Source organism: Streptosporangium sp. 'caverna', from assembly GCF_003203775.1.
Lineage (GTDB): Bacteria > Actinomycetota > Actinomycetes > Streptosporangiales > Streptosporangiaceae > Streptosporangium > Streptosporangium subroseum.
On the sequence record NZ_CP029711.1, the window covers coordinates 5538503 to 5652065 of the forward strand.

110 protein-coding genes and 1 pseudogene (2 of these 111 cut by a window edge) are annotated in these 113563 nt (G+C 68.6%); 55 read left to right on the forward strand and 56 right to left on the reverse strand.

Annotated features, from left to right (window positions below; genetic code table 11):
• A protein-coding gene (locus tag DKM19_RS24515; protein ID WP_110698727.1) for a BTAD domain-containing putative transcriptional regulator crosses the window boundary here: on the forward strand, positions 1-1960 show its 3' portion. It extends 17 nt beyond the left edge of the window; the window shows 1960 of its 1977 coding nt (coding positions 18-1977); the start codon falls outside the window, past its left edge; its stop codon occupies positions 1958-1960.
• A 133-nt stretch (positions 1961-2093) separates the two neighbouring features.
• Here the strand turns inward: DKM19_RS24515 and DKM19_RS24520 are convergent, their stop codons facing one another.
• Positions 2094-2783 carry an alpha/beta hydrolase gene (locus DKM19_RS24520; RefSeq protein ID WP_204358991.1) on the reverse strand — a complete coding sequence of 230 codons (690 nt, stop codon included), beginning with the start codon at positions 2781-2783 and terminating at the stop codon, positions 2094-2096.
• A gap of 594 nt (positions 2784-3377) precedes the next feature.
• Positions 3378-4124 carry a DUF6461 domain-containing protein gene (locus DKM19_RS24525; protein WP_162641712.1) on the reverse strand — a complete coding sequence of 249 codons (747 nt, stop codon included), beginning with the start codon at positions 4122-4124 and terminating at the stop codon, positions 3378-3380.
• Between the two features lie 390 nt (positions 4125-4514).
• Between DKM19_RS24525 and DKM19_RS24530 the strand changes: the two genes are divergently transcribed.
• The gene (locus DKM19_RS24530; RefSeq protein WP_110698731.1) at positions 4515-4961 is read left to right on the forward strand and encodes a hypothetical protein; all 447 of its coding nucleotides are present in this window, start codon (positions 4515-4517) and stop codon (positions 4959-4961) included.
• A 214-nt stretch (positions 4962-5175) separates the two neighbouring features.
• Here the strand turns inward: DKM19_RS24530 and DKM19_RS51935 are convergent, their stop codons facing one another.
• The 3 genes from DKM19_RS51935 to DKM19_RS24540 all read right to left on the reverse strand — a co-directional run bounded on the left by DKM19_RS51935 (position 5176) and on the right by DKM19_RS24540 (position 6177).
• A complete protein-coding gene (locus tag DKM19_RS51935) occupies positions 5176-5382 on the reverse strand; it encodes a hypothetical protein (RefSeq protein WP_239514408.1) in 207 nt (68 codons plus the stop codon).
• Positions 5383-5513: 131 nt separating this feature from the next.
• On the reverse strand, positions 5514-5729 hold the full coding sequence (locus DKM19_RS53055; RefSeq protein WP_369990617.1) for a replication initiator: 216 nt from the start codon (positions 5727-5729) through the stop codon (positions 5514-5516).
• Complete coding sequence (locus tag DKM19_RS24540) at positions 5662-6177, reverse strand: type II toxin-antitoxin system VapC family toxin (RefSeq protein WP_239514409.1); 516 nt, start codon at positions 6175-6177, stop codon at positions 5662-5664. The genes DKM19_RS53055 and DKM19_RS24540 overlap by 68 nt, the downstream gene beginning before the upstream one ends.
• On the opposite strand from DKM19_RS24540, the gene DKM19_RS24545 reads away from it, so the two are divergent.
• A complete protein-coding gene (locus DKM19_RS24545) occupies positions 6176-6625 on the forward strand; it encodes a VOC family protein (protein WP_110698733.1) in 450 nt (149 codons plus the stop codon). The two genes, DKM19_RS24540 and DKM19_RS24545, sit on opposite strands and share 2 nt — an antisense overlap.
• A 165-nt stretch (positions 6626-6790) precedes the next feature.
• Complete coding sequence (locus DKM19_RS24550; RefSeq protein ID WP_239514474.1) at positions 6791-7621, forward strand: IS701 family transposase; 831 nt, start codon at positions 6791-6793, stop codon at positions 7619-7621.
• A gap of 61 nt (positions 7622-7682) precedes the next feature.
• Here DKM19_RS24550 and DKM19_RS24555 read toward each other — a convergent pair whose 3' ends face one another.
• Both DKM19_RS24555 and DKM19_RS24560 read right to left on the reverse strand, forming a co-directional pair.
• Complete coding sequence (locus DKM19_RS24555) at positions 7683-8333, reverse strand: maleylpyruvate isomerase family mycothiol-dependent enzyme (protein WP_110698737.1); 651 nt, start codon at positions 8331-8333, stop codon at positions 7683-7685.
• A 44-nt stretch (positions 8334-8377) separates the two neighbouring features.
• Positions 8378-8737, reverse strand: a complete 360-nt coding sequence (locus DKM19_RS24560; RefSeq protein ID WP_110698739.1) for a VOC family protein — start codon at positions 8735-8737, stop codon at positions 8378-8380.
• 84 nt (positions 8738-8821) lie between these two features.
• On the opposite strand from DKM19_RS24560, the gene DKM19_RS24565 reads away from it, so the two are divergent.
• Positions 8822-9889 carry a sigma-70 family RNA polymerase sigma factor gene (locus tag DKM19_RS24565; protein ID WP_110698741.1) on the forward strand — a complete coding sequence of 356 codons (1068 nt, stop codon included), beginning with the start codon at positions 8822-8824 and terminating at the stop codon, positions 9887-9889.
• Between the two features lie 505 nt (positions 9890-10394).
• Here DKM19_RS24565 and DKM19_RS24570 read toward each other — a convergent pair.
• From DKM19_RS24570 to DKM19_RS53060, 3 genes and pseudogenes are all read right to left on the reverse strand, one after another.
• On the reverse strand, positions 10395-11600 hold the full coding sequence (locus DKM19_RS24570; RefSeq protein WP_204358993.1) for a vanadium-dependent haloperoxidase: 1206 nt from the start codon (positions 11598-11600) through the stop codon (positions 10395-10397).
• 79 nt (positions 11601-11679) lie between these two features.
• The gene (locus tag DKM19_RS49710; protein ID WP_162641713.1) at positions 11680-11955 is read right to left on the reverse strand and encodes a hypothetical protein; all 276 of its coding nucleotides are present in this window, start codon (positions 11953-11955) and stop codon (positions 11680-11682) included.
• A 119-nt stretch (positions 11956-12074) separates the two neighbouring features.
• Positions 12075-12233: pseudogene (locus DKM19_RS53060) on the reverse strand (IS3 family transposase); the annotation flags it as partial.
• A gap of 680 nt (positions 12234-12913) precedes the next feature.
• Between DKM19_RS53060 and DKM19_RS24590 the strand changes: the two are divergent.
• Positions 12914-13312 carry a VOC family protein gene (locus DKM19_RS24590; RefSeq protein WP_110698744.1) on the forward strand — a complete coding sequence of 133 codons (399 nt, stop codon included), beginning with the start codon at positions 12914-12916 and terminating at the stop codon, positions 13310-13312.
• A 71-nt stretch (positions 13313-13383) separates the two neighbouring features.
• Here the strand turns inward: DKM19_RS24590 and DKM19_RS24595 are convergent, their stop codons facing one another.
• Both DKM19_RS24595 and DKM19_RS24600 read right to left on the reverse strand, forming a co-directional pair.
• Positions 13384-14136 carry an SDR family oxidoreductase gene (locus tag DKM19_RS24595; protein ID WP_110698746.1) on the reverse strand — a complete coding sequence of 251 codons (753 nt, stop codon included), beginning with the start codon at positions 14134-14136 and terminating at the stop codon, positions 13384-13386.
• A gap of 203 nt (positions 14137-14339) precedes the next feature.
• Entirely contained in the window at positions 14340-15095 is a 756-nt protein-coding gene (locus DKM19_RS24600) for a trans-aconitate 2-methyltransferase (RefSeq protein ID WP_110698748.1), read from the reverse strand.
• Positions 15096-15167: 72 nt separating this feature from the next.
• On the opposite strand from DKM19_RS24600, the gene DKM19_RS24605 reads away from it, so the two are divergent.
• Entirely contained in the window at positions 15168-15737 is a 570-nt protein-coding gene (locus tag DKM19_RS24605) for a CGNR zinc finger domain-containing protein (protein ID WP_110698750.1), read from the forward strand.
• Positions 15738-16028: 291 nt separating this feature from the next.
• Here DKM19_RS24605 and DKM19_RS24610 read toward each other — a convergent pair whose 3' ends face one another.
• The 3 genes from DKM19_RS24610 to DKM19_RS24620 all read right to left on the reverse strand — a co-directional run bounded on the left by DKM19_RS24610 (position 16029) and on the right by DKM19_RS24620 (position 21583).
• Positions 16029-19952: a CARDB domain-containing protein gene (locus DKM19_RS24610; RefSeq protein WP_110698752.1), complete on the reverse strand. Its 3924-nt coding sequence runs from the start codon at positions 19950-19952 to the stop codon at positions 16029-16031.
• Positions 19953-20588: 636 nt separating this feature from the next.
• On the reverse strand, positions 20589-20828 hold the full coding sequence (locus DKM19_RS24615; RefSeq protein ID WP_110698754.1) for a 4-oxalocrotonate tautomerase family protein: 240 nt from the start codon (positions 20826-20828) through the stop codon (positions 20589-20591).
• Positions 20829-20866: 38 nt separating this feature from the next.
• A complete protein-coding gene (locus tag DKM19_RS24620; protein ID WP_110698756.1) occupies positions 20867-21583 on the reverse strand; it encodes an SDR family NAD(P)-dependent oxidoreductase in 717 nt (238 codons plus the stop codon).
• A 107-nt stretch (positions 21584-21690) separates the two neighbouring features.
• Here DKM19_RS24620 and DKM19_RS24625 point away from each other — a divergent pair, with 107 nt between their 5' ends.
• Positions 21691-22311 carry a TetR/AcrR family transcriptional regulator gene (locus DKM19_RS24625; protein WP_110698758.1) on the forward strand — a complete coding sequence of 207 codons (621 nt, stop codon included), beginning with the start codon at positions 21691-21693 and terminating at the stop codon, positions 22309-22311.
• Between the two features lie 86 nt (positions 22312-22397).
• On the opposite strand, the gene DKM19_RS24630 is transcribed toward DKM19_RS24625, so the two are convergent.
• Positions 22398-23537, reverse strand: coding sequence for an alkene reductase (locus tag DKM19_RS24630; RefSeq protein ID WP_110698760.1), 1140 nt, complete (start codon positions 23535-23537; stop codon positions 22398-22400).
• A gap of 65 nt (positions 23538-23602) precedes the next feature.
• On the opposite strand from DKM19_RS24630, the gene DKM19_RS24635 reads away from it, so the two are divergent.
• From DKM19_RS24635 to DKM19_RS24665, 7 genes are all read left to right on the forward strand, one after another.
• The gene (locus DKM19_RS24635; protein ID WP_110698762.1) at positions 23603-24055 is read left to right on the forward strand and encodes a MerR family transcriptional regulator; all 453 of its coding nucleotides are present in this window, start codon (positions 23603-23605) and stop codon (positions 24053-24055) included.
• A 482-nt stretch (positions 24056-24537) separates the two neighbouring features.
• On the forward strand, positions 24538-25284 hold the full coding sequence (locus DKM19_RS24640) for a PIG-L deacetylase family protein (protein WP_110698764.1): 747 nt from the start codon (positions 24538-24540) through the stop codon (positions 25282-25284).
• Positions 25281-25985, forward strand: a complete 705-nt coding sequence (locus DKM19_RS24645) for a 4-carboxy-4-hydroxy-2-oxoadipate aldolase/oxaloacetate decarboxylase (RefSeq protein ID WP_110698766.1) — start codon at positions 25281-25283, stop codon at positions 25983-25985. The genes DKM19_RS24640 and DKM19_RS24645 overlap by 4 nt, the downstream gene beginning before the upstream one ends.
• A complete protein-coding gene (locus DKM19_RS24650; protein WP_239514410.1) occupies positions 25975-27144 on the forward strand; it encodes a 4-oxalomesaconate tautomerase in 1170 nt (389 codons plus the stop codon). The genes DKM19_RS24645 and DKM19_RS24650 overlap by 11 nt, the downstream gene beginning before the upstream one ends.
• A gap of 3 nt (positions 27145-27147) precedes the next feature.
• Complete coding sequence (locus DKM19_RS24655; protein ID WP_110698770.1) at positions 27148-28098, forward strand: VOC family protein; 951 nt, start codon at positions 27148-27150, stop codon at positions 28096-28098.
• A gap of 165 nt (positions 28099-28263) precedes the next feature.
• On the forward strand, positions 28264-28917 hold the full coding sequence (locus DKM19_RS24660) for a GntR family transcriptional regulator (protein ID WP_110698772.1): 654 nt from the start codon (positions 28264-28266) through the stop codon (positions 28915-28917).
• The gene (locus tag DKM19_RS24665) at positions 28914-29711 is read left to right on the forward strand and encodes an NAD(P)-dependent oxidoreductase (protein WP_110698774.1); all 798 of its coding nucleotides are present in this window, start codon (positions 28914-28916) and stop codon (positions 29709-29711) included. Before DKM19_RS24660 ends, DKM19_RS24665 begins: the two co-directional genes overlap by 4 nt.
• 127 nt (positions 29712-29838) lie before the next feature.
• Here DKM19_RS24665 and DKM19_RS24670 read toward each other — a convergent pair whose 3' ends face one another.
• The 4 genes from DKM19_RS24670 to DKM19_RS24685 all read right to left on the reverse strand — a co-directional run bounded on the left by DKM19_RS24670 (position 29839) and on the right by DKM19_RS24685 (position 33418).
• Entirely contained in the window at positions 29839-30732 is an 894-nt protein-coding gene (locus tag DKM19_RS24670) for a TIGR03619 family F420-dependent LLM class oxidoreductase (RefSeq protein WP_110698776.1), read from the reverse strand.
• Between the two features lie 170 nt (positions 30733-30902).
• A complete protein-coding gene (locus DKM19_RS24675) occupies positions 30903-31769 on the reverse strand; it encodes an NAD-dependent epimerase/dehydratase family protein (RefSeq protein ID WP_110698778.1) in 867 nt (288 codons plus the stop codon).
• A 140-nt stretch (positions 31770-31909) separates the two neighbouring features.
• On the reverse strand, positions 31910-32770 hold the full coding sequence (locus DKM19_RS24680; protein ID WP_110698780.1) for a LysR family transcriptional regulator: 861 nt from the start codon (positions 32768-32770) through the stop codon (positions 31910-31912).
• 72 nt (positions 32771-32842) lie between these two features.
• The gene (locus tag DKM19_RS24685; protein ID WP_110705951.1) at positions 32843-33418 is read right to left on the reverse strand and encodes a TetR/AcrR family transcriptional regulator; all 576 of its coding nucleotides are present in this window, start codon (positions 33416-33418) and stop codon (positions 32843-32845) included.
• 80 nt (positions 33419-33498) lie between these two features.
• On the opposite strand from DKM19_RS24685, the gene DKM19_RS24690 reads away from it, so the two are divergent.
• Positions 33499-33963, forward strand: a complete 465-nt coding sequence (locus tag DKM19_RS24690; RefSeq protein WP_110698782.1) for a hypothetical protein — start codon at positions 33499-33501, stop codon at positions 33961-33963.
• 31 nt (positions 33964-33994) lie between these two features.
• Here DKM19_RS24690 and DKM19_RS24695 read toward each other — a convergent pair whose 3' ends face one another.
• The 5 genes from DKM19_RS24695 to thrS form a co-directional block, all read right to left on the reverse strand.
• On the reverse strand, positions 33995-34603 hold the full coding sequence (locus tag DKM19_RS24695) for a flavin reductase family protein (protein WP_110698784.1): 609 nt from the start codon (positions 34601-34603) through the stop codon (positions 33995-33997).
• Positions 34604-34770: 167 nt separating this feature from the next.
• Positions 34771-36006 carry an RNA polymerase sigma factor gene (locus tag DKM19_RS24700; RefSeq protein WP_110698786.1) on the reverse strand — a complete coding sequence of 412 codons (1236 nt, stop codon included), beginning with the start codon at positions 36004-36006 and terminating at the stop codon, positions 34771-34773.
• Positions 36003-36368: a YciI family protein gene (locus DKM19_RS24705; RefSeq protein WP_204358994.1), complete on the reverse strand. Its 366-nt coding sequence runs from the start codon at positions 36366-36368 to the stop codon at positions 36003-36005. Before DKM19_RS24705 ends, DKM19_RS24700 begins: the two co-directional genes overlap by 4 nt.
• Positions 36365-36991, reverse strand: coding sequence for a dihydrofolate reductase family protein (locus DKM19_RS24710; protein ID WP_110698788.1), 627 nt, complete (start codon positions 36989-36991; stop codon positions 36365-36367). The genes DKM19_RS24705 and DKM19_RS24710 overlap by 4 nt, the downstream gene beginning before the upstream one ends.
• A gap of 202 nt (positions 36992-37193) precedes the next feature.
• Positions 37194-38441 carry a threonine--tRNA ligase gene (gene thrS, locus DKM19_RS24715; RefSeq protein ID WP_369990620.1) on the reverse strand — a complete coding sequence of 416 codons (1248 nt, stop codon included), beginning with the start codon at positions 38439-38441 and terminating at the stop codon, positions 37194-37196.
• 357 nt (positions 38442-38798) lie between these two features.
• On the opposite strand from thrS, the gene DKM19_RS24720 reads away from it, so the two are divergent.
• Positions 38799-39953: a methyltransferase gene (locus tag DKM19_RS24720; protein WP_110698791.1), complete on the forward strand. Its 1155-nt coding sequence runs from the start codon at positions 38799-38801 to the stop codon at positions 39951-39953.
• 153 nt (positions 39954-40106) lie between these two features.
• On the opposite strand, the gene DKM19_RS24725 is transcribed toward DKM19_RS24720, so the two are convergent.
• From DKM19_RS24725 to DKM19_RS24760, 8 genes are all read right to left on the reverse strand, one after another.
• A complete protein-coding gene (locus tag DKM19_RS24725; RefSeq protein WP_110698793.1) occupies positions 40107-41930 on the reverse strand; it encodes a hypothetical protein in 1824 nt (607 codons plus the stop codon).
• The gene (locus tag DKM19_RS24730; protein ID WP_110698795.1) at positions 41927-43918 is read right to left on the reverse strand and encodes a hypothetical protein; all 1992 of its coding nucleotides are present in this window, start codon (positions 43916-43918) and stop codon (positions 41927-41929) included. Before DKM19_RS24730 ends, DKM19_RS24725 begins: the two co-directional genes overlap by 4 nt.
• Positions 43915-45405, reverse strand: a complete 1491-nt coding sequence (locus DKM19_RS24735; protein WP_110698797.1) for a bifunctional cytidylyltransferase/SDR family oxidoreductase — start codon at positions 45403-45405, stop codon at positions 43915-43917. The genes DKM19_RS24730 and DKM19_RS24735 overlap by 4 nt, the downstream gene beginning before the upstream one ends.
• A gap of 386 nt (positions 45406-45791) precedes the next feature.
• Positions 45792-46736, reverse strand: a complete 945-nt coding sequence (locus DKM19_RS24740; protein WP_110698799.1) for a M56 family metallopeptidase — start codon at positions 46734-46736, stop codon at positions 45792-45794.
• A gap of 4 nt (positions 46737-46740) precedes the next feature.
• The gene (locus DKM19_RS24745) at positions 46741-47112 is read right to left on the reverse strand and encodes a BlaI/MecI/CopY family transcriptional regulator (protein ID WP_110698801.1); all 372 of its coding nucleotides are present in this window, start codon (positions 47110-47112) and stop codon (positions 46741-46743) included.
• Positions 47113-47324: 212 nt separating this feature from the next.
• Entirely contained in the window at positions 47325-47942 is a 618-nt protein-coding gene (locus DKM19_RS24750) for a hypothetical protein (protein WP_110698803.1), read from the reverse strand.
• Positions 47943-48057: 115 nt separating this feature from the next.
• Positions 48058-49974 (reverse strand): transketolase, encoded by a 1917-nt coding sequence (locus DKM19_RS24755; protein WP_110698804.1) that lies wholly within the window; start codon positions 49972-49974, stop codon positions 48058-48060.
• Positions 49975-50502: 528 nt separating this feature from the next.
• Positions 50503-51555: an alpha/beta fold hydrolase gene (locus DKM19_RS24760; RefSeq protein ID WP_204358995.1), complete on the reverse strand. Its 1053-nt coding sequence runs from the start codon at positions 51553-51555 to the stop codon at positions 50503-50505.
• Between the two features lie 89 nt (positions 51556-51644).
• Between DKM19_RS24760 and DKM19_RS24765 the strand changes: the two genes are divergently transcribed.
• From DKM19_RS24765 to DKM19_RS24780, 4 genes are all read left to right on the forward strand, one after another.
• Entirely contained in the window at positions 51645-52193 is a 549-nt protein-coding gene (locus DKM19_RS24765; protein WP_110698805.1) for a TetR/AcrR family transcriptional regulator C-terminal domain-containing protein, read from the forward strand.
• 307 nt (positions 52194-52500) lie between these two features.
• Positions 52501-53484, forward strand: coding sequence for a phosphotriesterase (locus DKM19_RS24770; protein ID WP_110698806.1), 984 nt, complete (start codon positions 52501-52503; stop codon positions 53482-53484).
• Positions 53485-53531: 47 nt separating this feature from the next.
• On the forward strand, positions 53532-55223 hold the full coding sequence (locus tag DKM19_RS24775) for an MFS transporter (protein WP_110698807.1): 1692 nt from the start codon (positions 53532-53534) through the stop codon (positions 55221-55223).
• A 362-nt stretch (positions 55224-55585) separates the two neighbouring features.
• Positions 55586-56563, forward strand: a complete 978-nt coding sequence (locus DKM19_RS24780; protein ID WP_110698808.1) for a zinc-binding alcohol dehydrogenase family protein — start codon at positions 55586-55588, stop codon at positions 56561-56563.
• A 105-nt stretch (positions 56564-56668) separates the two neighbouring features.
• On the opposite strand, the gene DKM19_RS24785 is transcribed toward DKM19_RS24780, so the two are convergent.
• The gene (locus DKM19_RS24785; RefSeq protein ID WP_204358996.1) at positions 56669-56785 is read right to left on the reverse strand and encodes a BBE domain-containing protein; all 117 of its coding nucleotides are present in this window, start codon (positions 56783-56785) and stop codon (positions 56669-56671) included.
• A 99-nt stretch (positions 56786-56884) separates the two neighbouring features.
• Here DKM19_RS24785 and DKM19_RS24790 point away from each other — a divergent pair, with 99 nt between their 5' ends.
• The 5 genes from DKM19_RS24790 to DKM19_RS24805 all read left to right on the forward strand — a co-directional run bounded on the left by DKM19_RS24790 (position 56885) and on the right by DKM19_RS24805 (position 61920).
• On the forward strand, positions 56885-57100 hold the full coding sequence (locus tag DKM19_RS24790) for a hypothetical protein (protein ID WP_110698810.1): 216 nt from the start codon (positions 56885-56887) through the stop codon (positions 57098-57100).
• A 97-nt stretch (positions 57101-57197) separates the two neighbouring features.
• Positions 57198-57371, forward strand: coding sequence for a hypothetical protein (locus DKM19_RS49715; RefSeq protein WP_162641716.1), 174 nt, complete (start codon positions 57198-57200; stop codon positions 57369-57371).
• A gap of 682 nt (positions 57372-58053) precedes the next feature.
• On the forward strand, positions 58054-59415 hold the full coding sequence (locus DKM19_RS24795) for a dsDNA nuclease domain-containing protein (RefSeq protein WP_162641717.1): 1362 nt from the start codon (positions 58054-58056) through the stop codon (positions 59413-59415).
• Between the two features lie 262 nt (positions 59416-59677).
• On the forward strand, positions 59678-59971 hold the full coding sequence (locus DKM19_RS50840; protein WP_204358997.1) for a hypothetical protein: 294 nt from the start codon (positions 59678-59680) through the stop codon (positions 59969-59971).
• A gap of 2 nt (positions 59972-59973) precedes the next feature.
• Entirely contained in the window at positions 59974-61920 is a 1947-nt protein-coding gene (locus DKM19_RS24805; protein ID WP_110705954.1) for an AAA family ATPase, read from the forward strand.
• A 221-nt stretch (positions 61921-62141) separates the two neighbouring features.
• On the opposite strand, the gene DKM19_RS24810 is transcribed toward DKM19_RS24805, so the two are convergent.
• Positions 62142-62675: an SMI1/KNR4 family protein gene (locus DKM19_RS24810; protein WP_162641718.1), complete on the reverse strand. Its 534-nt coding sequence runs from the start codon at positions 62673-62675 to the stop codon at positions 62142-62144.
• Between the two features lie 479 nt (positions 62676-63154).
• Between DKM19_RS24810 and DKM19_RS24815 the strand changes: the two genes are divergently transcribed.
• From DKM19_RS24815 to DKM19_RS24825, 3 genes are all read left to right on the forward strand, one after another.
• Positions 63155-63682, forward strand: a complete 528-nt coding sequence (locus DKM19_RS24815) for a GNAT family N-acetyltransferase (protein WP_110705955.1) — start codon at positions 63155-63157, stop codon at positions 63680-63682.
• Between the two features lie 599 nt (positions 63683-64281).
• Positions 64282-64809 carry a hypothetical protein gene (locus DKM19_RS24820; RefSeq protein WP_110698814.1) on the forward strand — a complete coding sequence of 176 codons (528 nt, stop codon included), beginning with the start codon at positions 64282-64284 and terminating at the stop codon, positions 64807-64809.
• A gap of 326 nt (positions 64810-65135) precedes the next feature.
• On the forward strand, positions 65136-65390 hold the full coding sequence (locus DKM19_RS24825) for a hypothetical protein (RefSeq protein ID WP_204358998.1): 255 nt from the start codon (positions 65136-65138) through the stop codon (positions 65388-65390).
• Positions 65391-65578: 188 nt separating this feature from the next.
• Here the strand turns inward: DKM19_RS24825 and DKM19_RS24830 are convergent, their stop codons facing one another.
• Positions 65579-66034: a hypothetical protein gene (locus tag DKM19_RS24830; RefSeq protein ID WP_162641720.1), complete on the reverse strand. Its 456-nt coding sequence runs from the start codon at positions 66032-66034 to the stop codon at positions 65579-65581.
• Positions 66035-66528: 494 nt separating this feature from the next.
• Here DKM19_RS24830 and DKM19_RS24835 point away from each other — a divergent pair, with 494 nt between their 5' ends.
• From DKM19_RS24835 to DKM19_RS24850, 3 genes are all read left to right on the forward strand, one after another.
• A complete protein-coding gene (locus DKM19_RS24835) occupies positions 66529-66933 on the forward strand; it encodes a hypothetical protein (protein ID WP_110698817.1) in 405 nt (134 codons plus the stop codon).
• A 448-nt stretch (positions 66934-67381) separates the two neighbouring features.
• Entirely contained in the window at positions 67382-67921 is a 540-nt protein-coding gene (locus DKM19_RS24840) for a DUF6461 domain-containing protein (RefSeq protein WP_162641721.1), read from the forward strand.
• 762 nt (positions 67922-68683) lie between these two features.
• Positions 68684-68944, forward strand: coding sequence for a winged helix-turn-helix domain-containing protein (locus tag DKM19_RS24850; RefSeq protein WP_110698820.1), 261 nt, complete (start codon positions 68684-68686; stop codon positions 68942-68944).
• Between the two features lie 176 nt (positions 68945-69120).
• Here DKM19_RS24850 and DKM19_RS24855 read toward each other — a convergent pair whose 3' ends face one another.
• The 8 genes from DKM19_RS24855 to DKM19_RS24890 all read right to left on the reverse strand — a co-directional run bounded on the left by DKM19_RS24855 (position 69121) and on the right by DKM19_RS24890 (position 76089).
• The gene (locus DKM19_RS24855; protein WP_110698821.1) at positions 69121-70533 is read right to left on the reverse strand and encodes a replication initiator; all 1413 of its coding nucleotides are present in this window, start codon (positions 70531-70533) and stop codon (positions 69121-69123) included.
• A complete protein-coding gene (locus tag DKM19_RS24860; protein WP_162641722.1) occupies positions 70530-70727 on the reverse strand; it encodes a hypothetical protein in 198 nt (65 codons plus the stop codon). The genes DKM19_RS24855 and DKM19_RS24860 overlap by 4 nt, the downstream gene beginning before the upstream one ends.
• Positions 70728-71248: 521 nt before the next feature.
• Positions 71249-72748, reverse strand: a complete 1500-nt coding sequence (locus tag DKM19_RS24865) for a recombinase family protein (RefSeq protein ID WP_110698823.1) — start codon at positions 72746-72748, stop codon at positions 71249-71251.
• Between the two features lie 206 nt (positions 72749-72954).
• Positions 72955-73194 carry a hypothetical protein gene (locus tag DKM19_RS24870; RefSeq protein WP_110698824.1) on the reverse strand — a complete coding sequence of 80 codons (240 nt, stop codon included), beginning with the start codon at positions 73192-73194 and terminating at the stop codon, positions 72955-72957.
• A 407-nt stretch (positions 73195-73601) separates the two neighbouring features.
• Positions 73602-74039 (reverse strand): hypothetical protein, encoded by a 438-nt coding sequence (locus tag DKM19_RS24875; RefSeq protein ID WP_110698825.1) that lies wholly within the window; start codon positions 74037-74039, stop codon positions 73602-73604.
• Positions 74040-74234: 195 nt separating this feature from the next.
• Positions 74235-74978: a hypothetical protein gene (locus DKM19_RS24880; protein ID WP_110698826.1), complete on the reverse strand. Its 744-nt coding sequence runs from the start codon at positions 74976-74978 to the stop codon at positions 74235-74237.
• Entirely contained in the window at positions 74975-75352 is a 378-nt protein-coding gene (locus DKM19_RS24885; RefSeq protein WP_110698827.1) for a PadR family transcriptional regulator, read from the reverse strand. The genes DKM19_RS24880 and DKM19_RS24885 overlap by 4 nt, the downstream gene beginning before the upstream one ends.
• 14 nt (positions 75353-75366) lie before the next feature.
• Positions 75367-76089, reverse strand: coding sequence for a CPBP family intramembrane glutamic endopeptidase (locus DKM19_RS24890; RefSeq protein ID WP_110698828.1), 723 nt, complete (start codon positions 76087-76089; stop codon positions 75367-75369).
• A 199-nt stretch (positions 76090-76288) separates the two neighbouring features.
• Here DKM19_RS24890 and DKM19_RS24895 point away from each other — a divergent pair, with 199 nt between their 5' ends.
• Entirely contained in the window at positions 76289-76813 is a 525-nt protein-coding gene (locus DKM19_RS24895; protein ID WP_110698829.1) for a hypothetical protein, read from the forward strand.
• Here the strand turns inward: DKM19_RS24895 and DKM19_RS24900 are convergent.
• Positions 76768-78120, reverse strand: coding sequence for a HAMP domain-containing sensor histidine kinase (locus tag DKM19_RS24900; RefSeq protein WP_110698830.1), 1353 nt, complete (start codon positions 78118-78120; stop codon positions 76768-76770). The genes DKM19_RS24895 and DKM19_RS24900 overlap by 46 nt on opposite strands.
• Entirely contained in the window at positions 78117-78770 is a 654-nt protein-coding gene (locus DKM19_RS24905) for a response regulator transcription factor (protein ID WP_110698831.1), read from the reverse strand. The genes DKM19_RS24900 and DKM19_RS24905 overlap by 4 nt, the downstream gene beginning before the upstream one ends.
• Positions 78771-78950: 180 nt before the next feature.
• Here DKM19_RS24905 and DKM19_RS24910 point away from each other — a divergent pair, with 180 nt between their 5' ends.
• From DKM19_RS24910 to DKM19_RS24920, 3 genes are read left to right on the forward strand one after another with little or no spacing between them, the layout of a single operon-like run.
• Complete coding sequence (locus tag DKM19_RS24910) at positions 78951-80036, forward strand: efflux RND transporter periplasmic adaptor subunit (protein WP_110698832.1); 1086 nt, start codon at positions 78951-78953, stop codon at positions 80034-80036.
• Positions 80033-80794 carry an ABC transporter ATP-binding protein gene (locus tag DKM19_RS24915; protein ID WP_110698833.1) on the forward strand — a complete coding sequence of 254 codons (762 nt, stop codon included), beginning with the start codon at positions 80033-80035 and terminating at the stop codon, positions 80792-80794. The genes DKM19_RS24910 and DKM19_RS24915 overlap by 4 nt, the downstream gene beginning before the upstream one ends.
• Positions 80791-81993 (forward strand): ABC transporter permease, encoded by a 1203-nt coding sequence (locus DKM19_RS24920; RefSeq protein ID WP_110698834.1) that lies wholly within the window; start codon positions 80791-80793, stop codon positions 81991-81993. Before DKM19_RS24915 ends, DKM19_RS24920 begins: the two co-directional genes overlap by 4 nt.
• A gap of 169 nt (positions 81994-82162) precedes the next feature.
• On the opposite strand, the gene DKM19_RS24925 is transcribed toward DKM19_RS24920, so the two are convergent.
• Complete coding sequence (locus DKM19_RS24925; RefSeq protein WP_110698835.1) at positions 82163-83245, reverse strand: TetR/AcrR family transcriptional regulator; 1083 nt, start codon at positions 83243-83245, stop codon at positions 82163-82165.
• Between the two features lie 103 nt (positions 83246-83348).
• Between DKM19_RS24925 and DKM19_RS24930 the strand changes: the two genes are divergently transcribed.
• Positions 83349-84551, forward strand: coding sequence for a cytochrome P450 (locus tag DKM19_RS24930; RefSeq protein ID WP_110698836.1), 1203 nt, complete (start codon positions 83349-83351; stop codon positions 84549-84551).
• Between the two features lie 65 nt (positions 84552-84616).
• A complete protein-coding gene (clpX, locus tag DKM19_RS24935; protein WP_110698837.1) occupies positions 84617-85912 on the forward strand; it encodes an ATP-dependent Clp protease ATP-binding subunit ClpX in 1296 nt (431 codons plus the stop codon).
• A 128-nt stretch (positions 85913-86040) separates the two neighbouring features.
• On the opposite strand, the gene DKM19_RS24940 is transcribed toward clpX, so the two are convergent.
• Genes DKM19_RS24940 through DKM19_RS24955 form a run of 4 tightly spaced genes read right to left on the reverse strand, consistent with a single transcriptional unit; the run spans position 86041 to position 91750 of the window.
• Positions 86041-88647: an alpha-L-rhamnosidase gene (locus tag DKM19_RS24940; protein ID WP_110698838.1), complete on the reverse strand. Its 2607-nt coding sequence runs from the start codon at positions 88645-88647 to the stop codon at positions 86041-86043.
• Positions 88648-88668: 21 nt separating this feature from the next.
• The gene (locus DKM19_RS24945) at positions 88669-89496 is read right to left on the reverse strand and encodes a carbohydrate ABC transporter permease (RefSeq protein WP_110698839.1); all 828 of its coding nucleotides are present in this window, start codon (positions 89494-89496) and stop codon (positions 88669-88671) included.
• Positions 89493-90452 (reverse strand): carbohydrate ABC transporter permease, encoded by a 960-nt coding sequence (locus tag DKM19_RS24950; RefSeq protein ID WP_110698840.1) that lies wholly within the window; start codon positions 90450-90452, stop codon positions 89493-89495. The genes DKM19_RS24945 and DKM19_RS24950 overlap by 4 nt, the downstream gene beginning before the upstream one ends.
• Positions 90446-91750 (reverse strand): ABC transporter substrate-binding protein, encoded by a 1305-nt coding sequence (locus tag DKM19_RS24955; protein WP_110698841.1) that lies wholly within the window; start codon positions 91748-91750, stop codon positions 90446-90448. Before DKM19_RS24955 ends, DKM19_RS24950 begins: the two co-directional genes overlap by 7 nt.
• Positions 91751-92003: 253 nt before the next feature.
• Between DKM19_RS24955 and DKM19_RS24960 the strand changes: the two genes are divergently transcribed.
• Positions 92004-93047: a LacI family DNA-binding transcriptional regulator gene (locus tag DKM19_RS24960; RefSeq protein ID WP_110698842.1), complete on the forward strand. Its 1044-nt coding sequence runs from the start codon at positions 92004-92006 to the stop codon at positions 93045-93047.
• Between the two features lie 9 nt (positions 93048-93056).
• On the opposite strand, the gene DKM19_RS24965 is transcribed toward DKM19_RS24960, so the two are convergent.
• Both DKM19_RS24965 and DKM19_RS24970 read right to left on the reverse strand, forming a co-directional pair.
• On the reverse strand, positions 93057-93725 hold the full coding sequence (locus DKM19_RS24965; protein WP_204358999.1) for a response regulator transcription factor: 669 nt from the start codon (positions 93723-93725) through the stop codon (positions 93057-93059).
• Positions 93722-94924 (reverse strand): HAMP domain-containing sensor histidine kinase, encoded by a 1203-nt coding sequence (locus DKM19_RS24970; protein WP_110698843.1) that lies wholly within the window; start codon positions 94922-94924, stop codon positions 93722-93724. Before DKM19_RS24970 ends, DKM19_RS24965 begins: the two co-directional genes overlap by 4 nt.
• A 110-nt stretch (positions 94925-95034) precedes the next feature.
• On the opposite strand from DKM19_RS24970, the gene DKM19_RS24975 reads away from it, so the two are divergent.
• The 13 genes from DKM19_RS24975 to DKM19_RS25035 all read left to right on the forward strand — a co-directional run bounded on the left by DKM19_RS24975 (position 95035) and on the right by DKM19_RS25035 (position 108032).
• Positions 95035-95976, forward strand: coding sequence for an ATP-binding cassette domain-containing protein (locus tag DKM19_RS24975; RefSeq protein WP_110698844.1), 942 nt, complete (start codon positions 95035-95037; stop codon positions 95974-95976).
• Positions 95973-97535 (forward strand): ABC transporter permease subunit, encoded by a 1563-nt coding sequence (locus DKM19_RS24980; RefSeq protein WP_110698845.1) that lies wholly within the window; start codon positions 95973-95975, stop codon positions 97533-97535. Before DKM19_RS24975 ends, DKM19_RS24980 begins: the two co-directional genes overlap by 4 nt.
• A complete protein-coding gene (locus tag DKM19_RS24985; protein ID WP_110698846.1) occupies positions 97532-98308 on the forward strand; it encodes an ABC transporter permease subunit in 777 nt (258 codons plus the stop codon). The genes DKM19_RS24980 and DKM19_RS24985 overlap by 4 nt, the downstream gene beginning before the upstream one ends.
• 144 nt (positions 98309-98452) lie before the next feature.
• Positions 98453-100105 carry a malonate decarboxylase subunit alpha gene (mdcA, locus tag DKM19_RS24990; protein WP_110698847.1) on the forward strand — a complete coding sequence of 551 codons (1653 nt, stop codon included), beginning with the start codon at positions 98453-98455 and terminating at the stop codon, positions 100103-100105.
• A 7-nt stretch (positions 100106-100112) separates the two neighbouring features.
• Positions 100113-101126 carry a triphosphoribosyl-dephospho-CoA synthase gene (locus tag DKM19_RS24995; protein ID WP_110698848.1) on the forward strand — a complete coding sequence of 338 codons (1014 nt, stop codon included), beginning with the start codon at positions 100113-100115 and terminating at the stop codon, positions 101124-101126.
• The gene (locus DKM19_RS25000) at positions 101114-101407 is read left to right on the forward strand and encodes a malonate decarboxylase subunit delta (protein ID WP_110698849.1); all 294 of its coding nucleotides are present in this window, start codon (positions 101114-101116) and stop codon (positions 101405-101407) included. The genes DKM19_RS24995 and DKM19_RS25000 overlap by 13 nt, the downstream gene beginning before the upstream one ends.
• Complete coding sequence (locus tag DKM19_RS25005; RefSeq protein ID WP_110698850.1) at positions 101404-102297, forward strand: biotin-independent malonate decarboxylase subunit beta; 894 nt, start codon at positions 101404-101406, stop codon at positions 102295-102297. The genes DKM19_RS25000 and DKM19_RS25005 overlap by 4 nt, the downstream gene beginning before the upstream one ends.
• Positions 102294-103100 (forward strand): biotin-independent malonate decarboxylase subunit gamma, encoded by an 807-nt coding sequence (gene mdcE, locus DKM19_RS25010; protein WP_110698851.1) that lies wholly within the window; start codon positions 102294-102296, stop codon positions 103098-103100. The genes DKM19_RS25005 and mdcE overlap by 4 nt, the downstream gene beginning before the upstream one ends.
• 8 nt (positions 103101-103108) lie before the next feature.
• Positions 103109-103732 carry a malonate decarboxylase holo-ACP synthase gene (locus tag DKM19_RS25015; RefSeq protein WP_162641723.1) on the forward strand — a complete coding sequence of 208 codons (624 nt, stop codon included), beginning with the start codon at positions 103109-103111 and terminating at the stop codon, positions 103730-103732.
• Positions 103729-104685 (forward strand): ACP S-malonyltransferase, encoded by a 957-nt coding sequence (locus DKM19_RS25020; protein WP_162641725.1) that lies wholly within the window; start codon positions 103729-103731, stop codon positions 104683-104685. Before DKM19_RS25015 ends, DKM19_RS25020 begins: the two co-directional genes overlap by 4 nt.
• 7 nt (positions 104686-104692) lie before the next feature.
• Positions 104693-105607, forward strand: a complete 915-nt coding sequence (locus tag DKM19_RS25025) for an alpha/beta hydrolase (protein WP_204359001.1) — start codon at positions 104693-104695, stop codon at positions 105605-105607.
• Between the two features lie 309 nt (positions 105608-105916).
• Positions 105917-107449 (forward strand): HAMP domain-containing sensor histidine kinase, encoded by a 1533-nt coding sequence (locus tag DKM19_RS25030; RefSeq protein WP_162641727.1) that lies wholly within the window; start codon positions 105917-105919, stop codon positions 107447-107449.
• Between the two features lie 244 nt (positions 107450-107693).
• Positions 107694-108032 carry a hypothetical protein gene (locus DKM19_RS25035; protein ID WP_110698855.1) on the forward strand — a complete coding sequence of 113 codons (339 nt, stop codon included), beginning with the start codon at positions 107694-107696 and terminating at the stop codon, positions 108030-108032.
• A gap of 108 nt (positions 108033-108140) precedes the next feature.
• On the opposite strand, the gene DKM19_RS25040 is transcribed toward DKM19_RS25035, so the two are convergent.
• The 3 genes from DKM19_RS25040 to DKM19_RS25050 form a co-directional block, all read right to left on the reverse strand.
• Positions 108141-108791, reverse strand: a complete 651-nt coding sequence (locus DKM19_RS25040) for a pyridoxamine 5'-phosphate oxidase family protein (protein ID WP_110698856.1) — start codon at positions 108789-108791, stop codon at positions 108141-108143.
• A gap of 435 nt (positions 108792-109226) precedes the next feature.
• Complete coding sequence (locus DKM19_RS25045; RefSeq protein ID WP_110705958.1) at positions 109227-109697, reverse strand: DUF1992 domain-containing protein; 471 nt, start codon at positions 109695-109697, stop codon at positions 109227-109229.
• 102 nt (positions 109698-109799) lie between these two features.
• Positions 109800-110687 (reverse strand): SDR family NAD(P)-dependent oxidoreductase, encoded by an 888-nt coding sequence (locus DKM19_RS25050; RefSeq protein ID WP_110698857.1) that lies wholly within the window; start codon positions 110685-110687, stop codon positions 109800-109802.
• A gap of 71 nt (positions 110688-110758) precedes the next feature.
• Here DKM19_RS25050 and DKM19_RS25055 point away from each other — a divergent pair, with 71 nt between their 5' ends.
• The 3 genes from DKM19_RS25055 to DKM19_RS25065 form a co-directional block, all read left to right on the forward strand.
• On the forward strand, positions 110759-111682 hold the full coding sequence (locus DKM19_RS25055; RefSeq protein WP_110698858.1) for a LysR family transcriptional regulator: 924 nt from the start codon (positions 110759-110761) through the stop codon (positions 111680-111682).
• Positions 111683-111920: 238 nt separating this feature from the next.
• Positions 111921-112916: an aldo/keto reductase gene (locus DKM19_RS25060; RefSeq protein ID WP_369990393.1), complete on the forward strand. Its 996-nt coding sequence runs from the start codon at positions 111921-111923 to the stop codon at positions 112914-112916.
• A 7-nt stretch (positions 112917-112923) separates the two neighbouring features.
• On the forward strand, positions 112924-113563 hold the 5' portion of the coding sequence (locus tag DKM19_RS25065) for a helix-turn-helix domain-containing protein (RefSeq protein WP_110698859.1). 200 nt of this gene lie beyond the right edge of the window; only the first 640 of its 840 coding nucleotides appear in the window; its start codon is at positions 112924-112926; its stop codon lies off the right edge, out of view.

Below are 113563 nucleotides of genomic sequence, written 5' to 3' on the forward strand. Positions count from 1 at the left end.
AGTGCTGGGGCCGGTGACGGCCTGGGACGGCGCCGGGGGTGCGATCGCGCTGAAGGGACCGCGGCACCGCGCGGTGCTGGCCCGCCTGATCGTCGCCCGCCGCCGCGTCGTCCCGGTCACCCGCCTGGTCGAGGACCTGTGGGCGGATCCGCCGCCGGACGCGGTGGGCGCGGTGCGCACCTTCGTGTCCGCGCTGCGCCGTGCGCTGGAGCCCGAGCGCCCGCCCCGAACCACGGCCCGGCTGCTGGTCACCGAGGGGCCGGGATACGCGCTGCGCGCGGAGCCGGACACGGTCGACGCCTGGCGCTTCGAACGGGCGGTGACCGCCGCCGCGACGCTGCCCCCCGAGGAAGTGCTCGCACGACTGGAGGAGGCGCTGGGGTGGTGGCGCGGGCCCGCCTACGCCGAGTTCGCCGACGAGGCCTGGGCCCGTACGGAACGATCCCGTCTGGCGGAGCTGCGGCTGCGGGCGGTCGAGCTCCGGGCCGAGGCCCGGCTGGCCCTGGGCCTCGCGGCCGAGGCGGTGCCGGATCTGGACGCGCACGTGGCCGAATACCCCTGGCGGGAGGACGCCTGGCATCTGCTGGCCCTCGCGCTGTACCGCACCGGCCGCCAGGGCGACGCGCTGGCGGTGCTGCGCCGGGCCCGAACGCTCCTGGTCGAGCAGCTGGGAGTGGATCCGGGCCCGGGACTGCGCCGCCTGGAGGCCGACATCCTCGACCACGCCCCCCACCTCGACCCCGCCGCCGCCCCGGCCGGAGCGGCGGGACGGGTGTGGGCGCAGGCGGCCGCCGCCTATGACAGCGCTGTGCCATCCGGTGCCCGGGCCCGGCTGGAGTCGACGGTGAGTCTGCTGCGCAACCTCGCGGTGACCGGGGGCGGCGGCCTGGAGGCGGCCCGCCGGCACCGGGTGGCGGCCATCACGGCGGCCCAGGAGATGGGCGACGCGCAACTGACCGCCCGCGTGATCGGGGCGTACGACGTCCCGGCGATCTGGACCCGCTCGGACGACCCGGAGCAGGCGGCACAGATCGTGGCGGCGGCCGAACGCACCCTGAGCGTTCTCCCGCCCGGTGCGCACGAGGCGGCGCGGGCCCGCCTGCTGGCCACGATCGCCCTGGAGTCGCGCGGCACCCGCTCGGAGCGCGGACCCCAGGCCGCCCGGCAGGCCGAGGAGATAGCCCGGCGCCTGGACGATCCCGCGCTGCTGGTGTTCGCCCTCAACGGCGTGTTCATGCAGACCTTCCACCGGGCGGGGCTGGCGCCGCGCCGGGACGAGATCGGCGCCGAGCTGGTCGCCCTGTCCGCCCGGCACGGCCTGGTCACCTTCGAGGTGCTCGGGCACCTCATCCGTCTCCAGGCCCGCAGCGCGCTCGCGGACTTCCCCGCGGCCGACGGGCACGCGGCCGCCGCGGACCTCCTGTCGGAGCGCCACGAGCTGCCGCTGGTGGGCGTGTTCGCCCAGTGGTACCGGGCGCTGCGGCTCGCCGCGGCGGGGCGGGCACCGGTGGCCGAGGTGGAGGCGGCCTACCGGGACGCCGCCGCGCGACTGGACGGCGCCGGCATGCCCGGGCTGCGGTGCGGCGCGCTGCCGCTCGCGCTGCTCTGCCTGCGCCTGCGCCGCGCGCTGCCCGCCCCGGCCGACGAGCACATCGACTGGGGGCCCTACGAGCCGTGGGCCCGTCCCCTGGTGCTGCTGGCCCAAGATCGCCGCGACGAGGCCGCGGCGGTGCTCCGCCAGGTCCCGGATCCACCCCGTGACCTGCTGTTCGAGGCCCTTTGGTGCCTCGCCGCGCGGGCGGCCGTCGCCGTCGGCGACCGGGAGACGATGAAGCGCGCCCACACCGAGCTCCTCCCCGCGGCGGCGGAGCTGGCGGGGGCGGGCAGCGGCCTGCTCACCCTGGGCCCCGTCTCCGAGCACCTCGACGACCTCGCCGCCGCCCTCCGGCTTCCCCGGTGAGCTCACACCGGTCGTCCGTGGCTCTCATCACCGCGCCTCCCGCTGACCACCGCCCTCGGTGAGCTCACACCGGTCGTCCGTGGCTCTCATGTCCACCTTCCGCTGACCGCCGTTCGGCGGTGGGCGCGGGTCTTCAGCGTTGGGTGAGTTCGTCCCTGATGACCTGGGCCAGCGTGGAGGGTTGGGAAAGGAAGGGTGAGTGGGAGGCGTTCAGCCGCAGGGTCTTCCCGGCGCGCTGGGCGAAGAGCTCTTGGGCGAAGGGCGGGAGGGCGTTGTCCGCTTCGCAGATGATGTAGGTGCTGGGAATGGTCTGCCAGGCGACTGCTGTCAATTCCTGGGTAATGGCGGTATAGGACTGGTAGCCCAGTTCCGCAGCTGCCTTCTCAGCGATGGCCGGGTCCACATCTCCATAGAAGACGTCAACCGGGCCTGCCACGGTCATGTGGCCGCCGGCGCCCTCCGTCCGGTGGAACTGCCACCACGGCGCAGGGTTGCCGCCCACGCTCGACAGCAGGGAGTCTCCGGCGTCGAGCTGGAACGCGGCGAGGTAGACGATGCTCTCGACGTTGGCCGTCCCGGCGAGTGCCTGGGTGACGGGAACACCGCCGTAGGAGTGCGCGAGGACGACCACGGGTCCATCGATCGCTTCGACTGCGGCCTTGATGGCGGCTGCGTCGGAGTACATATCGCCCAGGCTCTTGGGATCGTCGCCGCACGAGGTGAGAGCGACGGCGTGGACATCGATGTCCGGCATCTCATCGATGAGGAGTTGCAGATGTTCCGGCTTGTGCCAGGCACCGGGCACCAGCAGCAGCGACGGCATGGTCATACGTGCCCAACGCATAGAGAAGAAGGAGTATGCCGCAGCCACTTCACCGTCTTCTACTACGGCGCCAACATCTATTCGGAGAACATCGGTTCAGGCAACCATTCTTTCAAGACCGGAAACCAGCGCGAGGATCGCCAGGGCCACACGACAGGAGCCAGTCTCCAGTCTCGACCTGGGAAAACAGCGATCTGCAAACGAGGGAAATCCCGCGACGAGCAGATGGCCCACGATTTCAGATCTTGAACCGCGACAACTGTCTCTACAGGGTCAAGGCCGGCCCGCCTGCGGCGTGCCGGCGCGTTGGGCGGTCGCGGGCCGCGCTGCGGCTCTTCGATCCGCCGCATGATCATCATGCGTAGGAAGCGGCGATGTCGAATCAATGACGATGGTGCGTCGAGTGACGCATACACGCCCCGGGCATCAAACAAGGCCGGCAGAACCAAGGCCCTGCAACGATCCAGACCACGACCCGCTCCCGGCGGTCCCGACGGTCGCGCCCCACTTCGGGAGGACCTCCGCGACCATGCGCACGGTACGCTCACACAGCTCGGCAGGATAGAGCGACAGACGTGCCATGACTCGATCCTCTCAGGGGATCAAGCCTCCATCAGACCCGGACCGCTTCACGGTGCCCCACCTGAAGGTGAGGCTTTTCAGGAGTTCCTCGGTCGGCCTGATTCCGGTCAGGTATTCGATGAGGAGGAATGCCGGCCCTCTGTAGAGACGGGGAATCGACGGATAGAGCTTGTTGATCTCCTCCATGGCGTCGGCGAGTTCATCTGGGGGATCCATGACGAAGGCGTCGTCGCCTCCGTAGAGGTATTTGATCTCGCCGTCTTCGCACCAGTAGAAGTCGTCGGTGTCCTCGACGCCGAGGGCGGTGTGGAAGACGAGGCGGGTGCCTTCGGAGAGCCGAGTGATCAGTTCTTCCTCGATGCTGATCCAGTCGGGGTAGAAGATGATGCTCCAGTCACCTACGGAGGCGACTCCGAGGGGTTCCCCCGGGTCTGGCCAGTCGTCGGGTTCGTCGGGCAGGCGGGCGGGTTCGAAGTCTGCGTAGTGGCCGCCGAGGCGGGCGATGGCCTGTTCGGGTGTGGTGCGGAGGTAGATGAAGCCGTAGCACTCCTCGCCGTATTCGCCGCAGAGCCAGGAGACATCGATGGGCTGCATGATCATGTCGTCATGGTGGCAGACGCCGCCGACAGAAACGTGCCACTCCGGGAGCGCGATCAACTTATCCATAGCGACCTGTGCTGAACACGCTCGCATCTCCGCCCCCGTGACCTGCTCATCGAGGCACCGACAGTAGGAGCGCACGGGGCCGACTGCAGCCATCAGAAGGTGCCCGTAACCATCACAGCCGACAGGTCAAAGGCTTGCCACCTTGGAGGAAGATCTCGCCCCAAGTGTGTCTCTGCCCAATACTTGCCCAACCGACAGCCCAAGGTCGATTACGAATGACGTATCCGCTGGTCAGAGACTTGTCTCCGGACGTGTGAGGATGCGCTTCCTCAACCCGGTGTCTTTGCGCGCGCATCGATGTGGGAAGGCGCGGCAGTCGAGGGGCCATGCGCGGGTTGCGCGACATCTACGCGATGATCTCCGCTTCGAGGCTGATCGCAGGGCAATAAGTCCAGGTCATGGGCTGCTGTTCTGATAGCTCCTGGCGGTCTTGAAAACCGCTAGGCCGGATCCTGGCGATCAGCTCCTCAGTACCCTCGACAGGTGATCGATCACGGCATCGAGTTTCCTCAGTACCGCCTGCATGTCGTCCCCGCGGTCCTCGCACTTGCGAGCTCGTCCTGGCAACGTGAGGTGTGGCTGAACCCCGATGAGTTCGAGAATCTCGACTACGTGGCGCACGTCCTCTTCGATGACTTCTGCGATGCACGCGCCCCACGGTCCTGGCTGGGAAAGAGCCTGCGCACAGACGAGGAGGTCTCGTTGATGGCAGACCTCGGCGCCGCCTATTCCCAGGTGCAGGAGTTAGTGGGTGCCACCGCCGGAGACCATGCGTACGTGGAATCGCCCGGCTGGCCGGCGGTGCTGGCTGTAGCGGCGCGACTGGCTCAAGTACTGGTGACGAACGACCTCACCGCTTTGAGCAAGCTGCATGACGCCGGACATCATTGGCCACCATCAACCGAGTCGGCGATGTCCGAGTCATCGTGACCGCATTCCGTGTCATGGGAGCAGCCAGGTGAACAGCGCCGCTGCGATACTACTGAAGACGCAGCCGACGGCTGACCGTGGGGATTTCGAAAACCGGTCTCTCAGCCTGCAGCAGGCAAGAAAACGGATACAAGGTCGGCGTCATTTGGCAGGTCTCAGTACATGAAGAGGCGTGGCGGCACCGTCCCTCCAGATCCCACGCCGCCACGCCCGTCTACCGGACACCTCCAGACAGCAGGGCTGTCCAGACCGTCCGAGCTTCGTTGACCGACCAGCGCGGGAACTCGTGCACCATGACGCTGCCGTCGAGTTGAAGGGTCAGGCGGATCGACGCCGGCGGGTACGACGCCGAGACCCTGCTCTCCGAAGTCGCCATGGAAGAGGAGTTCCAGGTCTCCAGACCGACCGTCCGCAAGACCATGAAGGTGCTGCGCGACGAGGGTGGGTCGTGACCTCGCAAGGCATCGGTTCGTTCCCGACCACCGTCGAGGAACGGGCAGCCAACCCGAGCGCTTCACAGTAAGCCAGGCGAGGCCAGATCAGCCGGAACAGTCACCCAGTCCCGCACCTTCCCGCCACCGCCATTCGACCTGCCTCCAGGCTGGCGATGTCCCAGACGTTGCGGATCGGACGATCGACCGTCCCCGCGGACTCGGCTCCCTTGGTGGCGTACTTGGCGACATACGAGGCGACCCGCTGATCACTCATCCCATCCAGGTCGGTCGAGACGTAGACCGGCCGGACGTCGAGTTGAGCACCCCACCGCAGAACAGTTGACCACGGACACGCCCGTCCCCTCGAAGTCCTTGACGTTTCTGCTGACCAGGGTCCACCCGTTCACCCTGGCCGTCGCGGCGATCAAACCATCTGCCGTGGGCAGCGGGCGGACGGCGTTCAGACGCCCCCATTCCTCCGCGACCTCGGAGGTGACGGGAACGATGCGGTCGCTGAACTGCCGGTGAAGCCCGTGGAGCCAGCGTTCCAGAATCGTCGCCTGTGCGGGGTCGCTGTGTCGGCGGCGCTCGACCCCGCAGCGGATCTCACCGACCGTCAGACTGCTGAGGTAGAGCGTGGGCCCATGAGCCCCGCCTACCCAGTCCTTGACGTGTGAGCTCCCATTTCGCTTGCGTACTTCGGAGACCACGTTCGTGTCGAGCAGGTAGCCGATGCCCATCACAGGCACCGCGTAGGGCGAACGCGGCAGGATGGCTGCCATGGTTTCTTATCAGCTGGTCATTGACTGTGCGGCACCTGAGCGGATGGCCCGGTTCTGGGCGGGCGCGCTGCGGTACACGGTAGAGCCGCCGCCGGGTGGATTCGACACGTGGCGGGATTACTGGCGCAGTCTCGGAGTGCCGGAGGACGAGTTGGGTGAGGGGGACGGCAGCGACAGCATCGTCGATCCCGAGGGGTACGGGCCGAGGATCTGGTTTCAGCAGGTGCCTGAGGGCAAGGTGGTCAAGAACCGGTTCCACCTGGATGTGAAGGTGGGCGGCAAGCGGGAGGACATACCGCTGGAGACCCGGAAAGCGCGGGTGGATGCCGAGGTGGAGCGGCTTGTCCAGGCGGGGGCGTCCGTTGTGCGGGTGCTGTCGCAGCCCGGGGTTGATCACTATGCGGTGGCGATGGTGGATCCCGAGGGGAACGAGTTCGACGTGGTCTAGTACGGCAGTCGTAGATTGTGATCATGGCGGTTGGTGACCGTTCGTAGCGCGAGGCAACCGCCCCGATGATCTTGATGTGTGACGATCAAAGAACTCGGAGCGGCTGCGGCCGCCATCGTAGAGGCCGAGGCGGCCAGGCGATGTCTGGATGAGCTGATGGGTTCGATGGCCGGATGTTTTCGCAGATGGGACCTCCGGGCGACAGCGAAGAAATACGTGCTGGCGTTGATGAGCGATTTGCCGCGCAAGAACTGCTGGACGATCGCTGAGCATGCGGGTGACGCGACACCGGGCAAGATGCAGCACCTGCTGGAACGCGCGAAGTGGGACACCATGGCCGCGATGGCCGCCGTCCGCGGCTTCGTGTGCGAGCGGCTCGACGACGGGGACGCGGTCGCGATTTTGGACGAGTCCGGGCAGTGCAAGAAGGGCACCGCCACGATCGGGGTCAAGCGCCAGTACGTGGGCTGCGCGGGCCGGGTGGAGAATGCGATCAACGTTGTGTACTGCAGCTTCGCCACCGTGGCCGGGCACGCCTTGGTCGGTGCCCGCCCCTACCTGCCTGCCGAATGGGCCCGGGACGCTGAGCGCCGACAGGCTGCCGGAGTGCCCGATGAGCTGGAGTTTTCGACCAAGCCTGAATTGGGCCGGCAGATCCTGGCCGACCTGCACGCCGAAGGCCGGCTACCCGGCTGGGTGACCGGCGACGAGGTGTATGGACGCGACCCGCGCCTGCGCGCGTGGCTGGAGAGCCCTGAGGTCAGCACTGCCTACGTGCTGGGCATCTCCACCTCGACCCGGATCGCCCTCACGCCCGGCAAGCCCACCGACCCCGGGCTGATCCACCTCACCGTCACCGAGGTGAAACGCCTGGTCAACCTGGCCACCCGCGCCTGGCACAGTCTCGAACACCACCTGCACTGGCACACCTGGCGACGCCGCCACCAAGCCCGCGCCCGCTGGTTCCACCAACGAACCCGCCTCACCAGACGATGACAAGATCACGACCTACGACTGCCGTACTAGCTAGCCGAGGCGAGCTTGTTCACGGTCGCGCCTATTCTTGGCGCTCGCGCAGGATGGCGACTCCGTCTCCGTCGAGTTCATCGTAGTAGGGCGCGCGGCCGGTCATGGCCATGATCAGTGCCAGGGTGGTGCCGGACACCCGTGGCCCGACACCGGCGGTGAAGGGGCCGTCGGTGGCCGTCAGTCGCAGGCCACGGACGCGCCTTTTGGTGAGGACGGGCAGATCAGAGCCCTGGTAGTAGTCGGCCACTGCGGTCAAGGTGGTGACGGGGTAGTCGCGCTCGATGCCGAGCGGCCGACGGATGTCCTCTCCATGCACGATGGTTTCACCGAGCATCGCCACGATCGGAACGGGCGGCTTGGTCGTGCTGGTGATCACCCGACGGAATCGTGCGAGCGTCTCGGCCGGGGTGGCGCCCATCTGCTCGGCCAGCCGCAGAGCGACCTGCCGGTCGAAGTCGAAACGGCAGCGGATCACGCCCGCCATCCACCGCACCGGGTTGAGGCTGGCCCCCGCGGTCATGTGCGCGAGCACCTCGCGGACGGTTAACCGGTCGCACAGCGACTGGGTAGCCCACCGCTGGTCGGTCAGCTCCGCGAGTTCGGCGGCCAAGGCGGCCCGCTCGGCATGGATCAGCGACCAGGTGCCGGTCGCGGGTCGACGGTCGATAGTCGGTGTCATACGGGTGATGCTCCTGTGCGGTAGTCGGGCGGGTGGGCGTCCGGTCAGCGGCTGACCAGGCCGACGTGGTTGCCGTCGGGATCGGTGAACACGGCGATGCGGCTGACGGGCGTGTCGGTCGGGGAAAGGACGCAGGTGGCTCCGAGCTGCTCGGCGCGGGTGAGCGCGGTATCGACGTCATCGACCGGGAAGTAGGCGACGAGTCCGGTATACGGACTGTCCGGGCTGGCCTGGCCGATCCCGCCCGACGGCTGGCCGTCGTCGTCGCCGACGAGCGCATAGTTCGCGTCGAGGACGTTGACCGGCCATCCGAATAGATCCTGGTAGAAGCGTCGTGCGCGCGGGGCGTCGGGGGTGGAGATGTCGAACCAGGCGGGCCGGTGCGGGTGGTCGGTCGAGCTCATGAGCAGCCTCCTTGGCGCGGTGAAGTGCGGTCGTTCGTACGTGTTCATGGGTGAGACTGCTGTCGTGGGGCAGAATCGTCGCTTATGGGCGAGATTTCTTCCGGACTGTTCGCAGGCGGCACCGTCGAGGTGAGTGGACAGGGCGCTCAGGACGCTGTCCTGGCCCGCGCCCGGGACGGCGACGATGCCGCGTTCACGAGCCTGGTGACGCCGTTGCGCCGGGAGCTGCACGCCCACTGCTACCGGATGCTCGGTTCGGTTCACGATGCCGACGACGCGGTGCAGGAGGCGCTGGTGCGCGCCTGGCGGGGGCTGGCCAGGTTCGAGGGCCGCAGCCCCCTGCGCACATGGCTGTACACCGTGGCCACCCGTGCCTGCCTGGACGTAGTCGACGCCCGCAGTAAGCGGGCTCTGCCGGTGGACCTGGGTCCGTCCAGCGAGCACGCTGTGCTCGACCAACTTCCGCGCACCGACATTGCCTGGCTAGGTCCCTACCCCGACGCCGGTCTCTCGCACGACCCAGCGGGACCGGAGGCCCGCTATGAGCAGCGCGAGGCGGTTGAGCTGGCGTTCGTTGCCGCATGCCAGCATCTGCCGGGCAACCAGCGGGCGGCGCTGCTGCTGTTCGACGTCCTAGGGTTCGCGGCGGCCGAGATCGCCGCCATGATGGATACCTCCACCACCTCGGTGAACTCCGCGCTCGCCCGCGCCCGCCGCGTCCTCGCGAAGAAGCTTCCCGACCGCACCCAGCAACAGACGCTGCGCTCCATCGGCGACTCGGGAGCGCGGACGCTGGCGACCGGATTCGCCAGCGCGTTGGAGCGCGGCGACGCCGAGGCCCTGATCGCGCTACTCACCGAGGACGTCACCTGGTCGATGCCGCCCCTGCCACACTGGTACCACGGCATCGATGCCGTCTCCGATTTCGCCATGCAGGTGCCCATGACCCGTTGCCCAAGCTGGCGACACCAGTTGATCAGCGCGAACGGCCAAGCGGCCATCGCGTTCTACCTCGGCACCGACCCCGCACATCCGCATGACGCGTGGGCGATCGCGGTGCTGGACCTGCGCGATGACCGGATCGCCGAGATCACCTCATTCCTCGACCCCGACCTTTTCAGACTGTTCGGTCTGCCCACCACGCTTACCTGACCCGGCGGAGCACCCCTCTAACCTCACGATCAAGTGGCCGACCATAAAGCCCTTGCAGCGCGGAGCAGGTGACTCCGCGTCAGGTCACGATCTACGACTGCCGTACTAGCGCCGTTTTCCGCACGTCATCACGGCTATCCCGCGTCTCCGCATCCCCCGCCGCACTTCGACTTAGGTCCTTCTGGAAAAGGGGAAGCTTGGGTCCTTTTGAAAAGGAAGCTCGGGACGAAGCGGCACGTGCGGAAAACGGGGCTAACTGCTGACGTCGCGCCAATCGTGGCTCTGACACTAAGTCCGTGAGACATCTCAGTCGGCGAGCAGGGTGCGTTTGCGGAGGAGGTCGGGGTTGGCTCGGCCGTACATCTGCCTCTTGATCATTTTAATGCGGTCGACGTGCCCTTCGACCGGGCCGGAGTTGTAGACCGCAGCACCCGAAAGGCCTCCCGCAGCGCCAACTGCCGCAGGTTTCACGGCGCCCTCACCCGGTTTCATCGCAGCCGAAAATTCAGGTCCTGGGCTTGAAGTAGTGCGCCCCCATGTACGCGCTCACCTGCTTGCCGATCTCCGCCCCCTGCACATCAGCCGAGCGGGTGTGAATGCCACCCCACACCCGGGCCTCGATGACCTCGGCGAGCGCCTGCGAGAAGCTGTGGTAGTACCTGGTGGCGCCCGCGTCGGGGCTGAACGCGCTGAAGGACAGGTCGTCCCGGCCGAAGAAGTGCGTCAGTGACGACATGCTCGCCCCGGTGGAACAGGTGTGCCCGGAGGTGAAGTCGGGATGCGGCGGCGTGTCGAGCAGGGGCTCCCAGCCGAAATCGGGCGTCGTGTCCGGATTGCCGTCGGTGCCAGCCTCCCGGATCGCGGTGATCGGCCGCCAGAAGTGCCAGGCCGCCTTCTCGCTGTTGCAGGCGATCGTGGCATCGGCCTTGGACAGATTCACCATCGCGTACATCCGCGCCGCCTGGAGTGTGCTGAGCCGCTGCGTCGTCGCGAGCTGGCGCTTGATCTCCCAGTCGCCCCCATTCCGGTCCTGCCACCAGATCGCGGCCTGCGTCTGGTCTTCGGTCCTGACCGTGTTGGTCTTCGAGCCGATCTCCTTGACCTCGTTGATGTCCTTGGCATAGCGCTTGCTGGTGAGCGCCGGCGGGCCGGAGGTGCGGAACATGGACCCGCTGGGGATGAGGAACGGCTTGAGGTGAGCGATCCAGGCGCTGCTCGATGCGAAGGCGGGAGGCGTCGGCCGCCATTGACCGGGCTCCGTGCCCACGGCCCAGGTCTGGTCGCCGTAGGCCCCGTCGTTCTTCCGCGCCGCGATCATCGCCGAGGCGGCCTGATCGCCGACCACGATGCCACGCTGCTTGGGACCGCCGGCCGGAATCCCGGCCAGTGCCTCGTCGTACTGCGTCGTCAGCCTCTCCCGCTGATCGGGGAACAGCGCGCGCAACACCCGGTAGGCGGCGCTCGCCACGGCCGCGTCCATTGACGTGGCCCCCTTGACGCGAGGCGCGGTCAGATACGGCTGGTACGGAGTGCCCGCGATCGCGTTCACCGCGTCGTAAATGGCCCCGTGCACCATGGCAGCGCTACGGGACTGCTCCGGCGGCTGCTGCCGGGCGACGTCCCACATGGCGGTCTGGGCGTTCCTGTCCCAGACAACGACCGCGTTGGCCCGCGACGCCCCGTCCGACGCGTACGCAACCGACGAACTCAAGCAAATCGGCGACCCGGCAACGATCCCCGTGACGGCCACCCTGACGGCTTTCCGGCGTAAGCCGGCGGTCAACCTTGCATCACTTAAGTAAGACATGCGAGCAAAGTACTACGCCGGTTTCACCCGTCACAGCAGCCCAACGACCGAATAACGGATAAGGAACAGGTCCAAAGCGATCTTCCACTTTGCCCCCGGTGACACCGACCCGAGCACCGGACCCGAAGGGTGCTGGTGCCGGATCCATATCAATCGCCTTGTCGATGAGCGGGGTCTTGTAGTTGTCACTGAGCGCCCAGCCCACCACGGATTTCGTATAGCAGTCGATGACGGTCGCCAAATAAATCCAGTCCTCCATGTCGGAATGTAGGTAACGTCGCCGACCATCTTCTGACCGGGTGCCTCGGCGGTGAAATCCCGCCGCACCAGATCGGGGATATCGTGCGGCCAGCCGTCGTTCTCGGTGAGGCTGAACCGCTACGGCCTGGGCTGGCAGGGCTCCAAGCCCAGCTCGCGCATGAGGGAGCGCACCAGCTCGGGCCCGCAGCGCACGCCCCAGGCGGCCAGGTCGGCATGGACCCGCCGATACCCGTAGGTGCCGTCAGAGTCGTCGAAGGGTCTGGCGATGAGGACTTTGAGGTCCTCGCGGCGCGTACAACACGACCGGGATCATGAGCCCTCCTGTGGTGAATCACAGCCTTAACTCATGTTGTATCCGGAGAACATCGCCATCGGTCTGTGCTGGTTCGCCAAGTACCAGCCCTTCACGCCGATCATCGAGACGCTCGGAACCTGCTGATGGGCACCGAGGTCGGCAACAGCGCGGTCATCGCCCTCGCCTGGTGGGTCGGCCTCAGCCCGGTCGGGTACCTGATGGCGCGGTCGGCTTCAATCGCGACGCCGGACGCTGGACCGTACGACCGTCTCGATCCGGGCCGACGCACGAACTCGCCGTGCGGATCGGAAGCCGGGGCGGGCCGACAAGGCCTACCACTCCCGCGCCAGCCGCGCTTACCTGCGCAGCCGCGGCATCCTCGCGACGATCCCCGAACCCTCCAGCCAGATCCGCCACCGCGAGAACCGGGGCTCGGCCGGCGGACGTCCACCCCCGCTTCAACCCCGAGGACTACCGAGCCCGTCATGCCATCGAATGCGGCATCAACCGGCTCAAACGCCACCGCGGCGCCACCACCAGGTACGACAGACTCGCCGTCCGCTATGAGGTCAGCCTCCACATCGCCATCATCAACGACTGGCCACTGACCTCACTTTGGGGCAGCCCCTAGGCTTCCTTGATCTTGTGGAAAGATCGCGGGATGCTGCAATTCACCGATTTCATCATCGACTGCCCGGACACGATGAAGCTGGCGGCCTTCTACTCCGAGGTGACGGGGCGCCCGATCAAGGAAGGCAGCCACGAGGACTGGGCCGGCATCAAGTTCGGCGAGGTCGAGCTGGCCTTCATCCGGGTGGACGACTACCGCGCTCCGCAGTGGCCCGACGGCGAGCACCCCAAGCAGTTCCACCTCGACTTCGAAGTGGACGAGATCGAGTCCGAGCAGCGCCGCATCCTCGACCTCGGCGCGACGCTGCAGCAGGACTCCATCGGCCCCGAGGGCTACGGCTGGCGGGTCTACACCGACCCGATCGGCCACCCCTTCTGCCTGTGCCGCAACAAGGGCGTCGTCTGGACCGACCAGGGCCTGATGGCCTGATCTGACTCAAGCGCGACCAGGGCCCGCCTCAAAGCCATCTGCCCTGCTGCGCGACGACTTTGAGACGTGCCCTAGCCGCGGCCGACGAACGGCATCGCCGTCGCCATGACCGTCATGGACAGGACGTTGGCGTCGAGCGGCAGGCCCGCCATATAGAGGACGGCGCGCGCCACATGGTCGGCGTCCACGGTCGGCTCGACCGCGATCGAACCGTCGGCCTGTCGCACGCCCGCGCTCATCGCCGCGGTCATCTCGGTGGCGGCGTTGCCGATGTCGATCTGGCCGCACGCGATGCCGTATCGGCGGCCGTCCAGGGACAGCGACTTCGTCAGCCCGGTGATCGCGTGTTTCGTCGCCGTGTAGGCGATGCTGTTCGGCCGCGGGGTGTGCGCCGAGAGCGACCCGTTGTTGATGATCCGCCCGCCCTGGGGCCGCTGATCGCGCATCATCCGGAACGCCGCCTGGGCGCAGAGGAACGACCCCGTGAGATTGACGTCCACGGTGGACCGCCATTCCTCGTAGGAGACGTCCTCCGGCGACGCGGACGGGCCGAAGGTGCCCGCGTTGTTCACCAGCAGGTCCAGGCGTTCGAACCGCCGGCCGACTTCTGAGAACAACGCCTGGACGGACTCCGGCCTGCCGACGTCGGTGGGCACGACCACCGACGTGGCGCCGCCCGTCAGGGAGTCGGCCGTCCGGCGGAGCGGCTCCTCCCGGCGCCCGGCCAGCACGACCGACCAACCTTCTCCGCCCAGTGCCTGGGAGATCGCCCTCCCCAGCCCCGACCCGGCTCCGGTCACCACCGCTACCCTGTCCGCACTCATCAGCCGTCTCTCCGTCCGCCGCTGCCGAGCCACCACAACACATCATGCTCGGCGTTGATCGCGACGGTGACCGTGACCCCGTGGCGAACGGTGAGTTTCCCGGTTCGGCCGCCGGCGGTCGAACGTTCTCGGCTGCCGGTCGACGCTGCCGGTTCCGCCCGCGGGGGCTGCTCGCGCTCAGCGCGACGCGGGAAAGCCCGAGGTCAGCCGCGGACGGCGCAGAGGAGGCGGTTGTTGCCGCGCTGCCAGAGGGTGCCGATCTCGGTGAAGCCGGCGTCGCGGAGAGCGTCGACATGCGCGGAGAGCAGGGGGGACTCCGAGCCGTGATGGTCGGCGCCCGCGGTGGTGCGCGCGGCGTGGAGCTCGGCGAAGGCGGGATCGGCGGCGACCGCGTCCCACCACTGGCGCCAGTCCTCGGGGCGGTCGCCGGCGAACCTGCGCTCGGTCTCCCGGCTGTGCACGGCGCGTTCGAGGTGGGCGACGGCCGGAGTGACGTCGTCGGTCTCCATGTGGTCGCCGTTGAGCAGGAGTCCGCCCGGACGCAGCGTGGCCGCCAGCTCGGCGTACATCTTCTGGAGGTCCGGTCCGGAGATCCAGTGCAGCGCGGTGGTGCTCACCGCGACGTCGGCCGGCCGCTCCAGGCCCAGGGACTCGGTCCACCCGGGTGTGCGCAGGTCGAGGGAGACGAACCTGACATGAGGGTAGGCGGCCTGGCCGAGGCCGAGCAGCAGCGGGTCGGCGTCGACCGAGATCACTGTCGCCTTGGGCAGCCGCTCCAGGAGACGGGCGGACAGTGAGCCCGGTCCGCAGCCGAGGTCGATGACCAGCGGATCGGGACGGCCCATCGCTTCGACGGCGTCGATCAGCGCGGTGAAGCGCTCCTCGCGGTCGGGCAGGTAACCCTCCTGCTGGCGGTCCCAGCGCGTGATCCACTCAAGTGCGGCATCGTGAGTGAGCACAACCATCTCCTTGTGACTGTCGTTTAAGCTTGTGACAGTCACAAACTAGGACCTAAGGATGTAACTGGTCAAGTGGATTTCAACAGTCACGCCGATGCGGTCGTCCGAGTGGCGACGGGTCTGGTCAACGAGCTGACCCCCGGGGAGAGACGAGGCCGCTCCTTCCCGCCGCCGCGCGATCTCGCCGCCGCCGCCACCGAGGGCCTGCGGACCGGCTACCCGAGCCACCGGGAGGTCACCGAGGTGGAGGCCGGTGAGCTCGCCGGGATCGCGGCACGGCTGCGCGTGGTCTTCGACGCCATCACCACGGGAGACATCGACGCCGCCGCGTCGCAGGTCAACGACCTCCTTGAGGAGACCCGCGCCCGGCCGATGCTCGAACGGCACGACGGAGAGCCGTGGCACCTGCACTTCCACGGCCCCGGCGGCACCGTGGCCGGCGACTGGGCGGCGAGTTGCGCCACCGGGCTCGCGATCGTGCTGGGGAGCGAGTACCACGACCGTCTCGGCGTGTGTACGGCGCCGCACTGCGACCGGGTCTACGTGGACGCCTCCCGCAACGGCACCCGGAGGTTCTGCGGCACCGCCTGCCAGAACCGCGTCAAGACCGCGGCCTTCCGCTCCAGGGGCAAGGTCCCGTGAGTGCCGGGGCCACCGAAGCCTGGTGACGATGTGATCTACGTCTGGCCCGCTGGCAACGACCCCTGTACCGGAAGACGGCGGGTGCGGGGCTGCTACTGATTCCCTCGGTTTCACCGGGGGCGGGTGACGATGCGATCTCCCGGCCCGACCCGGTCGCGACGCCGGGCGAACCAGGCCGGATCAAAAAGACCAGCCATGGATGCGCTCCCGGTGGAAGAACCACCGGGAGCGCATCACATGGCTGGTCGTCTTCGAGCGCCGAACCTCAGGTGAGCGTTCGTGCCGGAAGGGCTAACTGGCCGTGATCACGAAACCCGATCCCGGCTGGGTCACGATGTTGCCGGTGGCCGAGTTGGTTATGGTCACGTTTGTCAGCGTCGCGTTGCCGCGAGCGCCGCTCATGGCCAGGATGCCGGCCCCGTTGTTGGACTTGTCGATCTTCACATTTCTGATCACGACGTTCGGCATGTTGCCGCCGCCGTTCTTGAACTGGATGCCGTCGTAGGTCGAGTCGGAGATGTCGGTGTCGCGGATGGTGACACCGGTGATGTCACTGCTCGACGGGAACAACGTGATCGCGCCGAACTCCTGATCCTCGTTCCAGAAGACACCGCCACCACGGTAGATCCCGTTGTTGGCGATCAACGTGCTCCCCGAGAAGGGCAGGGGGCTGTGGTCGGTCGCCAGCATGATGGCCGGGTAGTTCATGGTGTCGTAGATCAGGTTGTTCTCGATCGAGTTGTCGTAACCGCCGTAGATGGCGATGCCGTTCGCCCGCCAGGGCAGCTGGATGGTGTTGTTGACGAAGTGGTTGTCGTGCGTGTTGTCGACGACCCGGTCCTTCACGGCCTGGTTGGCCCAGACCGCCAGGGCGTCGTCGCCGGTGGTGCGGAAGGAGGAGTTGAACACCCTCGAGTTGCGCGTGCCGTTGGTGAAGTTGATGCCGTCGGCGTAGGTGTTGCGGATGCGCATGCCGCTGAACTCGAGCCCGTCGCCGGGACCCCACAGGGCCGGGATGTTGTCGTAGTCACGGCCGACCCAGACACCCACGTTGGCGTGCTCGATCCACACGTTGCTGATCTTGGTGTTCGGGCCGAACCGGCCGTTCAGGCCCACTCCGCCCTCGTCATTGCCGTCGCCGCCGCGGATACGTCCCGAGCCGAAGATGGCGATGTCGGAGATCTGGGTGTTGCTGTCGATGTCGAAGCCGAAGTTGCCCTCGTGCGGGTGGTTGATGCCGCCCACCACGTCCTGCGGCTCGGTCAGGGTGTACAGCTGGGAGTGCCACATGCCCGCGCCGCGGATCGTGACGTTGCTGATGCCCACCTGGTTGAACTGACCCCGGTTCAGCGGGTCGTCGGTGAGGATCTTCTGCTCCTGGCGCCACTGCCCCGCCGGGATCCACACGCAGCTGATGACGCCGTTCTGGTCGTCGGTGACCGCCCGCTGGATCGCGGCCGTGTCGTCGAGCCCGTCATTCGGCACCGCGCCGTACGTCGTGATCGAGGTGCAACCGGCCGGCTGGCTCGCCGGGGCTGCCACCTGCTCGAGGTCGATCGTGTCGATGATGTAGAACGAGGCCGTGTCGGTGGCGTCGCGCTGCAGCTTGAACTTCGTGCCTGCCGGATAGGTCTGCGAGAGCAGCGCGTTCGACTCGTCGAACAGCCGCCGGGCGTCGGCCTGGGGGGTGTTGGTCAGTGCTTCCGGGCCGTCGGTGTTCCCGTAGAGCCAGCTGTGGCGCGACGAGAGGGTCAGCTTCCGGGAGAAGGTGCCGTTGATGTACAGGCTGACGGTGGCCTCGATGCCGCCGCCGCCCGGGGCGTCGGGGATGGAGTTGCGCACCACAATCGAGTTGGAGGGGCTGGTCGAGGTGAACTCGACGAACTGCCCCGTGCTGTTCAGCCGCACCGACTGCCGGCCGGAGGACTCGGTGGCGAAGTTGGTATGCCCGAAGGTGCGCAGCGGGTCGGCCGTGAGCAGGGTGCCCTGGTAGGTGGCGGCTTCGGCCTCGTAGGAGATCCACGGAACCGCTGCCCCGCGCCCGACCACGATCGCCTGCGAGAACGTGTTGTTGGTCTCGTTGGTCTCGGCGAGGACGTTGGTCGCATCGGCGGTGGCCGTGATGGTGGCCCCGCCGCTGGTCGCGGTCCAGCTGCCGCTGATGACCACGTTGACCGTCGCGCCCGCGGCGATCGACGGGGTGTTGGTGTTGAGCGTGGTGCCGCCCACCGTCACACGGGTGACCGAGGTCGCGCCCGTCGCGGTGATGCCGCGGTTGTTCACCGCCACGGTGAACGTGACCGCCGCTCCGACCGCCGGGTTCGGCGGGTTGGAGGCGACGCTGAGGACCTGCAGGTCAGGGCCGGGGGCCTGCGCGACCACCAGCGACGACGGCGCGGTGAAGGTGTTGTTGGCCTCGTTCTGCTCGAAGACCGTGTTGTCCACGTCTACCCTGGCGCTGACCTCGTAGGTACCCATGCCTCGGGTGCCGATGTTCTGGGTCACCGTGGCGGTGCCGTTGACGGCCAGACCGGGGATCGCGACGGTGCCGGCCAGCGTGCCGCCGATGTAGAAGTTGACGCTGTCCGCGGCGGAGGCCGCCGTCCCGAGGTTCCTGACCGTGGCCGACAGCGTGATCGCGTTGGTCTCGATCGGCGAGGCCGGGGTCCAGGTCAGAGCCGAGACCGTGAGGTCGGGGTTCGGGGCGGGGACGCCGATGACCTGGAACTCCGCGACCTGACCACCGGGTGCGCCGGTGTTCGTGGTGAACCTGAGCTGGACGTCGGCGACCGTGGCGCTGACCGGGATGGTCACGGTGTTGCCGGAGGCGGGGTTGAAGACATAGGGCGTCGCCGACACCAGGTTGGTGTAGCCGGTGGCGCTCTGCTCGCGGCCCAGAACCTGGATGGTCTGCGTACGGGTGCCCCACGAGCTGTCGGGGTTCAGCTTCAGCACGATCGAGCTGATGGAGGCGTTCGAGCCCAGCGGCGCGGTGATCGTGCTGGGCTGGCCGTTGCCCTCCCAGTAGGTCGCCGCGTTGTTGTCGTTGGCGTTCGCGGGCACGAAGGTGAAGATCGACGACGACGCGACCAGCGTCTTGCCGATGGCCAGGTTGCTACCGCCGGTACCGGTGCCGGTACGGGTCACCGTGTTGCTGTTGGCCGAGACGTTGCCCGCGGCATCTTTCGCCCGCACGAAGTAGGCCACCGTGGCGCTGTCGGGCTGGGTGTCGGTGTAGGTCAGCACGCCGGCGCCCACGCTGCCGCGCAGCGCATTGTTGGCGTAGACGTCATACCCGGTCACCGCGGTGTTGTCGGTGGAGGCACTCCAGCTCAGCCGGATCTGACCGCTGGCCGGCTGGGTGTAGGCCAGATTCGACGGCGCCGATGGGTTCTGGGTGTCCCCGCCCGGCGTGCCGGTACGGGTCACCGTGTTGCTGTTGCCCGAGGCGTTGCCCGCGGCGTCCTTGGCCCGCACGTAGTAGGCCACGGTCGCGGTACCCGGCTGGGTGTCGGTGTAGGTCAGCACGTTGCCCGCCACACTGCCGCGCAGCGCGCCGTTGGCGTAGACGTCATACCCGGTCACCGCGGTGTTGTCGGTGGAGGCACTCCAGCTCAGCCGGATCTGACCGCTGGCCGGCTGGGTGTAGGCCAGGTTCGACGGCGCGGACGGGGCGACGGTGTCCACGGGACCGCTCGTGCCGTAGACCTCGAACTCGGAGATCTGGGCGGCCGGCCAGCCGGTGTTGCCGGTGACGTTGATCCGCACGTACCGGGCGCTGGTCGCGGTGAAGTTGATCGTCACCGTGTTACCGCTCGCCGGGTTGAAGGCATACCCCGCCGACGGAACGGTCGTGGTCGCGGGCGGATTGGCCGTCGTGCCGGTCAGCACCGACAGGGTCTGCGTCCTGGTCGCCCAGGCCGTCGCCGGCGGCAGCTTCAGAACGACCTGGTCGATGCTGGTGGCGGTTCCGAGGTCGATCTGGGCCCATTGCGGGAAGGCGTTGTTGGTGCTCTCCCAGTAGGTGTTGGCGTTGCCGTCGTTGAGGTTGCCGGCCCCGTAGACGTCACTGACGCCACTGACCGTGGCCGTCTTACCCGACGCCAGGTTGGGGCCGCCCGCTGCGGATGCCGGTACGACCGACCCCGCGAGTACAAGTGCTCCGGCCGCGAACAATGTCGCGATCAGCCGTAACGGTCCGTGCTTCATTCTCATTCAGTTCTCAATCTCTCGTCTGGAACGACAGGTGGAGCGATGAGGGGGGGGTGTTCCGCCTGCACGGCGGAGGGGCAGATGCACGGACGCAATGCATCCCTGAAGTTGCGGAGAACAGCGAGAAATTCGATGTTAATTTGCAAGATTTTTGCGCAGCGCTGGCCAAATGTTACATACGTGCTACGGGCACGTCAACGGTTGGGAAACAGCTTTCTGAACTGGCTCGACGCCAGATGTGACAGAGGGTCAGGACGGCCGTGAACGCCGGGCGTGGACTCCGGACGGCCGGATCATCGAGCTTTTCCAGCGGCTTAACATCAGGGGCCCCATGACATGGAGCCGGCTTTCATCACCGGCCCTGTGGCACGGATCCGGCGGCGGCGAGATGCGCGTCGAGGGGCGTTCCCGGGAGCGCTTGGCCTCATCGAGGCTTACCTCTCGGCCGGCCGCGGAGTGGCGATCCTCCCGGACGCCCTGCCACCGGGCGCTCCCTGCCTGACGCGTGACCGTTCGGCGCATGAGGCCGGAAGCGCCCGGATCCGCTCAGAGGCCGCGCGGATGGGCGGCCTGGGCGATGGAGCCGCCGACGATCGCCAAGACCCGTGCCTGCTTGGCCATCGGGAGTACCCCGACCTCTTATTCGGAGGGGCGTGAGCGCTGCCGGGCACGGAACTGCTCGACGGGCAGGCCGCCCCAGCCCCAGTTCTCGAGCTCGACCTCGTCGATGACCACAAACGTGGATTCCATCGGTTTGCCGAGTACGTCGAGCAGCAGCTTGCTCACGCCGTGAATGAGCGCGGCCTTCTGCTCGGCGGTGGCGGAGTCCGTGCCGGGTTCGGTTCCCTCGCGGGTGATCTGAATCGTGACGAATGGCATCGGTCTGCTCCTTTCAGGTGCCGGTCGTGTGGACGTGTTCAGTGGCCGGCGCTCTGGCCGCCGTCGATGTGCAGGATCTCGCCGGTCACAAAAGGCGCCGACTCGAGATAGACCACACCGTCGACGATGTCACCGGTCTCGCCCATCCGTCCGACCGGGTGCAGGCCGGCGAGCGTCTCATGGGTCTCGACGGGGTGCATCGGGGTCTTGATGACACCGGGCGAGACGGCGTTCACCCGCACGCCCCGCGTCGCGTACTCGACGGCCAGCGACGTCGTGGCGGCGGCCAGCCCGCCCTTGGTCAGCGAGGCGAGCACGGAGGGCACGTTGGAGTTGGGGTGGTCGACGAAACTGGTCGTGATGTTGACGATGTGGCCGCTCCCCTGGTCGAGCATGGGGCGCAGCGCACGCTGGGTGATGTGGAAGAATCCCGCGAGGTTCACGCCGACCAGCGTGGCGAACTCGTCGTCGGTGTAGTCCGTGAACGGCTTCGCGACGAAGACACCGGCGTTGTTGACCAGGGTGTCGATGCGGCCGAAGCGGCTCAGCGCCTCCGCGACCACGCGTTCGGCCGTGGCCGCCTCCGCGATGTCGCCCTGTACGGTCACGACGTCCGCGTCCGCGGAGGGCGTGATCGAGCGCGAGGTCGCGACGACCCCGTAACCGAGCTTGCGGAACGCGTCGACCAGGCCCGCGCCGATGCCCTGTGATGCTCCGGTGATCACAGCGACTTTCTGTCCCCGATCGGTACCCATGGTTACCACTTCCTTTTCCGGCTTTTCAGGTGAGGAGATTTGATCTGCCGATCAACGAGACGACCGGTCTACTAGGAAGCTAGACGACTGGTCGTATACTGTCAAACATGGGACGCACCAGTGACGCACGAGACAAGATCCTCACCGCAGCGCAGACGCTGATCGAGCGGCGCGGTTACACCGCCCTGGGGGTCGCGGAGATCTGCACCACGGCGGGCGTGCCGAAGGGCAGTTTCTACCACTTCTTCGAGTCCAAGCAGGCCCTCGCGCTCACCGTCATCAACGAGCACTGGATCGAGCAGCGCCGGCAGTGGACCGAACTGCTCGGCGGCGACCGTCCCCCGCTACGCCGGTTGCGGGACCTGTTCGAGGCGACCGAGACGGTGCAGCGACTCGGGCAACAGGACAACGGCACCGTCGTCGGCTGCCTGTTCGGCAACCTCGCCCTGGAGCTCAGCAACCAGGCCGAGGACATACGGCACCGGCTGCAGGAGATCTTCGACGCGCAGATCGACCTGATCGAGCAGGTGGTCGCCGAGGCACGCGAGCGCGGCGACACCGCCCCCACGGTGGACCCCCGCGCCGCCGCGCGATCCATCGTGGCCCAGCTGGAGGGGCAGGTGCTGTTCGCGAAACTGCTCAACGACCCCGGCCAGATCGAGGCGATGTGGCGCAACTGCCTGGCGCTGCTGGGCGTCCCCGCCGATGCCCGGCTCGCGGACGCCTGAGCCGTCCGGTCCGGAGCCCATGACACGGGAGTACGGCTCCACCGCCGCGTTGCCCCGGTTGAATACGGCGTCCCAGGGCCGATTGGTCAGCATGCGACCGGTTCGGGCGCCCGGTCCCGGTCGCGGTCGGCGGCCAGCACCGGGTAGTCGGTGTAGCCGATCTCTCCGCCCGCGTACATCAGCCCCCTGTCTCGCACCGGATTGAGCGGCGCACCGGCGCGCAGCCGTTCGACCAGGTCGGGATTCGCCAGGAACGCACGGCCGAGCGCCACCAGGTCGGCTCCCGCGGCCAGCAGTCGCTCGCCCTCGCGCCTGCCGCCGTCGGCGGGGAGCGGTCCCGGCCACGGCAGCACCGGGTTGGCGATCAGCGTGCCCGGCCAGATCCTGCGGATGTCGTGGAAGAGAGGCTGGTCCGGGTCGGCGAAAACGACGTGCAGGTAGGCCAGGCCCTTGTCGGCCAGGGCGCCGAGGAGCGCCGGGTAGATGCTGCCGGTGTCGCCCTCGCGGATGCCGTTGACGGTGACGCCGGGGGCGATGCGCAGACCCACCCGTTCGGGACCGATGGCGTCGCCGACGGCCTGGACCACCTCGAGCGCGAAGCGGATGCGGCCGGCCACGGAGCCGCCGTAGGCGTCGGTGCGGTGGTTGGTGCCCTGCGCCAGGAACTGCTGGATGAGGTAGCCATTGGCGGCGTGCACCTCCACTCCGGCGAATCCCGCGTCGATGGCGTTGCGGGCGGCGGAGGCGAAGTCGGCCACGGTGGAGCCGATCTCGTCGAGGGTCATCTCACGGGGGACCACGGAGGCCAGGTGCCCGCTCGAAGTGAAGATCGTGTCCGGGAGCGGGACCGGTGAGGGTGCGATCGGCATCAGCCCGCTGGTGTCGGGGTGGCCGATCCGGCCACCGTGCTCCAGTTGCAGGAATATCCGGCCGCCCGCGGCGCGTACGGCATCGGTGACCTGCCGCCATCCGGCCACGTGCGCCTGGTTGTAGATCGCGGGGATGTTGGGGTAGGTCTGCCCTACGGCGTTCGGCGTGGCGGCCTCGGCGATGATCAGTCCTGCCGAGGCGCGTTGCGCGTAGTAGGTGGCCATGATCGGCGACGGGACGCCGTCGTCGTCTGCGCGGTTACGGCTCATCGGCGCCATCACCAGCCGGTTGGGCAGGCGCAGCGTGCCGAGGTTGGCGGCTTCGAAAAGGCGGGAGGCAACCGGTGTTCTCGTCATGCCCGCACGGTAAGAGTTACCATCAATGTCAGATTCAAGTCCTGCTTTGGCATGCGAGGTGGGGAATGCGGATCGGCGAGCTGGCCAAGCGCACCGGAGTGAGCGAGCGTTCGCTGCGCTACTACGAGAAGCAGGGGCTGCTGACGGCCGAGCGCACCCTGGGCGGCCATCGCGACTATCCCGACGGCGCGGTCGACCGGGTCATCCGCATCCAGGAGCTCTTCGCCGCCGGACTGCACAGCAAGAAGATCGTGCAACTGCTCCCCTGCATGCGGGACGCGGACGGCGGTCCGTCCGAGATCGCCACCGCGCGCCTGGTCAACGACCTCGTCGAGGAACGAGAGCGCATCGATCGGATGATGGCCGACCTGGTCCGCTCCCGCGATGTCCTGGACGAGGTGATCGACGCGGCATCGGACTCGCGCCGGCAGGCCGTCACCCACCCTGAAGATCGGCAACCGCGGGCCCTGCCCGGGTCCGGCAGCGGTACGGGTGAAGCGGCGATCAGCCGATCGTGATCGCCGGGGGCGGCTCGACCGTCACGTGACCGTCGGTTCAGTGAGCATCAAGCCCGCGTAGCGGTTGCGGTGCCGAACCGGCTGGGAGTCCACAAGGGCTTCCCGTGTTTTGTTAACAATCCCACCAGGAGCATTGCCCGGCGGCCCTTCGGGCACGGTCGGTCGCGGGACGACTGCCGCCGAAGCCCGCCATGGCGGCCAGGAGCACTAGAAGCCCTACCAGGTGGGGGTGCTGCAACTCTCCCGATCCTCGGAAACCTGCCACTCCACTCGGGCTCGCGCCTTCGAGGGAACAACCCCCACAGGAGGCGTTCCCGTCTGAATCTGACACGCAAATCGTTGACAATCTTGTGGACAACCAATTAGGTTCCGTCAGGCGAGCCCCGGGTGCGGTTCGCCGTACCCGAGCTCTTGCGGAGTGGCGGCGTTCCCCGGCTCCGCGAGGCTCGCGGTGCTGTTTCGCCTACCTTCGGAGGCCGTAGATGACCACGCCCTATGATCAAGGGACTGAGAGCCTGCTGGTCGTCAGCGCGCACGCCGGCGACTTCGTCTGGCGTGCCGGCGGCGCACTGGCTCTGGCCGCCGCGCGCGGCGAGCGTTCCCTCGTGCTCTGTCTCAGCTTCGGGGAGCGCGGTGAGTCCGCGAAGGCATGGCTGGCGGGCAAGAAGCTGGACGAGATCAAGGCGCTCCGCCGCGAGGAGGCTTCGAGGGCCGCGGAGGTCCTCGGGGCCGACATCGAGTTTCTCGACGCCGGCGACTACCCCCTGCGCGAGAGCGCCGAGCTCGTGGACCGGATCGTCCGGGTCTATCGCAGGGCGCAACCGACGGTCGTGCTCACTCATCCTCTGGCCGATCCCTACAACGGGGATCATCCCGCGGCCGCACGGATGGCGCTGGAGGCCCGCGTCCTGGCCCAGGCCATCGGCTACGACGCGCCCGGCGACCCTCTCGGCGCTCCGCCGGTGTTCTTCTTCGAGCCCCACCAGCCCGAGCAGTGCGACTTCAAGCCGCAGGTCCTGCTCGACATCACCGACGTGTTCGAGGTCAAGCGCAGAGCGATGGAGTGCCTCGGTGCGCAGGAGCACATGTGGGACTACTACACCGATCTCGCCAGACGTCGAGGGACCCAGCTCCGGCGCAACGCCGGTCCGAACCTCGGACTCCCCCACTCGGTGATGGCCGAGGCGTACATGCGCCTCTACCCGCAGGTGACCGGGGTGCTCAAATGAGGAACGTGATAGTCACCGACTGCCCGCGGGCGGAGCTGTCCGACGTGGACGCCCTCGCGGCGTTCGGCGTCGCGACCGTCCACGAGGCCATGGGCCGCACCGGATACCTCGGACCGCAGATCAGGCCGGTCCACCTCGGCTCCCGCGTCGGCGGGACGGCGGTGACCGTCGTGTGCTGGCCCGGCGACAACCTGATGATCCACGCGGCGGTGGAGCAGTGCCGGCCGGGCGATCTGCTGGTCGTGACGACGACCTCCCCCTCCTCGGACGGCTCCTTCGGGGAGCTGTTCGCCACCGCGCTACGGCACCGGGGCGTGCGCGGCCTGGTCACGACGGGCGGAGTCCGCGATGTCGCCGAGCTTCACGCCATGCGGTTTCCGGTCTTCTCCTCGGCGGTGTCGGCGCAGGGCACCGTGAAGGCCACCGCGGGCTCGGTCAACGTCCCCATCGGCATCGGCGGGCAACTCATCCGGCCCGGCGACGCCGTTCTGGCCGATGACGACGGCGTGGTCGTCGTACCGCGAGCCCTGGTGCCCGAAACTCTGGTCGCGGCGCGCGCCCGGGCCGCCAAGGAGGAGGCCTCGCGGGCCGCGTTCCAGCGAGGCGACCTCGGCCTGGACCGCTACGGCCTCCGGGCGACGCTGGCCGACCTCGGCGTCGAGTACGTCAGCCACGCGGATCGCGCCGCTCATGAGCGCTAGCGCCCAGGCTCGGGGCCCCGAGGACGAGGCGGGCATGCCGTTCGTGAGCGGCGACGCCCAGGTCCGGGGCCCCGAGGACGAGGCGGGCGTGCCGTGCGCGCTGCTCCGCGGCGGCACGTCCAAGGCCGCCTACTTCCTGGCACGGGACCTTCCGCGTGATCCACGCGAACGCGACGACCTGCTCCTTCGCATCATGGGCAGCGGGCATCCCCTGCAGATCGACGGGATCGGCGGCGCGCACTCACTGGCCTCCAAGGTGGCGGTGGTGTCGCCGTCGAAGGACGACGCGGCCGATGTCGACTACCTGTTCCTGCAGCTGGGAGTCGAGCGGGCCACCGTCACGGACCTGCAGAACTGCGGCAACGTACTCGCCGGGGTCGGCCCCTTCGTGGTCGAGCGGGGCCTGGTGCCCGCCGGCCGGGAGACCACCGCCGTGCGCGTCCGCATGGTGAACTCCGGCAGCGTCGTGACCGCCACGTTCGCCACACCCGCCGGAGTCGTCCGCTACCGCGGCGACACCCACATCGCGGGAGCGCCCGGCACCGCGTCCCCGATCACCCTGCGTTTCTCCGACACCGCCGGATCGGCCACCGGCAGCCTCCTGCCCACCGGGCGTGCCGTCGACGTGATCGACGGCACCGAGGTGACCTGCGTCGACAACGGCATGCCCGTCGTCGTGGCCCGCGCCGCCGACCTCGGGATCACCGGTTACGAGAGCCACGAAGATCTCGCCGCCGACGCGTCGCTCCGCGAGCGCGTCGAGAGGCTCCGCCTCGCCGCGGGCAGGCTCATGGGACTGGGCGACGTCGCCGGCATGACCGTACCGAAGACGACCCTGGTCGCTTCTCCCCGGGATGGCGGGACGATCTGCACCCGGACGTTCATCCCGTCACACCCGCACACCGCGATCGGAGTTCTCGGGGCCCTCAGCGCGGCCTCCGCCCTTCTCCTCCCCGGCGGCGTCGGCGCGGAGCTCGCGGAACTCTCCGGGAGCGTGATCGACGTCGAGCACCCGACGGGGCACCTGCTCATCGACCTCGAACTCGACACGGCGAGCAGCCCGCCGGCGGTGCTGAGCGCCGGCGTGATCAGAACGGCACGGAAACTGTTCGACGGCACCGTGTATCCATCGGCGAGTCATCCGACCCCACCGGAGTAAGCAATGCCCCCTCTCCTGCATGACATCGCGCACCTGGGCCACGTCGAGCTCCTGACTCCGAAACCCGACGAGAGCCTCCGCTTCTTCACCGACTACCTCGGCCTGACCGAGAACGGCAGGAGCGGCGACTCGGTCTATCTCCGCACCTGGGACGACTACGAACACCACAGCCTGAAACTCACGGCCTCCAGCACCTCGGGAATCCGGCGGACGGGGCTGCGCGCCTCAAGCGCCGAAGCGCTGGCGCGGCGGGTCGAGGCCGTCGAGAAGGCGGGCATGGGCGTCGGATGGATCGACGGCGAACCCGGAATCGGACCCACCTACCTCTTCCGCGACCCGGACGGTCACGAGTACGAGCTGTACTGGGAGAGCGAGCGGTACCGGCCGCCCGCCGAGCTCCGCCCGGCCCTGAAGAACCAGGCGCAGGCCTACCCGGCCCGCGCGTTCAGCGTCCGCAGGCTCGACCACGTCAACTATCTCGCGGCGAACGCCGAGGCCAACGGCAGCTTCGCCTGCGACTGCCTGGGAGGACGGGTCACCGAGCAGATCATGCTCGACGACGGCACGATCTCCGCCCAGTGGGTGCACTTCGCCCAGAAGTCCTACGATCTCGTCTGGACCAACGACTGGACGTCCTCGTCCGGGCGACTGCACCACATCGCGTTCGCCACCGACACTCGCGAGGACATCCTGCGCGCGGCGGACATTGCGGTGGATCGCGGCGTGTTCATCGAGACCGGCCCCCACAAGCACGCCATCCAGCAGACGTTCTTCCTCTACCTGTACGAGCCCGGCGGCAACCGGATCGAGCTCTGCAACCCCATGTCCCGGCTGATCTTCGCTCCCGACTGGGAGACGGTCACCTGGAGCGAGGCCGAGCGGGCCAAGGGGCAGGCCTGGGGGCTGAAGACGATCAGCTCCTTCCACACTCACGGGACCCCGCCGGTCCGGTAGCAGGCGACCACTCGCAGCGAGCGTCTCCCGCCGGCATGGCGAGGGCCATACCCGGCCCTCGGCAGGTTGTTAACATTATTGCTGACAGAGTTGCCGGCCTGTAGGTGTGTCTCTCGCTCCGGCGTGAACGGGCACTTCCGCGCCCTCAAAGGGAAAGGTCCCAGGATGCCAAGCGGCGACGACAGAGCGGCGGTCCAGGAGGCGATTCGCGGCGCGATCCTGCGCGGTGACTACGCTCCGCGGCAGCGGCTGATCGAGGCCGAACTGTGCGAGAGGTTCGGCTCCTCGAGGTTCGAGATCCGGAACGCGCTGCAGGATCTCGCGTCACACGGGCTCGTCGAGTTTCAGCCGAACCGCGGCGCCCGCGTGCGGGAGATCACCTTCGCCGAAGTGATCGAGATCACCGAGGTCCGCAGGATGCTCGAAGGCTTCGAGGCCGCGCGCGCGGCGGAGCGCGTCACAAAAGCCGAAGCGGCGGCGCTCAAGCAGATCACCCGGGACATGCGAGCCGCCGTCAGCCGGTCGGAGCTCCTCCGGTACAGCGATCTGAACAGACAACTGCATGGCGCGATCCGCGACATCGCGGCCCACGAGACCTCCGCGCGGCTGCTCCGCCAGCTCCGTGACCAGACCGTCAGGCACCAGTTCTCGCTCTCACTGGTCCCCGGCCGACCGTCGGTCTCGCTTCCGCAGCACGAGGCCATCGTCGAGGCCGTCATCGCGAAGGACCCCTCGGCCGCCGAGGCGGCGATGCACGCTCACCTGCAGAGCGTCATCGAGGCATTTCGGGCGCTCTCCGCCGCCGTGGCGCAGCCGTGACCGCCGCCCCACCGGTCATCGCGGTGCTCGGCCTCGGCGAGGCCGGGTCGGAGATCGCCGCCGGCCTGCTCTCGGCGGGTGCGACCGTCCGGGGGTTCGACCCCGAGGTTCCCGCCGCCGGACACATCCTCCAGTGCGCCGACGACGCGGACGCCAGCCGGGGCGCCGACCTGGTCATCGCCCTCACCAGTGCGCACGACGCCGAGGAGACCCTGCGCGAGGCGCTGCCCGGCATGGGCCGCGGCGACGCCTACGCCGACCTGAACACGGCGTCGGCGACCCTCAAACAACGGCTCGCGGTCATGGCGTCGGAGGCCGGAGTCATATTCGCCGACGTCGCGCTCATGTCGCCGGTGCCCGGCAACGGGCTGCGCACGCCCATGCTGGCCTGCGGTCCCGGCGCGCACCGGTACGCCGAGACGTTCACCGGGCTCGGCGCGACGGTCGACGTCCTGGCGGGCCCCGCCGGTACGGCCGCGGCACGCAAACTCGTCCGCAGCGTCTTCTACAAGGGCCTCGCGGCCGCGGTCGTCGAGGCGCTGCGCGCGGGCCGCGCGGCCGGCTGCGAAGACTGGCTCAGGGACAACATCCGCGCGGAACTCCAGAACGCCACCGCGCAGACGGTCGACCGCCTCGAACGGGGCAGCCTGCTGCACGCCCGGCGGCGAGCCGACGAGATGGCCGCCGCGGGCGACCTTCTCGACGACCTCGGCGTCCCCGCGCGCGTGGCGCGCGCCAGCCAGGAATGGCTGGCACAGCTTCTCGACGAACGCTCACACCCGGAGACCCCGTAACCACCTTGTCGCCGGCCCTCGCGACGAAACCCACGGCGGTTCCCAGCACGAGCAGGGCGCCCGGAGCGTCGAACGCCTTCGGATGGTCGGCGCTCGCCACTGAACGCCGGTGCGATGTGCCGTTCGATCAGGATTCGAGCGCTTCGGCCCGCGGCGGGGACACGGACTCGGGGAGCGCGAATCGCTGGGCGAACGCGGACAGCTCATCGCGTTGCCGGTCCGGGTCGGCGGTGGCAGGGCTCACGACGAGGCGCGTCACGCCCTGCGCGGCGAACGCCCCGACCTGTTCGGCGGTCATGTCGATCGACCCCCACCGCGTGTACTCCAGCGTTTCCGGGCTGCGGCCGGCCTCGACGGCGGCCGACCGGGCGAGATCCATCTGGGCGGCGCGCTCGTCCGGATCGAGCGCGCCGCCGGGAAAGTAGCCGTCGCCGCGTAGCCCGGCCCGGCGTGCCGCCGCCCGGCTCGATCCGCCGATGTGGATCGGCAGGTGGGTGACCCCGAGGGGCTTGGGAAAACTGCACAGGTCCTCGAAGGCGAAGAACTCCCCGGCGAAGCTGACGCCGTCTTCGCCACCGGCCCAGAGCAGCCGCATCACGTCGATGGCCTCGTCGGTACGACGGCCGCGGGTGCCGAAGTCGACCCCCACCGCCCGGGCCTCCCCCGGCAGGGTGCCGATCCCCACGGTCAGCAGCCGCATCCGCCCCTTGGACAGCACGTCGATGGTCGCCAGGCGCTTGGCAAGGATCACCGGATGGTGGTACGGCAGGAGCAGCACGCCCGTCCCGAGCAGAATCCGCTCCGTGGCCGCGGCGACGAAGCTCAGGCAGTCGAGCGGATCGAGGTAGGGCAGCGACGGCGGGAGCTCAAAGGCTCCGAACCTGGCACCGGGATACAGCACGACGTGCTCCGGCAGGTACAGCGACTCGAAGCCGGAGTCCTCGGCGTGCCGGGCGTAGGTCATGATCCTGTCGGGATCGACGCCGTAGAAGGCGGGGTTGTAGCTGACAGCGAACTTCATCGTCATTCCTCCGGTCGGCCGATGCGACGGCCGCTCGGTCGCCGGCCGGCGTGGCCGGCACCGCGGCCACGCCGGGGCCTCCTCACGCGCCGATCGCTCATCGCAGACACGGTAGAACCTTGTCACCGGCGTCAAGGCAACAGGCGCCAGGTCACAATCGCCGGTTCTGTTCAGCCCTGGGCGAGTTCGGCCAGGGCGTCGAGATGGGTCGGCGTCCAGCCGAGCTGCTGCCGGGCGCGGGCGCCGGTGAGCCGCTGGTCGAGCGCGAAGGCCTCGGCGATCGGGCCCATCTGCTCGCGGGCCTGCTCCGGCGTGAGGTGCCGGACCTTTCCCGGGTGGCCGGCCGCGTGGCTGAGTGCCCGGGTGATGTCCGCCAGCGGCAGGTTCTGGTCGCCGACGCCGGCGTAGACGGACCCGGCCGGGGCGTTCAGCGCCAGCGCGTACAGCTCGGCGACGTCGTCGACATGGACCAGCGCCCAGTGGTTGGCGCCCTCTCCGATGCAGGGGACCGCGCCCGCGGCGCGCCCCGGCTCGACGAAGAACGTCTGCGCCAGCCCGCCGGAGCGGCCGTAGACCAGGCCCGGCATCACCACCACGGGGCGCCCTCCGGTGGCTGCCCGGGCGAGCACGCGCTTCTCGTTCTCCAGCCGCCACGCGGTGATCGGCGGCGGGCTCAACGGCGCGTCCTCGTCGACGACGCCATCGGTGTCGCCGTACACCCACACCCCGCCGGTGTGCACGTACGGCCGGTCGCCGGCGCCCTCCTGCAGCGCGTCGGCCGCGGCGCGGTCGACCGCGGCGGTGTCGTCGCTGTAGGCCTGGCCCAGGTGGATCACCCCGTCGGCCTGCCGGGCCGCTCGGGTCAGCACTTCGACGTCCGTCAGATCTCCCCGTACCGGGGTCGCCCCGAGTTCCGACACGGTCCGCGCGGCGTGCTCGCCGCGCGCCAGGGCGCTCACCTCGATTCCCCTCCGGATCAGTGCCCGGATGGTGGAGCGGCCGATGTATCCGGAGCCGCCCGTGATGAAGACCTTCATCCTCTTTGGTCCTTTCCGCTGGTCGGCGAGGGTTTCGCCGTAGATCCACCCTCCCTCCGGGACCGCTGCGGCGTCCAAGACCTCTTTCTACGCCGGTGATGCCCTATGGGCATCACGCGCCTCGGGCGGAACGGGGCGCGTCACACCTGTTCGGCGGCGACGGCGGCGAACTCGCGGACGAGCGGCGAGCGCCGGTCGGCGCTCCAGGCGAGGCAGACCTGGTTGGGTCCGATGTCCTCGATGGGAACGTGGGCGATGTCGGCCCGGATGTAGAAGGTGGCGACCGACAGGGGCAGGACGATGACACCGCGGGCCGCCGCGACGTGTTCGAGTTTCTCCTCGACGGTGTGGAAGGCGGGCCTCGGCCGGGCGCGCTCCGCGCTCGATCGCTCGGGAAGGTCGCGCCATTCGGGAACGGTGTCGGGGTCCTGGAGCATGCGCTCCCCGGCCAGCTCGGCGATGCCGATCGACTGTTTGCCGGCCAGGCGGTGATCGGTGGAGAGAACGGCGACGCGCGGCTCGCTGAACAGCGCACGCAGTCGCAGGCCGCGCTGGTCGACGGGCATCCTGACGTAGCTGATGTCCGCCCGGCCGTCGTGCACGACCTCGGTCTGGTCGTCCCAGGACGTCCGCACCACCTCGACGCTCAGCTCGGGATGCCGGGCGGCGAAGGCCCGGACCGCGGCGGTCACGGTGATTCCGGGCATGAAGCCGACGGTGAAGGTCGCCGTCCCACGCGCCGCCCGCTCGACACGGCGGTGCAGCGCCTCGGCGGAGGCCAGCAGCGGGCGGGCGTCCTCCAGCAGCTGGCGCCCGGCGGACGTCAACGCGGTGGACCGCCTGTCCCGGGAGAACAGCTGCGCACGGATCTCGTGCTCAAGGGCGCGGATCTGCCGGGAGAGCACCGGCTGCGTGATGTGCAGCCGCTCGGCGGCGCGTCCGAAGTGCAGTTCCTCGGCCACGGCCACGAAGTAGCGCAGCTTGCGGAGATCGATGTCCACGACGTCTCCCCCTTCGAACAGGCGTCATGCTTTCAGGGTATGACCCGGGCTCCGAAGGCCTGGTGGCCGCGATCAGATGGTTCGCCGGTCACGGCTCAGCCGCCCGACCTGGTCGAGCATCTGCCGGGAGATCAGGTCGAACGGGTCCATGCTCCGCTCGGCGCGAGCGAACACCACGGCTCCCTCGATGGCGGCGATGAGCGTGGCAGAGAAGCCGACCGCGTCCTCATGGTCCAGTCCGCCCTCTTCGAGGAGGGCGGCGAGCCGGGTCCGCCACGTCCGGAACACCGCCGCGGCGTGATCCACGAGCTGTGCCGAGTCCGCCGTGACGGTCACGGCGAGGATCGCGCAGCCGCCCTGCACCGTGAAACCACCGACGAAGGAGCGCCACATGGCGAGATACTCCCGGGTGATCTCCTCTGCCGTCGCGCCGGCATGCTCCTCGATCGGGTCGAACGCCCGAGCTCCCAGAAGATCGAGAGCCTCCTCGATGAGCTGTGTCTTGCCCCGGGGGAAGTGGTGATAGATCGACCCGCGGGGTGCGCCGGTCGCCTTGAGCACCTCGCCGAACGAGGTCGCCTGGACACCATGGCGGGCGAGCAGCTCGGCCGCGCCCTCGATCATCCGCGCTCTCACGTCGCCGGACATCCACATCACCCCTTGGTTATGACGACCATCATATCCCACCTATGATGGTCGTCATAATCTTCGGAAGTGGAGAGAACGCAATGCCGATCATCGATGTCTACGCGCCGGACGGCCTTTTCCCCCAGGGCTCCGACCGCGCGCTCGCCGAACGGCTCGCGGCGGTCGCGATGCGCGCCGAGGGAGTTCCCACACCGGCTCCGCAGGCGGTGCGCGATGTCACGGGTGTCTACATTCACCGCCTGCCGTCGACGGCGATCCACACGGCGAGCACCGGCTCCGCCCGCATCGTGCGCCTCCAGGTGACGATCGGGGCCGGCGGCCTCGATCGGGCGGGCCAGAAGGCCCTCGTCGCCGATGCCACCCAGATCGTGACCGCGATCTCAGGCGACCCGACCCAGGCCGCCCGGACCTGGGTCGTCATCACCGAGGCGATGGAGGGAGGCTGGGGAATCAACGGACACGCATACGGCAAGGGCGAAACCCTGAGCCAGACGCACCCGGCCTTCGGGCCGCGCGGTATGGCACCGACCCGGGTGGAGGGCTGAGTGAAGGGATGAAAGGCCTGGACCTGATGGGTCATTCGGCATGCGGCTCCTCGTAGGGAATGCGGTTCAGGTGCAGGATCCCGCCCAGCGTCCCCCACTCGTCCCTGCCGAGCTTGGTCAGCGGGCGCAACCGCTCGGCATCGGGGCGGCCGTTGACGATGTACTCCTCGTGCACCGCCGCGAGGAAGACCCTGCCGAAGACCAGGGTGGAGTTGCCCATGCGCAGGGTGGTGTGTGAACGGCACTCCAGGACGACGGGAGAGGCGGCCACCCGGGGCGGCCGCACATGACGGCTGGCCTCGCGGTCGATTCCCGCGAAGCTGAACTCGCTGACGTTCCGAGGGAAATCGGTGGCGGTGGCGTTGATCAGGTGCAGCAGCGGTTCGGAGGAGAAGTTGACGACGAACTCTCCGGTGTCCTCGACATTGCGCAGGGAGTCCTTACGGCCGATCGAGGTGAACTGCACGATCGGCGGATCGGTGCTGGCGATGCTGAAGAAGGAGTGCGGAGCGAGATTCTCCACCGCTCCGTCAGGTGTGACGGTGGAGACCCACGCGATCGGACGCGGAACGACGACCGAGGTCATGAACCGGAAGAAAGCCGCCCCACTCATGGCCTCGGGATCGAAGTCGACGCGCATGACGTTGAGTATTCATCGCATTCACACCGTGTAGTGTCCGCCACGCGGAAAGCGGGCCTCAACGGTTGGTCTGCCGGGTTCTCCAGGGCTTCCAGCGGGCGAGGCGGAGCGGCCCGGCTCGACCCCGGACCTTCGTGATCCGTCCCCTGCCTCCACGAGCACGGCCGTCAGCCGGCCGGTCCCGATGCGAGCCGGGCGGCGAGGAAGGCCCGTTCGGCGTCGTTGTCGGCCAGCGTGATCGCCCGTTCGTACGCCACGGCGGCGTCGGCCCACCGGCCCAGCCGGCGCAGCAGGTCGGCCTTGATCGCCGGCAGGTAGCGGTAGCCGGCGAGTCTCGGGTCGTGTTCGAGCGCCTCGACCTCGGCCAGCGCGGTCGCCGGCCCGTCGACCATCGCGACCGCCACGGCCCGGTTGAGCGCGACCACCGGCGACGGCCACGCTCTCAACAGCTCGTCGTAGAGCACCAGGATCTGGTCCCAGTCCGTGTCGCCGTACGTCGGCGCGGTCGCGTGCAGCGCCGCGATGGCGGCCTGCACGGCGAACCGGCCGGGATCGCCGCCGCGGAGCGCTCCCAGGACCAGGTCGTGCGCCTCGGCGATGGCCTCCCGGTCCCAGGCCGAACGGTCCTGTTCCTCCAGCGGCAGCAGGCGCCCGCCCGCGGTGGTACGGGTGGCCCGGCGGGCGTGGTTGGCCAGGAGCAGCGCGAGCAGTCCCCGGACCTCCCGCTCGTCCGGCATCAGGTCGAGGAGCAGGCGTGCCAGGTCGAGCGCGCGCGTCGCGATGTCGTCCTTGGTCAGCGCGGGTCCCGCCGGTGCGGTGTGGCCGGTGGTGAAGAGCAGGTGGATCGTGGTGAGGGCCGCGTCCAGCCGGTCCGGCAGCTCGCCGGGGGCGGGCATTCGGAAGGGGATCCGCGCCGCCGCGATCGTCTTCTTCGCCCGGGTGATCCGGGCCGCCATGGTCGTCTCGGATACCAGGAACGCCTTCGCGATGTCCGGGGTCGTCACGCCGCAGACCAGCCGTAGCGTGAGCGCGACCTGAGCCTTGGTGTCCAGCGCCGGGTGACAGCACAGGAAGACCAGCCGCAGCCGGTCGTCGTGAACCACCGGACCGGCGGGAGGATCGGAGTCTGCGGCCGCCGGTTCCACCAGCAGGTGCAGCTTCGACCGCAGTGTTCTGGCCCTGCGCAGGGCGTCCAGCGCGTTGTGCCGGGACGCGGTGGTCAGCCAGGCGCCCGGCCTGGCCGGCACGCCGCCGCGCGTCCAGGCGTCGAGCGCGTCGGCGTACGCGTCCTGGACGCACTCCTCGGCGAGGTCGAGGTCGCGGGTGACGCGCACCGTCGCGGCGAGCACCGTGGCCCACTCGCGACGGTGCGCGTCGGCGACCGCCTGCTGGACGGAGGTCACTCCGCGAGCAGCGGCCGCACCTCGACGGCGCCATCCATGATCGGGAGCAGCTTGCCGATGGCGATCGCCGCTTCGAGGTCCGTGGTCTCCACCACGAAGAACCCGGCGATCACCTCCTTGCTCTCGATGAACGGGCCGTCGGTGACCAGGCCGTCCTTGTGGATCGTCCGCGTGGCCGCGCTGGGCTGCAGCGCCTGCTCGTGGACGACTCTCGCGCCCATCGCGGCGATCTTCTCCCCGGCGCGCAGGTTGGCCTCCATGACATCGGGCGGGATGTCGGCCACACCTCCGGGGGTCTCCTTCTCGTAGATCAGAATCGCGTACTGCGGCATGGCTTTTCCCGTCTCGCTTCGCTCGATCACCAGTTACCGGTCTCCGGGCCCATCGCACCGTACTCAACCTTGCCATCGCGCTCGTACGTGCTGACGAGGACACCGGTGCTCAACGCCGTGGTGCCGACCAGCTTGAGGCCGGACGGGACGGTTCCCCCCGCGAAAAGCCGCTTTCCGGAGCCGATGAGCACCGGGAAGACCAGCAGGTGGAACTCGTCGACGAGGTCATGCTTGACGAGCGTCTGGATCAGCTCGCCGCTGCCGTGGACCTGGATCTCGCCGCCCACGCCCTGCTTGAGCCTGCCGACCGCCTCGGTGACGTCGCCGGTGAGCAGCGTCGAGTTCTGCCACGACACGGTGTCCAGCGTCCGCGACGCGACGTATTTGCGCACGCCGTTCAGCTTCGCCCCGATCGGGTCGTCGGCCTCGGCCAGCGGCCAGCTGGCGGCGAAGATGTCATAGGTCCTGCGCCCGAGCAGGAGCGCGTCGGCCCTGCTGGTCAGCGCGGCCATCAGCTGGATGAACCGCTGGTCGATGTGCGGTACGGCCCAGCCGCCGTGCTCGAACCCGCCGTCGCGGTCCTCGTCGCCGCCGCCCGGTGCCTGCATGACGCCGTCCACGGACACGAACGTGGTCACCATCAGTTTTCGCATGTCGTTTCCTTGGCTCGTAGTTGGTGAGGGCGCCGGTGGCGGCGCCCTCACCGACTACGGCGAACGGGACCGCCCGCAATCGACACCGATCCGGCCCAATTTCGCGCCAGTCATGAGCCGTCGCATGTGTTCGGCGTTCGGGAACGGGCGGCGCTCGCGGCCGGATGCTCGCCGGTCGCGTCTTTTGACGGCCGCCCGTTCTCTACACGCGGCCGTCGGTGTCCCACAGATCGGTGCGGTGAGCGCCGACGAGAGCGCCGACGCGGGCCAGGACCTCGGCGGCGGGCCGCGAATCGAGGCGGCGTCCGTCACGCAGGCGCACGGCGACGTGGTCGTCGGCGGCCTCCTTGGCGCCGATCACCGCCTGGTAGGGCACGAGGCGGGCCTCCCGGATGCGGGCGCCCAGGCTGCCGCGTTCCGGCCCGGCGATCTCGGCCCGCAGCCCGAGGCCGGCGCATCGCCGGGCGAACGCCTCGGCGTTCGGCAGCTCGGCGTCGGAGATCGGGAGGATCACCAGCTGGGTGGGGGCGAGCCAGGCGGGGAAGGCGCCGCCGTGCTGCTCGATGAGGTGCGCGACGGCCCTCTCCACACTGCCGATGATGCTGCGATGGACCATGACCGGCCGGTGTTTCGCGCCGTCCGCGCCGATGTAGTGCAGATCGAACTGCTCGGGCTGGTGGAAGTCGACCTGGACGGTGGACAGGGTGGACTCCCGGCCGGCACTGTCGGCGACCTGGACGTCGATCTTGGGCCCGTAGAACGCGGCCTCTCCCTCGGCTGCCTCGTAGGGCAGGCCGGAGCGGTCGAGAACGTCGGTCAGCAGGGCGGTGGACCGCCGCCACATCTCGGGGGCGGCGACGTACTTCCCGCCGGGGCCGGGCAGGGAGAGCCGGTAGCGGGCCGGGGTGATGCCGAGCGCCTCGTACGCCCGGCGGATCAGCTCCAGCGCCGCCCGCGCCTCCTCGCTCACCTGGTCCAGGGTGCAGAAGATGTGCGCGTCGTTGAGCTGGATCGCCCGGACCCGGGTCAGCCCGCCGAGCACGCCCGACAGCTCGGAGCGGTACATGCCTCCCAGCTCGGCCATCCGCAGGGGCAGCTCGCGGTAGCTGTGGGCCCGGGAACGGTAGATCACAGCGTGGTGGGGACAGAGGCTCGGCCGCAGGACGACCTGCTCTCCCCCGAGATCCATCGGAGGGAACATGTCCTCGCTGTAGTGGGACCAGTGCCCGGAGATCTCGTACAGCTCCCGCTTGCCCAGCACGGGCGAGTACACGTGCCGGTAGCCCGCCCGCCGCTCTGCGGTGCGGATGTACTCCTCCAGGGTGTGCCGCACGGTCGCGCCGTCGGGCAACCAGTAGGGCAGTCCCGCGCCGATCAGCGGGTCGGTGTCGAACAGGCCCAGCTCGCGGCCGAGCTTGCGGTGATCATGCATTGTGGTCTCCTCGCGGATACTGGGCGAGTGACCGAACGGCGAAGCCCCGGGGCACTCGCCCCGGGGCTTCGGACTAAGTCAGCAGTCAGCGCGCCGGGACACTCTCCGGCGTCGTCGTCATGGCAGCGCGCTTCATGCGAACGACGGTAACAGATGTGCCGAGGTCCACGCGATCGGTATTCGGCCGATGATCACCTGCTCGATCGCCCCGGGTTCGTCCTCCCGCCCGCTGAACCGCCCGATCGCGAGGCGCGAGGGCCTCCGCCGAACGGCCGGGAACCATCTGGCTCATACCGCCGATTCCGGGCACGAAGATCCGCGGTGCCGTCCTCGATTACCCGGCGGGCCGCGGGACTCGGCTAGCCTGAGGGGATAATGAATCGTTTGACGACGTCAAGAGGTGAGTTCGATCTCACCCGTTTTCCCGAAGATCCCCGCGACACGCTTCGAGCCTGGGACGCCGCCGACGAGTATCTCCTGCGGCACCTCGACGGAGTCGAGGGCGAGCCGACGGACCTCTCCGGCACCGTGGTCGTGGTGGGCGACCGGTGGGGTGCTCTGGCCACCACGCTTGCCGAGCACCGCCCGGCGCAGATCACCGACTCCTTCCTCGCCCAGGAGGGGACCCGGGCCAACCTGAAGCGCAACGGGGTCGACGCGGACGTGGTGCGGCTCCTGTCGACCAGGGACACGCCACCGGAGCGGATCGACGTGCTGCTGATCCGAGTGCCCAAGAGCATCGCGCTCCTGGAGGATCAGCTGCACCGCCTCGCGCCCTCCGTGCACACCGGCACCGTCATCGTCGGCGCCGGAATGGTCACCGAGATCCACACCTCGACGCTGAAGCTGTTCGAGCGGATCCTCGGACCGACCCGGACGTCGCTGGCGCAGAAGAAGGCACGGCTCATCTTCTGCTCGCCGGATCCGCAGCTCCCCCGGACCCCCAGCCCGTGGCCGCGGAGCTACACGTTGCCCACCGGAGTCGGGGCGGCCTCGGGCCTGACCGTCACCAACCACGCCGGCATCTTCTGCGCCGACCGCCTCGACATCGGCACCAGGTTCTTTCTGCGAAACCTGCCGCTGAGCCGTGGTCCCGAGCGCATCGTGGACCTGGGCTGCGGCAACGGGGTGATCGGAGTGGCCGCAGCGCTGGCCAACCGCAGAGCCGAGGTGTTGTTCATCGACGAGTCCTACCAGGCGGTGGCCTCGGCGGAAGCCACCTTCGAGGCGAACGTCGGCACCGGCGCCGCGGCGGAGTTCCTGGTGGGCGACGGCCTGTCGGGTGTTCCGGCGGGGACGGTGGACCTGGTGATGAACAATCCGCCGTTCCACACGCACCAGGCGACGAGCGACGCGATGGCCTGGGGCATGTTCGCCGGATCACGCCGCGCGCTACGCCGCGGGGGCGAACTCTGGGTCATCGGCAATCGTCACCTCGGATACCACGCGAAGCTGCGCCGGCTCTTCGGCAACTGCGAGGTCGTCACGAGCGACGCGAAGTTCGTCATCCTGCGGGCCGTCAAGCACTGACGTTCACCACGGGCAGCCATCCCCGTCGGGCACCCACGTGGACGCGCCGTACCGCATCGGCGATCCCCTCGCCCGAACGATCGAGCCGGGGAAGGACCACGGCCGGACCGACGGGGTGCGCCGGCCGTGGCCCCGGCCTCCTCGCCAGTCGCCCTATTCGGTCTTGATGAGCGCGTTTATCGCCTGGGCGAAGCGGGTGCCGGCGTCCGGGGCGTCCGGGCCGAGAAGGTGGTTCTTGAGCTCGCGGCGGCGTTCGGCCATGGGGTCGTCGCCGTCGGCGGCGACCGCCGCGAGCAGCGCGGTGAGCTCAGAGCAGTCCCGGCTGAGCAGGTACGCCGCCGATGCGCTGGGGTTCCGCATCCGGAACTCCTCATCGGCCAGGCCTGCCCCGTTGGTCACCGCGTACGGCTTGCCGCTGGCCATGAAGTCGGCCACCACGCTCGAGATGTCGGTGATGAGAAGGTCCGCGCGATTGAAGCAGCTGTACAGGTGCGGGTGGGAGCCGGTGATGACGCGGTGCCGCCACCAGCCACCGGCCTCCCAGTACGCCTGGTCCCGATCGGCGCCCCATTTGCCGCCGGCGTCGCGGACCCTGTTGGCCTCTTTGATCATCGAGACGATCTTCTGGTGGGCGCGTCGTACGGCCGGGCTGTCCTTCCCCGCCATCGGGTGCGGTTTGTACAGCAGCCGTACGTGGGGAGTGTGGTTGAGGAGGGTTCGCACGATCTTCGGCCCCATCGTCGCGACGGAGGTGTGGAATTCGTCCCCCGTCCAGCCTTCCCAGGTGGGGGCGTACAGGACGGTGAACATCGGGTCGGGCGTCGGAACGCCCACCTGGATGGAGGCGAGCTGCGGGCGGCCCACCTCGACGATGTCCTCGTCACGGACGCCGGCGTCGCTGCGCAGGTAGCGCTCGCGCCCCGCCGGGCCGGCGACCCAGACCTCGTCGTAGACCTTGCTGAACGGATTGAAGCTGGCGGCCTTGTCGCTGTCTCCGTGGCCGATGAACACGGAACGGATGTCCGGCAGGCGCAGCATGTGGATGTTCTTGCCGGCGTTCGCCGGGAACAGCGCGACGCGCACGCTGTCGGGCATCGGGAAGTTCATCATGTCGGCGCCGGCCGGGATGCACAGGACGGGCGAGGTGGTCCGGCCGAGAAGGCGGAGGTTCGCGGATTCGCGGAGAATGATCATTGTGCTGCGTTCCAGCCGGTCAAGCGTCTCAAGCCACATGTTGATCTGGTACATGCAGTCGGTCGCCCCGGAGAAGTACAGCACCACCTCCGGCAGGTGCCTCGCGGCCTCGTCCGCGACCATCCGGAGGATCCGCCCTTTGTCGCCCAGGTGGCGGTTGCGCCGGGCGTGACAGGTCATGACGGTGACGGCGGAGAGTCCGGCCGCGAAGGCGATGACAAGCCCGCCGAGGACCGGCCACGCCGTGCCGGCCACCGCGCCGATCAGCGCGCCGGCCACCACGGGGACGTCCAGGTGCAGCATGGTCCGGGTGTGCTGCCTGGTGAGCCGCCGCGGCGGCGGGGCGGGGACGCGCAACGGCGACAGGTTGATTCCCCGGGTGAGCATGGGCATCCGTCGCCGCTGGGTCACCAGCATGACCGCGGATGAATGGGCGGCCCGGATCACGTGCAGGAACATCAGCCCGATCGCCACCGCGGCGATCCATCCGGTGTCCAGCGTCGCGCTGCGGGCGAGCAGCAACAGCAGCGCCGCCTCCCGGACCACGGAACGCAGCGTGAGGCCGAGGCCGATCTGGGTCAGGGTGGCGGAGACGTGGCTCGCGTGGCGAACCGCCGCGGCCTCGGCGACGTAGCTGATCAGTACGAGCACGGTGAAGAGCCAGACGGCCGGCCACAGCGCCGTGACGATGATCAGAGGGTAGGACAGGAGCAGGCCGGCGACGACCCTCTGGTCGCCGGGGAGCCGCCGGTGGACCGAGGTCATGGCGTTCGCGGCCTTCATGCGACGTATCGCCCCTCGCCGGCACGGGCGGGATCCCTGGCGATGAGAGCGTCGACGGCCGCGGCGAACCTCGTCACGGAGTCGGGCTCGTCGGGGCCCAGCAGGTGGTTCTTGAGCTCGCGGCGGCGTTCGGCCATGACATCGGGTCCGGGGCCGGCGGCCTCCGCCAGAATCTTCGGCAGCTCGGCGCAGTCCGGCGTGATCAGGTAAGCCGCGGTCGCGGCGGTGGGGAACAGGCGGCGGAACTCCGTAGCCCCCAACCCGCCCACATTCGTCACGGCGAAGGGTTTGCCGCTGACGATGAAGTCGCCGGCCACGCTGGAGATGTCGGTGATGAGCAGGTCCGCGCGGTTGAAACAGTCATGCACATGGGGGCGGGGGCCGGTGATGACGCGGTGGCGCCACCAGTCGACGGCCTGCCAGTACGACTCGTGCCAGGCGTCCTCGACCTCCTGCCCGTCGCCGGCGAGAGCGGATCGGCCGGTGTCGCGTGAGATCTGGGCCTCGTCGCCGACGGCCCCGTCGCCGGCGTGCGCCTCCAGCCGACGGGTGAGGCCCTCGAGGCGGCCGCGTTCCCGTGCCCGCTCGGCGGCGACCGTCCACGTGCCACCCGCCACGCGGGCGGCGTTGGCCTGCTCGATCATCGCGACGATCTCATGATGGGCCTCGGTGGCTCGCGCGTCCCGGGTGCCGGTGAGCGGGTGCGGCTTGTAGAGCAGCCGCACGGGTGGTGTGTGGTCGAGCAACGCCCGTACGATCTTCGGCCCCATCGTCGCGACCGAGCTGTGGAGAAGGTCGTCGGACCAGCCTTCCCAGGTGGGGGCGTACAGCACGGTGAACATCGGGTCGGGCGTCGCGGCGCCCACCCGGATGGAGGTGAGTTGCGGGCGGCCCACCTCGACGATGTCCTCGTCGCGGACGCCCGTGGGCATGCTCAGGTAGCGCTCACGCCCGGCCGGTCCCGCGACCCAGACCTCGTCGTAGGCCTTGGCGAAGGGGTTGAAGCTCGCCGGTTTGTCGCTGTCGCCGTGGTTGATGAAGGCGGACCGGATGCCGGGCACCCGCAGCAGGTGCAGATTGTTGCCGACGTTGGCCGGGTAGAGCGCGAACCGCAGGCCGGAGAGGTCGAGCCGTACGATGTCCAGCGTTTTCGGCACGCACACCACGGGTGTCCGGGTCGGGCCGAGCAGGGGGACGATCGCCCGCTCGCGCAAGATGATCAGGGTGCGGCGGTCCAGGTCGTCAAGGGTGGACAGCCACATGTTGACCTGATACGCCGACTCCCGTGAACCGGAGAAGTAGAGCGCGACCTCCGGCTCGAGCTCGGCGAGCCGCTGGTTGACGACGTCGAACGCACGCTGATCGTTGCCGAGGTGACGGTTGCGCAGGGCGTGACGGGCCATATGGGCGACCCCGGCCAGGCCGAGTGCGTAGGCGATGGCCAGCCCGGCGAGACCGGGCCAGGAGGTCCCGGCCGCAAGGCCGACCAGCGTGCCCGCCACGACCGGCACGTCCAGGTGAAGCATGGTCCTGGTGGGGTGCACCGTGAAAAACCGGTGCGGCGCGTCGGGGATCGCCAGCTCCGACAGGTCGATCCCCCGGGTGACCAGGGGGAGCCGTCTCCGCTTGGCCACCCGGAGCGTCGGGATCGAGTAGATGCCTCTCACCACGTGCAGGCCGAGCAATCCCGTCACCAGGATGACGGAACTCGCCGTACCCGTCTGGTCCAGGCGGATCAGCAGCAGGATGAGCGCCACCTCCCGGATGGCGAACCGCAGGGTGATGCCGGCGCTCACCTGCGACAGCCTCTCGACGAGGTCGGCCACGTGGCGGGAGGCCGGCGGCTCGGCGGCGTACCCGATCGCGGCGGTGAGGGCGAAGACCCAGGCGTTCGGCCACAGTGCGGCGATCATCGTGGCGGGGCAGGAGAGCACCAAGGCCGCGGTGACCCCGGCGGTGGTCCATCGGCCGCGGCCGGGTGAATTCACGAGACGCCTTGGGGGGTCAGGGCGGCTGCGCTCACCTGAGGGGTCAGGGCGGCTCTGGTCAGGGGGTCCTGACGCCGGATGTCGACGGTGTGGCCGGTGAGATCCGAGATGAGCACGTCGATGGAGGTCAGCGCGACGTCGCAGGACGACAGCAGCGTGTCCGCCGGCTCCTCGCCGAAGGCGCGGCTGCGCATGGGGGTGGCGGTGCGCTCGGGGTTGATGCAGTTGACGCGGACGCCGTCCTCGGTCCATTCGTCCGCCAGCGCCTGGGTGAGGTTGACCGTGGCGGCCTTGGCCGAGGAGTACAGGCTGTAGCCGGAACGTCCGCGCGTGTAGCTGCTGGAGGTGTAGAGCAGCAGTTGGCCCCCGGTCTGCCTCAGGTAGGGGAGCGCGGCCCGCGCGATGGTGACCGGGGCGAGGTAGTTGATCCTCAGCGATTCCTCGATGACGGCCGCGTCGGTGTCGTCGAGCCTGCCGATGTGCAGGACACCGGCGGTGTTGACGACGTAGTCGATGCGGCCGGTCTCGACGTAGGCCTTGGCCAGGGCGGTCTCGATGTCGACGGGGTTCTCCACGTACGTGCCGGTCGTGGAGCGGGAGAAGGTGAAGACCCGGGCGCCGAAGGATCGGGTCAGCTCCGCGATGTTCGCGCCGATGCCGCAGCTTCCACCGAAGATCACGATGGTCCTGCCGGTCAGCCGGGCGGTGTAGTCCTCCAGGGTGCCCGGCGGCGGCGGGTTGTGGGACGAGAGCTGGAACAGCTTGTCGGCGAGGAAGACGTCGACCGGGTGGGTGATCTTCATGTTCTGCTCGCTGCCGGGCACGACGAAGATCGGCACATCGGGCAGGTAGCGCAGCACGATGCTGCAGTTGTCGGTCGCGGAGATCTTGCCTGCCGTGAAGTCCGGGTCGGCCATGGCCAGCCGGTAGGCGTCACGGATGACCGAAAGGCGGAAGCACTGCGGCGTCTGACCGCGGCGCAGCAGATCACGACGGGGAACACCCTTGATGACGGTGCCGCGGTAGTCGTCGACGTTGATGATCGTGTCGACCGAGGGGATCGCCACGTCGACCGCCTCGTACCGCTCCAGCGCCCGGACGCAGTCCTCGATGATGTGGTGATCGACGAATGGCCGGACCGCGTCGTGGAACAGCACATTGACCTCGCCGTCGCCGGTGGCGGCCACCGCGTTGATCGCGCGGATGGTCGTCTCGGTGCGGGTGGCGCCGCCCTCGATCACACGGGACACCTTGGTGCACCCGCTGCGGGCGACGATGGCGGCCACCTCGGCCGCGAACCCCGGAGCCATCGCGATGATGATCTCGTCGATCTGCGGGGAGCTCTGGAACACCCGCAGCGTGTGCTCCATGATCGGCTTGCCGGCGACCTTCACCAGTTGCTTGGGGATCGCCAGCCCCATCCGCTGCCCGGTGCCACCGGCGAGGATGACCGCCACATTACGGAGTGGCCCCTGTGAAATGCTCATGTTCAATGGGTCCTGTACTCCCTCTCCGCGAGTACGCCTACGGGCGTGCTCTTTGGGAGATGGCTAGGCCGAACGTGTTCAACGCCAGCAACTACAAGATGAGTAGTAGATCACCAAAATTACCCCAAACTAGGACAAAAGTCCAGGTTAACATTTGGTAACGGAAACCGGTCAAGTGTCGCCGCCCGGAGCGGATATCCCAGGTCATCGCCATCTCCGCCTCAAGAGCCGGCAGTGTCACGGCATCGGTTCGGGTCTCATCCGTGGGGGCGGCGGGTTGTCGCGACCGGAGCCGTCTTCGAGCGGCGGGACTCCCGGCGTCCCTCCAGTGTGCGGATCAAGATGGGCGAGCGCGCTCCATCGATCGGTCCGTGCGCCGTACGGACTCAGGCCGGGCAGTGGGAGGCGCAGGGCGCGGCGGTCGGGGAGCCGGCGAGTTCCAGCAGTGACTCGGTGTCGTGGCCGGCGTTGAACGAGGCCCAGAGGGTGAGGGCGATCAAGCCGACGAGCAGGGCGATGACCACTGGCCGGTGTGATTGGCGGGGGCGGAGCAGCGCCTGCACCCGTGCGGGTACGTCGGCCAGGTGATAGCCCATCGCGGCCCCCGGGGCCGCCCGGGGAACCGACGCCAGCGCGGCACGGGCCAGGGCGCGGGCGGCCAGGGCGCGATCACCCACGGCGGTGGCGGCCTCTTCGTCGGCCCAGCGTTCGGAGGCGTAGCGGACGGCCCGGGGAAGCCGGGTCAGGAACGGGTTGGCGCAGGCGGCCCCGTCCGCGAGCGCCCGGTAGAGATGATGGCGGTGGGTGAGGTGCGTGCGCTCATGGGCCAGCAGGACGCGCTGTTCGGCCGGGGTCAGCGCGTTCAGCATCCCGGTGGAGACCACCACGCGCCCGCCCCGTTTGGACGGGATGGCGAAGGCCTTGGGGCTCACGTCGTCGACCACGACCAGCCCACCCGGCTCGCCGTCCAGCCCCTCGGCGATATGGCGGACCTCAGCCATGGCCCGGTGATGCCCGATGACGGTGCGAGCCACTCGAAGAGCGGTGAACGCGAGGGCGAGTGCCGCGGCGAGGGCGACCGGATAGGGCACGGGGTCGGCGCTGTCCCAGACGTGGATGGACCAGCGGCCGAGCCCCGCGACCATGGGTATCTGCACGACGAGGGTCCAGGCGAGCAGCGCGAGCACGTAGGCGGTGCTCACCGCCGACAACGGTGCGGCGGCGACCAGGGCGCGGGTCGCGGTGGCCGGCGGCAGCCACCGCGACAGGCGTGGCGCCGCCAGGCCGAGCACGATCGACGTGAGCAACGGCAGGTAGACCTCGATGCGCATGCCGCTAGCCGCCGGTCTCGCGCAGGAGTTGCTGCAGGAGCGCCTCGTCCTCCTGGCCCAGCTCCCCGACGAACTGGGCCAGGACGCGTGCCCGGTCCTCCCCCGCATCCAGCAGGCGGTGCATCTGTGCCGCACGGCGGGCGGCCTCGTCACGCTGGAAGGAGTAGGCGTAGGCACGACCGTTTCTGACGCGGCTGACCGCCCCCTTGTCGTGCAGGCGGCTCAGCACCGTCATGACCGTGGTGTAGGCCAGGGGCCGTTCCAGCTGCCGAGCCACCTCGCCGGAGGTCAGTGAGGTTTCGGCGCGGGCCAGGATGGCGAGCACCTCGGCCTCCAGGTCGCCTCGATCCCGGCGTCCACGCGATGGTGAAGTCACATGCCTATCCTTTACTGCGGCCGATGCAGCAGAATAGCTCGATTCTTCCGGTGCCTCGGACCCTCCTTCTACTACAGATCATGTAGTAGAAGGAGGGTGACGCGGCCCTCGCGCCCCGTCCGAAGGCGTCATCGACCAGGAACGGGAGCCCGCCGATCCCGGGCACATGGCCGATGCCCCGGGATCGGGGCCCGTCCTCACGCGACCGACGATCACCCGCGCGCGGAGTCGTCGATCTGGACCGGGTATCCCGCGCGCAACACCCCGACGGTCGAGGGCGGCGTGATGACGTCCGCGGTTCCTCGCGTGGGCCGCGCCCGGCGGGCCCGATATCCCTCCCGCGTCCACTCGATCAGTTGTGCGCCGACGACCAGAGCGGCCGAACCGTCGAGCCGGACGAACGTGCCGTCGGGCAGATCGGCCCAGGGGGTCGCATGGGTGCGCCGGCGATGGGTCCCGCGCACGATCCGCTCGGCGTGCAACCGCCGGTTCATCGCCGCGGCCGACGGCACCTCGCCCCCGAGCCCTTCCGCCCAGGCGGCGCGGTACCTGGTGTAGCTGCCCCTGCGGCATTCCGCGCACGGGCGATGCCCCGCGGCGAAGGAGACCGCCTCGTCATGGAAGTACAGGAAGGTGTAATGGTGTGGCTGCCACTGCTCATGCCGGCGGCCCCGGAACTCGAGCGCACACGTGATCCAGAGGTCACTCGCATGAAAGCGGGTGATCTGCCTGCCCGAATGGATGATGCCGCGGTTGCCCGTCCAGGCGCCGCGGAGCGGAAACGCCTCGACGTCGCCCATCGGCGTCACTCGATTGCGTGCAGGTGCCATGTCGTGTCCTTCCACGGGACCGGATCCGACGCGTTGACGGCCGCCGACCGCCGAGCAATGCCCATCATCCCCACGGCGGCGTCATCCGGCGACCGTACCGGCTGTCGCCAGGGTGTCACCTGTCGTCGAGCAGGTCGCGGGCGGCGGCCTCGATATGGCGGGCGTCGATGCCGGCCGTGGCCAGCAGCTCTTCGGTGGTGCCGGAACCCGGTAGGTCACGAACGGCCAGATGCGAGATGCGCGGTGCCCCTGTGGCTCCCGTGGCTGTCGTGTCCCCCTCCGACAGGGCCTCGGCGACCGCGGAGCCGATTCCGCCTTCGGGGTGGTGGTCCTCGACCACCACGAGCCGGCCACGCGTGGCCGTCGCGGCGGCGCGGAGCGTTTCGGTGTCGATGGGTTTGACGGAGTAGAGGTCGACGACCCTGGCGTTGATCCCGTCACGGGCGAGGAGATCAGCGGCGGCGAGGCATTCGTGCACGGTGACTCCGGCGCCGATCAGGGTCACGGCATCGGCCGGGCTCGAACGCAACAGCTTCGCCCCACCGACGGGGAAGGCCTCCGCCGCGTTGTAGAGGACGGGGTAGGCGCCGCGAGTCGTCCGCATGTAGACCACGCCGGGCCGATCGGCCATGGCGTGCACGAGAGCCGCGGTGCTCGTGGCGTCGCTGGGATACAGCACGGTGGATCCCTGCACGGCCCGCATCATCGCCAGATCTTCCAGGGCCATCTGGGACGGCCCGTCGGCGCCGATCTCGACGCCCCCGTGGGAGCCGACGAGGCGGATGTTCGCCTGCGAGATCGGGGCCATCCTGATGAAGTCGTAGGCGCGGGTGAAGAACGCGGCGAAGGTCGACGCGAAGGGGACGTAGTGGCGGACGCCGAGCCCGACGGCCGCGGCGACCAGTTGTTGTTCGGCGATGAACATCTCGAAGTAACGGCCGGGGTAGGCCTTGGCGAACTGGTCGGCATAGGTGGAGTTGCTGACTTCACCGTCGAGGGCCACGACCTCGGGGCGGGCGGCGCCGAGCGCGGTGAGCGCCTCTCCGTACGCCTTGCGGGTCGCGATCTTCTCCCCCGGCGAATACGACGGCATCGGCACGGAGGTGCGTGCCTCCGACCTCGAGGCGGCCGGCTCGGTCCGCGCGGCCGGATCGGGCAGCGGCCCGCGGATGAGAAGGCTGCGCTCGCCGCCGAGTTCGGCGATGGCGCGGTCGGCCATGTCGGCGGGGAGAGGCTTGCCGTGCCAGCCCTCCTGGTTCTCGACCTCGGAGAATCCGCGCCCCTTGACGGTGCGGGCGAGCACGACGGTCGGCTGAGTTCCGGACGCGTCCGCCGCCACGGCCAGGGCCTCGTCGATTTCGGCGAGGTCGTGGCCGTCGATGATCAGCACCCGTGCGCCGAACGCTTCGGCGCGGCGGGCGTAGGCCCTGAGGTCCCACTGCAGTTCGGTGGGACCACGCTGGCCGAGCCGGTTGACGTCCACGATCGCGATCAGGTTGGACAGCCCGTAGTACGAGGCTTTGTCGAGGGCCTCCCAGATGGAGCCCTCGGCCATCTCGCTGTCCCCGCACAGGACCCACACCCGGTAGGGGAGCCGGTCGAGGTATTTGCCGGCCAGCGCCACCCCCACCCCGTCGGGCAGTCCCTGGCCGAGGGATCCGGTGGCGACGTCGACCCACGGCAGGACGGGGGTGGGGTGGCCCTGCAGGCGTGATCCCTGACGGCGGTATCCCGTCATCAGCTCCTCCTCGGAGACCACCCCCACCGCCCTGTACATGGAGTACAGAAGGGGAGAGGCGTGTCCCTTGGAGAAGATGAGGTGATCGTTGTCGTCGTTTCCGGGGTGGTCCCAGTCGTAGCGCAGGTGACGGCCGATGAGGACCGCCATGAGATCCGCGGCGGACATGCTGGACGTGGGGTGTCCGGATCCCGCGCTCGTGCTGGACCGGATGGAGTCGACCCGTAGCTGCGCGGCGAGTTCTCCGGCGGCGGCGAGATCGATCATGTCAAGCTGCTGGGGACTGCTGGTCATGTGAGACACCCCTTCTCTCGATCGTTCGGGTATGTGGCCACGGAGGCTCATGCCGGCCGAAGAATCGGCGGCCCGGACCGCGGGCGCATGAGGGGTGCGACGGCCCGGCGGGAAGTCTCCCCCCGGTTCTTCGACCGGCACGGCTCCCCCGCCGCCGGTTCGGGGCCACGATGCTTCTGGAGTGCACGGTCCGGTCGGCAGGGGTTCGACCGGCCCTCGGCCACGGGGTGAGCGGCGATGGCTTCGACCATGAAATCGGGCCGGACCGGCGCCGGAACCACCGCGAGCGGGGAAGCGGGCTCACGCCGGCGAACTCCGGCCTGCACGAGAACCGCCGGACGGAAGGCCGCTCCGGCGTCGCCCCACCGCGTAGGACCTACCGTTCAAGTCTCGTAAGGGTCACCTGGGCTGTCAAGGCGGGGCGGGGCCCGCCATCGATCACTCGGGGAGGACGTCCGATCCGTACCGGCCGCTCGAAGGCTCTGGGCGAGCCTCGGAGTCTCCGCCGCCCCGCCGACGTCGAACCCGTCATCGTCCGCCGAAGAAATCACGCAGGGCCTGGGCCACGACGAGGGGGGCTCCATCGTCCTCCGGCCCCGAGTGCCCCAGGCCCGGGAGCGCGACACGTCGCGCGTGCGGGAGCGTGGCGGAGAGCGCGTCCAGCGAGACGCCGAAGTAGGCCGGGCTCCTTGTGCCGCCGAGCAGCAGAACCCGCGCATCGAGCGCCGCGTAGTCCTTGACCGTGTCGGCCATCTCCCGGATCACCCGCATGTCGAAGTGCTGCGTGGGGACGAGCGCCTCGATCGTCACCTCGCCTTCGGGAACATCGCGCCGTACCCGCGAGCCGATCGCCAGGAGCGGCGCGAGCACGAATCGCGGGACTCGAACGAACAGCGGTTCGGTGCCGAGACCTTTGAGCACCGTGACCAGGCCGGAGGCGAGCTTGCCGGCCGCGATCTCGTCGTCGTAGCGCGGCACCCAGTCCGTCGGCACCGAGCCGTCGACGGACAGCGGAGGCTCGTACAGGGCGATCCGGTCAAGCTCGGGGGTGACGAGGGCCGTGCGCAGCGCGATGAGCGCGCCCGAGCTCAGACCGAAGACCCGTGACGCCCCGGTCGCCGTGATGAGCGCCCGCAGGTCTTCGACCTCCCGAACGACGCCGTAGTCATCGCCGTGGGGCCCGCTCGGCCCACGTCCACGACGGTCGGGCACGTAGACGGTGTATTCGGCCGACAGGGCGACGGCAAGCTTCGTGAGGTGCTGCGATGCCAGCATTCCGCCGTGCAGGAGGATCGCCCCGGGACCGCGGCCACGTTGCCGGTAGCCGATCGTGGTCCCGTCGGCGGAAAGGACCCGACCCCTGCCGTATTCGCGCACGGCGTCGGTGTGACGAGGGTGCGGCGAGTCCCTCACCGCGTCAGCGGAACGGACCCGGCCCTCGCCGTATTCGTGCGTGGTGTCGGTGTGACGGGTGCGCGGCGAGTCCTTCACCGTGTCACCTGCGGCCGGGTCCGGCCTTTTCCGCGCCTCCCTGCCGGACTCCACCGCCGCGTCCCCGCGGTCCATGCCTTGCTCGGTCATCACGCCCTCCTTCGCCTACGTGAACAACGTTCACGTGTACATTGTTCACGTAGGCGAAGCCAGGATGTCAACCCCGCCAGGAGGACTCGATGGGACAGCGGCGTGACGAGGTGCTTCGGGCGGCGATCGAACTGCTCGACGAGGTCGGCCTGGACGGTCTCACCATGCGGCTCCTGGCGAGCCGGCTCGGCGTGCGAGCAAGCGCGCTGTACCGGCACTACCCGAGCAAGCAGGCCCTGCTGGACGCCATGGTCGCGCACCTGGTCACCCCGCCGGCCGATGCCGCCCCACCCCTCGACGGCTCCTGGGACGAGCGACTGCGCGGCGTCGCGATCGGCGCGCGCGAGGTCATGCTGGCCCACCGCGACGGCGCGCGCCTCATGTCCACCTTCCGCCACCCGGGCGGTGAGGCCGTCGCCGCCTTCCACGGCCTCATCGCCGCCCTGACCGCCGCGGGCGTCCCCGAGGACACGGCCGCCGTCGCCGTGGACACCGTCCTGGCCTACGTCAACGGCTACACGATCGAGCAGCAGGCCCGTGAAACCGGCGCCGACGCCTGGTCCGGAGAGCGCCGCGACCGTGTCTTCCGCGACGGCCTCGAATTGATCATCACTGGCGTCAGGGGGTCCCTGTCCTGAACCGGCCTCCTGTTCCGATCCGCCCGGTTCAGGGCGGGAACCCCCGACCGCCGACGCGGACGCGCCCTGTCCCTGACCGCCGACGCGGTCATCGCTCCACCGACGACGAACCGGCCGGCGATTCCGGCGGGTGCTCGGCGGGCAGGCACTCGCGGCCGCGATATCCAGGGCGTCTCCTCCCCGAATCTCCCGTCGTGGAAGGTCCATTGACACCGGACGGACCCGGCGATACGTTTCCCGCACATACCGGGCGGTCGGTATGTGCGAAAGCCGGGAGCACCATGAGCTTCACCAAGGAGCCGCGCGCATGAGCCTCGTCAACACCGTCCGCGGCGTCATCGACACCTCCGAGCTCGGCCGGACCTACATGCACGAGCATGTCTTCGTCCTCACCGCCGACGTCCAGCAGAATCATCCCGAGGAGTGGGGCGACGAGGAGGCGCGGGTCGCCGACGCGGTCGCCAAGCTGCGGGCGCTGGCCGCGCAGGGCGTCACGACGATCGTCGACCCGACCGTGATCGGGCTCGGCCGGTACATCCCGCGGATCCAGCGGATCTCCGAGCAGGTCCCGGAGCTCAACATCATCGTGGCGACCGGGGTCTACACCTACGACAGCGTCCCGGCCTACTTCCGTCACCGTGGCCCGGCCCTCAACGAGACGCTCGGCACCGAGATCCCGGACCCGATGGTCGACATGTTCGTCACCGATCTCACCGACGGGATAGCCGGCACCGGCGTCAAGGCCGGGATGCTCAAGTGCGCGATCGACCGCGAGGGGCTGACGCCGGGCGTCGAGCGGGTGATGCGCGCCGTCGCCCGCGCCCACCGGCTCACCGGGGCGCCGATCACCGTGCACACCCACCCGGGCTCCCGGACCGGAGCCCTGGTCAAGCGGGTGATGTGCGACGAGGAAGGCGTCGAGCCGTCCCGGATCGTCCTCGGGCACAGCGGCGACACCACCGACTGCGACCAGCTCGCCGAGCTCGCCGACGCCGGATTCGTCCTTGGCATGGACCGGTTCGGCCTCAACACGGGCACCACCTTCGAGGCGCGCGCCGACACGCTCGTGGAGATGTGCCGCCGCGGCTACGCCGACCGCATGGTGCTGTCGCAGGACGCGGCCTGCTACATCGACTGGATCGACCCGAACGTGATGCCGTTCCTGCCCCAGTGGCACTACCTGCACCTCGGTGAGGACGTCCTGCCCTACGTGCGCGAGCGGGGCGTGACCGAGAAGCAGATCACCACGATGCTCCTGGACGTCCCGCGTCGTTTCTTCGAAGTGCCCTGAATCCTTAGGACCAATTCTCGGGGGAGACCGCCCAGAGGAGTCCGCACATGACCGTTTCCCCCTCCGCCGAAGACGGTGCCCCGCCACGCGACGGCAGCGCCGCACCCGGTCTCCTGGCCCGGCTGTGGCACCGTGACCTCGCGCACTACCCGGAGTCGAGCCGCCGCTACGCCTACCTCGCGATCGTGGTCGTCACCACGATCGTCCTGTACTACCTGCTCTACATCCAGTACGCCGTCGCGACGTCGATCATCACGCACTACCGGATGACGTTCGGCTACTTCATCCTGCTGTCGGTGGTGGGCAACGTGGTCGGGGCGTTCGCGTCCCTGGTCGCCGGGCTCGCCGACCGCTGGGGCCGCGCGAACCTGGTCGTGTACGGCCTGCTGGTCGCCGGCATCCTGGTCCTCGTCCTCCCCCACGCTCCGAACAAGACCGTCTACCTGCTGCTGTTCGCCGGGCTCAGCTTCGTCGAGGGCATCGTCCTGGTCGCCACCCCGGCCCTGATCCGCGACTTCTCCCCTCAGCTCGGTCGCGCCACCGCCATGGGCTACTGGACGATGGGCCCGGTCATCGGAAGCCTCGTCGTCACGACCGTCACCAGCGCGACGCTTGACACCTCAACCTGGCAGGACGAGCTCCGCTACTCCGGGATCAGCGCCCTGGTGGTGTTCGTCATCGCGCTGTTCGGCCTGCGCGAGCTGTCGCCCCGGCTGCGCGACCAGGTCATGGTCAGCATGCGCGACCGCGCCCTGATCGAGGCACGCGCGCGGGGCATCGACCCCGAGCAGCGGCTCACCGGCCACTGGCGGCAGATGTTCCGGCTGGACGTGGTCGGCTCGGCCTTCGCCATCAGCGTCTACCTGCTGCTGTACTACGCGGCGGTCGGCAACTTCGTCATCTACTTCTCCGCGACGTTCGGCTACAGCGAGCAGCGCACCAACGGGCTCGCCAACTGGTACTGGGCGGCGAACGCCATCGCGCTCATCCTGGCCGGGCTGCTGTCGGACCGGCTCCGCGTCCGCAAGCCGCTGATGCTCGTCGGCGGTGTCGGCTCGGTGGTCGTCACCGCGATCTTCGCGATGCTCGCCACCCAACCGGACACGGCGTACGACACCTTCGCCTGGCTGTTCGTCGGCATCGGAATCTTCGGCGGCCTGACGTACGCCCCCTGGATGGCGGGCTTCACCGAGACCGTCGAGAAGCACAACCCCGCCGCCACCGCGACCGGGCTCGCCGTGTGGGGATGGATCCTGCGCATCGTCGTGGCCGTCTCGGCGGCGTTCGTGCCGCTCGTGGTGACCTCCGTGACCCCGCTCGTGGAGCACGGAGCCGAGGTACAGGCCGCGCAGGCGCAGGCGGGCCCGGCGCTGTCCATCGTGAACGCCCATCCTCAGCTCTTCGCCGAGCTGGCCAAGCATCCGGCGGGCTCCGTTCCGCCCGAGCTCGCGGCCCAGGCGGCCCAGGAGGTGGGCGTCGCCGAGCTCGCCGTCGTCCAGCAGGCCCAGCCGCAGCTCAAGATTCTGCGGGAGCACGGCGCCGAGGTTCAGAAGGCCGCGCAGGAGGGGCCTGGCCAGTGGCAGATCTGGTGGTGGGTGTGCCTGGGAGGTCAGATCGTCTTCTTGCCGTTCATCTTCGCCATGGCCGGGCGCTGGAGTCCTCGCCGGGCGCGTGAGGACGCCGAGGAGCACCAGCGCGCCGTCGAGCGCGAGCTGGCGGCACTCGAATCCCGGACCTGACCGCCCGTTCCACCGGCCGGAGCGCCCCGGCCGGTGGAACACCGTTCTCCGTCCTCGGCGGATGAACGGCATCTCGTCCCGGAGGCGCCGTGAGCCGCTCCCCCGGCGACGACCCGGCCCATCGGTTCCGCCCGCCACGAGCCGGCCGATCAGGCGGAAGGGTCCGGGTCGCTCGACCCGTCATTAGAGTCGGCTCCAGGGGGCAAGAAAGGACAGAAGGGCACACGACACGACGTTGTCGCGGCGCAGAGGAGATCCCGGCGATCGGTGAGTCCCTCTCCGGCTGAAATCCCAACCGGCCCACAAAACCGCGGCGTCCGCCGTTGTCGAACGAGCCCGCCGCCTATCCATCTGGAGCCGTGATGCGTGCCATCGTCATCGAGAAATTCGGCGGACCGGACAGCCTCGTCTACAGGGAACTGCCGGAGCCCGAACCCATGGCCGGTCATGTCGTCATCGAGATCAGGGCGTTCGGCCTCAACCACGCCGAGATGCACATGCGCAGAGGTGAGTGGGCCGAGGCCGCGGAGGTGAGCGGCATCGAGTGCGTCGGGCTGGTGAAATCCGCGCCCGGCGGCGAGTTCCCGGCCGGCGCCAAGGTCGCGGCGCTGATGGGCGGCCTCGGCCGTACCGTCAACGGCAGTTACGCCGAATACACCCGGGCGCCGGCGTCGAACGTGGCGCTCATCGAGTCCGATCTGCCCTGGGCAGAGCTCGCCGCGATCCCGGAGACCTACGCCACCGCCTGGACCTGCCTGTTCCGCAACCTGGAGATCGCCGAGGGACAGACCTTGGTCATCCGGGGCGCGACCTCCTCCTTCGGCCAGGCCGCGGTCAACCTCGCGGTGAACGCCGGCGCACGGGTCATCGCCACCACTCGCCACCGGGAGAGTTTCGCCCTGCTGGAGAAGCTCGGCACCGGCCGCGCCGAGTTGGAGGGGCCGGAGCTCTCCCAGCGGATCGCCGAGGCCAAGCGGATCGACGCCGTGCTCGATCTCGTGGGCAACAGCACCATCCTCGACTCCCTCGCGATGCTGCGCCGGGGCGGTCGCGCCTGCCTGGCCGGCTGGCTGGGCGGTCTCGACCCGATCGCCGACTTCAACCCGCTGCTGCAGATGGCCAGCGGCGTCTACCTGACCTTCTTCGGCAGCTTCGTATTCGGGACCCCCGGTTTCCCGCTCTCCGACGTGCCGCTCCAGGAAATCGCGGAGCAGGTGGCGGCCGGCCGCCTCAGGGCGAAGCCGTCGCGGGTGTTCGGCTTCGAGGAGATACGCGAGGCGCATCGCGTCATGGAGGCCGGCGAGGCCGGCGGCAAGATGGTGGTGGTCGTCCAGGCCTGACCGGCCCCTTGCCGCCCCAGGGAGATGAGCCCCGCCTCCGGCACGGTCTCGTCCGATCGGGCAGGATCACGGTTCATATGGGCGCGACCGCCGACGGTCACCGGATCATGCGGGTGCGGCTTCGGGCAGGGGCGTGGCGGTGAAAACGCCGTCCGGGTCGTAGCGGCGCTTCAACTCCAGCAGACGCGCGATGTTCTTGCCGGAGAACATCGGTTCAGGCAACCATTCTTTCAAGATCGGCAACCGGCACGAGGATCGCCAACCTCACATGGCAGGAGCAGTTCTCTAGTCCCGACCTGGGGAAACACTGATCCGCAGATCATGAGGATTCTCGCGAAGAGCAGGCAGCCAAAGCTCCTGATCTTGAACCGCGACAACTATCTCTACAGGGTCAAGGCGGCCCTGGCGGGCCGCTGGCGTTCACGGGCCGGGCTGCGGCTCTTCGGCCGGTCCAGGCCCGCAACGCCACAGCCCAACGGGCGAGTGCCGAAAAGAACAGAGCCGCTGGTCGACGAGGACCAAGAGCAGATCGCCTAGGCGGCCCGATGCCGTTTACGAAGTGCCGGCACTTCGCGGCGTCGAGCTGGTTGATGCGTTGCCGAAAGAATTGCGCCGTCCCGGGTACGTCCGAAACATGAGCAAACACACTCCATGGGACCAGGACGCCAAGGCGCGCATCATGTCCACCGTGTCGAGGAACCCGAACAGCCCGAGCGCCCAGGACGACCTGGGCCGGAAAGCACAGTCGGGGGCGGACAAGAACAAGCACGAGCAGCAGAACCAGGACGACGAAGACGAAGACGCCTGAGCGAGTTGCCGAATTGTTCTTATAGGGGATCAAGCGGCGGCGCGCCGCGCCGCCGTACCCGGCCCTCCGCCGCCCGCCGCCCGGGCATGCGGCCTGGGGGCCGGTCCCGGCCGGCGGCGCCCGGGCCGTAGCCGCACCGCCCGCCCACCGTAACCAATGTGATGCGCCGACCTGTGCAACGCGCCGCCGTACCACTCTGACTCTCACGATCGCCTGGCGGTGCTTCGGCGCCGTATCGGGTTGGGGGCGATCGCCGAGCCAGGGCTTCGTCCCTCAGCCCTGGCTCAACGGGCATGAGCGCGTCGGCTCCCAACCAGGGTTCCACCTGCCGAGTTACCCAAGTTACCTCCCTACCGCCCACGCAGCCCTTGAGCTCTGCTTCCGCCATCTAATCCCTGTAGGGCGAGACTCCTCCATCGCCTAAGCGAATGGTCGGACGCTTACACACCCAGAAGCTGCGTCCCCAAGCGCTCCGGGAGCTACATGGAAGCAACCAGCTCAGATATTCACAGAATTTTTCTCCCCGCGAGTGATAAATCCCCTTAAGTACCTTTTTAGGGCATACGTCTGAAAAGATCTTCAGAAATCGGTAACGAAACCGTCCCCCCACACGGTCTACTCCGTGGGTCCGTTTCCTGACGTAGGTAGTAGGGCCCGGATTTCAACTGAGAGGCGGACCGCCGTGGAGCCCGACTGGCTAACCGATCTAGGCGAGCCAGAGGAGGATGCCGGGGCGCTCACCCAGTCCCGCTTTCATTACCAATGTGAATGCATAATCGCGGTATGCATAGCAATGCTCGTAGAAGATAACATCGAGAGCGTCATTTGCGAGTGGCATGAAGATTACATTATCCTTTATAAGGATCAAAGCATAGAGCTTGTTTCGGTCAAGCATCGTGAACCGCAAAAGGGTCCTTGGTCCTTCGCAGAGCTATGCGATCGAGGAGGCCTATTGCACTTATTCCGTAGGTGGCAGCGGGTGCGAGAACGTGCAGTCTGTCGCATAAGCACTAATGCTGGACTGAAGTTGGGAGTCAATGAAGCTCAAGATTTCGCAGAAGCGTGTGCTCGCTTTCAGGACAACAACCAACGTGATGAGCGACTTATTGAGGATTACGCAAGTCGGATTGCTCTAATGGTCCTTGAGCAGTCTCAAAAGTTGGACCCGAACGCCCCAGATGGATCCAAGAAGCCCAAAAGTCGTCGTTCTGCTGCAAAATCTATCCAGCTCACCCTGGACCACGAAGCAGATCCGGTGTTTCTAGGATTGCGGAATGAGGTGCAACGTTTCCTCGCTCGGCTGCAAATCGAGCACGGCTTGCCTCATCGGCAATATATCCGCTCACACAATATTGTGAAAGTGATGAGTCCAACCTTGAGTCGAATGGGGCGCGACAGCTCCGATGCAGAGGCGTGCTACGAGAGCATTCTGCCTATAATTCAACGCGCAAATCGTGACCATGACAGTCAGCACCGCTCATTAGCTTCATACATTGCTAATCCTCGCCGTCTTTCTTGGGACAATCAGTTACTCGAAAGAATTGGCCGACGCACCCTCAAACGTCAAGAGATCATGAACGCACTTACTACTAAGCATGCCAAAGGTGTGCGGCTTACATCAGAGGCAATTGTAAATCATCGCGAAAATCTGAGGCCTGCAAGTAGACTGGTGCGCAAATTACAGGAGGGTGGCCTTGGACCCACAGCAATCCACACCGCGACAAACTTACGATCGCTGTGGTTAGAAGCATGGGCCGAGCTTCGAACAGATCTTCCTGGAGATGCGGCGGAGCTCTCAGATCTGAAAATAAGGGTAAGCCACTTGGCAGCTCGCGCTGAAAGCGAAACGCGCCACGCTGGAAAATATGGAACAGCGATGAATCAACGATTGGGAGAGTTGCTGCATCCTGAGGCACTGGGAAGAGTTCCTCCTATGATGCTTGATCCTCTACATTTGCTCGGTCTTGCCTACGAACTCTGCGACGAGTGTGTAATTTGGTTTAGCGAAGTATTTGAGTTCGGGCAGAGCCATGAGGCTTCCTAAATCTCCGTCCGGGGAGCTTGATGCGCGAATGCGTGCATCAGAGCGGAACGAAATGGCATACCATCAGGCTCGGATACTTATTTTGATTAATACTTTCACGCGCGGACAGAGTCGGCCTTTTAATGGGTTGACCAAACTTGCCAAACTGGATTTTTTGTTACGGTATCCAAATTTTTTGGAGCGGTTACTTCCTGGAGGCGCTGCGAGTTGGACCGGCGACACTGCTCCGACCGAAGTCGAGAGGCACGCAGTAGAGAGTCGCATGATTCGCTACAAATATGGACCATGGGACGATCGCTACTACCCGATCCTGGGAGCGTTGGTTGGCAGAGAACTGTTGGAGTATGTTCCCCGTTCCTCAGGGCTTGCCGTGAAACTAACTCGGCTGGGCCGACAACTTGCCAAGGATCTAGCGGCAGAGCCTCAATGGCAAATTACCGTTCAGAGAGCGGAGCTGATTCGTCAAAACTTCAATCTAACAGGCAATCAGCTAAAAGATCTCATATATCAATTTCTGCCTGATGTGGTCGATCGCCCGTGGGGAGACGAAATCTAGTCATGACAACTCATTTGCGCCTTCGCGAGCTCATTATTACCACTCGCAATGGCGATTTTTCATACCCGCTGAGCTCGCCTGTTACTGCTATCGTTGGTCCAGTAGCTGCCGGTAAGAGCACAATGTTAGAAGTTATTAAGCATGTGCTCGGTGGTTCAGCAATCTTAACTCAGGTTATTGAGGAGCATGTACTCCGAGCTCAATTGAAGATCGAAGTTGGTGAACGGCAACTCATCCTTCAGCGTGCAACCCAAGGGAGGGCCCGAACTGTCGACATCTATGAGGCGTCTAGTGGTGAACAGATAGGCTCCTTCCCAACCCGAGAAGGTACTCCTGTCGAATCTCTATCACGTCAGCTTCTCCGCGCGCTGGGAATTCCTGCACTATCGATTACCCGAAGTCGAACAAAGGCAACAAGCGCTACCTCTTCTCTGACATTTAACGATATATTTTCATTTGTTTATCTCCAGCAAGCCGAGATAGATAGGTCCGTTGTCGGGCATACTGAATACGTTCGCGAACCCAAACGGCGTGCGACTTTCGAACTTCTATTTGGCCTGACAAATTCCGAGCTCATCGGCCTAGAAGTACAGCGCGGTCAACTCGCGGACGCATTACGTGCCGCTCACGAGCGAGCAAACACAGTGAAGACTTTTCTTCAGGAAGCTTCGGTTAGCAATGAACAGCAACTACTTGCAGAGCGTCAGCAGGTGTTGGCTGAATGGCGCGATGCCCAGGCACGGCTAGGTTCGCTTCGAAATGAAGTTGAACAGCTGTCGGTCGCCGAGGATGCGTTGCGCGAGGAGATTCGGATTGCCGACAAGGAAGGATTAGCTATACGCGAGGCTACCAATGGTGCTTCCGCGGCCATTGCACGACGCAGTGCTCTTATAGCACAGCTAGAAGTTGATATTCAACGCCAAGAACGGCTCATGGTTGCGGCACGACGTTTAGCACCAATCGAATTCCGAGTCTGCCCTCGTTGCCTCCAGTCCTTATCGGGGCGCGACGTGCCAGCGGATCATTGTCTAGTGTGCCTTCAACCGGATGCTACGGATGAAGCCAACACTACTGCTGAGCGTAATGAGGCCATCGACCGTCTGGAGTCTCAGATCAGTGAGACGAGAGAACTTTTGGCTGATGATCAATTGCAGCTTGTCAGCCTAAATGATCATGTTCGCGGCCAGGAGTTACTTGTTGCTAGCCTTCGGTCGGAACTCGATGCACGAACGCGAGATTTCGTAAGTCCGCGTTTCGAATACATTGCCAGTTCTGCTGCAATGGTCGCTACTTTGGAGGCTCGGCTTACTATGATCGAGCAACTGACCTCATATTGGGATCAGTATCGCGAACTTGAAGGTGACATTGCTGCTTTGTCCGAAGATGCCCGGCGAACGGATGAACAAATTGAAGTCGTGCGCGGACAATTAGCTGCGCGGCGTGAGCGCGTTAATGAGCTGAGTGTACTATTTGATGAGATTGTACGATTCCTAGAGGTGCCTTGGTATGAAAGCGCTCGCATTGATCCCAAAACTTATCTACCAATAGTCAATGGTCGACCTTTCGATAAATTATCTGTCGCTGGGGGCATGAAAACAATTGTTAATCTGGCATATCATCTCAGTCTTATCACCTACTGCATCCCTCGCAACGATACATATCTTCCAGATCTGCTTGTCATAGATTCCCCGCGAAAGAATATTGGAACGGGATCAGCAGATAAAGCGCTAACCGACCGGATATATCGGCGATTTCGCATGCTTGCTGACTTGCCGGGCAGTCCGGTCCAGATATTAATTGCTGACAATGACTTGCCGGCTATCGCTTCAGACTTTGTTCACAAGATTTCTATTGATAATCATGAAAATCCGTTCGTGCCGGATGTCGCCCACCCAGGACCCGATGCGGTTGAGCGCATTGGAGCAGAGGCTGCCCAAGAGCCGAACTAGTAACGTGTACTCGATAGCGAGAACGGTCACGGGCTGTAAAGCCATCGGCTGCTCATGAGCCTGCCCAAGGGTTGCAGGTCACCTCGGTACCACTCCGGACCATCGAGGCACACCGATCCAGGTAAGATCATCTTGAACGATCGCGTCCTGAGCTGTACATACGGCATGGTGACCGCCCTCGATCATGCCCACATAGCTATGCTGCACCGATCGGCAAGCACTCACCTCCACGCGCGGCAGTGGACCTCGTCCAGATTCGGTAGTTCAGGTCGATCGAACGTATTGCCCATGGACCAGCTCAGTAGGAACTCTGTCATGGTCACCGGGATCGGCGGCCCCTGATCAAAATGGCGGGGCAAGATGATGACCGGCCAGTCGTCTGGCTCCCCCTCGGTAAGCCACCCGATGTCGTCGCCGTCGATGGTGTTACCCCACAGCAGGAAGCCACCGGGCTCTGGCCAGGCCGCCAGAGGATACATATCAGGGTGATCATCCCGAAGCTCGCGGTATTCATCCCCCGTGCGTATGGCGTCCTGAGCGATGTCGCCGGCACTCACCTCCCGAGGATCGGTGATCCCCAACCACTCACCGAACTCACAGCTGCCGTACCGTTCTAGGAACCTCATGTAATCCGACGGCAGCGCCGTACTCAGAGCGGAACGCAGCTGCTCCCAGCCGGCTGACCCCAAAATCGGATCCTTCGGAGGCGGAACACGTTCAATGAGACGCTCCAGCGAGGTTTGATCATCGGCCACGAAATCGACTGTAGCTATGGGACCTGACAATCCCAGCCTCCGACGGACACTCCGGCTCCGGGATGATCGCCATGAGTAACCCGGTTCGTAGGCGCTGGGAGGCAAATCTTTCCGTCTTCGCATTCCCGGGAGGCCAGAAGCAAGATCCGGCACATATGCGGAACGCCCATCCCTCTCCGAGGAAGATCACGCAGGATGATAGCAGGTCAGCGCACCAACAGGCTGAGAAGTGACGTTCCACTTCTAATCCGACGGTCACGGTCCGGCCGGCTGAGGACATGGCCAGCACCCCGGATGGTGACCTCCAGCGGAGAGCCGGCGTCGAAGCATTGGTTGAGACTCGATGAAAGGCGACGCGTACTCAGGGACGGCCTCCAGCGCTCATCTCTCCGTGACGTGCATGAAACCACCAGGTCGCGCTGGAGCTGTCCGACGAATAACGGCTGGACCGTGTGATGTGGGGCGAGCATCATGGTCGGATGCCAGAGCTGATCAATCCAACTACCAGACTGCGGACGTCGTTCCTGGCCGCGGTGACCGAGTTTCGCGCAGACCGCGACTACCCGGTTCCCTGGTTCGTCACCGACGTCGACCCGCAGGCTCTACATGCCCCGTCGGCCTTCGATGCCTATGTCACGCGCGTTCTGGGCGAGCGGGAGGAAGCGGCCGCACGAGCGATCGGGTTCGTGCCGATGACGACGCTGTGGTGGGCTGAAGGCGAGCGACTACTGGGTAGGTTGGCGATCCGCCACCGGCTCATTCCGGCCTTGGAGAAGGATGGAGGCCATATCGGCTACGACGTACGGCCCAGCGTACGGCGGCAGGGGCATGCGACCGCGATGCTCGCCGCAGCATTGCCGATTGCCCGTTCGCTCGGCATCACCGAGGCGCTGTTGACGTGCGACGACACGAATACGGCGTCCCAGCGGGTGATCGAGGCGAACGGCGGCCGGTTCGTCGACATGGCCGGGCAAAAGCGCCGCTACTGGGTGCCAACGCATCCTTGAGACTGTCAGTAGGTGGTGGCTTTGCCGACTTTCCGCATGGGCACCTCGCCGTCCTGCTGAGGGCGGCTCTACGGTGTACCGCGGGGTATGCGCGCGATGATCTTCTTGGACAATGTCGCGACGGAGTCCGTATGACGAGGTCAGGGACGCAGCACAGTCGAGAGCAGCGGTCCGCTGTAAAACCGTCGGCACTCCGACTCTGGGAGCCAACTTGGGAGCCACCAAGCCGCACGCCCCTGGACTGAGCCGGATTGATACGAACAGACGGATCGTTCGCGACCTGCCCGGCGAACTGGCCTGAACATCCCCGGACATTGTTTGGGGATCTACGGATCAGAAGGCAAGCTGCCAGATGATCTTCTGCGGTCGAGCTCCGAGAGGAGGCTTCCGCCGGTCGTGTTTCCAGGAGCGACCGACACGTTGATCACAGGTGGGGGTGATCACCTGCACTGATCCGCGACATGTGATCGAGAGGTTCTCGCCGAGGTATGACCCCCGCTTACTGGGGAGTGCCTCTTGTCAGCATCGCGAGTGGCCTAGATCATTTCTGCATGCATGACGCCAGAAAAAATAGGCCGCTGTCTCGGTGGTACTTCGCTGTGCTCGCCGTTGTGATGTTGATCAGTCTCTACGGGGCCAGCGCGACCTCTTGGTATTTCGGCATCGTGCTTCTGATGTTCCCCGCCTGGGTGGCGTTGGGCGTGTATTGGCTCGTCCGTGCGGTCCGAGCGGTCCGAGCGATGGGGTGGGCGGCTATGCGCCGGCATTGGTTCCGCTGGGTGCTGGCACCGCTCGTCTTCCTCGGCATGGTGGTGGCGCTCTCGGTGGACGGCCCGCTGTGGGTGCGGTTCACGCTCTCCGAACCGAGCATGCAGGCATACGCGAAGACGATCGCCGCAGGTGATGAAACCGATGAGGGCTGCCGGTGGCTGGGGCTCTATCACGTCTGTTGGAGCGAACCCATCGAGGGCGGTGCCCTGCTCGTGGTTGAGGACTACGGAATGATGGGGACGGAGGGGTTCGCGTGGCTTCCGGGTGGTCAGGAGCCGTCTGATGCGGGCTATGAAAATCACTACACCCCTTTCGCTGGCCCTTGGTGGGACTGGCGGGGATGGAGTAGCTGGTGATCTGGCCACGGAGAGAGCTACTGAGGGAGTCACCCGAATGGACGATCATGGGCTGGTGCGGACGGATGCGGACGGCGTGATCCTTACAGAACAGCGCCGTGAACTCGTTTGAAAACCGTTGGAGATCGTTTGAGAGCCTAATGTTGTCCGTGGCCCCCGGTTCCTAGTTGCAGTTCTAGTTGCAATCCAGGGCCATACAGTGCCGTTCCAGGTGAACCGCCGAGCCCGGTTGGTCCAGGTGGAACTGATCGGGACGGGCAGGATCAGAGCTGCTAATGCGGTATGGGTAGGTGCCCTGTCGCCTGGCGCGCGGTTAGGGTCACCATGTGGATGAAGCCATGGTGAGTGCGGAGAGGTGGCGCGAGCAAATTCGAGCACGAGGTTCCATCGAGCAGGACCGTGAGGCGCTGGCCCGGCTGATCGAGTACGACCATGATCCGTTCGAGACCGAGTTGTATGAAAGCTCCTCCGATCCGCAGAACCGGTTGATCGACAGAGCCGAGAGGTCATATGCCGGTCAGTATGACCGTCGCCTCCGCCGGCTGCGAGAGCGTGCCAGGTACACCGAAGTCGATGAATAGCCGTTGCGGGATATGCGCGGGATGATCTTCGGTGGTCGGGACGAAGAAAGACGCTCCTGCCCTGATGAGAGGCCCTGCCTTGGCTGGAAACGCAGCCCTCTTGAAAACCGCTACCTCTGACTACGAACGGCCATGAGGAGCTGTGGTCGCTAACCGGGTTTGTTTTCTTTCGGGCAGGGCTGCCTGGTCTAGGCTTCTAGCTTGTGGATGATCTCGTCAGCCGGTGGGGCCGGCCAGATCAGGATGAGGTGTTCTTCGCCGGATTCCTCTGGAACGAGATCTTCCCATCTCATGTCTCTGCCGCGCGCGTGGATGCGGAGGCGGTAGCTCCCGGGGCCGTGGGCGGTCAATATGGGGCTGTCGTCGACCGCGGTCCGGGTCCAGTCGATGAGGAGCGCCTCTCCGGCGGGGCTGTCGTAGGTGACCTCCACGACGGCTTCCCAGGCGTCAAGGTCCAGCGGCGGTGGAGTGTCGTGGGTTTCTACGGTGAGCCGTATCACGTCGGTGCACGGACCGCAGCCGATGAGCGCCTGCCCTTGGCCGATGCTGATGAGGTTGTTCTCGTCGTCATAAGAGGGGATCGCGGCGTCGAAGACGGACAGGTCCCCTTCGCCGATCCCGTAGACCCTGTACTCGATGAACACCTCAAGATCCGTTCGGGGCATCGGGCCATCCTGACGGGTGCGGGGGAGGCATGCAATATGCGTGCAATGATCAAGGTGGCCGTCAATGCGGAGAGAAATGTCGCCGCAGGTCAACGACTGTGAACCGCTGAAAACAGGCATGGCCTATAAAACCGTCGGCTCAGCTCGTGGTCGATCGCCGTGCCTTCCACTGCAAGCGCAATTGAGGTAGCAAAGCGGCTAGGTAACCGCGTGCGTCCGCGGCGGTGCGAAGAGACAGTGACGTACGGTAATACCGCCTGGGGAATTACCTCGGCAACTGGAGGGACGACTACGTTCGTCGCCACTGACCGCATCAACGATGCAGACGGGCTTGGGACCGCCTGGAACGTATGGACGCGTCCCACCTGCTGACCAGAAAGCCGTAATCTGAATGGTCCAGCTTTGCCACTGGGCCATTCTCTCGTATTGATGATCTGGACTCGAATATGGTTTCCATATATTGGAAAAAGGGCGTGGCCCTGCTGCTCTGCTCGGCGGTCGCCGCCTGCTCGGCCACTTCCGGGTGGATCCAGGCAATCGGCAGTGATCCGGTCATCCTGGTGCACACCGGCGGAGACACTGGCGCGGTGGGGATCGAGAGTCGGCTTGCCTACCACGCGGCGAGCAAATGTGTGGTTCTGCAGGCGGGCGACGGCATCAACATTCCCATCTGGCCGCCTGGCACCGAACCGATAGTCGTCGATGGTCGTCGCGGCGTGGACGTCAAGGGTGTCGGGAGCTTTCTTGATGGAGACCGTGTTCAGCTTGGCGGAAACGCGGCCGATGAAAAGATGGTCCCGTCGGACGCTGATGTCCGTCGCTGCACGGGGCTTCCAGGCCGGCAGAAGCTCATCGTTGTCGGACAGGTTAGGCGCTGAGTCGGCGGCTATCTCGCCACTCCTGCCCACATTCGCTAGTAGATAGCTAAGAATTCTGGGCACGCTGTCCTCATCGCCCCTACGAGGGGGCCCGGGTTGCAGTTTGGGTTGCAGTTCACCGCCGTACCAGCGTGTTCCAGGAAGACCGGGGAGGGACGTTGGTCCAGGTGGGACTGTCCTGAACGATGGTCTCCCGAGCTGCTAATGCGGTTTGGGTCTACCGCTCATCCGGGATTCAAGTCCCCGAGCTTCAGTAGCTCAGAGGATTTCTTTCGAATTCGCTCTTTCGGGATAGAGCATTTTTTGATCTCTGGATCCCCAGACCGTACCTGATGTGTCTCCCTCGAAGAGGCGATGAGGGCAGGGCTATGCCCTTACGACTACCCAATATGTCGGTCTTCGCTGCGATGATCGCTTTGATTCGGTCGCATGCAGGATGGGGTCACTGGTGAGCGATGCAATGGTGGTGGACTACGCCTGGTTCATCGAGGAGTACATGAACGGCGATTACTTCCTCGGGATGACGTTCGTGCGGGGCGTGTCGCCAGCGGAGGCTCTGCACCGGATCGGCGCCACCCCTGGCGACGTCTCCCGGGATTGGGCCATCGAGGCTTACGCGGCAGATGGTGGGGCGGTCCTGCTCGACCTTCACTGTTACGAGATGCCGGAGGCGCTCTCCCGGGGGACGGAGACGGCCAGGCTTGTCACCGGCACCACCATGGATGAGGAGTTCGTCTACTCGATCAACGGAGTGGTGGCCACCAGGTTCGAGCCGTCCTTCCCCGACGATCGGGAAGGCAGCGATCCGGACTACCTGCTGACCCATATGCGGGATCTGGGCATGCCCTTGGACGGGGAGGAGTTCACCGACACTCGGACCGCCAGGGATCTCGCGCTCGTCCTGGCTGTACGGGCCACGGGGGTGAATCTGACCCCGGCCCACCATGCCGTACCGTCCATCACCGGATCCACCGACTGCCCGAGCTGACCAGACGACCGATCACCCGTTGTAGTCCACAGCGGTTCAAGGCCGTTCGTGATGGTCTACAGCCACCCTGGCCTACATATAGCTGGTGTCATCTGGCAGGTCTCAGTACATGAAGAGGCGTGGCGACGCCGTCCCTCCAGATCCCACGCCGCCACGCCCGTCTACCGGACACCTCCAGACAATAGAGCCGTCCAGACCGTCCGAGCTTCGTTGACCGACCAGCGCGGTGACTCGTGCACCATGACGCTGCCGTCGAGTTGAAGGGTGCGGCGAATGAACGCCTGACCGCCGCCGGAGCACAGCTCGTAGATCGTCGCCCTACACACGCAGGTCCATGCCACCGGCCGCACCCGCTCTGGTGTCCGGTACGGCTCTCGCCAGCTCAGGCGCACGTGGTCACGTTGAGTCATCGCCACGTGCGGGCTCAGGCACTCCTCAGAGATGATCACGGTGAGTCCCCGAAGAGGAATCACGATCGTAGGCCTCGCGGAGGGACCGGCCGATCCGTTTGGCACAGCAGATCAGTTCCAGGTATCTGAAGGTCCCCGCCGTCGCGTCCGCAGGGGCTTCGACTGGTGTTCCGCTGAACCGGGCCTCCCAGGTGCCGTCAGGGCACCGGGTGACGTCGAACTCGGGGATGCTCCAGTCGGCCATGCCCACCATCATAGGAGAACATGTAAGCACCTGTAAATACTCGTTAGTTGACGTCATATGACGTCTGTTTCTATCTTTGCAGGTCAAGGCATATCTAGCCTTGGGATCATGTTCAGGTACGACCCACGCAAGCCCAAGTGGTCGCAGATCGTCGAGGAGATCCGCAGGCGGATCGACGTGGGCGAGTACGACGCCGAGACCCTGCTCTCCGAAGTCGCCATGGAAGAGGAGTTCCAGGTCTCCAGGCCAACCGTCCGCAAAGCCATGAAGGTGCTCCGCGACCAAGGGTGGGTCGTGACCTCGCAAGGCATCGGTTCGTTCCCGACCACCGTCGAGGAACGGGCAGCGAATCCGAGCGCTTCACAGTAAGCCAGACGAGGCCGGAACGGTCGCCCAGTCCCCCACCTTCCCGCCACCACCGTTCGACCTGGCGAAGGAGATGAACTCTCCCCGTGGTGTCGCCGGCCGAACTCGCTTCGCGAGCCCTTCGGGTGCCAACGGCATTCCGCCGACCACACCACGTGGTGCACGGGTCAGACCCGCCGTCAGCCGGGGTCGGGCTGTTCACGTTCCCGGGCGATCCGGCGGGCTGTGGCGATGCGCTGCCGGGCGAGTTCGGCCCAGAACGGTTCGCCGTACCGGTGACCGCTTCCGCCGTAGCGCCACTGAGAGAGCGTGAGCGTCTCATGCTCGCCAGGAGCCGGAAGGCCGAGGATCATCCGAGCCTGTTCGGCGCGGTAGTCCGCGCGCGCCTGGCGCAGTGCTCCGAGGGTGGTGGAGTAATGGCGGGACTTGGTGGAGAAGTGCCCGCTGTAGCCCAGTGCGTGAGACCACCGCCGCAACGGGATGTCCCGGTACTGAGGCAGGTTTCCCAGGGTGAAGCAGATGAAGATCATGCGCCGGGCATGTTCGGTCACCTCCAGGCCGGTAATGTCCCAGACGTTGCGGATCGGACGATCGACCGTCCCCGCGGACTCGGCTCCCTTGGTGGCGTACTTGGCGACGTAGGACGCGACCCGCTGATCACTCATCCCGTTCAGGTCGGTCGAGACGTAGACCGGCCGGACGTCGAGTTGAGCGCCCCACCGCAGAACACGAGCCGGTTCCTCCTCTCCGGACGGTCCAAGCACAGTGACCAGTTCGGCAGCCTGCCGGATCGCGCGGTCGAGGAGAGGAACGGTGGCCCAGTCCGGCGGTCGGTCCGCCAGTCCGTCCGGTCCGTCGAGCCGGATCACCGCGTGGAAATGGACCAGGCCGCGTGCTTGGTACTCGGCGACCTTGGCATACGACAGCCGCAACGTCCGGCGTAGGTCGGTACGGCTGACGCCGAGCAGCCGGGCGAAGACGGACGGGACGGTCTTGGTGAACTCCCGCCAGAGCCGACCCGCGTGCGCGTTCCACAGCACCGCGCCCTCATAGTCATAGCAGCTCACACAGAGGGGCTGCCCGACCTGAGGATCATCACGGTCGTGACGAGCGCCGCAGCCCTCGGGACGCCCGTGCTCGCACACCGGGACATCGCGCCGGGGACGACACGGCAGGGTCTTTCCGTCCTTCTCCCGGTGACCGTGAACCGCGCCGAAGGACGGGGCGGTGAAGGTGGCGAACACGCGAGGATGACCGCTGACGTCTTCCGAAACACCCTTGCCGCCGCGCAGGCCAGAGATGATCAGATGGTAGGTGTCATCCTTGTAGGTCGCCGAGCACGCCGGGCAACGGGATGCCCGCCGGTTGCCGCACGCCGTCAGCAGGAACCCGGTCGGCTCGTCGGCGGTGCGGTAGACGTCCAGGACCTCACCCGTTCCGGCGTCCACGGTGATCCGTTCACCGTGGAGCCGGACGGGCTGGGCACAACCGCCGGTGGCGTACACCATGCGTTGCCACCGTCCGAAGTCCGGCATGGCCGCGCGCTGCATCGCGGCGAGCACGTCGGAGGAAAAGGACGGGATCTCTCTCACGCGGCGTTCTCCTTCTTCTCGGTCTCCTTGCGTCGTGGTGCGGTGGCACGAGTCGTCTCCTCGACGAGCTCGATGCCGTGGATGGCGGCGATGCGTCGCCATCGATCAGCGGACCACTGGGGCGAGTCGGCGATCATGCGCTCGCACCACTCCTCGGCGAGCGCGACGTACGGCCCCATTCCTTCGGGAACCAAACAGCTCCTTTCCTCGCAGGGAGCCGCCGCTCATGTCCGGGAAGAAGGCGCGCACCATCGCCAGGCATGCGAAAGCCGCATGTCTGTTGAGCGGTGGCGCTTATCAGCGAGAGTTCGGAGTGTTAAGGGGTGCGCGACTCTTATCCAGTGAGCGATGCCGGTAGTGCTCGCCTACCGCTGGCCGGGTCTCTCCAGCGGAACGGCGTGTGGTGGTCGTCTGCCCGGTGGCTTTCTTCGCTCTTATCTGTCGCGGCTGGTTTCTCGCTGTCTTCCCGGAAATGACGGGGCTTTTAGTATCTCATTTGTACCACCGGGGCGGCGAAATCATGCGAGCGTAAATCCCGCATGCCCCGTCCCCTCAGTCGTCCCAGGACGTCCACTGACGTACGGCTGCGTCCCCTGGCGTCCGGCTGCCTACGGCTGCACCTGATCATCGACGGCAAGAAGTAAGGGAGCTGTCGCCCGGCGGTAAGGCGATCAGCTCCCTTGGTCATCGAGGACGTCCTGAGACGTCTTCGCCGTCACTCGCGCCAGACCGGTTCGAGGAGATCGGGGTTGAAGGGGGCGCGACCGCCGCCTCTGGGATGGACGATGACCGCGTGCAGGGCGTCGGTGATGTGGGCGCGCTTGCTCGACAGCGGCAGCCCGCCCTCCTCCTCCGATAGGTACCAGCGTCGCCGGATCTCCTCCATGCTCAGCGACGCCCGCGCCTGCCGTACCTCCGCCGAGGCGGTGCGCTTGGCCCTGTCCGCCCGCAGGCGTGCCATGGTCGCCTCCAGCTCCGGAGCGACCCGGAAGTACAGCTCTCCGCTGATCTCTTTCGTCCGCCACCGGCGGGTCAGCTCGTCGAGCTGTTGCACGGCGGTCTCCAGCTCCTCCTCACCCGCCCATTCGGAATCATCCGCCGACTCGGAAAAGGTGACCTCCTCCATCTTCGTCATCACCAGTTCGGAAATGAAGAAGTCGACCACGTCACCCCGGCGGGAAATGCCACCGCAACCCCCCGCTGCCTTGGACGAGCAGGAATAGCTGTGATACTCGATCCCCTGGCGGCGCATCGCTCGGAGCGGCTTGTTGCAAATCCCACCCTCCGAAGTCGGACGCCCGCAGCGGAGAATGCCGGACAGAAGATACTGACGTTCTCTTTCCTGCGAAGAGACAAGCCTGACCACACTGCCGTCGTTGTGAACGAGCCCGCCTTTCCTGGTGTCGATGATGGCCTGAACGGCGAGCCATTCCTCAGGGGTGAGGATCGGTTCCCACTTGCCGACGACCGCCTTGCCCTCACCATCACGCACGATCTCACCGTCCAGCCGACGCCACCCGCAGAGCCGGGGAGCCGACAGCACGGCTTTGAGGGTCACGCTCTGCCACTTGTTACCCCGGGGCGTCTTCAAGCCGTTGCGCTGCCACTCCCGAGCGATGGAGTGCAGGGAGCGCCCGGCGATGAAGTCACGGGCGGCCTGGCGGACCAGCGGCGCCTCCACCGGATCCAGGGTCACCCGGTCGTCCTGCCAGCCGAACGGGCGAGCACCGCCCACCGGGGTCCCGCTCTCGGCCCGCGCCCGGTGCGAGCGGCGCATCCGGCGCTGCATCTTGCGGACCTCCATCTTGGAGATCACCACCCCGAACAGGCCCATGCTCTCGGTGTCCTCGCTGTAGAGGTTCTTGGTCTGCTTGGAGTCGGCGAAGACCAGACCGTCGCGCTTGGTGAACGCCTCCACGAACCGCTCGTAGTCACCGGGCCGCCGCGCCAAGCGGTCATCGGCCACGACCACCGCCCCCTGAACCGGCGTGCCGTCATCGAGCCTCCCGGCCCGCAGCGCCCGCACCATCGCCTCGAAGGCGTCGCGGACCACATGCGCCTTGGCCGCGGACTTGTCGTTGTCGGTGAACTCGTGCACCACGGTCCAGCCATGCCGGGCGGCGGTCTCCCGGTTCACCGCGTGCTGGTCCTGGACGCCGTGCTCGTCCTTCCTGCCGTCCACCGAGATCCGCGCGTACGACACAACCGGGATCATGAGTCCTCCTGTGGTGAATCACAGCCTTAACTCATGTTGTACCCGTAGACGTTGGCGATCCAGAACCTGGTCCATTTCGTGCGAAGGGCCGGGGCTGAAGCCCCGGCCCTTCACTGACTTTCTGTGGTGCTCTCATCGGACTCCGGGTGCCTCAAAGGGCTACTCCCCCGCCGAAACGATGATTCGAGCCCCACCGGTCACAACGGTCACCTGTTGATGCGGTCACTGATGAGGCCCGAACCGCCCCGGCTGCGGCGATGGTTGCTTCCCGGGCCGTCGTTGCTCAGGACCACCGACTGCGTGGCGGCGGCGACCTGCCAGACTCCCGCGCCCTGCGCGTGAGATGTCTCAGCGACGGCGCTCGGAACCACACCGAGGGCGGCGGCCAGTGCCGCTGCTCCTGTCCATGCCGACGCCCGTGCGATGAGATGCATGTGGAAACTCATGTGCTTCTCCTGTCGGATTTACGCTCGATCCCCGGCGCCCTGGTGTTCGTCAAACGGCGCTATGGCGAGGTCGAGTGCTGTGCGATCGGACGGTCGAGTCCGATGATCGACTGCGGTGCCGGCGTCGTCCGGTCAGGCCGGGGCCAGGCATGGGCTCTGCGGTCGCCAGACCAGAGTGCTCACTCGCTCTCCGACGGCGTGACCGTTCATCAGCAGCCCTCCAGTGACATCTCTCGACTACATCAAGCTTCGCTCCGAAAGGCCCCGGATTCATCACCGCTAGCGCGAATTCTCACCCCTGGCGGGCTGGGGACCTGGCATACCTGCTAGCTGCAACGCGCGGGCCGGAGCCCCGATCACCGTGGTCGTGGTCTCGGAAGCTCCGGCCGCGTCATGCGTGCTCAGGTTCAGATGTGGGCCCTGAGGCACTTCCTGAGCGCCTCCCTGGAGCTCAGCCGCTGCGGAGCCGCCTTCGCGAGCGCCGCGTTGCGCATCTGCAGATACTTGTCCCCAGCGGCGTTGTAGGCCTGCAGCGCCTTCGCCTCGGCGGGATTCATCGCCTGCATCTTGGCCCCGAGCTGGCTCGGGGTCATGTTCTGAGAGAGCTTGTCGACGTCGGCGGCCGCACCGGCCTTCACCAGAGCGTCGTAGGCGGCCTTGACACCCGGGGCGGCGTCGACGTTCTCGATGGCGTCCTCGGCGTTCATCAGTGCGAGCTGCTGCTGGGCACACGGTGCCGGAGCGGCGGGAACGGCCGCGACGGCGGTGGTGGCGGTGGCCGCGGTGGCCAGGGCGGTGAGAAGGCCGACGGTGACCAGTGCCGGCGCGGCGATACGGATACGCATGATGCTCCTGTAAGTGCTGAGGGTTGATTTTGCATGTGACCTCATGCACCAGAATTACTCCGAGTAATCACGCGAATACTCCATGACGGAGTCAGGGATTGATCAAGTCCGCCTCTGCCGACGCCCTGGATCGGCCCTCATGACCTCAGATGAGGGCGGATCAGGCAAACCGCGATCCCGTTGACAAGCAGGGACTCAGCGCCCGTCGCCGCGCCGCCGGGAACCCCGCCACAACACGATCATCGGGATCAGCGCGCCCACGGCCGCCCCGCAGATCAGACCCAGGATGGTGCTCGAATCGCCGTCCAACATGCCGATCCGCGTCAGGGTCACCGCCGCCAGCGCCAGCATGGCGGCGACGAGGGCGTAGAACTTCGGGCTGAGGAAGATCCCGCGCCGGGGAGCCTGGGGTGGGGCGGTCAGCTCCGCGGCGGGTCCCAGACTGGCGGCTCTGGGGCGTTTGAAGTATTCGAAACGCAGCCATGTGCCGCACGGTTCCCAGCCGTCGGGGGCGAGCCGGTCGAGCACGTCCTGGCGGCGGCCGGGCGCGATCAGCTCTCTGCTGTACTCCCACTGCTGGGGGTGCTCGGGGTCGCGGGTGCAGACGAACAGACCCTTCGCATCGACCGTGCCGACCTCCCAGCCCTGGGCGCCGTACTCGTTGAGCATCTTGACGTCGTGGAACAGGTCGGCGGTCCAGCGCCAGGTGCGTGCGCCCGCGGCGGGTTCGGCGGGCGGGGCCGAGGTGACGGCCAGCTCCCGGGCCAGATCGGCCGCCTGGCCGAACTCCTCCTCGGGGTCGCCACCGCTCTCGGCGAGGTAGCCGGCGAGCTCTTCGAGCGTGACCTCGACCCGGTCGGCCGGCATGCCCTCCCGGGCCAGAAGCGCTGCGAGCTCGTCGAAGTAACCCCGGGCCGTCTCGGCGGAGTTGTCGCTCATCGGATCTCCCCTTCGTGTGAATCCGCGGGCTGAGGTGTCTGGACGCCGCCTTTGACCAGCGCGGCGCGCACCGACTCGTCGAAGCCCAGCCAGAGCCCACCCTGCTCGGCGAGCGTCTGCCTGCCCTGGTCGGTGAGCTGGTAGTAGCGGCGGCCGGGCCCTCGCTCGGTCACCCGGAACTCGGCGGAGACCAGCCCCGCCTCCTCCAGCCGGTTGAGCACCGGATAGAGGGTGCCGCCCTTGATCTGGCCCAGGCCCGACTCGGCGAGGTCTTTGACGATCTCGTAGCCGTAGTTCTCGCCGGCCGTCAGACTGGCGAGAACCAGCAGGTCGAGCACACCCTTGAGCCAGCTCGCACGTCGGTCGCTCATCATGGTAGTGATCCTATCTAGCCTGCGTTGCCAACTAGTTCACGGCGCGGCTGCGGGACGAGCAGCAGGCCGCGCAGGTCGATCAGGGCGTGCAGCAGGATCGGCATGAGCAGGCTGCCGGTCCTCAGGTAGAGCGCGGTCAGGCCGAATCCGATCAGGGTGACCGCGAGCATGCCGCGCCAGCCCTGATAGAGGTGGCCCGCGACGAAGACCGCCAGGGCGGCGAAGGCGGCGACATTCTCGCTCAGGCCGAAGACGCCCATGCCGACCGCGATGAGCAGGCCCCGATAAACGATCTCCTCGGTGATGCCGGCGGTCACCGACAGGCCCGCCGCATACCAGCGTTCAGCCGCGGTGCGCGGCAGCAGGTGGGTGACGGCCTGCTGGCCGGGGATGGACTTTCCCCTGGCCGCCAGTCGTCTGAGGACGAACACGCCGATCGCGGCGGCGACCAGGAACCCGGTGATCGTGCCGAGGGTGTCGCTCGGCGGATTCTTGATCACCAGGCCGATGCCCGCGGCGTCGAGGCCCGGTTCCACGGCGACGATGAGCAGTGCCACGGCGGCCAGCGCCCACAGCTCGGCGCACCAGAGCGTGCACATCCGGCGGTAGACCACGGGGTCCTGGTCGCGGGAACGGGCCAGCCTGTCGTAGGAGCGCCTGCCGAGCAGGGGACTGACGAAGGCCAGATAGCCGACCAGGGCGGCCGACAGGACGAGGGTCAAGGGGGTGAACGACATCGGGCTACTCCTTAGGTGCCGTGCTACCTAGACGGTAAAGCAAGCTAGTTAGATATACAACCTAGGTTGTGCCTCGGCCTATATCTGAACGTGCCCGATGGCGGCGGTTCGAGGGCTTACATGTCGCTAACCTCCACCTCCGTAGACATGGACGCACACCGCGAGGCGTCCGACCTCGCGGGGGTGGAGGTGCGTTCACATGACTTTCCGGCGTACGGCACTGCTCGTCGGGGTGTTCCCGATCCTGGCCCTGGCCGGGTGCGGCGGGGCGCCCGCCGAGGTCGGCGTCGCCTCGGTGGCCAAGACCGGTGGGGCCTCGCCCGAGGCCTCACCCTCGACGTCACCCGATCCGCTCAAATTCGCCCAGTGCATGCGCGAGAACGGGATCGACATGGCCGACCCCGAGCCAGGCGGCCCGGTCAGGCTCGACGCCAGGAGCAAGAGCAAGGGCGTCCTGGAGAAGGCGCAGAAGGCCTGCGGCAAGTACATGGGGGGCGGAGACGGAAAAAGACGCATCGATCCCAAGGACCAGGACCGGTTTCTCGCGTTCGTGAAGTGCATGCGTGAGAACGGCGTCGACATGCCCGATCCCGAGATCGAGGGCGGCACCGTCAGGATGCGGCGTCCCCAGGGCGGCAGCGACGCCGCCATGGAGAAGGCGCAGAAGGCCTGCGAGGATCACCTGCCGGGGCGGCCGGGCACGTCGGAAGGACTCGTCGGCTGAGCGCCGGCGTCGCGGGCCCGCGGCAGTCGCACCGTGACCGACAGGCCGCCGCCGGCCCGCGGCACGGCGGTCACGGTGCCGCCGTGCACCACCGCGATGGCCCGGACGATCGACAGGCCCAGGCCGGCGCCCCGGGCCGAACCGACCCGGTCGTGCAGGCGGCGGAACGGCTCGAACAGGTCGCCGGCCTCGTGCGCGGGGATGAGCGGACCGGTGTTCTCCACGACGAGCGTGAGCTCCTCCCCCGCCGCCAGCCGTATCTCGACATGCCCGCCCCTGGTGTTGTATTTGATGGCGTTCTCGACCAGGTTGAACACGCAGCGTTCGAGCAGCAGCGCGTCACCGGAGGCGGGCGCGGGCGACAGCTCCGCCCGCAGCGTGATGTCGCGCCGCTCCGCCTTGGCGCCGAGTTGCTCCATCACCGACTCCGCGACGTGCTCCATGTCCACCGGCCTGCGCGTGACCAGCTCGTTCTCCGAGCGGGCCAGCAGCAGCAGCCCCTCGATGAGCCGCTCGTGCCGCGCGTTGACGCCGAGCAGTGCCCGGCCGAGCGAGTGCAGGTCGTCCGAGGCGTCCGGCTCCTCCAGCGCCACCTCGATCAGCGTCCGGTTGACGGCGATCGGCGTGCGCAGCTCGTGCGAGGCGTTGGTGACGAACCGGCGCTGGGTGTCGAAGGCCCGCTGGAGCCGGTCGAGCATGGCGTCGAAGGTGTCGGCCAGCCGCTTGACGTGGTCGGACGGCCCCTCCAGCGCGATGCGCTCGTGCAGGGTGCTCTCCGACAGCCGCTCGGCGGTCCTGGTCACCCGCTGCAGCGGGCGCAGCGCCCGGTCCGTCATGATCCAGCCGAACAGGGTCGCCAGCACGGCGATCACCACGAGCCCGATCGCCGAGTTGCGCATCAGCTCGGCGAGCACGTCGTCCATGCCCGTCTCCACCTGCTGGGCCAGCTTGTCGGCCACGTGGACGAACAGCTGGTTCTGCCGCGGCACCGGCTCCTGGCCGATGATCTTGGGGACGGACACTCGGGCGACGATCCGCTGCTCCATGGCCCGCGCCGTCAGCGCGTACGTCACCCAGAGCAGCACCGCGCCCGCGCCGAAGAACAGGCCGCCGTAGAGCATGGTGAGCCGTGCCCGCAGCCCGAACCCGCGCCGCTCGCGCAACCGCGCCCCGAGGCGGCCGGCGAGGAACCGGCGCGGCACGCCGGAACCGGCCGGAAACGGGCGCGGCACGCCGGAACCGGCGAGGAACCGGCGCGGTGTGTCGGAGCCGATCGGAGACGGGTGCGCCGCGTCGTGTCCGGTCACAGCCGGTACCCCCGCCGGGGAACGGTCTCGATGACCGGCGGATCGCCGAGCTTCCTGCGCAGCGTCGTCATCGCCACCCGCAGCGCCCCCGTCCCCGACTCGTAGTACTCGTCCCACGCCTCGGCGAGCAGATCGCGGGTGCGCACCACCTCGCCGCCGGCCCGCAGCAGCACCCCCAGCAGCGCGAACTCCTTGCGGGTCAGCGTGACGCGCCTGCCGTCCCTGGCCACGGTCCGCCCCGCCGGGTCCAGCCGCACGCCCGCGCGTTCCAGCGCGATCGGGCGGGCCGGCGCCGTACGCCGGGCCAGCGTGCGAATCCTGGCCACCAGCTCGGTGACCGCGAAAGGCTTGGGCAGGTAGTCGTCGGCGCCCAGCCCGAGCCCGTCCACCCGCTCGGCCACCCCGCCCATCGCGGTCAGCATCAGAATCCTGCTGCCGCCGCCCATCGCGACCAGCCGCCTGCACACCTCGTCGCCGTGCAGCTCCGGCAGGTCGCGGTCGAGCACCACCACGTCGTAGTCGACGTAGCCCAGCCGATCCATGGCCTCCGCGCCGTCATAGACGACGTCCACCGCGATGGCTCGCCGCCGCAGGCAGTGGGCGATGGCATCGGCCATCTCGTTCTCGTCCTCGACAACCAGCACGCGCATGCCTGCACCTCCGCGGACCAGCGTGAACCATCCCGTGTTAGGGCGCGGTAAGCCGGTTCACGCTTACGAGGCGCTAACGCCGGCCGCCGTAGAAATCGGACCGTGCCGCCAGGCGTACGCCCTGCCGGCGCGGAGGTGACAGGCATATGACGGAGCAGGAGCAGGAGGTGGGGACGAGAGATGAGACGCAAGGGAGCCGCGCTGACCGGGGCCGCTGTGGCCGTGGTTCTCGGCGGCGCGGCCGTCGCGGCGGCGAGCTTCGACGATTCCGGGGGCACAGGGAACACAGGGAACACAGCCGGGGCGACCGCGCCCCCCGTGCCGTCGGTGACGGAGATTACCCGGGGCGACCTGGTGGACACCAAGTCGGTGGGAGGGCGGCTGACGTACTCGGGAGAGCACAGGATCGCCGCTGAGGTGAGCGGCACGGTGACCTCGGTGCCGGCCGAGGGCGGCGTGGTCCGGCGGGGCCGCTCGCTGCTGAAGGTGGACCGCAGACCGCTGGTTCTGATGTACGGCAGGGTGCCGCTGTACCGCCCGCTGCGGCTCGGCGTGGACGACGGGCCGGACGTCGAGCAGCTCGAACGCAACCTCAGGGCGCTCGGCTACGGCGATGACATGACGGTGGACGAGGAGTTCACCTACGCCACGCACACGGCGGTCGCGGAGTGGCAGGAGGACCACGGCCTGCCGGAGACCGGTGGCGTCGACGCCACCCAGGTGGTCTTCCTGGACGGCCCGGTACGCGTGGCCGCCGCGAAGGTGAAGGTCGGCGACAAGGCGCGCCCGGGCACGCCGGTCCTCACCCTGACCGGTACCCGCAGGGTCGTCCAGGTGGACCTGGACACCGAGGACCAGGAGATGGCCCGCAAGGGCGCCGGGGTGACCGTGGAGCTGCCCGGCGGGCGCGAGATCAAGGGGAAGGTCACCTTCGTCGGGTCGGTCGCCCAGACCGCGGGCGGCGAGCAGGGCGACGACGGGTCCTCGACGATCGACGTCGAGATCACCCTCGGCAAGGGCTCCACCGGGAAGCTGGACCAGGCGCCGGTGACGGTGAGGATGGAGAGCGAGCGAGTGAAAGACGTGCTCGGGGTGCCGGTCGAGGCACTGCTCGCCCTGCGCGAGGGCGGCTTCGCCGTCGAGGTCGTGGAGGGCTCGGCGACCCGGCTGGTGCCGGTGGAGACCGGCGCGTACGGCGGCGGCAGCGTCGAGATCAAGGGCGAGGGATTGTCCGAGGGCATGAAGGTCGGGGTGCCGAAGTCGTGAACGTCGTTGAGCTCGCCGGGGTGACCAAGGTGTACGCCGGTGAGGTGGCGGCACTGCGAGGTGTGGACCTGGAGATCCGCGCCGGCGAGCTGATCGCGATCGTCGGCCCGTCCGGCTCCGGCAAGTCGACCCTGCTGCACATGATCGGCACCCTCGACCGGCCCACGGCCGGCACGATCAGGATCGCCGGCCACGACGTCGGCAGGCTCTCCGACCGCGAGCTGTCCGCGCTGCGCTCGCGTCACCTGGGCTTCGTCTTCCAGCAGTTCCACCTGGCCGCCGGGGTGAGCGCCCTGGACAACGTCGCCGACGGCCTGCTCTACAGCGGCCCCGGCCTGCGCGAGCGGCGCGAGCGGGCCGCCGCCGCGCTGGAGCGGGTCGGGCTCGGGCACCGGCTCGGGCACCGGCCGGGACAGCTATCCGGCGGCGAGCAGCAGCGGGTCGCGGTGGCCAGGGCGGTGGTCGGCGAGCCGCCCCTGCTGCTGGCCGACGAACCCACGGGCAATCTCGACACCGCGGCCGGCGCCGAGGTGCTCGACGTGCTGAGCGGCCTGCACGCCTCGGGCACCACGATCGCCGTGATCACCCACGACGACGAGGTCGCCGGGTGGGCGCCGCGCCGCGTACGGGTCAGGGACGGCCTGATCGTCGCCGACGACACTCCCCGGCCGCGCGGGACACCTTCGGGGGCCGGCGTCGGGGACTGTCTCGTCGTCGCCGGCGACCATGTGGAAGACACCGGGGAGGTCACTCGATGAGCGAGGCGAGCGAGCGGCTGTCGCCGTCGCGGCTGCGCGGGCGCGACGTGCTCAGGGTCGGCGCGGCCGGGCTGCGCGCCCGGCCGGCCCGGGTGTTCCTGTCGGCGCTGGGCATCGCGATCGGCATCGCCACCGTGGTCGGAGTGATCGGCATCTCGTCCTCCTCCAGGGAGGACCTGCTGCGACAGCTCGACCGGCTCGGCACGAACCTGCTGACCGTCGAGGCGGGGCAGACCATGTTCGGCGGCGAGACCCGGTTGCCGACCGGCTCCCTGGACATGGTGCGCAGGATCGCGCCGGTCACCACCGCGGCCGCGACCGGGAGCGTGGACGCCACGGTCCGCCGTACCGGCATGATCTCCGAGAACGTGACCGGGGGCATCGCCGTACGGGCCGCCGACGGCGAGCTGCTCACCACGCTGGAGGGTGAGATGCGCTCGGGGACGTGGCTCAACGCGGCGACCGGGCGGTACCCGGCGGTCGTGCTCGGCTCGGTGGCCGCCGAGCGGCTCGGCGTCACCAGGCCGGGCGTCCAGGTGTGGATCGGCGGCCGGTGGTTCACCGTGGTCGGCACGCTCGGCGCGCTGCCCCTGGCGCCCGAGATCGAGCGCTCGGCGCTGGTCGGGTTCGAGGCCGCCGCCCGCTACCTGGGCTTCGACGGGCACCCGACCACGATCTACGAGCGGTCCGCGGACGCGGCCGTCGAGGCGGTGCGCGACGTGCTGCCGCGTACGGTCAACCCGGAGAATCCCGAGGAGGTGAACGTCAGCCAGCCCTCGGACGCGCTGGTCGCCAAGGCGGCGGCCGCCGGCGCGTTCACCAACCTCATGCTCGGCCTGGGCGCGGTGGCGCTGCTGGTCGGCGGGGTCGGCGTGGCCAACACGATGGTGATCTCCGTGCTCGAACGGCGAAAGGAGATCGGCCTGCGCCGCTCGCTCGGCGCGACCCGCGGGCAGGTGCGCACCCAGTTCCTCGCCGAGTCGCTGCTGCTGTCGGTACTCGGCGGCGCGGCCGGAGCCGTGCTCGGCGCGCTGGCGACCTTCGGCTACGCGACGTCCAAGGACTGGCCCGCGGTGGTGCCGTCCTGGGCGTTCGGCGGTGCGGTCGGCGCGACGCTGGTCATCGGCACGGTCGCCGGGCTGTACCCGGCGATGCGCGCCGCCCGCCTGCCGCCCACCGAGGCGCTGGCGACGACCTGATCAACGGCGGAGCGGGGGTCCCGGCCGGGACCCCCGCTCCGTTTACCCGCGGTGCCTCACCGACCAGGTCCGGGCCGCACCCACCGGCCTGATCAGGCTCACCGGGCTCACCGGCCTGATCAGGCCTACCCGGCCCACCGGACCCATCGGGCCGATTTGGCTAACTGGGCTAATTGGGCTCACCGGCCGACGCGGCCGCGTGGCACGCGCCGCGGCCGTCGGCCCTGGCGACGATCCGCCCCGCCTCGACCCGGACGGCGGCCTCGGTCCCGTCGCTGACGGCGGGCACGCCGGCCGCCGCGGCGAGGGTGCCGGAGGTGTCGTAAACCACCTGTAGGCGCGGCCACGCCGACGGCGGGAAGGCCTGGCGCAGGCAGACGCGGAGCTCGGCGATGACCAGCCGTGCCAGCGGCGCCAGCTCGCCGGGGTCGCCGGTGACCAGGACTGCGGTGACCGTGGCCGTGGGCGGTGCGGCCCGTACGGCCTCCTCGGCGGCCTCAAGCCGGTGCAGCCCGAGGATCGCCACCACGCCGTCGTCTGCCAGCCGCGCGGGTTCGCCGCGGATGACGTCCGCGGCGGGCGGCGGGGACCACGGCTCGTCGGCGGGTCGCGCCCGTGGAACGTAGGCGAGGTGCGGAGGCTGCCACGTGTCGCCCAGATCGAGGTCCGCGAGCTGTTCGCAGACGCTGACGACATTGAAGGGGTCGGCAAAACCAGGGGCGGCGGCGGCCATCTGGCCTGCGCCGTACAGGGTCGTGAACGCGACCTCGGCCACGGACACCAGGCGGCCGGTGGGCTCCTCGGGCGGGCGCAGCCGCTCCAGGGCCAGTCCGAGCAGGATCGCGTCGAGCTTCATCAGCTGCGCGAACGGCAGCCGGGTCCGCTCGTCGGCGAGGACCTCGGACAGCAGGTCCATGCCGAGCCGGGCCGGGCTGTGCTGCTCGTCGGTGGCGAGGGGGAGCCGGGCGACCCAGGCGCGGGCGAACGCGCCGAGCGCCTCGCGGGCGGTGCCGCCGGACTCCAGGTCAGGCGGCGTGGCGTCGTGCTCGGCGAGGTCGGCCAGGACGGCGAAGTAGAGGGCCCGTTTGCCGGGGAAGTTGGAGTAGACCGCGCCGCGGGTGAGCCGGGCGCGCTCGGCGATGCTGTCGATCTTGGCGTCGCGGAAGCCCCGCTCGGTGAACTCCTCCCTGGCCGCGGCCAGCACCTTGGCGCGGTTGCGCTCCTGCATTTCCGCCCTGGTGAACCGACCCATCGTCCTCTCCGTTCCGGCTGCCCGATCGTCTGGATCAACGATACCCGGGGCCGTGCATATGATGAGAACATCTGGTTTTATCATCCGAAAGTCTGGGGCATCCATGACCGATGTGAGCGACGTTCCCGGGATCGACCTGACCGACCCCGAGGTGCTGCGCGACCCCGCCTCCGCCTACGGACGCGTCCGGGAGCTCTCGCCCCTGGCACGGCTCCTGGCCCCCGGCATGCGCCCGATGTGGGTCCTGACGCGGCACGAGGACGCCAGGGCGATGCTGAGCGACCCGCGGTTCGAGCTCGGCGCCGACAGCTTCACGCGGCCCCCCGGCATCCCCGAGCACTGCCTGGCCTACATGCGGACCATGCAGGAGATGGAAGGACCGGAGCACGCGCGGCTGCGCAGGCTGGTGTCGCCCGCGTTCACCCCGCGCCGCGCCGTCGATTTCCGGCCGCGGATCGAACCGATCGTCGAGAGCCTCCTCGACGACCTGCCGAACCATGCCGAGGGCGGCTCGGTGGACCTTCTGGCGCACTTCGCGCGACCGCTGCCGATCGAGGTGATCTGCGAGCTGGTCGGCATCGCCGAGACCGACCGCCCCCGCTGGCGGGAGTACGGCGCCGCAGTGGCGGCCGGCTGGGGCCAGGCGTTCGCCGACGCCATCCCCGGCATCATGGAGGGGGCCAAGGCCGCGGTCGCGAGCCGGAAGGCCGAGCTCGGCGACGACCTGATCTCAGACCTCATCCGCGCCCAGGCCGACGACGGGGGCCGGCTCGGCGACGCCGAGATGGTCACCCTGGTCTGGAACCTGGTCCTCGCCGGGCAGACGCCGACGAACCTCATCGCCAACGCCGTCGAGACCCTGCTCCGCCACCCCGGCCAGCTCGCCGCGCTGCGCGAGGACGCCGGCCTCATGCCCCGCGCCGTCGAGGAGCTGACGCGCTGGTCCGGGCCGCAGCTGCTGAGCATTCCCCGCCGGCCGCGGGAGGACGTCGAGATGTTCGGCGTGCTGATCCCCAAGGGCGAGCCCGTCACCGCCTCCGTCGTCTCCGCCAACCGCGATCCGCGTGCGTTCGCCGACCCCGACCGGTTCGACATCAGCCGCGTCGCTGGATCATCGGGACATCTCGGGTACGCTCACGGACCACACTTCTGTCTCGGGGCCTCGCTGGCTCGGGCACAGACCGAGGTCGCGCTCGCCGCGCTGCTGCGCCGCTTCCCCGATCTGTCGCTCGCCGACGCGCAGGCCCCGGGACGCGTCCCCGACCCGGGCACCTGGCGTCTGGCGTCGCTGCCCGTGACCCTCTGACCATCCAGGTCCGACGTGGTCCTCCCGCGTTACGGACCGCACAACCGTTGAGGAGACTTTTCCACGTGGCACGCATCGCCGATGACGGCAACCTGTTGAAGTGCACGTTCTGCGGGAAGAACCAGAAGCAGGTCAAGAGGCTCATCGCGGGGCCGGCCGGCGTCCACATCTGCGACGAGTGCGTCGAGCTCTGCAACGAGCTCATCGAGGAGGAGCTCGGCGCGGCCTCCGAGGCAGGACAGCGGGAGCTGCCGAAGCCCCGGGAGATCTACGAGTTCCTCGAGCAGTACGTCATCGGGCAGGACAACGCCAAGATGGTCCTCTCGGTGGCGGTCTACAACCACTACAAACGCATCCGGCCGGGAGCCGGCGGGAACGGGCAGAACCCCGCGAAGGAGGAGCCGGTCGAGCTCGGCAAGTCCAACATCCTGCTGATCGGCCCGACCGGCTGCGGCAAGACCCATCTCGCCCAGACGCTCGCCCGGATGCTCGACGTCCCGTTCGCGATCGCCGACGCCACCGCGCTCACCGAGGCCGGCTACGTCGGGGAGGATGTCGAGAACATCCTGCTCAAGCTGATCCAGGCCGCCGACCACGACGTCAAGAAGGCCGAGACCGGCATCGTCTACATCGACGAGATCGACAAGGTCGCCCGGAAGAGCGAGAACCCGTCGATCACCCGCGACGTCTCCGGCGAGGGCGTCCAGCAGGCGCTGCTGAAGATCCTGGAGGGCACGGTCGCGAGCGTGCCGCCGCAGGGCGGCCGCAAGCACCCGCAGCAGGACTTCATCCAGATCGACACGAGCAACGTGCTGTTCATCGTCGGCGGCGCGTTCGCCGGCCTGGAGCAGATCATCGAACGACGGGTCGGTCGCAAGGGCGCCGGGTTCCTCGCCGCGATCCACACCGGGGAGGAGCGGGAGCAGGACGCCTTCGCCGAGGTCACGCCCGAGGACCTGCTGAAGTTCGGGCTGATCCCTGAGCTGGTCGGCCGGCTCCCGGTGGTGTCGACCTTCCGGCAACTGGACCGGACGGCCTTGGTCCGGATCCTCACCGAGCCGCGCAACGCGCTGATCAAGCAGTACCAGAAGCTCTTCGAGCTCGACGGTGTCGAGCTCGAGTTCACCGAGGACGCCATCGGCGCCATCGCCGAACAGGCGCTGCTCCGCCGTACCGGCGCCCGAGCGACCCGGGCGATCCTCGAAGAGGTCCTGCTCGACGTGATGTTCGAGGTGCCGAGCCGGGACGACGTGGCCCGCGTCGTGATCGACCGCGACACCGTGCTCAGCAACGTCAACCCGACCCTGGTGCCGCGCGAGCAGCCCGATCGCACCTGGGACAGCCCCGAGAAGTCCGCCTGAGTCGTTTCCCGGGCCGGATGCCCGGCGTTCCCCGGACGCGGATGCCCGGCTCGTGAAGCGGAGCCCGGCATCCGCGTCCGACCGAGCGGCTACGCCGGCCGGCAGGGGCCGGTGGTTCGACCGATCGGTTACGCCGGTCGGTAGGGGCCGGTGAAGGTGTGGGTTCCCGCGCCGACCTCGGTCGGCGTGGTCCCGGCGTAGGGGAGGTCGATGTCGGCGACGGTGCCCGGGGGGATGGTGGCGGTGACGGTGAGGGTGCCTTCCTCCGTGGTCCAAGTGACGGAGGCCGGGCCGTAGGGGGTGTGGAGTTCGGCGGAGGCGTGGGTGAGGCCGCCGCCGGGGCGGGGGGCGATGCGCAGGCGGCGGTAGCCGGGGGCCGCGGGAGCGAGGCCGGCCACCGTACGGTGCAGGAAGTCGGCGACCGCGCCCAGCGCGTAGTGGTTGAAGGAGGTCATCTCGCCGGGGTTGACCGTTCCGTCGGGCAGGAGGCTGTCCCAGCGTTCCCAGATGGTGGTGGCGCCCATGGTGACGGGATACAGCCAGGAGGGGCATTCCCGCTGGGTGAGCAGGCGGTAGGCGGTGTCGTGGGCGCCGACGGCCGCCAGGGCGTCGCAGATGAGCGGGGTGCCGACGAAGCCGGTGGCGATCCGGAAGCCGTCCTGGGTGACCAGCTCGACCAGGCGGCGGCCCGCGCGTTCGCGCTGTTCGGGTTTGTCCAGGAGGTTCAGGTGCAGGGCGAGGGCGTAGGCGGTCTGGGTGTCGGCGGCCAGGCGCCCGGTGGGGGTGACGAACTCGCCGCGGAAGGCCTCGCGCACCGCGGCCGCCAGCGCCGCGTACCGGGTGGCGTCCTCTTCGTGGCCGAGCAGTCCGGCCGTGTCGGCCAGGATCTGCGTGCTCCAGGCGTGGTAGGCGGTGGCCACCAGGGCGTGGTCGGTGCGTGACTTGCCGGGTTCGTCGGCCGGCGCGGCGGGGTCGAGCCAGTCACCGAACTGGAAGCCCTCGTCCCACAGATGGCTGTTCCCGGCCAGCGCGGCGACCTGGTCCACCCAGGCCTTCATGCTGGGATATTGCGCCCGCAGGATGCCGAGGTCGCCGAAGCGTTGATAGAGCACCCAGGGCACGACCGCCGCGGCGTCGCCCCAGGCGGCGGCCGGTTCGGCGGGGAACAGCAGGTCGACCCAGGGCACGTAGTGCGGAACGGTGCCGAGGGCGGCCTGCTCGGCGGCCAGGTCGGCCAGCCAGGAGGTGAGCGTGCCGGCGCTGTCGTAGAGGAAGGACGCGGTCGGGGCGAAGACCTGGATGTCACCGGTCCAGCCGAGGCGCTCGTCGCGTTGCGGGCAGTCGGTCGGGATGTCGACGAAGTTGCCGCGCATGCTCCAGACCACGTTCTCGTGCAGCCGGTTGAGCAGCGGGTCGGAGCAGCTGAAGTGGCCGGTGCGCCGCATGTCGGTGTGGCAGACGACCGCCTGGACGCCGCTCTCCTCCAGCTCGCCGGGCCAGTCGATGATCTGGGCGTAGCGGAAGCCGTGGATGGTGAAGCGCGGCTCCCACTCCTCGGCGGTGTCGTCGCCGCGCAGGGTGTAGGTGTCCAGGGCGGCCGCGTCGCGCAGCGGCCGCAGCGACAGCGCGCCGTCTTCGAGGACCTCGGCGTGCCGCAGGGAGACGGTGTGACCGGCCGGTCCCTGGACCCGGATGCGCAGCCGTCCGGAGATGTTCTGGCCGAAGTCGAGGATGGTCTCCCCCGCCGGTCCGGTGAGCGTCTCCACCGGGCTGAGGGTCTCGGTCCGGCGCACCGGCGGCCCGGTGGGGGCCACCAGCAGGGTCGCGTCGTGGTCGAGCACGTCGGCCGGCAGCCAGGAGGCGTCGTCGAAGCCGGCCGACGACCAGCCGGCCGGGACCAGCCGGGCGTCGTAGGCCTCGCCGTCGTACAGGCTCGCGGAGGTGACCGGGCCGCTCGCGCAGCGCCAGTCGCCGTCGGTGACCACCCGGTCGGTCGTCCCGTCGGTGTAGGTGATCTCCAGCTGGGCGATGAGCGCGGTGCGGTCGCCGTACACGCCGGTTCTGCCGCCGTTGAAGCCGACCCGGCCGCGGTACCAGCCGTCGGCGAGCGTGGCGCCGACGGCGTTGCCGCCGCCTCTCAGCAGGGCGGTGACGTCGTGGGTGCGGTAGCGCAGCCGATGGGAGTAGCTGCTCCAGCCCGGCGCGAGGACCTCGTCGCCGACCGCCTCGCCGTTGATCTCGATCTCATACAGGCCGCGGGCGGTCACGTACAGGCGGGCGGCGGCGACCGGTCCGCGCACCGTGAAGTCGCGCCGCAGCAGGAGAGCGGGGCCGTCGGGGGCTCCGAGGAGTTCCCGCGGCGGCGCGGCGGCGCCGGCGTGCCAGTGGACCGGCTCCAGCAGGCCGGTCTCGGCCCACGACCACGGGCTCCAGTCACTGGCCGAGCCGTCGTGGCCGTGCACGCGCACGCGCACGCCGCGCCGCTGCCGGGAGCCCAGCTCCGTCCCCGGCCAGGGAACGAGGACGGACTCCTCGGACTCCACGACGCCGGTCGCGGTGAGCGTGGCGCCGCTCTCGTCACTGATCTCGATCTCGTACGCCCGCTGCGTCCAGCCGGGCAGGTCGTCGGTGACGACCGTCCAGGACAGGCGGGGAGCGGGCTCGCCGATGCCGACGGGCCGGCGGTGGTGTTCGAACCGGGGGGATTCGACGCGGGGGAAGGATGCGGTGGACACGGCGGGTGGTGCTCCTTGAGGTCAGCCCTTGATGGCGCCGGCGGTCATGCCGGACACGATCTTGCGGTTGAAGAAGACGAAGGCCAGCAGCGGCGGGATCGTGATCAGCACGATGTCCATGAACAGCAGGTTCCACTGCGTGCTGTACTGGCTCTGGAAGTTGTAGAGAGTGACCTGCACGGTGGCGTTGTCGTCGCCGGGCAGGAAGTACAGCGGGTTGACGAAGTCGTTGAAGATGGTCACCGAGGTCGTGAGGATCACGGTGATGGTGACCGGTCTCAGCAGCGGGAAGATGACCTTGAAGAACAGGGTGAGCCCGGTGCAGCCGTCGATCAGCGCGGCCTCGTCCAGTTCCCGGGGGATGGCCGCGATGAAGGCGCGAAAGAGCAGCACCGCGAACGACAGGCTGAAGGCCACCTCGACCAGGACGAGCCCGGGCAGCGTCTTGAACAGGCCGATCGCCTGCAGCAGCCAGATGGTCGGCACGATCGCGGGCGGGATGATCAGCCCGGACAGCACCAGGAAGTTCGCCAGCGCGCCCATCCGGCCGGCCCGGCGCTGCAGGACGAATCCGGCCATGGCGGCGCACACCACGATCAGCGCGACCGAGGCGACGGTCAACACGATGCTGTTCACATACGCCCGCAGCAGGACGTAGTCGCGCGCGGACACCACCGCGACGAAGTTCTCCACGATCGGCCAGTTCGCCGGCCAGGCGAAGTCCAGATCGGCGGCCTGGACCTGGTCCTTGACCGCGGTGAGCACCATGAACGAGAAGGGGACGAGGAAGATGACGCCGGCGACGAGCAGGGCGATGCCCTCCGCGCTGACCCTGCGCAGGGCCTTCATGCGGCCACCTGCCTTCTGCCGAGGAACCAGGTGAGCGGGAGGACGATGACGGTGACGGCGACGAAGAGGATGACGTTGCCGGCGGTGGACAGGCCGTAGAAGCCGGCCTGGTACTGCTTGTAGATGATCGAGGCGATGACGTCGCTGGTGAAGCCGGGGCCGCCGCGGGTCATCGTCCAGATCAGGTCGAACGAGCGCAGGCCGCCGATGAACGACAGGATGATCACCGAGTAGGTGGCGGGCCAGCTGAGCGGGAGCGTGACGTGCCGGAACCGGTGCCAGGCGTTGCCGCCGTCGACCGCGACGGCCTGGTAGTAGTCACGTGGGATGGACAGGATGCCGGCGATGTAGATGACGGTGGCCAGGCCCACGCCCTTCCACACGTCCACCAGCGCCACCGACAGCAGCGCCGTGCTCGCGTCCCCCAGCCAGTCGTGACCCGAGATGCCCACCAGCGCGAGCGTCCTGTCCACCAGTCCGGTGTCCGGCTTGAGCAGCACGCTGAAGGTGATGCCGACCGCGACCGTGCTGACCAGCACCGGGAAGAAGACGACCGAGCGCAGGAAACCGCGCAGGCGCAGCTTGGAGGTGAGCAGGGTGCCGAGCAGCAGCCCGAGCACCACCTTCAGGCCGCTGGTGACCACCGCGTAGATGAGCGTGTTGACGAACCCGACGCGCAGGTTCTGCTCGGCGAAGAAGTCACGGAAGTTGTCCAGCCCGACGAAGGTGCTGTCGAAGAGCGTCCAGCGGGTCAGCGAGAAGTAGAACGCCATCACCGTCGGGATCAGGAAGATCACGACGTAGACGATCCCCGCGGGCAGGTAGAACGCGTACGGGTAGGCCGCGGCGGACCTGCTCCGGGCGGAGCGGACGCGCCGGGGTCCGGCCCCGGGGCCGGACCCCGCGCCGCGGCGGGATCCGGTGTCCTTGGTGTCCGGCTCGGACCTGGTCACCATCCGGCGAGGCCCAACTGCTTGGCCTGCTTCTCCACATCCTGGTCGTACTGCTTGGCGCCGTCCGCGGCCGGGGTCAGCCCCGAGCCGACCGCGACGGTGATCTGCTCCAGGGCCGGGCCCTTGACCGGGGACAGGAACTCCAGCGCGGGCGCGGTGGCGTCGGCGTCGATGTAGGCCTGGAGGTCCTTGGCGATCTGCAGGGCGTCCTCGGGCAGTTTCGCCCCCTCGATCCGGTACGGCCCGGCCGGCGCGACGGCCGAGGTGATCGCCTCGGTCCCGGCGGGCGAGGCCACGAAGGCCAGGAACTTCTTCACCGCGTCGAGGTGCTCGGTCGTCTTTGACGCGTACACGGCTGCGGGCTCCCAGATGGTCGCGCCGTTCTTCGCCGGGTCGTCACCGGGGATGCCGAAGAAGCCGATGTCGGTCTTGATCTGCGGGTTGTCGGCCAGCAGCGGCGGAAGCACGAACGACAGGGTGGCGTACTGCGCGCCCTTGCCCGCGATCAGCATCTTCAGCCCCTCGTCCAGGGTGGCCGAGCCGAAGCCCTTGTTGAGATAGCCCTTGGCGTTGACGTCCGCCAGGTGCTGGAACCCGGCCGTGGCCGAGGGCGTGGTGGCGAACTTGACCTTGTTGGCGGTGTAGTCCTGGGCGAAGGTCGGCGCGGCGGCCTGGACGTTGAAGTAGTCGCCGAGCACGAACAGCTGCGAGGTCCAGGTGTCCTTGAAGGTGGAGATCACCGGGGTGATCCCGGCCGCCTTGATCTTCTCGTTGTTCGCCATGAAGTCGGCCCAGCTCTTGGGCACCTGCAGGCCGAGATCGGCGTAGACCTTCCGGTTGTACAGGATGCCGCCGCCCGCGGCGGTGCCGACCGGCACGCCGTAGACCTTGCCGCCCTGCGTCACCACGGGCAGGAAGGACTTCTGCACGTCCTTCAGCACCGGATCACCGGTCAGGTCGACCATGGTCTGCGCCGGGTTGAGCGCCTGCAGCAGCGAGCCGGAGTTGTACCAGAACACGTCGCTCATGTCGCCGGTCGACAGTCGCGTCTTCACGATGTTGTCGCCTTCACCGCCCGGCGGGCGGGTCTCGGTCTCGACCTTGATGGTGGGGTTGGCCTTCTGGAAGGCGTCCGCGACGGCCTTGGCCTGAGCCACGGTGATCTCGGTGTTGTCCACCAGGAAGGAGAGGGTGACCGCGCCGCCGTCGGCGGCGGGCTTGTCGCCCGAGCCACAGGCGGTCAGTGCGGCGAGCGCGAGCACTGCGACGGCCGCGCCCAGCGTGCGATGAGAGGTCTTCATAAGCCACTCCGAGGTCAGCTTGAATCGTTTTAAGAGCCCCCGACTGCCGGTTAACGTAGTGTTACGGGAAGGGCCCGTCAAGGTTGAATATGGGGAACGATCCTCAACCGTAACCAGGCGCTGTCACAGTAATTCGTTCGTTTTTGCTGCTATCGCTGCTGAAAAGTGGGTAACGTTACCCACTCCCGTCCCAGCTCGCGGCGGGCGGCTCGTACACTCGGCTACGAATCTCGTTCCCACGGAGAGGCGGCACATGGCCACGCGCGATCGACGGCGCCGGGTGACGATCGCCGATGTGGCGCGTCACGCCCAGGTCTCCACCACCGCCGTCTCCAAGGTGCTGCGCAACGCCTACGGCGTCAGCCCGGCCATGCGGGACCGGGTGAAGCTGTCCATCGACGAGCTCGACTACCGGCCGCACGCCGGCGCGCGCGCGATGCGCGGCCGCACCTTCACCGTCGGCGTGCTGCTCCCCCACATCAGGAACCCGTTCTTCCCCGAGATCCTCGACGGCGTCACGGAGCAGCTCGCCGGCGCCGACTACCAGGTCATCATCGTCCAGGGCGACGAGCTGAAGGCCGAGACGAGGGCGATCGACGCCCTGGTCGACCGGCAGGTGGACGGCATCCTCATGGTCGCCCCGCTCGCGTCGAAGACGCGGCTGGAGCAGGTGGCCGAGGACGTGCCGACCGTTGTGCTCGGCCGCCACGAAAGATCGGCGGTCTACGACTCGGTGTTCGACGACGACGAGGCCGGGGCGGAGCTCGTCGTCGAGCATCTGATCGCGCTGGGGCACCGCCGGATCGCGCACATCGCGCAGAAGAACGCCAGCCGCGGCCGTCCCGCCGCGCTGCTCCACACGATCAGGGCGGCGACCTACGAGCGCGTGATGCGCGAGCACGGGCTCGCCGACGAGATCGCCATCGCGATGACCTCCTACACCGAGGAGGGCGGCCACCAGGGTGCGCGCGAGCTGCTGGCCCGGTCGCCGCGCCCGACGGCGATCTTCGCCGGCGCCGACCTGGCCGCCTTCGGCGCGCTCGCCGCCATCCACGAGGCCGGTCTGGCCGTCCCGACCGACATATCCGTCGCCGGGTACGACAACACCCGGCTGGCCGCCCTGGCCAACATGGCGCTGACGAGCGTCGACCAGGACGGCGCGGTCATGGGCAAGACGGCGGGACGGCTCCTGCTGGAGCGGATCGAGGGCCGGACCGCCTCGGTGCGCTTCTCCGTCAACCCGACGCTCATCCCCCGCCGGTCAACCGGCCCGTTCCTCCCGGAGATCACCCCCTAGCCAGGCGGATCAGCCGGGCGGGTCGGTGATGCGGTAGCCCACGCCGGGTGTGGTGGTGATGATCGAGGGGTCGCCGAGTTTGCGGCGCAGGCGGCCGATGGTGACGGTGACGGTGTTGGTGAACGGGTCGGCGTGTTCGTCCCAGACCTGTTCGAGCAGGTTCTCGGCGCTGAGGAAGGCGGGGCCGGCGCGCAGGAGGGCTTCGAGGAGGGCGAACTCCTTGACCGACAGGTCGAGGTGACGGCCGTCGCGGGTGGCGGTGCGGCGCAGGGGGTCGAGTTCGATGCCCGCCGCGCGCAGGGTGCGGGCGCGGGCGAAGGGCTGGCGGCGGGCCAGGGAGCGGATGCGCACGACCAGTTCGGGGAAGTGGAAGGGCTTGGCGAGGTAGTCGTCGGCTCCCAGGGTCAGGCCGCTGACCCGGTCGCCGGGCGAGCCGGCCGCGGTCAGCATCAGGACCATGACGCGGTCATCGCGTTCGGTGATCATCTGGCAGAGGGTGTCGCCGTGGATCCCCGGCAGGTCGCGGTCGAGGACGACCACGTCGTAGGCGTTGAGGTCGAGTTTGGCCGCGGCCTCCAGGCCGTCGTGCGCCACGTCCACGGCCATGCCCTGGTCGCGGAGACCCTCGGCGAGGATGGCGGCGAGGGAGCGCGCGTCCTCGACCACCAGCACCCTCACGCCGGGACACCTGCCCGTGTGTCCGCCAGAGGCGCGTCCGCCAGGGGCAGGGAGACGGCCACCCGGAGACCGCCTTCGGGCCGGGCACGGAGATCCAGGTCGCCGCCGTGGGCCGTGGCGACGGCGGCGACGATCGACAGCCCGAGCCCGGAGCCGCCGTCGGAGCCGGTGCGGTCCGCGCCCAGCCGCTGGAACGGCTGGGCCAGCCGCGCGAGCTGCTCCCGGTCGAGAACTCGCCCGCCCGTCTCCACGACGAGCCGCGCCGTCGCGCCGTCGGCCGTGGCGGCGACCCGGATCCAGCCGCCGTCGTGGTTGTGGGTGATCGCGTTGTCGATCACGTTGTCGACCATGCGGGACAGGAGCGTCCGACTCCCCCGCGTCCAGGCGCCGTCCCGGACGTCACCGTCGTGGACGGTCAGGCTCCTGTCCGCGATGTCGGCGGCCCGGCCGTCCAGGGCCGCGGACACCACGCGGCCGAGCGAGATCGTCGCACGGTCGGACAGGGCTCCGTGCTGGGTGCGGGCGAGCAGGAGGAAGCCTTCCAGCAGCCGGTCGACCTGGTCGAGCTCGGTGCGGATCCTGTCGGCGAGCGCGACCGTCTGCGCCGGTACGGGCTCCGGCTTGGCGACGGCCACGTCCAGCGACGCCCGAATGGTCGCCAGCGGGGTGCGCAGCTCGTGGGAGGCGTTGGCGACGAACCGGCGCTGCGCGGAGAAGGAGACCTCCAGGCGTTCCAGCAGCCCGTCGATGGTGTCGGCGAGGTCCTTCACCTCGTCGGCGGGACCCGGCACGGCCAGCCGCTCGTGCAGGTTGTCGGCGGAGATCCGCCGCGTGGCCGAGGTGATCGTCCGCAACGGGCGCAGCACCCGGCCCGCGACGACCCGGCCCAGCACGACCGAGACCACGGCCATGACGGCGAGCGCGACCGCCGAACCGATCAGGAGCTGGCGCGACTGGGCCGTATGCGTCTCCGAGAGCTGAGCCTGGAGTCGGCCGACGAGCTCCTGGGAGGCCGCGAGCGTGAGCTGCTGGGGCTGGGGATTCTCCCCGGGCACCGTGACCCTCGACGATCCGAGGGCCACGAGGTTGGTGAGGGCCAGCAGCCCGATGCCGGACAGGAGGAACAGGACACCGTACAGGGCGGTGAAGCGCAGCCGTACGGTGCGGCCCGGCAGCGCCGGGCGTCGCAGATTCCTCATCGGTCCTCTCCCGCTTCCGTGCCGGCCTCCAGGATGCCGCCCCGGACCTAACAACGGCATGACGGCCTCCGTTCGGCCCACGTTATGGCCGTATCCGTACAACCGAGGACATGCAAGCAACCATCGACGTCAACGGCCTGCGCAAACGCTTCGGGCCGACCGTGGCACTGGACGGCATGTCCTTTTCGGTGAAGCCGGGGCAGGTCACCGGCTTTGTCGGCCCCAACGGCGCGGGAAAGTCCACCACGATGCGGGTGATCCTCGGCCTGGACGCGGTCGAGGAGGGCAGCGCGCTGATCGGCGGGCGGCCCTACCGGAGCCTGCGCCACCCGCTGCGCCACGTCGGGGCGCTGCTGGACGCCGCCGCGCTGCAGCCGAGCCGCTCCGCCCGCAACCACCTGCTCTGGCTCGCCCATTCCCAGGGGCTGACCGCCGGACGGGTCGATGAGGTGATCGACCAGGCCGGCCTGCGGCAGGCGGCCCGGCGGAAGGCGGGCGGTTTCTCCCTGGGCATGCGGCAGCGGCTGGGGATCGCCGCCGCGCTGCTCGGCGACCCGCCCGTGATCATTTTGGACGAGCCCTTCAACGGTCTGGACCCCGACGGCATCGTGTGGATGCGCGAGTTGCTGGCCGAGCTGGCCGGGCAGGGCCGCGCCGTGCTGGTGTCCAGCCATCTGATGAGCGAACTGCAGGACGTCGCCGCCCACGTGGTGGTGGTCGGCCGCGGCAGGGTCATCGCCGACATCGGCGTGGCGGAGCTGCTGGCCGCGGTGTCCGGCGATCGGGTGACGCTGCGCACCACGGCCCGGCAGGAGGCGGCGGGGGTGCTGGAGCGCGCGGGGGCCGCTGTGGCCGCGGGGTCCGGCGGCCGGGACGCGCTGACGGTGTCCGGGCTGACGGCCGAGGGCGTCGTGACGCTCCTCAGCCGGAACGCGGTGCCGTTCTCCGAGGTGGCGGCCCACCGCGCGACGCTTGAGGAGGCCTACATGGAGCTCACCCGGGACGCGGTCGAATTCCGCGCCGCCGCCGCCGGACAGGAGGCGGCACGATGACCGCCCCGTACCGCCCACGCCCGAGGGCCGGACGCGACGGCTTCGCCCACCTGCTGCACGCCGAGTGGACCAAGTTTCGTACGGTCCGCGGCTGGGTGATCACCACGGTGGTCGCGGCGCTGGTCATCGTGGTGCTCGGGCTGCTCGCCGCGGCGGGCAGCCACGCTTCGTGCAGCGAAGGCCCGGTCGAGGTCGCCTGCCCCGCCGTTCCGGTGGGGCCGGGCGGCGAAGCGGTGGAGGACCAGTTCTATTTCGCGCACCGGTCGCTGACCGGGAACGGCGACATCACCGCCCGCCTGACCTCCATGACCGGCATCATCACCTATCCCCCGCCCGACCACGACAAGATCGTCCCCGGCCTCGTGCCGTGGGCGAAGGCCGGGGTCATCGTCAAGGACGGCACCCGGCAGGGGTCGGCCTACGCGGCGATGATGGTCACCGGCAGCCACGGCGTGCGGATGCAGCACAACTTCACCGAAGACACGGCCGGCCGCCCGGGCGGCGTCTCGGCGGCGTCCCCGCGCTGGCTGCGGCTGACCCGTTCGGATGACACGCTCACCGGTTACGAGTCGGCCGACGGCACGCGGTGGACCAAGGTCGGCACCGCTCACCTGGCCGGGCTGCCGGCCACGGTCCAGATCGGGCTCTTCGTCGCCTCCCCGGGCGACCTGACGGTGAAGCAGGCCGATCTCGGCGGGAGCATCGAGCAGATGCGCTTCACCCAGGCCACCGCCGTCTTCGACAACGTCGGCCTGCGGGGCGACGCGCCCGGCGACGCGTGGGGCCACGACGCCGTGGGAGTCACCGGAACGACCGACTGGGAGCGCTACCACCGTCCGAACGGGGTGCTGGAGTCCGGCGGCACGTTCACCGTGACCGGGACCGGCGACCTCGCGCCGCGGATGGACGGCCAGACCGTCGAGCGCACCCTCACCGGCGCGCTCACCGGGCTGATCCTGGTGATCGTGGTGGCGGTGATGTCCGTCACCGGCGAGTACCGGCGGGGAATGATCCGCACCACCCTGCTCGCCGGTCCACGGCGCGGCCGGATGCTGGCGGCCAAGGCCCTCGTGATCGGCGTGGTCACCTTCGTCGCCGCACTGGCCGCGACCACCGTCACGGTCACGGCCGGCAAGGGGATCCTGCGTTCCAACGGCAACTACATCCTCCCGGTGAGCTCGCTCACCGAACTGCGCGTCGTCGTCGGCGTCGCGGCGCTGTTCGGCGTCGCCGCCGTCCTCGCCCTCGCCCTCGGCGCCGTGTTCCGGCGCGGCGTCGCCGCCATCGTCACCGCCATCGTGGTGATCGTCGTCCCCTCCATCCTCGCGACCGTCTCCGTCCTGCCCGAGAGCGCGACGCGGTGGCTGCTGCGGCTCACCCCTGCCGCCGGCTTCGCGATCCAGCAGAGCGTTCCGGAGTATCCCCAGGTGACCGGCCACTACGTGCCCCAGGCGGGCTACTACCCTCTGGCGCCGTGGGCCGGCCTCGCCGTGCTCTGCGCCTACGCCGCGCTCGCCCTCACCCTCGCCGTCGTCCTGCTGCGCCGGAGGGACGCATGAGACAACAACTGCACGCGGAGTGGACAAAACTGCGCACCGTGGCAGGCACCGGCTGGCTGCTGCTCGGGACCGTCCTGCTGACCCTCGCCGTGAGCGCCGCGGCAGCCGCCGCCGTGTCCTGCCCCCCGGCGGGCTGCGACTACGACACCGCCCGGATCAGCCTCTTCGGGGTCCAGCTGGGCCAGGCGATCGTCGCCATCCTGGCCGTGCTGACGATCAGCGGCGAGTACGGCACCGGCATGATCCGCACCACCCTGGCCGCGATGCCGCGACGGACCACCGTCTTGGCCGCCAAGGCGGTCGTTCTCACCGGCCTGACCCTCGCCGCGGGCACCCTCGCCGCGGGCGCGTCCGTGCTGGCCGGGCGGCTCATCCTGCCCGGGAACGGCTTCATCCCCGCCCACGGCCGGCCGCTCCTGTCCCTGGCCGACGGGCCGACGCTGCGCGCGGCCGCCGGCTCGGTCCTCTATCTGGCGCTGATCGCCCTGCTCAGCCTCGGCATCGCCGCCGCCGTACGGGACTCCGCGGTGGCCGTCGGGAGCGTGCTCGGCCTGCTCTATCTCTTCCCGGTCGTCATCCTCATGGTCTCCGATCAGGACTGGCAGCGGCTCCTGTGGCGGATCTCGCCGATGAACGCCGGGCTCACCATCCAGGCGACCACGCATCTCTCCGGTCTGCCCCTCAGCCCGTGGGCGGGCCTCGGCGTGCTCGCCGTCTGGGCCGCCGCGGCGCTCCTGGGCGGCGGGCTGCTGCTACGGCTGCGCGACGCGTGAGCGGCGCCTCCCCGGCCTGACAGGGCGGGCCGGGGAGGGCGCCGCCTCCGGTTACCCCCTGCGACGTTTTAGCTATGTTTGAGTTAATTCCTCAGCTTTTGAGGCATTTAGACCTTAGCGAACGCGGGCAATCGGAGGCAGGCGATGGCATCCACGGCTGCGGCCACCCGGGACTGGACGCGGCGGCGAACCGCGAAACGGGAACGGCTGGAGGCGGTGCGGCCCTTCGCCTCGGGACGGGTGCTGGATGCCGGGCGGATGCGCGACGCGCTGCAGGCGTTGCTCCGTCCGGGCGACCGGGTGGCCCTGGAGGGGGACAACCAGAAACAGGCGGATTTCCTCGCCGAGGCCCTGGCCGGATGTGATCCGAAGGTGGTGCACGATCTGCATCTGCTGATCTCCTCGATCAGCCTGCGTGAGCATCTGGACGTCTTCGAGCGCGGCGTGGCCCGCCGTCTCGATTTCGCCTACGCCGGCCCGCAGAGCGTGCGCGTGGCGCAGTTGCTCGCCGATGACAAGATCGAGGTCGGGGCGATTCACACCTACGTCGAGCTGTACGCGCGGATGTTCGTCGACCTCACCCCGGACGTCGCCCTGCTCTGCGCCGAACAGGCCGATCACGAGGGCAACCTGTACACCGGGCCCAACACCGAGGACACCCCGACCATCGCCGAGGCGGCGGCGTTCCGCGACGGTGTGGTGCTGGCCCAGGTCAACGAACTGGTGGACAGGGTCCCCCGGGTGGACATCCCCGGCGACTGGGTGGACCTGGTCGTGGAGAGTCCCCGGCCGTTCGTGCTGGAGCCGCTGTTCACCCGGGATCCCCGCCAGATCGGCCAGGTGGAGATCCTGATGGCCATGCTGGCGCTGCGCGGGATCTACGAGCGGCACGGGGTGACCACCCTGAACCACGGAATCGGCTTCGACACCGCGGCGATCGAGCTCATCCTGCCCACCTACGGCGAGGAACTGGGCCTGCGCGGGAAGATCTGCAGGCACTGGACGCTCAACCCGCATCCGACGCTCATTCCCGCCATCGAGAGCGGCTGGGTCGAGTCGGTGCACTGCTTCGGCGGAGAACCCGGCACGGAACGCTATGTCGCCGCCCGCCCGGATGTCTTCTTCATCGGCGGCGACGGATCGCTCCGGTCGAACCGAGTGCTGTGCCAGCTCGCGGGCCAGTACGCCGTGGACATGTTCATCGGGTCATCGCTGCAGATCGACGCCGACGCGAACTCCTCGACGGTCACCGAGGGCCGGCTGTCCGGTTTCGGCGGAGCACCCAACATGGGACACGATCCGCACGGCCGCAGGCACGCCTCCCCCGCCTGGCTGAGCCTGCTGGGCGGCGAGGCGCCCGCGCTGCGCGGGCGCAAGCTCGTCGTGCAGATCACGCAGACCTTCCGCTCCGGCGGCACCCCGGCGTTCGTCGAGTCGCTGGACGCGATCCAGGTGGGCAAGGACGCCGGCATGCCCATCCCGCCGATCATGATCTACGGCGACGACGTCAGCCACGTGGTGACCGAAGAGGGGGTGGCCTACCTCTACAGGGCCGGCAGCCTGGCCGATCGGCGTGAAGCGGTGGCCGCGATCGCGGGCGCCACCCCGGTCGGCCGCGACATGGACGAGCGGCGCGTGGAAGAGCTGCGCCGCGACGGTCTGGTCGCCCTGCCCGAGGACCTCAAGGTCGACGTCCGCAGGGCGGACCGCTCCCTGCTGGCGGCCCGCAGCATCGAAGATCTCATCGCCTGGTCCGGAGGCCTGTATGACCCGCCCGCCCAGTTCCGGACCTGGTGATCCGCAGATGACCGTCATCGGTGACGGGCCGCCGGCAGAGGCACCGACGTCGAACATCGGTGGCAGACGGTCGGCAGGGACGGGAACGCCGAACCTCGGTGGCAGACGGTCGGCGGGAACGGGAACGCCGAACCTCGGTGGCCGACCGCCGCCGGGGGCGTCGAGGCCGTCCGCGGCTCTGCTCGCCGGCATGGCCGTCCGAGCGCTCCGCCAGGAGGCATACCTGAGCCCCAAGCCCGGTCTGGCCGACCGCCGTGGACGCGGCGCGCACGACGACATGGACCTGCCGCTCCTGCTGGCCTCCGCCGAGGCGCTGCGCCCCACGTTCCGGTCCGTCGCCGAGGCGGCGGAGCGAACGGCCGCCGGGGTCGGACTCCGGGAGGAGCTGGGCCGGCTCGGCCGCGTGGGCGAGGTGACCATGCTGCGGATCACCCGGGGGGTGAACACGCACCGCGGGGCGCTGTGGGTGCTCGGGCTGCTGATCGCCGCCGTCGGCGGCGCCGCCGACGAGCGGGAGGCCGCCCGCCACGCGGCCGGGCTGGCCGTCCTTCCCGACCGGCGCCTCCCGTCGGGGGCGGTCTCCCATGGCGAGCGGGCCCGGCGGCGATACGGGGTGCGCGGTGCTCGCGGCGAGGCCGAGGCCGCCTTTCCCCACGTCATCGAGGTCGCCCTGCCGCGACTGCGCCGGTCCAGGGCGGCCGGGCTCACCGAGGAGACGTCCCGGCTGGACGCGTTGCTGGAGGTGATGAGCCTTCTGGACGACACCTGCGTCCTGCACCGTGGCGGCCTTGAGGGCCTGCGCGTCGTACGGCTCGGCGCCGAGCGTGTCCTGGCCGAGGGGGGCGCGGGTACGGACTCCGGCCATGCCGCCCTCATCGAGCTGGACGAGCGGCTCACCGCACGGCGGCTGTCGCCGGGCGGGAGCGCCGACCTGCTGGCCGCCGCGCTCTTCCTCGACACGGTGCCGTGGCCGGGGCACGTCGCCCGGGCCGAACGGGAGGTGCTCGCGTGCAGACGCTGAACTACGAGTTCCCCACCGGCAGCCCGTCCGGACGGCGGGCACACGTCGGGGTGGTCGGCTCGGGGGACCTGGAGATCCTGATGACCCCGGAGCCGACCGGCGTCGCCCGGGTGCGCGTGCGCACCAGCGTCGACGGGTTCGACACGGTGTGGCGAACCGTGCTGGAGCGGTTCTTCGCCCGCCACGGTGTCGCCGGGAGCTTCGAGCTCAACGACTTCGGAGCGACGCCCGGAGTGGTCACCCTGCGCCTGCGGCAGGCCGTTGAGGAGGGCAGGGCATGACGTCCACGGCGATTCCGGAAGGCACGGACTGGACCGCGCTGCTCGCCCGAACCAGCTTCATAGAGCTGAGCGCCCGGGCGCGCGCCGCCGCGCTGCTCGACGACGGCACCGCTCGCGAGCTGTGCGGTCCCTTCGACCGGATCGAGTCGCCCTGGCTGGAACCCCAGGGCGTCGTCCCGCAGTCGGACGACGGTGTCGCCGTGGTCAGGGGAGAGCTCGGCGGGCGACCCGCGGTCGTGATCGCCATCGAACAGGCCTTCCAGGGCGGCGGCATCGGTGAGGTCTCCGGCGTGAAGATCGCTGCCGCGCTGTCCCTGGCCGCCCGGGACAACCGCCACGGCATCCCGACCGTCGCGGTCCTGCTGCTGGAGACCGGGGGCGTACGCCTGCAGGAGGCCAATCTGGGCCTGGCCACGGTCGCGGAGGTGTGTTCCGCGCTGCTGGAGTTGCGCGCCTTCCAGCCCGTCGTCGGCGTCATCGCCGGGGCGCTGGGCTGTTTCGGCGGCATGAGCATCGCCGCCGGACTGTGTACCAGGCTGATCATGACCAGAGAGAGCCGTCTCGGGCTCGACGGTCCCCAAGTGATCGAGTCCGAGGCCGGCATCGCCGAGTTCGACGCCTCCGACCACACGCTGATCTGGTCCGTCGACGGCGGCACGCAGCGCACCGGGACCGCTCTGGCCGACGCGCTCGTCCTCGACGACGTCACCGCCGTACGATCCGCCGTGATCGACGCCCTCGGACACGGAGTGCCCGGCAGGCACCGCTCCCAGCGGATCGGCGAGCTGCGGGCCCTCCTCGAGGCCGTCGACCCGGCCGACCCGCCGGAGCCCGCCGATCTCGCGGCCGTCTGGGCGAACGCCGTACCACCGAGGGGAGACCGGCCATGAGCCGCGGCCTGAACTGGACCCGAGCGCTCGCCGACGGCGACGTGTCCGCCGTGAGCCCGTCCGTGATCACGGCGGACGCCACGCTGGGCGACGACACCGCCCGCCTGGTCGCCGTCGTACCGGACCCGAAGAGCCCCTACCACCGGGCCCGCAGGGGCGAGGTCGGCCTCCGGGAGGGGCTCTCACTCGCCGAGGCGGTGACCGAGGCCGTCACCGAGGACGCGCACCTGCCCGATGACCGCCGCCGCCCGATCATCGCCGTCGTCGACGTCCCCAGCCAGGCCTACGGGCGCGTCGAGGAACTGCTCGGCATCCACCACGCCCTGGCCGTCGCCGTGGACGCCTACGTCTCCGCCCGCACCGCCGGACACCCCGTGATCACCCTCATCGTCGGAACGGCGCTGTCCGGCGGCTTCCTGGCGCACGGTGCGCAGGCCAACCAGATCCTGGCACTCGACGACCCCGGCGTGATGATCCACGCCATGCACAGGGAGGCCGCGGCGAAGGTGACCCTCCGGACCGTCGACCAGCTCGACGAGCTGGCACGGCGCATCCCCCCGCTGTCCTACGACGTCACCGACTGGGCGAAGCTCGGCCTGTGCGACGAGCTCCTGGACGTCGAGAACGCCGGCGACCCGACCGGCGGGGACGTCCGGAAGGCGAAGGACGCGCTCACCGCCGCCGTCGGACGGGCCCGAAGCGGCCCCCGCGACCTGGGCAACCGCCTCACCTCACCCGGCGCCCGGCAGACCAGGACCGCCTCCCGCCGCATCCGCGAGGCACTCGCCGCCCAATGGGGGTGATATCGGTGATGCCGGCGACCGCGCACCCGCACGATCTGCTGAGGCTCACCGGGGCCACCGGGGCCACCGCGCTCGACGGCACGCTCCCGGACTGGGCCGCCGCGTCGCTCGCCGCCTGTCCCTGGGGCGTCGTACGGCGGGCGCCGCACCCGCCCGGGTTCATCCCGGTCGGCGTGCGCGGGCCCGAGCGATGGCAGCGCCACGCCGTCCTCGTTCCCGCCGGCGTGGTCACCCGTTCCGTGTCACCCGAGGAGTTGAGAAAGCGGCGACCTCGCCTCTCCCCGCTCACCGCCGCCCTCTCCGCCGTAGCCCTCCGGCTCGCCGCCGAGCTGGAAGGCGACGTGGCCTGGGGGCCGGTCGGCAGCGTCGGCTTCGAACTGGCCACCGGAGCGCCGGTCACCCATCCCGGAAGTGATCTGGACCTGCTGATACGGACACCGCGCGGGCTGGAGCGGACCCGCGCCGCGCGGCTGGCAGCCGCCTTCGCCGCTCTCCCCATCGCCGTCGACTGCCAGCTGGAGACCCCCTCCGGCGGGGTCGCCCTCGCCGAATGGGCCCGCCCCGACGGTCCCGTCATGGCCCGCACCGACCACGGTCCGCGGCTGGTGAACGACCCGTGGGCTCCCGCATGAGCGTCGCCTTCCTGTATCCCGGCCAGGGCACCCAGCGACCCGGGATGCTCCATGGCCTGCCCGGCCATCCGGCCGTCACCGCGACCCTCGCCGAGGCCGAGCGGATCCTGCCCGGCTCGTCCCGGCAGGACACCGCGGAGGCCTTGAGATCCACCGTCACCACGCAGGTCGCACTCTGCATCGCCGGAGTCGCCGCGACCCGCGCCCTCGCCGACGAGGGCGCCGCTCCCGACGCCGTGGCCGGGCACTCCAGCGGAACATTCCCCGCCGCCGTCACCGCCGGGACCCTGACCTTCGCCGAAGCCCTCACGGCCGTGCGTCACCGCGGCGAGCTGATGCGCGACGCCTACCCCTCCGGGTACGGCATGGCCGCCGTTCTCGGGCTGACCGTGCCCCAGGTCCGGCGCGTGGTCGCATCGATCACCACCGACGACGACCCGGCCTACGTGGCCGTCATCGACACCGACCAGCAGGTTGTGATCGCCGGCAGCACCCGCGCCCTGGAACGCCTCACCGCGCCGGCCGCCCGGGCCGGCGCCCGGCGCGTACAGCGCCTGCACATCGGCGTCCCCTCGCACTGCCCGCTGCTCGACCAGGTCGCCGACGCCATGGCGGACCACCTCGCAAAGATCCCTCAACGCCCCCTCGCCGTCCCCTACCTCGGTGACGCCACGGGGCGCCTCCTCCACGACAGCGGCGCCGTCCTCGACGACCTTGCCCGCGGCATCGCCACCACGGTGCGATGGCGCGACGCCATCGCCCTGCTCGGCGAGCTCGGCACGACCGTGTTCATCCAGACGCCCCCCGGACACGTCCTGGCCCGGATCGCCCAAGCCGCCCACCCTCGCGCCCGCGTCGTCACCCTCGCCGAGACGGGCATCGCCGACGCGGCGCTGCTCGCCCGCCGCGCCCACCGTCGTACCGAGCCGTACCGAGCGAAAAGCTGGAGATGAGGGAGAGATGAAGCTCAGACCGGAGCAGAGAAAGACGGGACCCGCACCCGCCTGGCGGCGGCTCAGGGTGATCGCACCCGCGATGGCGCTCGCCGTGATCGCCACATCCGCGGGGGCGTCGCCGACGACCGATGCCGCAGCGGCCCCGGCGACGCGTGCCTCATGGCTCACGGGTGAGCCGTTGCCCTGCCAGTCGCCGGGCCGCTCCAAGCCCACGGTCGTCCTGGTGCACGGCGCCTGGGCCGACGCCTCCAGCTGGGACGGCGAGGTGAGATCCCTGCAACAAGCGGGTTATGTCGCGCGGGCCATAGCGAACCCGCTCCGGAACCTCACCACCGACTCCGCGTCCGTCGCCGACTTCCTGAAGACCGTTTCCGGCCCGATCGTGCTCGTCGGACACTCCTACGGAGGCTCGGTGATCACGAACGCCGCCGCGGGCATCCCGAACGTCAAGGCCCTGGTGTACGTCGACGCCGCGGCGCCCGATGTCGGTGAGACCACCGGCGGGCTCAGCGGCGCGGACTCCGCCCTCAACAAGGATCCCGGCTCCCTCTACGACATGGTGTCCTACCCGGGAGCGCCCCAGGGAGCCAAAGACCTCTACCTCAGGCAGAACGTCTTCATCCGTTCGTTCGCCTCGGACCTGCCCCGGAACATCGCCACCCGCCTGTGGGCCACCCAGCGGCCCGCCTCGACCAGCGCGTTCATGACGCCGTCGAAGGCCGCGGCGTGGAAGACGATCCCGTCCTGGTACTTCATCAGCACCGGCGACCGAATCATCGTCCCGTCCTCGGAGTTGTCCATGGCCCACCGGGCGCGCTCGAAAATCACCCGGTTCCCCGGCGGCTCCCACCTGACCTTGATATCGCACCCGGACGCGGTGACATCGGTCATCGGATCCGCGATCTGCTCCATACGATAGGCGGTCCAATTCACGACCTGCTCGAGTTTCGTCACCAATGACTTCGAACGGGCCCGGGTCGTTTCCAATGTCAAGAACCGATATCCCGAGATGATCCAGGCTCCGAGAACGGCGATTAACCAAGGAAGATCTGCGTTCTTCTGTAAGCCGGTGACCAGGCGCGACATGGTCAAGAATTCTTCTCCAAGGATCACTCGGAGCAGGCGGACTGACTCTTCAAATATGCGGTTCACAACCTCGCTATTGGGCTTCAGGTTCCTCGCGTCCCAGCTCTGTGGCCCGTGTGATTTACTGGCAGAGGGGCGAAAGATGAACATTGGACGCCAAATCTCAATCATATCTCGCATCACCTTGTTCACCGGTACGGTGGCCGTCCTGCTGTCCGCGATGCTGGCCACGGTGCTCATGATCGCCATTGACCGGTTCACCCTGGGATATCTCACCAAGGAGGTCGCCGCGGCCGGTGGCCGCGTGGCCATCGAGATGGAGCAGGGGCGGCTGGAATACCCCCTCGCGGAGCACCCGCACCGCAACATCCAGGTCGTCGACTCGCGAGGGGACGTGGTCGCCTCGACCCCGCAGTTGCGGGGCAGGCCGGCCATGACGACGTTCACCCCGGGTAACGCGAACGTCGCCTCCTCCGTCGTGTGCGGCGGGGTCTTTCCTCGCGGCGAATGCAACATCGTGGTCGCGCAGCGGGCCCATCGCGGGGACGAGCGCTGGATCGTCTACGGCTCCTCCCCGACGGTCCCCCCATGGGAGGATCCGCAGCTGACCGCACTGGTAGGAGGAGGCGCGGTGCTGCTCGCCCTGATCATCACCTACCTCGGCAACCGCGTGGCCGCCGCCTCTCTCCGGCCGGTGACCGCCATCCGGACGGAACTCGACGAGATCAACGCGGTCCCTCCCGGCCGCAGGGTGCCGGTACCGCCCACCCGCGATGAGATCCACGATCTGGCCAGAAGCGTCAACGACACGCTGGGCCGGCTGTACACCGCGCTGCAACAGCTGCAGGCCTCGCTGCAACAGCAGCGCCAGATGGTCGCCGACGTCTCCCACGACCTGCGCACTCCGATCACCGCCATACGCGCCGAGGTGGAGGACGCGCTCGTCGCACCCCAGGAGACCAGCGTGACCATGCTGGGCTCGACCATTCTGGGCGGCCTCAACCGCCTACAGGCGATCACGCACGACCTGCTGACCATCGCACGGCTGGACTCCGGGCTACCCGGCGCACGCGAGCCGATCGAGCTGTCCAAGCTTGTCAGCGCGGAGCTGCAGACGCGCCGCCCGACCAAGAGGATCGAATCCACGCTTGAGCCCGATGTGCTGATAACGGGCGACCGGTCACGCCTGACTCGCCTGCTCGCCAACCTCGTCGACAACGCCGAACGGCATGCCGCCACCACCATCGGGGTCACCGTACGACGGCAGCCGGGCGGCGCGTGCGACGACCAACGTTTCCCGGACGGCGCCGCGGTGCTGGAAGTGTCCGACGACGGGCCCGGCATCCCTCCGGACAAGCGCGAACTGGTATTCCAGCGGTTCACCCGGCTGGACGCGGCTCGCAACAAGGACTCGGGGGGCGCGGGGCTGGGTCTGCCGATAGCCCGGCAGATCGCCGAAGCCTCGGGAGGAACCCTCCGCATCGAGGACAGTCCCAGCGGCGCCCGCTTCGTCCTTTACCTGCCGACCACCTCATCCGCGAACGACCATGCCGATGCCGTGTCCCCGTCGTCCCCGTCGTCCCCGTCGTCCCCGTCGTCCCCGTCATCCCTGTCATTCCCGCAGACCCCGCCCCTTCCCTCGGACCCCGGCACCCCGGGCGAGCGCGCCGACTGAGCCGTGCCCTCCCCGCTCGACGCCGATTCACCGCCCGGAGAGAGCCCAGCGCCAGAATCGCAACCGGTCCGCGCCCAGGTGACCCATGGTTTTGGTGAGAAGAAAAAGCACCCGCCCATATCTCACCCAAGAAAAGACAACAAGCGAACAATTTCCTTATTCAGGATAATTCGCTTCATATCCTAGCTTTATAGGACATGACCTCCGGCGATTCCTGTCGGCGGCCTGATCAGAGGAGGAGCTCATGGACCGCAGGCGACATCTGTTGCTCAGCCCGGCACTTCTCGCGGTTCTCGCGCTTGGAACGGCCGTCGGCCCCCAGTCCGCCATCGCCCCGGTTTCCGCGCGGGTGGTGGCGGCGAACATCCCGCAGGGCACCGCCACTACGGCTACCACGGATCCCGAGGCTCCGGACGACAAGCCGAAGGCATACCGGGACGCCTACAGAAAGGGCTACACCGACGCCGGAAAGGACTGCAGCAAGCCGGAGCGTTTCTCTTACAACGGATCGGATTTGGACAGAAAGGGCTGGGTTGACGGTTACAACGCCGGTCATGCCCACCTGTGCGGGAAGACCAGCTGAGTCTCCCCGCCGTCCGTGGCGAGGCGACGGTGTGAGCCGGCGCGTAGCCGTGTTTTCGGCCGGCGAACCGGAGCACCCGGCACCTGGCCGTACGGCCTCGGGTGTGCGTCAGGTGCCGTGGATGCGACGCCCGGTGATCCGCTGCGGGATGATCTTCACGTAGAGCTCGCCGCCCGCCTCGGGCTTCGCCCCCGAGCCCGGCACCGACGGCAGCTCATCCGCGGTGGCGTGGTGGACGGGGCCCTGGATGAGCACGCTCCATCCTCCCGGCCGGGCCTCGTCGATCCGGTCCACCTCAAACCCGATCTTGATTTCGGCGCTTTCCAGACCGGCGCGCAGGTCCTGGTCCATCGGCCCGCCGACCTGGGTGCGGAAGATGACCGCGCCGTCGTGCAGCGCGTAGTCGACCGGGAGCACGGTCGGCCCCGGCGCGCCGACGAACGCGATCCTGCCGATGCCGCCGGGAGCGATGAGACGCATGCACTCCTCCCAGTCGAGCTCCGTCGAAAGGGGCCTGTCGCGACCGAGAGGCTGTTCCACGTCCCCGGCGATGAGATCCGCGCGCGTGGTGTCCAGTGCGTCGGCGAGGTGGGACAGCGTGCCCTCGGTCACGCGGGTGGGGTTGTCCTCGATGTACTCCACCGATCCCGGCGGGATCCCCGTACGGTCGTCGAGTTCCTCGCGCGTCAGGCCGAGACGTTCGCGGTGGAAGGCGACACGCGGGCCGACGTCGCCGGGCTCGGGCGTTATATCGGACATCAACATTCCCTGCTCTCGCTGTGACGGTACGGCTCGCGCCGCAGGCGGGTGAGGTGGGCACCGGCGTGTCTTGGCTCCGGCTCCGTCAGATGAGCCCGAATCGCCCATGCTCCACATGTCCGCCTAGGTCGAGCGATCCGACATGACCGATGTGCCCGCATTCCCGGGACTTACGCCCCTGAATGACTGTGTGGCCCCCCGGCCAGTCCGAGTCCACGACGGGCGTACACGATGCCTGGGCCGGCGGATCAAGCCGGCCGGAGGTCACCCGCCGGGCTCCAGCGGCTCGGATGCACCGTCAGGCAGGCGATCGGTCTCGGCGCGTGTGGCCTGTGTCGGCCATGGCGAGCCCGTCCTGGCCGACGCGCAGGCCGCCCTGAGCGCGGTCGCGGCCGGATTCCCCGCATAACCACACCGTGCCGAGCTCTCAACGGCTCAGCCGCGCCTGATCCGCTGGAAGAAGGAGCGCTTCGCGCGGGGCGGTTCGGGGGCGGGCTTCTCCGTGACGGGGTGGCGGATCCGCCACTCGCCGACGACCTCTTCGGCGTCGAGGGGCGACTGGATGAGCGGCGGGCCGGACAGGGTCTTGCCGTGGCTCTCGCGGATTTTGTCGTTGACGTCCTCGATGATCTTGCGAGCCTCGGCTTCCGTCCGCGCCCCCACCGCCGCCGCCCGGGCCTCCTCGGCCTCCTTGCGCAGGGCGAGCGTCCCCGGCAGCGGGAACGACAGGTTCTCCGCCTGCATCTTCTGCCTGATCCACCACATCTCGTCGTCCGGCCTGCCCTCGCCGGGGAGGGGTTTGCCGGCGCCCGGCAGGTTGTCGAACTCCCCGCGCTCGGTGGCCTCGCGGATCTGCTTGTCGATCCACGTCTCGAAGCTGACTCCAGGTGGTTTGCGGTCCGTCACCGATTCGCCTCCCATACCGCGACTGGCAGCGCCTTCGACGATAATCGCATGGCGCGCCCGAGGTGATCCCCGGGGCCCCGGCCGTTCCTGCTCCGCGACGGATCACGGGGCGAGGAGCCGGTCCGGCTCCTGGGGAGGCGTTCCGTCGTGCCAGGGCAGCACGCTGCCGAAACGGACGAGTTCGCCATACAGCGCCGGGTCGATCCGTTCGGAGAGCACCAGGTCGAGCACGACCTCCGCGGCCTGTGCCGGAGTCCTGGCCTGGCTGAAATCCGTGAACCACGGCCGCGACAGCGGGGTGTCCACCAGCCCCGGGCAGACCGCCGCGATCAGGGTGCCCTCGGGCACGTCGCTCTTCCTGCGCCGCGCCGCGACCGCCCGCACCGCGGCGACCTGGGCCACCTTGGACGGCACGTTGAGCCAGTGCGGCCAGCCCTGTTCCCCGGCCGTCCCGGCATGAATGGCCGCGCGCCAGGACTCGACGGCCCTCTCGACCTCATCGAGCGACGCGCCGTCGAACAGAGGCCGGAGCCGGGGGTTCAGGCGGCCGAGCGTGCCCAGGGAACTGGCCACGACGATCAGCCGTCCGCCGGGGCGCAGCACCGGGCCGAACGATCGCAGCATCGCGTGTGTGCCCCCGTTGGCGACGTCGATGAACTCGTCGGCCTGCTCGGACTGCGACCGGTCCGGGGTGAGCAGGGCGCTCGCGTTGGACACCACGATGTCCACCCCGCCGTGGCGTTCGTGGAGTTCCGCGGCCATCGCGGCCACGGCGCCGGCGTCGGTGACGTCGAGCACCCGGCCCTCCACCCGGCTCCTCGTGCCGGGGGCCTTGACGACGAGTGCGGCGGCGTCCGCGACCCGCTGGGCGTTGCGCCCGGTGAGCAGCACCACGTCGTCCGGGCCCATCCGGGAGGCCATCCCCTCGACGAGCGCGAAGCCGATGCCCTGGTTGGCCCCGGTAACCAGGGCGATACGTGCGGATTTCATGCGGTCCAGATTAGGAAGATGCCGGCCATGCGGCCAGCGAAAGTTATGCACACCTGGTATGCGTAAAAGTCATGGACTTCACGAACGCCTCGCTGACCGCGCTGCGGGTCTTCCGCGAGGTGGCCGAGCGGGGCACGCTCACCTCCGCGGCGGCCGCGCTGGACTACACCCAGTCCGCGGTCTCCCGGCAGATCTCCACCCTCGAACGGGCGGCGGGGGTTCCGTTGCTGGAACGGCGCCACGACGGGGTGCGGCTGACCGCCGCCGGGCACATCGTGCTGCGGCGGGCCACGACCGTGCTCGACCAGATCGACGCCACGGCGCGTGAGCTCGCCGGCCTGCCCGCCGAGGCCGGGACGGTGCGTGTCGGCTGGTTCCCCAGCGCGGGCGCCGTCCTGCTGCCCCGGGCCATCGCCGCGCTGCGCCGCAGCCACCCCGCCATCACGGTCACCTCCCGGGAGGGCAGCACCCCCGCCCTGGTCCGCGCGCTACGGGCCGGCAGGGTGGATCTCGCGCTGCTGGCCTCGGCGCCGCCGTTCCGTCCGCTCGACACCGAGTCCCCTCCGCTGGAACTGCGGACGCTCGCCGAGCGCAGCCTGTGCCTCGCGGTGCCCGCCACCCATCCGCTCGCCCGGCATGACACCGTCGATGTCGCCGACCTGCGCGGTCAGCGCTGGATCGCCGCTCCTTCCTCCGGCGACGAGAATCTGATGGGGGTCTGGCCCGGGCTGGACGAGCGGCCCGAGATCGCGCACACCGCCCGCGACTGGCTGGCCAAGCTGCACCTCGTCGCCGCCGGGTGCGGGCTGACCACCGTGTCCGCCTCGCTGGCGGCCGCCGCGCCCCCGGGAGTGCGGATCGTGGCGGTGCGCGGCGGCCCGCAGGAACAGCGGCGTCTCATCCTGGCGCGGCTCCCGCACCCGCTGACCGAGCCGGTCGCCCGCCTCGCCGACGCCCTGCGCGCCGCGGCGATCGACGTGGGCACACCGGTGTAGCGCCTTCGTTTCCCCGTGGTGGCACCTTCGCGACACGGTGAAGCCGATGGGACCGGTCGCCGCCGGACAGTTCACCAAGCCGTTCAACGATCACGAACCTGAAGAACGCCGAAGCCGGCAACGTCGTCCCGCGAAGACGGGGCTAGGGAGGACGCTGGAAGGTTTCCCCACCGGCCGCATGCTTCTCACGTGGCCGCCGAACGAGGCGGGCCCGGTAAGAGAAGTGGACGATCACACCATGAGCATGAACACGCATTCGGTCGGCGGCCAGGGCCTGGTGACCTCGGTCGAAGGACTCGGCACGATGGGCATGACCGCGATGTACGGCACTCCGGACGACGTGGAGGCCGTCGCCACGGTGCACCGGGCGATCGAGCTCGGTGTGTCGATGTTCGACACGGCGGACATGTACGGCCCGTTCAGCGGTGAGGAGCTGCTGGGACGGGCGGTGTCGGCCCACCGCGACCAGGTTGTGGTGTCCACCAAGGGCGGCGGTGTGACCCTTGACCAGACGGGGAAGATCGTCGGTGGTCCGAACGGCCGGCCCGACTATCTGCGCCGGTCGGTCGAGGGGTCGCTCCGTCGCCTGGGCACGGATTACATTGATCTGTACTACCTGCACCGGGTTGACTCGAAGGTGCCGGTGGAGGAGACCTTCGGCGCCCTGGGGGAGCTGGTCGCCGAAGGGAAGCTGCGCTACCTGGGGATCAGCGAGGCGTCGGCGGAGAGCATCCGCGCGGCCCACTCCGCCGCCCCGCTCTCCGCGGTGCAGACGGAGTACTCTCTGTTCACGCGCACGGTGGAGTCCAACGGGGTGCTGGACACCGTGCGGGAGCTGGGCATCGGGTTCGTGGCGTACTCACCCCTGGGGCGCGGGTTCCTCACCGGTGGGCTGCGGTCGGTGGAGGGGCTGCCGGAGGGGGACTTCCGCCGCACGGCCCCCCGCTTCCAGGGGGAGAGTCTGGAGCACAACCTCCGGCTGGTCGACAAGGTCCGGACCATCGCCGAGAATCGTGGTGTCATGCCTGGTCAGTTGGCGCTGGCGTGGGTGCTCGCGCAGGGTGTGACCGCGATCCCCGGCACCAAGCGCCGGGTCTACCTGGAAGACAACGTCGCCGCGGCAGACCTCGTGCTGGACGCCGAGACGCTCATGGCGCTGGACGAGGCGGTTCCGGCCGGCGCCGTGGCGGGCGAGCGTTACACGCCGGTCGCGATGAGTGCGATTCAGGAGTGAGTGCATCGTGAAACACGGCGACGTGGGCAGTTTTCTGAGGGCCCGCCGGGAGGTGCTGCGGCCGGCGGATGTCGGGCTCGTGCCCGGCGGACGCCGGCGCACGCCCGGCCTGCGCCGTTCCGAGGTCGCGTTGCTGGCCGATGTGTCCGTGGACTACTACGAGCGGCTGGAGCAGTCCCGCAACGCCAGACCCTCCAAGGCGCTGCTGGCGAGCCTGGCCCGGGCACTGCGGCTGTCGGTGGACGAGCGCGATCATCTCTATCACCTGGCGGGCTATCCGCCGCCCCGGTTGGGCGCGTCCGGCGGTTATGTCGACCCGGCGATGATGTTCCTGCTCGACGCGCTGACCACGGTGCCCGCGCACGTCGTCGACGACCTGACCAACATGCTCGCGCAGAATCGGCTCAGTCACGCGCTCCTCGGCCCATGGGTGCACGGCGGCGACCGCGCGGGCAACGTGACCTGGCGCTGGTTCACCGATCCGGCGTCGCGGGCCCTCAACGTTCCCGAGGAGTACGAGGCGATCGGGCGTGGTTACGCGGCGGACCTGCGCGCCGCCGCCGCTCACCGTGGCCGGGACGCCGTCAGCGACCAGCTCATCGCGGATCTGACCGAGGCCAGCGAGGAGTTCCGCCGCTACTGGGACG

Coding starts and splice junctions, on each gene's coding strand:
- DKM19_RS24520 (WP_204358991.1), bottom strand. CDS start 2,783: ATGCCGTCGCTGCTGCTGGTGCCCGGTGCCTGGCACAAGCCGGAACAT.
- DKM19_RS24595 (WP_110698746.1), bottom strand. CDS start 14,136: ATGAGTGCGGACAGGGTAGCGGTGGTGACCGGAGCCGGGTCGGGGCTG.
- DKM19_RS24875 (WP_110698825.1), bottom strand. CDS start 74,039: ATGCGTATCCGTATCGCCGCGCCGGCACTGGTCACCGTCGGCCTTCTC.
- DKM19_RS24690 (WP_110698782.1), top strand. CDS start 33,499: ATGCCGATCATCGATGTCTACGCGCCGGACGGCCTTTTCCCCCAGGGC.
- DKM19_RS24735 (WP_110698797.1), bottom strand. CDS start 45,405: ATGAGCATTTCACAGGGGCCACTCCGTAATGTGGCGGTCATCCTCGCC.
- DKM19_RS49710 (WP_162641713.1), bottom strand. CDS start 11,955: ATGGAGGACTGGATTTATTTGGCGACCGTCATCGACTGCTATACGAAA.
- DKM19_RS24890 (WP_110698828.1), bottom strand. CDS start 76,089: ATGTCGTTCACCCCCTTGACCCTCGTCCTGTCGGCCGCCCTGGTCGGC.
- DKM19_RS24905 (WP_110698831.1), bottom strand. CDS start 78,770: ATGCGCGTGCTGGTTGTCGAGGACGAGAACGAGATGGCCGATGCCATC.
- DKM19_RS25015 (WP_162641723.1), top strand. CDS start 103,109: ATGCCGGCGACCGCGCACCCGCACGATCTGCTGAGGCTCACCGGGGCC.
- DKM19_RS24870 (WP_110698824.1), bottom strand. CDS start 73,194: ATGAGTTTCCACATGCATCTCATCGCACGGGCGTCGGCATGGACAGGA.
- DKM19_RS24720 (WP_110698791.1), top strand. CDS start 38,799: ATGAATCGTTTGACGACGTCAAGAGGTGAGTTCGATCTCACCCGTTTT.
- DKM19_RS24620 (WP_110698756.1), bottom strand. CDS start 21,583: ATGGGTACCGATCGGGGACAGAAAGTCGCTGTGATCACCGGAGCATCA.
- DKM19_RS24625 (WP_110698758.1), top strand. CDS start 21,691: ATGGGACGCACCAGTGACGCACGAGACAAGATCCTCACCGCAGCGCAG.
- DKM19_RS51935 (WP_239514408.1), bottom strand. CDS start 5,382: ATGGTCTTGCGGACGGTCGGTCTGGAGACCTGGAACTCCTCTTCCATG.
- mdcE (WP_110698851.1), top strand. CDS start 102,294: ATGAGCCGCGGCCTGAACTGGACCCGAGCGCTCGCCGACGGCGACGTG.
- DKM19_RS24805 (WP_110705954.1), top strand. CDS start 59,974: ATGACAACTCATTTGCGCCTTCGCGAGCTCATTATTACCACTCGCAAT.
- DKM19_RS24560 (WP_110698739.1), bottom strand. CDS start 8,737: ATGAGCTCGACCGACCACCCGCACCGGCCCGCCTGGTTCGACATCTCC.
- DKM19_RS24920 (WP_110698834.1), top strand. CDS start 80,791: ATGAGCGAGGCGAGCGAGCGGCTGTCGCCGTCGCGGCTGCGCGGGCGC.
- DKM19_RS25005 (WP_110698850.1), top strand. CDS start 101,404: ATGACGTCCACGGCGATTCCGGAAGGCACGGACTGGACCGCGCTGCTC.
- DKM19_RS24725 (WP_110698793.1), bottom strand. CDS start 41,930: ATGAAGGCCGCGAACGCCATGACCTCGGTCCACCGGCGGCTCCCCGGC.
- DKM19_RS24685 (WP_110705951.1), bottom strand. CDS start 33,418: ATGTCCGGCGACGTGAGAGCGCGGATGATCGAGGGCGCGGCCGAGCTG.
- DKM19_RS25040 (WP_110698856.1), bottom strand. CDS start 108,791: ATGTCCGATATAACGCCCGAGCCCGGCGACGTCGGCCCGCGTGTCGCC.
- DKM19_RS24985 (WP_110698846.1), top strand. CDS start 97,532: ATGAGACAACAACTGCACGCGGAGTGGACAAAACTGCGCACCGTGGCA.
- DKM19_RS24695 (WP_110698784.1), bottom strand. CDS start 34,603: ATGCGCGTCGACTTCGATCCCGAGGCCATGAGTGGGGCGGCTTTCTTC.
- DKM19_RS24610 (WP_110698752.1), bottom strand. CDS start 19,952: ATGAGAATGAAGCACGGACCGTTACGGCTGATCGCGACATTGTTCGCG.
- DKM19_RS24630 (WP_110698760.1), bottom strand. CDS start 23,537: ATGACGAGAACACCGGTTGCCTCCCGCCTTTTCGAAGCCGCCAACCTC.
- DKM19_RS24770 (WP_110698806.1), top strand. CDS start 52,501: ATGAGCCTCGTCAACACCGTCCGCGGCGTCATCGACACCTCCGAGCTC.
- DKM19_RS24960 (WP_110698842.1), top strand. CDS start 92,004: ATGGCCACGCGCGATCGACGGCGCCGGGTGACGATCGCCGATGTGGCG.
- DKM19_RS24975 (WP_110698844.1), top strand. CDS start 95,035: ATGCAAGCAACCATCGACGTCAACGGCCTGCGCAAACGCTTCGGGCCG.
- DKM19_RS24910 (WP_110698832.1), top strand. CDS start 78,951: ATGAGACGCAAGGGAGCCGCGCTGACCGGGGCCGCTGTGGCCGTGGTT.
- DKM19_RS50840 (WP_204358997.1), top strand. CDS start 59,678: ATGATTCGCTACAAATATGGACCATGGGACGATCGCTACTACCCGATC.
- DKM19_RS24540 (WP_239514409.1), bottom strand. CDS start 6,177: ATGGCAGCCATCCTGCCGCGTTCGCCCTACGCGGTGCCTGTGATGGGC.
- DKM19_RS24650 (WP_239514410.1), top strand. CDS start 25,975: ATGAGCGCTAGCGCCCAGGCTCGGGGCCCCGAGGACGAGGCGGGCATG.
- DKM19_RS24945 (WP_110698839.1), bottom strand. CDS start 89,496: ATGAAGGCCCTGCGCAGGGTCAGCGCGGAGGGCATCGCCCTGCTCGTC.
- DKM19_RS24865 (WP_110698823.1), bottom strand. CDS start 72,748: ATGATCCCGGTTGTGTCGTACGCGCGGATCTCGGTGGACGGCAGGAAG.
- DKM19_RS24655 (WP_110698770.1), top strand. CDS start 27,148: ATGCCCCCTCTCCTGCATGACATCGCGCACCTGGGCCACGTCGAGCTC.
- DKM19_RS24565 (WP_110698741.1), top strand. CDS start 8,822: ATGGGCGAGATTTCTTCCGGACTGTTCGCAGGCGGCACCGTCGAGGTG.
- DKM19_RS24970 (WP_110698843.1), bottom strand. CDS start 94,924: ATGAGGAATCTGCGACGCCCGGCGCTGCCGGGCCGCACCGTACGGCTG.
- DKM19_RS24740 (WP_110698799.1), bottom strand. CDS start 46,736: ATGCGCATCGAGGTCTACCTGCCGTTGCTCACGTCGATCGTGCTCGGC.
- DKM19_RS24710 (WP_110698788.1), bottom strand. CDS start 36,991: ATGCGAAAACTGATGGTGACCACGTTCGTGTCCGTGGACGGCGTCATG.
- DKM19_RS24640 (WP_110698764.1), top strand. CDS start 24,538: ATGACCACGCCCTATGATCAAGGGACTGAGAGCCTGCTGGTCGTCAGC.
- DKM19_RS24850 (WP_110698820.1), top strand. CDS start 68,684: ATGTTCAGGTACGACCCACGCAAGCCCAAGTGGTCGCAGATCGTCGAG.
- DKM19_RS24590 (WP_110698744.1), top strand. CDS start 12,914: ATGCTGCAATTCACCGATTTCATCATCGACTGCCCGGACACGATGAAG.
- DKM19_RS24790 (WP_110698810.1), top strand. CDS start 56,885: ATGAGGATTCTCGCGAAGAGCAGGCAGCCAAAGCTCCTGATCTTGAAC.
- DKM19_RS24995 (WP_110698848.1), top strand. CDS start 100,113: ATGACCGTCATCGGTGACGGGCCGCCGGCAGAGGCACCGACGTCGAAC.
- DKM19_RS24750 (WP_110698803.1), bottom strand. CDS start 47,942: ATGGCACCTGCACGCAATCGAGTGACGCCGATGGGCGACGTCGAGGCG.
- DKM19_RS24555 (WP_110698737.1), bottom strand. CDS start 8,333: ATGACACCGACTATCGACCGTCGACCCGCGACCGGCACCTGGTCGCTG.
- DKM19_RS24925 (WP_110698835.1), bottom strand. CDS start 83,245: ATGGGTCGGTTCACCAGGGCGGAAATGCAGGAGCGCAACCGCGCCAAG.
- DKM19_RS24885 (WP_110698827.1), bottom strand. CDS start 75,352: ATGATGAGCGACCGACGTGCGAGCTGGCTCAAGGGTGTGCTCGACCTG.
- DKM19_RS24545 (WP_110698733.1), top strand. CDS start 6,176: ATGGTTTCTTATCAGCTGGTCATTGACTGTGCGGCACCTGAGCGGATG.
- DKM19_RS25030 (WP_162641727.1), top strand. CDS start 105,917: ATGAACATTGGACGCCAAATCTCAATCATATCTCGCATCACCTTGTTC.
- DKM19_RS25055 (WP_110698858.1), top strand. CDS start 110,759: ATGGACTTCACGAACGCCTCGCTGACCGCGCTGCGGGTCTTCCGCGAG.
- DKM19_RS24670 (WP_110698776.1), bottom strand. CDS start 30,732: ATGAAGTTCGCTGTCAGCTACAACCCCGCCTTCTACGGCGTCGATCCC.
- DKM19_RS24815 (WP_110705955.1), top strand. CDS start 63,155: ATGCCAGAGCTGATCAATCCAACTACCAGACTGCGGACGTCGTTCCTG.
- DKM19_RS24765 (WP_110698805.1), top strand. CDS start 51,645: ATGGGACAGCGGCGTGACGAGGTGCTTCGGGCGGCGATCGAACTGCTC.
- DKM19_RS24895 (WP_110698829.1), top strand. CDS start 76,289: ATGACTTTCCGGCGTACGGCACTGCTCGTCGGGGTGTTCCCGATCCTG.
- mdcA (WP_110698847.1), top strand. CDS start 98,453: ATGGCATCCACGGCTGCGGCCACCCGGGACTGGACGCGGCGGCGAACC.
- DKM19_RS24955 (WP_110698841.1), bottom strand. CDS start 91,750: ATGAAGACCTCTCATCGCACGCTGGGCGCGGCCGTCGCAGTGCTCGCG.
- DKM19_RS24645 (WP_110698766.1), top strand. CDS start 25,281: ATGAGGAACGTGATAGTCACCGACTGCCCGCGGGCGGAGCTGTCCGAC.
- DKM19_RS24930 (WP_110698836.1), top strand. CDS start 83,349: ATGACCGATGTGAGCGACGTTCCCGGGATCGACCTGACCGACCCCGAG.
- DKM19_RS24675 (WP_110698778.1), bottom strand. CDS start 31,769: ATGAAGGTCTTCATCACGGGCGGCTCCGGATACATCGGCCGCTCCACC.
- DKM19_RS24880 (WP_110698826.1), bottom strand. CDS start 74,978: ATGAGCGACAACTCCGCCGAGACGGCCCGGGGTTACTTCGACGAGCTC.
- DKM19_RS24950 (WP_110698840.1), bottom strand. CDS start 90,452: ATGGTGACCAGGTCCGAGCCGGACACCAAGGACACCGGATCCCGCCGC.
- DKM19_RS25060 (WP_369990393.1), top strand. CDS start 111,921: ATGAGCATGAACACGCATTCGGTCGGCGGCCAGGGCCTGGTGACCTCG.
- DKM19_RS24615 (WP_110698754.1), bottom strand. CDS start 20,828: ATGCCATTCGTCACGATTCAGATCACCCGCGAGGGAACCGAACCCGGC.
- DKM19_RS24775 (WP_110698807.1), top strand. CDS start 53,532: ATGACCGTTTCCCCCTCCGCCGAAGACGGTGCCCCGCCACGCGACGGC.
- DKM19_RS24780 (WP_110698808.1), top strand. CDS start 55,586: ATGCGTGCCATCGTCATCGAGAAATTCGGCGGACCGGACAGCCTCGTC.
- DKM19_RS24755 (WP_110698804.1), bottom strand. CDS start 49,974: ATGACCAGCAGTCCCCAGCAGCTTGACATGATCGATCTCGCCGCCGCC.
- DKM19_RS24550 (WP_239514474.1), top strand. CDS start 6,791: ATGGCCGGATGTTTTCGCAGATGGGACCTCCGGGCGACAGCGAAGAAA.
- DKM19_RS24660 (WP_110698772.1), top strand. CDS start 28,264: ATGCCAAGCGGCGACGACAGAGCGGCGGTCCAGGAGGCGATTCGCGGC.
- DKM19_RS25050 (WP_110698857.1), bottom strand. CDS start 110,687: ATGAAATCCGCACGTATCGCCCTGGTTACCGGGGCCAACCAGGGCATC.
- DKM19_RS24635 (WP_110698762.1), top strand. CDS start 23,603: ATGCGGATCGGCGAGCTGGCCAAGCGCACCGGAGTGAGCGAGCGTTCG.
- DKM19_RS49715 (WP_162641716.1), top strand. CDS start 57,198: ATGAGCAAACACACTCCATGGGACCAGGACGCCAAGGCGCGCATCATG.
- DKM19_RS24980 (WP_110698845.1), top strand. CDS start 95,973: ATGACCGCCCCGTACCGCCCACGCCCGAGGGCCGGACGCGACGGCTTC.
- DKM19_RS24760 (WP_204358995.1), bottom strand. CDS start 51,555: ATGACCGAGCAAGGCATGGACCGCGGGGACGCGGCGGTGGAGTCCGGC.
- DKM19_RS25025 (WP_204359001.1), top strand. CDS start 104,693: ATGAAGCTCAGACCGGAGCAGAGAAAGACGGGACCCGCACCCGCCTGG.
- DKM19_RS25035 (WP_110698855.1), top strand. CDS start 107,694: ATGGACCGCAGGCGACATCTGTTGCTCAGCCCGGCACTTCTCGCGGTT.
- DKM19_RS25020 (WP_162641725.1), top strand. CDS start 103,729: ATGAGCGTCGCCTTCCTGTATCCCGGCCAGGGCACCCAGCGACCCGGG.
- DKM19_RS24525 (WP_162641712.1), bottom strand. CDS start 4,124: ATGGCTGCAGTCGGCCCCGTGCGCTCCTACTGTCGGTGCCTCGATGAG.